99 protein-coding genes, 2 pseudogenes and 1 riboswitch (1 of these 102 running past the window's edge) are annotated in these 115,343 nt (G+C 64.1%); of the genes and pseudogenes, 47 read left to right on the forward strand and 54 right to left on the reverse strand.

Translation table 11 applies throughout. From position 1 onward, the window contains the following. Nucleotides 1-182, forward strand: a pseudogene (locus VGM61_RS05960) (hypothetical protein); the annotation flags it as partial. Between the two features lie 7 nt (nt 183-189). Here the strand turns inward: VGM61_RS05960 and VGM61_RS05965 are convergent. Genes VGM61_RS05965 through zwf form a run of 5 tightly spaced genes read right to left on the reverse strand, consistent with a single transcriptional unit; the run spans nt 190 to nt 5,693 of the window. After that, entirely contained in the window at nt 190-1,026 is an 837-nt protein-coding gene (locus VGM61_RS05965) for an EamA/RhaT family transporter (protein ID WP_331521823.1), read from the reverse strand. Then, a complete protein-coding gene (eda, locus tag VGM61_RS05970; protein WP_331521824.1) occupies nt 1,023-1,664 on the reverse strand; it encodes a bifunctional 4-hydroxy-2-oxoglutarate aldolase/2-dehydro-3-deoxy-phosphogluconate aldolase in 642 nt (213 codons plus the stop codon). Before eda ends, VGM61_RS05965 begins: the two co-directional genes overlap by 4 nt. A gap of 18 nt (nt 1,665-1,682) precedes the next feature. Next, on the reverse strand, nt 1,683-3,497 hold the full coding sequence (edd, locus tag VGM61_RS05975; protein ID WP_331521825.1) for a phosphogluconate dehydratase: 1,815 nt from the start codon (nt 3,495-3,497) through the stop codon (nt 1,683-1,685). Nucleotides 3,498-3,501: 4 nt separating this feature from the next. Beyond that, nucleotides 3,502-4,200 carry a 6-phosphogluconolactonase gene (gene pgl, locus VGM61_RS05980; RefSeq protein ID WP_331521827.1) on the reverse strand — a complete coding sequence of 233 codons (699 nt, stop codon included), beginning with the start codon at nt 4,198-4,200 and terminating at the stop codon, nt 3,502-3,504. Nucleotides 4,201-4,220: 20 nt separating this feature from the next. Further along, nucleotides 4,221-5,693: a glucose-6-phosphate dehydrogenase gene (gene zwf / locus VGM61_RS05985; protein ID WP_331521829.1), complete on the reverse strand. Its 1,473-nt coding sequence runs from the start codon at nt 5,691-5,693 to the stop codon at nt 4,221-4,223. 224 nt (nt 5,694-5,917) lie between these two features. On the opposite strand from zwf, the gene VGM61_RS05990 reads away from it, so the two are divergent. The 5 genes from VGM61_RS05990 (at nt 5,918) to VGM61_RS06010 (ending at nt 14,500) form a co-directional block, all read left to right on the forward strand. Continuing rightward, nucleotides 5,918-6,670 carry a GntR family transcriptional regulator gene (locus VGM61_RS05990; protein ID WP_331521930.1) on the forward strand — a complete coding sequence of 251 codons (753 nt, stop codon included), beginning with the start codon at nt 5,918-5,920 and terminating at the stop codon, nt 6,668-6,670. Nucleotides 6,671-6,675: 5 nt separating this feature from the next. Next, on the forward strand, nt 6,676-7,722 hold the full coding sequence (locus tag VGM61_RS05995; RefSeq protein WP_331521830.1) for an SIS domain-containing protein: 1,047 nt from the start codon (nt 6,676-6,678) through the stop codon (nt 7,720-7,722). A gap of 34 nt (nt 7,723-7,756) precedes the next feature. Continuing rightward, entirely contained in the window at nt 7,757-8,905 is a 1,149-nt protein-coding gene (gene nagA, locus VGM61_RS06000) for an N-acetylglucosamine-6-phosphate deacetylase (RefSeq protein ID WP_331521831.1), read from the forward strand. Nucleotides 8,906-8,929: 24 nt separating this feature from the next. Continuing rightward, nucleotides 8,930-9,141, forward strand: a riboswitch (cobalamin riboswitch). Between the two features lie 124 nt (nt 9,142-9,265). After that, entirely contained in the window at nt 9,266-11,113 is a 1,848-nt protein-coding gene (locus tag VGM61_RS06005; RefSeq protein WP_331521832.1) for a TonB-dependent receptor domain-containing protein, read from the forward strand. A 228-nt stretch (nt 11,114-11,341) separates the two neighbouring features. Beyond that, entirely contained in the window at nt 11,342-14,500 is a 3,159-nt protein-coding gene (locus tag VGM61_RS06010; RefSeq protein ID WP_331521833.1) for an efflux RND transporter permease subunit, read from the forward strand. Between the two features lie 5 nt (nt 14,501-14,505). Here the strand turns inward: VGM61_RS06010 and VGM61_RS06015 are convergent, their stop codons facing one another. Both VGM61_RS06015 and VGM61_RS06020 read right to left on the reverse strand, forming a co-directional pair. Then, a complete protein-coding gene (locus tag VGM61_RS06015; protein ID WP_331521834.1) occupies nt 14,506-15,933 on the reverse strand; it encodes an MATE family efflux transporter in 1,428 nt (475 codons plus the stop codon). A gap of 21 nt (nt 15,934-15,954) precedes the next feature. Beyond that, a complete protein-coding gene (locus VGM61_RS06020) occupies nt 15,955-16,551 on the reverse strand; it encodes a DUF2239 family protein (RefSeq protein ID WP_331521835.1) in 597 nt (198 codons plus the stop codon). Between the two features lie 183 nt (nt 16,552-16,734). On the opposite strand from VGM61_RS06020, the gene VGM61_RS06025 reads away from it, so the two are divergent. Continuing rightward, nucleotides 16,735-17,271 carry an acyloxyacyl hydrolase gene (locus tag VGM61_RS06025; RefSeq protein ID WP_331521836.1) on the forward strand — a complete coding sequence of 179 codons (537 nt, stop codon included), beginning with the start codon at nt 16,735-16,737 and terminating at the stop codon, nt 17,269-17,271. A 22-nt stretch (nt 17,272-17,293) separates the two neighbouring features. Here the strand turns inward: VGM61_RS06025 and VGM61_RS06030 are convergent, their stop codons facing one another. The 7 genes from VGM61_RS06030 to VGM61_RS06060 all read right to left on the reverse strand — a co-directional run bounded on the left by VGM61_RS06030 (nt 17,294) and on the right by VGM61_RS06060 (nt 24,182). Continuing rightward, nucleotides 17,294-18,835 (reverse strand): DHA2 family efflux MFS transporter permease subunit, encoded by a 1,542-nt coding sequence (locus VGM61_RS06030; RefSeq protein ID WP_331521837.1) that lies wholly within the window; start codon nt 18,833-18,835, stop codon nt 17,294-17,296. A 50-nt stretch (nt 18,836-18,885) separates the two neighbouring features. Further along, nucleotides 18,886-20,094 carry an efflux RND transporter periplasmic adaptor subunit gene (locus tag VGM61_RS06035; protein ID WP_331521838.1) on the reverse strand — a complete coding sequence of 403 codons (1,209 nt, stop codon included), beginning with the start codon at nt 20,092-20,094 and terminating at the stop codon, nt 18,886-18,888. A gap of 12 nt (nt 20,095-20,106) precedes the next feature. Then, entirely contained in the window at nt 20,107-21,555 is a 1,449-nt protein-coding gene (locus VGM61_RS06040) for an efflux transporter outer membrane subunit (protein WP_331521839.1), read from the reverse strand. A 22-nt stretch (nt 21,556-21,577) separates the two neighbouring features. After that, complete coding sequence (locus VGM61_RS06045; protein ID WP_331521840.1) at nt 21,578-22,036, reverse strand: MarR family winged helix-turn-helix transcriptional regulator; 459 nt, start codon at nt 22,034-22,036, stop codon at nt 21,578-21,580. A gap of 76 nt (nt 22,037-22,112) precedes the next feature. Beyond that, nucleotides 22,113-22,364 carry a hypothetical protein gene (locus VGM61_RS06050; protein ID WP_331521841.1) on the reverse strand — a complete coding sequence of 84 codons (252 nt, stop codon included), beginning with the start codon at nt 22,362-22,364 and terminating at the stop codon, nt 22,113-22,115. Between the two features lie 129 nt (nt 22,365-22,493). Further along, a complete protein-coding gene (locus VGM61_RS06055; protein ID WP_331521842.1) occupies nt 22,494-23,288 on the reverse strand; it encodes a DUF899 domain-containing protein in 795 nt (264 codons plus the stop codon). A 102-nt stretch (nt 23,289-23,390) separates the two neighbouring features. After that, nucleotides 23,391-24,182 carry an SDR family oxidoreductase gene (locus tag VGM61_RS06060; protein ID WP_331521843.1) on the reverse strand — a complete coding sequence of 264 codons (792 nt, stop codon included), beginning with the start codon at nt 24,180-24,182 and terminating at the stop codon, nt 23,391-23,393. A gap of 162 nt (nt 24,183-24,344) precedes the next feature. On the opposite strand from VGM61_RS06060, the gene VGM61_RS06065 reads away from it, so the two are divergent. Continuing rightward, entirely contained in the window at nt 24,345-25,373 is a 1,029-nt protein-coding gene (locus tag VGM61_RS06065) for a sigma-70 family RNA polymerase sigma factor (protein ID WP_331521844.1), read from the forward strand. A gap of 47 nt (nt 25,374-25,420) precedes the next feature. Here the strand turns inward: VGM61_RS06065 and VGM61_RS06070 are convergent, their stop codons facing one another. Then, nucleotides 25,421-26,593 carry a M23 family metallopeptidase gene (locus VGM61_RS06070; protein WP_331521845.1) on the reverse strand — a complete coding sequence of 391 codons (1,173 nt, stop codon included), beginning with the start codon at nt 26,591-26,593 and terminating at the stop codon, nt 25,421-25,423. Between the two features lie 177 nt (nt 26,594-26,770). Between VGM61_RS06070 and VGM61_RS06075 the strand changes: the two genes are divergently transcribed. Together VGM61_RS06075 and VGM61_RS06080 are read left to right on the forward strand one after the other, a co-directional pair. Further along, complete coding sequence (locus VGM61_RS06075) at nt 26,771-27,958, forward strand: ATP-binding protein (RefSeq protein WP_331521846.1); 1,188 nt, start codon at nt 26,771-26,773, stop codon at nt 27,956-27,958. 51 nt (nt 27,959-28,009) lie between these two features. After that, a complete protein-coding gene (locus VGM61_RS06080) occupies nt 28,010-28,786 on the forward strand; it encodes a helix-turn-helix transcriptional regulator (protein WP_331521847.1) in 777 nt (258 codons plus the stop codon). 472 nt (nt 28,787-29,258) lie between these two features. Here VGM61_RS06080 and VGM61_RS06085 read toward each other — a convergent pair whose 3' ends face one another. Then, nucleotides 29,259-29,858 carry a LysE/ArgO family amino acid transporter gene (locus tag VGM61_RS06085; RefSeq protein ID WP_331521848.1) on the reverse strand — a complete coding sequence of 200 codons (600 nt, stop codon included), beginning with the start codon at nt 29,856-29,858 and terminating at the stop codon, nt 29,259-29,261. A gap of 1 nt (nt 29,859) precedes the next feature. Continuing rightward, nucleotides 29,860-32,247: a S9 family peptidase gene (locus VGM61_RS06090; protein WP_331521849.1), complete on the reverse strand. Its 2,388-nt coding sequence runs from the start codon at nt 32,245-32,247 to the stop codon at nt 29,860-29,862. Nucleotides 32,248-32,380: 133 nt separating this feature from the next. Here VGM61_RS06090 and VGM61_RS06095 point away from each other — a divergent pair, with 133 nt between their 5' ends. From VGM61_RS06095 to VGM61_RS06115, 5 genes are all read left to right on the forward strand, one after another. After that, complete coding sequence (locus VGM61_RS06095; protein WP_331521850.1) at nt 32,381-34,510, forward strand: prolyl oligopeptidase family serine peptidase; 2,130 nt, start codon at nt 32,381-32,383, stop codon at nt 34,508-34,510. A 69-nt stretch (nt 34,511-34,579) separates the two neighbouring features. Beyond that, nucleotides 34,580-36,793 (forward strand): S9 family peptidase, encoded by a 2,214-nt coding sequence (locus tag VGM61_RS06100; RefSeq protein WP_331521851.1) that lies wholly within the window; start codon nt 34,580-34,582, stop codon nt 36,791-36,793. A 73-nt stretch (nt 36,794-36,866) separates the two neighbouring features. Further along, the gene (locus VGM61_RS06105) at nt 36,867-38,066 is read left to right on the forward strand and encodes an O-antigen ligase family protein (protein WP_331521852.1); all 1,200 of its coding nucleotides are present in this window, start codon (nt 36,867-36,869) and stop codon (nt 38,064-38,066) included. A gap of 121 nt (nt 38,067-38,187) precedes the next feature. Next, complete coding sequence (locus VGM61_RS06110; protein WP_331521853.1) at nt 38,188-39,264, forward strand: glycosyl transferase family 1; 1,077 nt, start codon at nt 38,188-38,190, stop codon at nt 39,262-39,264. A 350-nt stretch (nt 39,265-39,614) separates the two neighbouring features. Continuing rightward, nucleotides 39,615-42,641 carry a TonB-dependent receptor gene (locus tag VGM61_RS06115; protein ID WP_331521854.1) on the forward strand — a complete coding sequence of 1,009 codons (3,027 nt, stop codon included), beginning with the start codon at nt 39,615-39,617 and terminating at the stop codon, nt 42,639-42,641. A 155-nt stretch (nt 42,642-42,796) separates the two neighbouring features. On the opposite strand, the gene VGM61_RS06120 is transcribed toward VGM61_RS06115, so the two are convergent. The 7 genes from VGM61_RS06120 to lptM form a co-directional block, all read right to left on the reverse strand. Then, entirely contained in the window at nt 42,797-43,414 is a 618-nt protein-coding gene (locus VGM61_RS06120; RefSeq protein ID WP_331521855.1) for a hypothetical protein, read from the reverse strand. Nucleotides 43,415-43,452: 38 nt separating this feature from the next. Further along, on the reverse strand, nt 43,453-44,787 hold the full coding sequence (gene hslU, locus VGM61_RS06125; protein WP_331521856.1) for an ATP-dependent protease ATPase subunit HslU: 1,335 nt from the start codon (nt 44,785-44,787) through the stop codon (nt 43,453-43,455). Then, nucleotides 44,787-45,323 carry an ATP-dependent protease subunit HslV gene (gene hslV / locus VGM61_RS06130; RefSeq protein WP_331521857.1) on the reverse strand — a complete coding sequence of 179 codons (537 nt, stop codon included), beginning with the start codon at nt 45,321-45,323 and terminating at the stop codon, nt 44,787-44,789. The genes hslU and hslV overlap by 1 nt, the downstream gene beginning before the upstream one ends. 246 nt (nt 45,324-45,569) lie before the next feature. After that, on the reverse strand, nt 45,570-46,460 hold the full coding sequence (locus tag VGM61_RS06135; RefSeq protein ID WP_331521858.1) for a tyrosine recombinase XerC: 891 nt from the start codon (nt 46,458-46,460) through the stop codon (nt 45,570-45,572). An 8-nt stretch (nt 46,461-46,468) separates the two neighbouring features. Continuing rightward, nucleotides 46,469-47,155: a DUF484 family protein gene (locus VGM61_RS06140; protein WP_331521859.1), complete on the reverse strand. Its 687-nt coding sequence runs from the start codon at nt 47,153-47,155 to the stop codon at nt 46,469-46,471. Between the two features lie 44 nt (nt 47,156-47,199). Beyond that, complete coding sequence (gene dapF, locus VGM61_RS06145; protein WP_331521860.1) at nt 47,200-48,030, reverse strand: diaminopimelate epimerase; 831 nt, start codon at nt 48,028-48,030, stop codon at nt 47,200-47,202. Continuing rightward, nucleotides 48,030-48,281: an LPS translocon maturation chaperone LptM gene (gene lptM, locus VGM61_RS06150; RefSeq protein ID WP_331521861.1), complete on the reverse strand. Its 252-nt coding sequence runs from the start codon at nt 48,279-48,281 to the stop codon at nt 48,030-48,032. Before lptM ends, dapF begins: the two co-directional genes overlap by 1 nt. Before the next feature lie 57 nt (nt 48,282-48,338). Between lptM and VGM61_RS06155 the strand changes: the two genes are divergently transcribed. Continuing rightward, the gene (locus VGM61_RS06155; protein WP_331521862.1) at nt 48,339-49,025 is read left to right on the forward strand and encodes a hypothetical protein; all 687 of its coding nucleotides are present in this window, start codon (nt 48,339-48,341) and stop codon (nt 49,023-49,025) included. Between the two features lie 7 nt (nt 49,026-49,032). On the opposite strand, the gene VGM61_RS06160 is transcribed toward VGM61_RS06155, so the two are convergent. Further along, nucleotides 49,033-49,524, reverse strand: coding sequence for a GNAT family N-acetyltransferase (locus VGM61_RS06160; protein ID WP_331521931.1), 492 nt, complete (start codon nt 49,522-49,524; stop codon nt 49,033-49,035). 227 nt (nt 49,525-49,751) lie between these two features. On the opposite strand from VGM61_RS06160, the gene VGM61_RS06165 reads away from it, so the two are divergent. Further along, entirely contained in the window at nt 49,752-51,236 is a 1,485-nt protein-coding gene (locus tag VGM61_RS06165) for a RimK family protein (protein WP_331521863.1), read from the forward strand. On the opposite strand, the gene VGM61_RS06170 is transcribed toward VGM61_RS06165, so the two are convergent. After that, complete coding sequence (locus VGM61_RS06170) at nt 51,233-51,460, reverse strand: hypothetical protein (RefSeq protein WP_331521864.1); 228 nt, start codon at nt 51,458-51,460, stop codon at nt 51,233-51,235. The two genes, VGM61_RS06165 and VGM61_RS06170, sit on opposite strands and share 4 nt — an antisense overlap. 121 nt (nt 51,461-51,581) lie before the next feature. On the opposite strand from VGM61_RS06170, the gene aroE reads away from it, so the two are divergent. Then, nucleotides 51,582-52,412, forward strand: coding sequence for a shikimate dehydrogenase (gene aroE, locus VGM61_RS06175; protein WP_331521865.1), 831 nt, complete (start codon nt 51,582-51,584; stop codon nt 52,410-52,412). 8 nt (nt 52,413-52,420) lie between these two features. On the opposite strand, the gene VGM61_RS06180 is transcribed toward aroE, so the two are convergent. Then, nucleotides 52,421-53,014, reverse strand: a complete 594-nt coding sequence (locus VGM61_RS06180; protein ID WP_331521866.1) for an alpha-ketoglutarate-dependent dioxygenase AlkB — start codon at nt 53,012-53,014, stop codon at nt 52,421-52,423. Between the two features lie 125 nt (nt 53,015-53,139). Between VGM61_RS06180 and VGM61_RS06185 the strand changes: the two genes are divergently transcribed. Next, the gene (locus VGM61_RS06185; RefSeq protein WP_331521867.1) at nt 53,140-53,298 is read left to right on the forward strand and encodes a hypothetical protein; all 159 of its coding nucleotides are present in this window, start codon (nt 53,140-53,142) and stop codon (nt 53,296-53,298) included. 12 nt (nt 53,299-53,310) lie between these two features. Here the strand turns inward: VGM61_RS06185 and VGM61_RS06190 are convergent, their stop codons facing one another. Further along, entirely contained in the window at nt 53,311-53,844 is a 534-nt protein-coding gene (locus VGM61_RS06190) for a gamma carbonic anhydrase family protein (RefSeq protein ID WP_331521868.1), read from the reverse strand. Nucleotides 53,845-53,946: 102 nt separating this feature from the next. Between VGM61_RS06190 and VGM61_RS06195 the strand changes: the two genes are divergently transcribed. The 8 genes from VGM61_RS06195 to VGM61_RS06230 all read left to right on the forward strand — a co-directional run bounded on the left by VGM61_RS06195 (nt 53,947) and on the right by VGM61_RS06230 (nt 62,478). Beyond that, on the forward strand, nt 53,947-55,986 hold the full coding sequence (locus tag VGM61_RS06195; protein ID WP_331521869.1) for a M3 family metallopeptidase: 2,040 nt from the start codon (nt 53,947-53,949) through the stop codon (nt 55,984-55,986). Between the two features lie 171 nt (nt 55,987-56,157). Further along, a complete protein-coding gene (locus VGM61_RS06200) occupies nt 56,158-56,439 on the forward strand; it encodes a hypothetical protein (protein WP_331521870.1) in 282 nt (93 codons plus the stop codon). Nucleotides 56,440-56,479: 40 nt separating this feature from the next. Then, nucleotides 56,480-57,247, forward strand: a complete 768-nt coding sequence (gene xth, locus VGM61_RS06205; RefSeq protein ID WP_331521871.1) for an exodeoxyribonuclease III — start codon at nt 56,480-56,482, stop codon at nt 57,245-57,247. Further along, the gene (locus VGM61_RS06210; protein ID WP_331521872.1) at nt 57,248-57,913 is read left to right on the forward strand and encodes a YecA family protein; all 666 of its coding nucleotides are present in this window, start codon (nt 57,248-57,250) and stop codon (nt 57,911-57,913) included. A 143-nt stretch (nt 57,914-58,056) separates the two neighbouring features. Continuing rightward, nucleotides 58,057-58,752: an AraC family transcriptional regulator gene (locus tag VGM61_RS06215; protein WP_331521873.1), complete on the forward strand. Its 696-nt coding sequence runs from the start codon at nt 58,057-58,059 to the stop codon at nt 58,750-58,752. An 88-nt stretch (nt 58,753-58,840) separates the two neighbouring features. Continuing rightward, complete coding sequence (locus VGM61_RS06220; RefSeq protein WP_331521874.1) at nt 58,841-60,685, forward strand: aspartyl protease family protein; 1,845 nt, start codon at nt 58,841-58,843, stop codon at nt 60,683-60,685. A 109-nt stretch (nt 60,686-60,794) separates the two neighbouring features. Beyond that, a complete protein-coding gene (locus tag VGM61_RS06225) occupies nt 60,795-61,628 on the forward strand; it encodes a pirin family protein (protein WP_331521875.1) in 834 nt (277 codons plus the stop codon). Between the two features lie 166 nt (nt 61,629-61,794). Then, nucleotides 61,795-62,478 (forward strand): HAD family hydrolase, encoded by a 684-nt coding sequence (locus VGM61_RS06230; protein WP_331521876.1) that lies wholly within the window; start codon nt 61,795-61,797, stop codon nt 62,476-62,478. Between the two features lie 110 nt (nt 62,479-62,588). Here the strand turns inward: VGM61_RS06230 and VGM61_RS06235 are convergent, their stop codons facing one another. From VGM61_RS06235 to VGM61_RS06285, 11 genes are all read right to left on the reverse strand, one after another. Continuing rightward, on the reverse strand, nt 62,589-65,735 hold the full coding sequence (locus VGM61_RS06235; protein WP_331521877.1) for a discoidin domain-containing protein: 3,147 nt from the start codon (nt 65,733-65,735) through the stop codon (nt 62,589-62,591). A 3-nt stretch (nt 65,736-65,738) separates the two neighbouring features. Next, on the reverse strand, nt 65,739-66,560 hold the full coding sequence (locus VGM61_RS06240; protein WP_331521878.1) for a carbohydrate ABC transporter permease: 822 nt from the start codon (nt 66,558-66,560) through the stop codon (nt 65,739-65,741). Continuing rightward, nucleotides 66,557-67,435 (reverse strand): sugar ABC transporter permease, encoded by an 879-nt coding sequence (locus VGM61_RS06245; protein WP_331521879.1) that lies wholly within the window; start codon nt 67,433-67,435, stop codon nt 66,557-66,559. The genes VGM61_RS06240 and VGM61_RS06245 overlap by 4 nt, the downstream gene beginning before the upstream one ends. Continuing rightward, the gene (locus tag VGM61_RS06250; RefSeq protein WP_331521880.1) at nt 67,432-68,715 is read right to left on the reverse strand and encodes a sugar ABC transporter substrate-binding protein; all 1,284 of its coding nucleotides are present in this window, start codon (nt 68,713-68,715) and stop codon (nt 67,432-67,434) included. Before VGM61_RS06250 ends, VGM61_RS06245 begins: the two co-directional genes overlap by 4 nt. Then, nucleotides 68,712-70,190, reverse strand: coding sequence for a glucoamylase family protein (locus tag VGM61_RS06255; protein ID WP_331521881.1), 1,479 nt, complete (start codon nt 70,188-70,190; stop codon nt 68,712-68,714). The genes VGM61_RS06250 and VGM61_RS06255 overlap by 4 nt, the downstream gene beginning before the upstream one ends. A 126-nt stretch (nt 70,191-70,316) precedes the next feature. Continuing rightward, nucleotides 70,317-71,837: a tryptophan halogenase family protein gene (locus VGM61_RS06260; protein ID WP_331521882.1), complete on the reverse strand. Its 1,521-nt coding sequence runs from the start codon at nt 71,835-71,837 to the stop codon at nt 70,317-70,319. A gap of 95 nt (nt 71,838-71,932) precedes the next feature. Beyond that, on the reverse strand, nt 71,933-74,962 hold the full coding sequence (locus VGM61_RS06265; RefSeq protein ID WP_331521883.1) for a TonB-dependent receptor: 3,030 nt from the start codon (nt 74,960-74,962) through the stop codon (nt 71,933-71,935). A 256-nt stretch (nt 74,963-75,218) separates the two neighbouring features. Next, the gene (locus VGM61_RS06270; protein WP_331521884.1) at nt 75,219-76,259 is read right to left on the reverse strand and encodes a LacI family DNA-binding transcriptional regulator; all 1,041 of its coding nucleotides are present in this window, start codon (nt 76,257-76,259) and stop codon (nt 75,219-75,221) included. A 215-nt stretch (nt 76,260-76,474) separates the two neighbouring features. Then, complete coding sequence (locus tag VGM61_RS06275) at nt 76,475-78,016, reverse strand: PepSY-associated TM helix domain-containing protein (protein ID WP_331521885.1); 1,542 nt, start codon at nt 78,014-78,016, stop codon at nt 76,475-76,477. After that, nucleotides 78,013-78,282 (reverse strand): hypothetical protein, encoded by a 270-nt coding sequence (locus VGM61_RS06280; protein WP_331521886.1) that lies wholly within the window; start codon nt 78,280-78,282, stop codon nt 78,013-78,015. The genes VGM61_RS06275 and VGM61_RS06280 overlap by 4 nt, the downstream gene beginning before the upstream one ends. Beyond that, entirely contained in the window at nt 78,279-78,545 is a 267-nt protein-coding gene (locus VGM61_RS06285) for a hypothetical protein (protein ID WP_331521887.1), read from the reverse strand. Before VGM61_RS06285 ends, VGM61_RS06280 begins: the two co-directional genes overlap by 4 nt. A 166-nt stretch (nt 78,546-78,711) precedes the next feature. On the opposite strand from VGM61_RS06285, the gene VGM61_RS06290 reads away from it, so the two are divergent. The 4 genes from VGM61_RS06290 to VGM61_RS06305 all read left to right on the forward strand — a co-directional run bounded on the left by VGM61_RS06290 (nt 78,712) and on the right by VGM61_RS06305 (nt 86,176). Then, nucleotides 78,712-79,410, forward strand: a complete 699-nt coding sequence (locus VGM61_RS06290; protein WP_331521889.1) for a glutathione S-transferase family protein — start codon at nt 78,712-78,714, stop codon at nt 79,408-79,410. A gap of 757 nt (nt 79,411-80,167) precedes the next feature. Then, nucleotides 80,168-82,843, forward strand: coding sequence for a TonB-dependent receptor (locus tag VGM61_RS06295; protein ID WP_331521890.1), 2,676 nt, complete (start codon nt 80,168-80,170; stop codon nt 82,841-82,843). A gap of 41 nt (nt 82,844-82,884) precedes the next feature. Further along, nucleotides 82,885-85,479 (forward strand): beta-mannosidase, encoded by a 2,595-nt coding sequence (locus VGM61_RS06300; protein WP_331521891.1) that lies wholly within the window; start codon nt 82,885-82,887, stop codon nt 85,477-85,479. Nucleotides 85,480-85,576: 97 nt separating this feature from the next. Continuing rightward, a complete protein-coding gene (locus tag VGM61_RS06305; protein ID WP_331521892.1) occupies nt 85,577-86,176 on the forward strand; it encodes a short chain dehydrogenase in 600 nt (199 codons plus the stop codon). Here VGM61_RS06305 and VGM61_RS06310 read toward each other — a convergent pair. Beyond that, entirely contained in the window at nt 86,173-87,405 is a 1,233-nt protein-coding gene (locus VGM61_RS06310; RefSeq protein ID WP_331521894.1) for an ATP-grasp domain-containing protein, read from the reverse strand. The genes VGM61_RS06305 and VGM61_RS06310 overlap by 4 nt on opposite strands. Before the next feature lie 278 nt (nt 87,406-87,683). Between VGM61_RS06310 and VGM61_RS06315 the strand changes: the two genes are divergently transcribed. The 3 genes from VGM61_RS06315 to VGM61_RS06325 all read left to right on the forward strand — a co-directional run bounded on the left by VGM61_RS06315 (nt 87,684) and on the right by VGM61_RS06325 (nt 89,925). Then, entirely contained in the window at nt 87,684-88,793 is a 1,110-nt protein-coding gene (locus VGM61_RS06315) for a sensor histidine kinase (RefSeq protein WP_331521895.1), read from the forward strand. Next, nucleotides 88,790-89,530, forward strand: a complete 741-nt coding sequence (locus VGM61_RS06320; protein WP_331521896.1) for a LytR/AlgR family response regulator transcription factor — start codon at nt 88,790-88,792, stop codon at nt 89,528-89,530. Before VGM61_RS06315 ends, VGM61_RS06320 begins: the two co-directional genes overlap by 4 nt. Before the next feature lie 158 nt (nt 89,531-89,688). After that, complete coding sequence (locus tag VGM61_RS06325) at nt 89,689-89,925, forward strand: hypothetical protein (RefSeq protein ID WP_331521897.1); 237 nt, start codon at nt 89,689-89,691, stop codon at nt 89,923-89,925. An 11-nt stretch (nt 89,926-89,936) separates the two neighbouring features. On the opposite strand, the gene VGM61_RS06330 is transcribed toward VGM61_RS06325, so the two are convergent. Further along, nucleotides 89,937-91,043 (reverse strand): hypothetical protein, encoded by a 1,107-nt coding sequence (locus tag VGM61_RS06330; RefSeq protein ID WP_331521898.1) that lies wholly within the window; start codon nt 91,041-91,043, stop codon nt 89,937-89,939. Nucleotides 91,044-91,626: 583 nt separating this feature from the next. Here VGM61_RS06330 and VGM61_RS06335 point away from each other — a divergent pair. The 7 genes from VGM61_RS06335 to VGM61_RS06365 all read left to right on the forward strand — a co-directional run bounded on the left by VGM61_RS06335 (nt 91,627) and on the right by VGM61_RS06365 (nt 96,584). Beyond that, a complete protein-coding gene (locus VGM61_RS06335; protein WP_331521899.1) occupies nt 91,627-92,082 on the forward strand; it encodes an SPFH domain-containing protein in 456 nt (151 codons plus the stop codon). 62 nt (nt 92,083-92,144) lie between these two features. Continuing rightward, entirely contained in the window at nt 92,145-92,777 is a 633-nt protein-coding gene (gene rsmG, locus VGM61_RS06340) for a 16S rRNA (guanine(527)-N(7))-methyltransferase RsmG (RefSeq protein ID WP_331521900.1), read from the forward strand. Nucleotides 92,778-92,831: 54 nt separating this feature from the next. Beyond that, nucleotides 92,832-93,659 carry a ParA family protein gene (locus tag VGM61_RS06345; RefSeq protein ID WP_331521901.1) on the forward strand — a complete coding sequence of 276 codons (828 nt, stop codon included), beginning with the start codon at nt 92,832-92,834 and terminating at the stop codon, nt 93,657-93,659. A gap of 9 nt (nt 93,660-93,668) precedes the next feature. Beyond that, on the forward strand, nt 93,669-94,535 hold the full coding sequence (locus VGM61_RS06350) for a ParB/RepB/Spo0J family partition protein (RefSeq protein WP_331521902.1): 867 nt from the start codon (nt 93,669-93,671) through the stop codon (nt 94,533-94,535). A 20-nt stretch (nt 94,536-94,555) separates the two neighbouring features. Beyond that, entirely contained in the window at nt 94,556-95,086 is a 531-nt protein-coding gene (locus VGM61_RS06355) for a sigma-70 family RNA polymerase sigma factor (protein ID WP_331521903.1), read from the forward strand. Beyond that, nucleotides 95,083-95,817 carry a DUF3379 family protein gene (locus VGM61_RS06360; RefSeq protein WP_331521904.1) on the forward strand — a complete coding sequence of 245 codons (735 nt, stop codon included), beginning with the start codon at nt 95,083-95,085 and terminating at the stop codon, nt 95,815-95,817. The genes VGM61_RS06355 and VGM61_RS06360 overlap by 4 nt, the downstream gene beginning before the upstream one ends. A gap of 50 nt (nt 95,818-95,867) precedes the next feature. Next, complete coding sequence (locus VGM61_RS06365; RefSeq protein ID WP_331521905.1) at nt 95,868-96,584, forward strand: glycosyltransferase; 717 nt, start codon at nt 95,868-95,870, stop codon at nt 96,582-96,584. Here the strand turns inward: VGM61_RS06365 and VGM61_RS06370 are convergent. Together VGM61_RS06370 and VGM61_RS06375 are read right to left on the reverse strand one after the other, a co-directional pair. Continuing rightward, entirely contained in the window at nt 96,581-97,579 is a 999-nt protein-coding gene (locus VGM61_RS06370) for a patatin-like phospholipase family protein (RefSeq protein WP_331521906.1), read from the reverse strand. The genes VGM61_RS06365 and VGM61_RS06370 overlap by 4 nt on opposite strands. A 7-nt stretch (nt 97,580-97,586) precedes the next feature. Further along, nucleotides 97,587-98,570: a helix-turn-helix transcriptional regulator gene (locus tag VGM61_RS06375; RefSeq protein ID WP_331521907.1), complete on the reverse strand. Its 984-nt coding sequence runs from the start codon at nt 98,568-98,570 to the stop codon at nt 97,587-97,589. A gap of 177 nt (nt 98,571-98,747) precedes the next feature. Here VGM61_RS06375 and VGM61_RS06380 point away from each other — a divergent pair, with 177 nt between their 5' ends. Together VGM61_RS06380 and VGM61_RS06385 are read left to right on the forward strand one after the other, a co-directional pair. Further along, nucleotides 98,748-99,626, forward strand: a complete 879-nt coding sequence (locus VGM61_RS06380; RefSeq protein WP_331521908.1) for a hypothetical protein — start codon at nt 98,748-98,750, stop codon at nt 99,624-99,626. 76 nt (nt 99,627-99,702) lie between these two features. Next, on the forward strand, nt 99,703-100,548 hold the full coding sequence (locus tag VGM61_RS06385) for a DUF481 domain-containing protein (protein WP_331521909.1): 846 nt from the start codon (nt 99,703-99,705) through the stop codon (nt 100,546-100,548). Nucleotides 100,549-100,550: 2 nt separating this feature from the next. On the opposite strand, the gene hemC is transcribed toward VGM61_RS06385, so the two are convergent. The 4 genes from hemC to VGM61_RS06405 form a co-directional block, all read right to left on the reverse strand. After that, nucleotides 100,551-101,486: a hydroxymethylbilane synthase gene (gene hemC / locus VGM61_RS06390; RefSeq protein ID WP_331521910.1), complete on the reverse strand. Its 936-nt coding sequence runs from the start codon at nt 101,484-101,486 to the stop codon at nt 100,551-100,553. A 90-nt stretch (nt 101,487-101,576) separates the two neighbouring features. Then, a complete protein-coding gene (locus VGM61_RS06395) occupies nt 101,577-102,284 on the reverse strand; it encodes a LytTR family DNA-binding domain-containing protein (RefSeq protein ID WP_331521911.1) in 708 nt (235 codons plus the stop codon). Next, on the reverse strand, nt 102,265-103,335 hold the full coding sequence (locus VGM61_RS06400; protein WP_331521912.1) for a sensor histidine kinase: 1,071 nt from the start codon (nt 103,333-103,335) through the stop codon (nt 102,265-102,267). The genes VGM61_RS06395 and VGM61_RS06400 overlap by 20 nt, the downstream gene beginning before the upstream one ends. Before the next feature lie 34 nt (nt 103,336-103,369). Next, a complete protein-coding gene (locus VGM61_RS06405) occupies nt 103,370-104,035 on the reverse strand; it encodes an alpha/beta hydrolase (protein WP_331521932.1) in 666 nt (221 codons plus the stop codon). Between the two features lie 87 nt (nt 104,036-104,122). Between VGM61_RS06405 and rbsK the strand changes: the two genes are divergently transcribed. Together rbsK and VGM61_RS06415 are read left to right on the forward strand one after the other, a co-directional pair. Further along, complete coding sequence (gene rbsK / locus VGM61_RS06410; protein WP_331521913.1) at nt 104,123-105,016, forward strand: ribokinase; 894 nt, start codon at nt 104,123-104,125, stop codon at nt 105,014-105,016. Between the two features lie 26 nt (nt 105,017-105,042). After that, nucleotides 105,043-106,926, forward strand: coding sequence for an LTA synthase family protein (locus VGM61_RS06415; protein WP_331521914.1), 1,884 nt, complete (start codon nt 105,043-105,045; stop codon nt 106,924-106,926). A gap of 16 nt (nt 106,927-106,942) precedes the next feature. Here the strand turns inward: VGM61_RS06415 and VGM61_RS06420 are convergent, their stop codons facing one another. The 7 genes and pseudogenes from VGM61_RS06420 to rpmH form a co-directional block, all read right to left on the reverse strand. Beyond that, on the reverse strand, nt 106,943-107,191 hold the full coding sequence (locus tag VGM61_RS06420; RefSeq protein ID WP_331521915.1) for a hypothetical protein: 249 nt from the start codon (nt 107,189-107,191) through the stop codon (nt 106,943-106,945). 67 nt (nt 107,192-107,258) lie between these two features. Further along, a complete protein-coding gene (locus tag VGM61_RS06425; RefSeq protein ID WP_331521916.1) occupies nt 107,259-108,191 on the reverse strand; it encodes a ketopantoate reductase family protein in 933 nt (310 codons plus the stop codon). Between the two features lie 123 nt (nt 108,192-108,314). Then, a pseudogene (gene dinD / locus VGM61_RS06430) lies at nt 108,315-108,899 on the reverse strand (DNA damage-inducible protein D); the annotation flags it as partial. 89 nt (nt 108,900-108,988) lie between these two features. Next, nucleotides 108,989-110,314, reverse strand: a complete 1,326-nt coding sequence (mnmE, locus tag VGM61_RS06435) for a tRNA uridine-5-carboxymethylaminomethyl(34) synthesis GTPase MnmE (protein WP_331521917.1) — start codon at nt 110,312-110,314, stop codon at nt 108,989-108,991. A gap of 43 nt (nt 110,315-110,357) precedes the next feature. Then, nucleotides 110,358-112,070 (reverse strand): membrane protein insertase YidC, encoded by a 1,713-nt coding sequence (gene yidC, locus VGM61_RS06440; protein WP_331521918.1) that lies wholly within the window; start codon nt 112,068-112,070, stop codon nt 110,358-110,360. A gap of 61 nt (nt 112,071-112,131) precedes the next feature. Continuing rightward, nucleotides 112,132-112,512, reverse strand: a complete 381-nt coding sequence (rnpA, locus tag VGM61_RS06445; protein WP_331521919.1) for a ribonuclease P protein component — start codon at nt 112,510-112,512, stop codon at nt 112,132-112,134. A gap of 11 nt (nt 112,513-112,523) precedes the next feature. Further along, nucleotides 112,524-112,658 (reverse strand): 50S ribosomal protein L34, encoded by a 135-nt coding sequence (gene rpmH / locus VGM61_RS06450; protein WP_331521920.1) that lies wholly within the window; start codon nt 112,656-112,658, stop codon nt 112,524-112,526. Between the two features lie 176 nt (nt 112,659-112,834). On the opposite strand from rpmH, the gene dnaA reads away from it, so the two are divergent. Further along, nucleotides 112,835-114,181: a chromosomal replication initiator protein DnaA gene (gene dnaA, locus VGM61_RS06455; protein ID WP_331521921.1), complete on the forward strand. Its 1,347-nt coding sequence runs from the start codon at nt 112,835-112,837 to the stop codon at nt 114,179-114,181. Nucleotides 114,182-114,385: 204 nt separating this feature from the next. Further along, on the forward strand, nt 114,386-115,343 hold the 5' portion of the coding sequence (dnaN, locus tag VGM61_RS06460; RefSeq protein ID WP_331521922.1) for a DNA polymerase III subunit beta. 143 nt of this gene lie beyond the right edge of the window; only the first 958 of its 1,101 coding nucleotides appear in the window; the start codon lies at nt 114,386-114,388; its stop codon lies beyond the right edge, outside the window.

The raw sequence follows: 115,343 nt of genomic DNA on the forward strand, positions 1-115,343 counted from the left end.
TGAACAGCCCGGATATGGCTGCTGTGCGCTTTTGCCATAAGCAAGGGTGGCTAGAACGCCTCGTTTCGTTGGGCGCCATGACAAATCATCTCAAGACGCACTTGAGGGAAGATCTGAAGATCAACTACACCGAGAATTGGCTGTCAGGAAAGCGCACAGCTCTTTTGCTTGGTATCGGATAAACCACGATCAAGCCAGGCTGATCGCCACGATGGCAACCACGGCAAGCCCCAGCCCCGTCAAACGCATCGGCCCCGGCCGCTCGCCAAACGCCACGATACCCACCAGCGCCCCAAGCACCACCACGCCAATATTGACCGTCGAAAACACCAGCGACGGATGCCCCGCCAACGCCTGGTGCCCGCGGATATAACAATAGATATTGGCGAAGTTGGCCACGCCAAGCACCAGGCCTGCGCCGAAGCTACGCAAGGTGAACACAGCGTGGGTCACCAGCAAGGCTATAAGCGACAACATCAACGCCAGCACGAATACCGACAACAACACCGCCGGAAACGACGTACCGCTCTGTGCCACGAACTTCAGCAACACGTCGATCACGCCGAAGCCCGCGAACACCATCCACGGCCACAGCGATGCACCCGTCGGGCTGCCATCACGGCGCCCGGCAATCGCCAGCACCACGGCGATCAAACCCAAGGCCATGCCGCCGGCCTTGGCCGCGGTGGGCACGTCGCCAAACACCAGCGCTGCGGCGGTAAGCGATACCACCAGCGACAGGCGCTGCGCGATTTCAGTGCGCACGATGCCCGCGGTGACCACCGAGCGCGCCAGCGTCACGAACACCGCGGGCAATAGCACACCAAGGCCGACGAAGGCGACGTACACCGATACGGGCTGTTGCAACGAAGGCATCGCGGGCTTAAGCAACAGCCACGTGAGCAAACCTGCTGCCAGGTAATTGAAGGCGATCGCCTGCGCCGCTTCCACGCGCCAGCCGCGGAACAACCGCAGCAGCACCGACACCAGCACGCTGCAGCAGACGCTAAAGATGATCCAGATCAACGCAGCGACGCCGCCTCGCGGGCCAACGCCTCGATGGCGGCGAAGTCGCGCGCCTGCAGCAGGTTGGCCGGCGTGAGCCACGAACCGCCGACGCAGGCAACGTTAGCAAGCACCAGGAAGTCCTTCGCATTCGACAGGCTGATGCCGCCCGTGGGGCAGAAGGTGATCTGCGGCAAGGGGCTGGCCCAGGCGCCGATCAGCTTGGGGCCACCAGCCGGTACCGCCGGGAAGAATTTCTGGAAGCGGTAACCGCGCTCCAGCAACGCCATTGCCTCGCTGGACGTCGCCGCACCCGGTAGCAGTGCCAGTTCCGAATCATCGGCGGCATCAAGCAAACGCGGCGCACTACCCGGCGACACGGCGAACTTCGCGCCGGCCTTGAAGGAGTTTTCCAGATCCTTCGCGGTAAGCACGGTGCCAACGCCAACCACGGCACCTTCCACTTCGGCGGCGATCGCACGCACGGCGTCCAGCGCAGCGGCCGTGCGCAAGGTAACCTCGATGGCGGGAATTCCGCCGGCCACCAGCGCGCGCGCCATGCCCACGGCAGCGGCGGCATCATCGATGATCACCACCGGGACCACGGGCGCCAGGCGCAGGGTGCGCTCGACGAGTTGCTGCTTGGCATCGGTACTCATGGGAAACCTGTATATGGTTTAGAAAACGCCAGCGCCGGCATCGGCGGTATTGGCGGCGTTGCGGAAGATGGCGAAGAGCTCGCGGCCCATGCCGAACTGGTTGCCGGCGAGGTCCGCCGTGGCGCACACGCGTTGCGACCATTCATCATCGGCCACCTTCACCTCGACAGTGCCCGCATGCGCATCCAGGCGCACAATATCGCCGTCACGGATCTTGCCGATCGGGCCACCGGACTCCGCTTCGGGTGTGACATGGATCGCCGCCGGCACGCGGCCGGAGGCACCGGACATGCGTCCGTCGGTAAGCAGGGCCACGCGATGGCCGCGGTCCTGCAGCACGCTTAATGTGGGCGTAAGTTTGTGCAGCTCCGGCATGCCATTGGCACGCGGGCCCTGGAAGCGCACCACGGCCACGAAATCGCGGTTCAACTCGCCACGCTCGAAGGCGGCCTTGATGTCGTTCTGGTGATCGAACACCACGGCCGGGGCTTCGATCACCATGCGGTCTTCGGGCACCGACGAAACCTTGATTACCGCCTTGCCGATATTGCCCGAGAGCATGCGCAGGCCGCCATCGGCACGGAAGGGTTCGGATGCCGCGCGCAGCACACCGCGGTTGCCGCTTTCCTTCGACACGGGTTTGTATTCAAGGTTGCCATTCGCATCAAGGCCCGGCAACTGACGGTACGCATCCATGCCCTGCCCCGCCACCGTGCGGACATCGCCGTGCAGAAGGCCGGCGTCGAGCAGCTGGTCGATCAGGAAAGTCATGCCACCGGCATCGTGGAAGTGGTTCACGTCGGCGTAGCCATTCGGATACACGCGCGCCAGCAACGGCACCACACCGGAAAGCGCGTCAAAATCGTCCCAGCGCAGGTCGATACCGGCGGCGCGTGCGATGGCCACCAGATGCAGCAGGTGGTTGGTGGAACCACCAGTGGCATGCAGGCCAATCACACCGTTGACGATCGAGCGTTCGTCGATCATGCGGCCGACCGGTGTGTATTCCTTGCCCAGAACAGTGATCTCAAGCATGCGCTTGACCGCTTCAGCAGTAAGCGCGTCGCGCAACGGCGTTTCGGGCAATACAAAGCTCGAACCGGGCAAGTGCAGGCCCATGATCTCCATCAGCATCTGGTTGGAGTTGGCGGTGCCGTAGAAAGTGCAGGTGCCCGCCGAGTGGTACGAGCGCGCTTCGGCTTCGAGCAGTTCCGCACGCGTTGCCTTGCCCTCGGCGTAGGACTGGCGCACCTTGGATTTTTCTTCGTTGGAGATGCCGCTGGGCATCGGGCCCGACGGAATGAAGATCGCCGGCAGCTGGCCGAAGCTCAATGCACCGATCAAGAGACCCGGCACGATCTTGTCGCATATCCCTAAGTACATGGCGCCGTCGAACATGTCGTGCGACAACGAAATCGCGGTGGCCATGGCGATAAGGTCGCGCGAGAACAGCGACATCTCCATGCCCGGCTGGCCCTGGGTGACACCGTCGCACATCGCCGGCACGCCGCCGGCCACCTGCGCCGTGGCGCCGTTTTCTCGCGCCAGACGGCGGATCAGTTCGGGATAGCGCTCGTACGGCTGGTGCGCCGAGAGCATGTCGTTGTACGAGTTGACGATGGCGATGTTCGCCGCCGGGCCGTCGCGCAAGGCGGCCTTGTCGTCCGGGCCGCAGGCGGCGAAGCCGTGGGCGAGGTTGCCGCAGGAAAGATGGCGGCGCTGCGTGCCGTCGCCTTTGGCTGCATCCACGCGCGAAAGATAGGCATCGCGGCCCGGCCGGCTGCGTTCGACCAGCCGTGCGGTGACAGCCGCGACCGTCGGGTGAAGGCTCATATCGTCACGGGCTCCAGTAAACGTCGACCGGCGTCTTCGATTGCGACAGCACGGCGGCAATGGGATAGTCGCCACCAGCGCGCGCTTCGTCGAACACCTTGCGCTTGTCCTCGCCCTCGAAATGCAGGAACAGTGCCTCGGTGTCGAGGATGCGCGGAAGGGTAAGGGTGATACGCGGCTCGCCGGCGTCGTTGGCTTCCATCGCGACGACGGTGTCCTTGCCCTTCAGGTCAAGCGCCTGGGCCAGGTGATCGCCCCCGGGGAAGAACGATGCGGTGTGGCCATCCGTGCCCATGCCCAGCACGACAACGTCGAATGGCGTGGGGAGAGCGGCGATGGCCTTGGTTAGCTCCGCCGAGCCTGCGACGGGATCTTTCGCACCGTTGTACAGCGGCAGGAAAGTGGCTTTTTCCGCATTCTGTTTAAGCAACAGGTTGCGCACCATGGCGGCATTGGATCGTTCACTGGTTTCCGGTACCCAGCGTTCGTCGACCAGGGTGACGGTGATCTTCGACCAATCAACCCGCGTGCGCGCCAGCAGGGCGAACAGCGCCTTCGGCGTGCTGCCGCCCGAGACGGCGAGCACCGCGTGGCCACGCGCGGCGATGCCTTTCTTCAATTGGGCTTCGATCTTCTGGGACAGCTTGTCGGCCAGGGTCAGGCGATCGGCGAAATCATGCACGTGGACGGTTGGCTTGCTCATGCGGCTCTCCGGTTCTTCTGTTACGGCGCGTCTTCGGTCCAGTTGCGGCCGTCGCGCTCGATCAGTGCCACGGCGGCACTTGGGCCCCAGGTGCCGGCGGTGTACGCCTTGGGCGTATCGCCGCTCGATTCCCAGGCCTCCAGGATGGGGCCGGCCCACTTCCATGCCGCTTCCACTTCGTCGCGGCGCATGAACAAGGTGGGATTGCCGCGGACCACATCGAGCAGAAGGCGCTCGTAGGCATCGGGCTGCTGTACGCCGAAGGCGCTGGCGAAGGTCATGTCCAGCGGCACGTGGCGCAGGCGCAGGCCACCGGGGCCGGGATGTTTGATGGTGAGCCACAGCTTCACGCCTTCGTCCGGCTGCAGGCGCACGGTTAGGCGATTGGGCAGCAGCGGACCGGATGATGGATCGAAGATCGAATGCGGCAGCGCCCGGAAAGTCACCACGATTTCAGAAACCCGCGACGGCAGGCGCTTGCCGGTTCGCAGGTAGAACGGTACGCCGGCCCAGCGCCAGTTACCGATCTCCGCCTTGAGGGCGACGAAGGTTTCGGTACGCGACTCTTTTTCGCCGAGTTCTTCCAGGTAACCCGGTACGCCCTGCCCATCGGCGGCGCCGGCGCGGTACTGGCCGCGCACGGTGAGCTGGGCGGCATTGGCATCGTTGATGGGACGCAGCGAACGCAGCACTTTGAGCTTTTCGTCGCGCACGGCATCGGGAGCGAGCGAAGCCGGCGGCTCCATCGCCACCATGCAAAGCAGCTGCAGGATGTGGTTCTGCACCATGTCACGCAACGCGCCGGCGCGGTCGTAATAAGACCCGCGGCGGCCCACGCCAAGGGTTTCGGCCACGGTGATCTGCACGTGGTCGATGTGGGCTGAATTCCACAGTGGCTCGAACAGGGCGTTGCCGAAGCGCAACGCCAACAGGTTCTGCACCGTCTCCTTGCCCAGGTAATGATCGATGCGATAGATCTGCGACTCGGTAAAGAAGCGGCCCACGGCATCGTTGATCACGTTGGCGCTGGCAAGGTCCCGGCCGATGGGCTTTTCAAGCACCACGCGGGCCTTCTCGCCGTTCAGGCCATAGCCGCCCAGGCGTTCGCAGATATCGACGAAGAGTTCCGGCGAGGTAGAGAGATAGAACACCCGCACGTGGTCGGGCCTCATGCCGAGCATGGCGGCGAAGTCGTCCCACCCATCGGCCTTCCGGGCGTCGAGCGGGCGATAGCCGACCATGGCCAGGAAGGCGTCGAGCGTGGCGGGCACCACATGGGAAACGGCGCCTTCAACCGCCGCACGCACCTGGGCACGGTAGCCGTCGTCGTCCAGCGCCTCGCGGGCCACGCCGACGATGCGGCTTTCCGGGCGGATCTGGCCGTCGATATAGCGGTGGTAGAGCGCAGGCAGCAACTTGCGGATCGCAAGGTCACCGGTACCCCCGAAGATCACCAGGTCGAAGGGTTCGACGGGCAAGGAAGCAACGGACACGGCACACCTCGAAGCAAAGGGGGAAGGGGCTCGGGGATCATACCAGTGCCATACCACGGGTTTCCAGTGGTCCGGTGCCGAATGCCCCGAATCGCGGAAAGGTTTCATTTGGAACGATCTATAATCGTTTTCATCGCTGAAACGAGTGTTTGTTTTACCCCAGGGAAGGAATGTCCTCGAGTTCAGGCTTGCCGCACTGGTCCGGCATTGGTATCTTCCCGCTTATGGAAAGCGCCCTGGTCAGTGAGTACCACCGCCTGTACAGCGCTGCCGAGAGTCGGCAGCCGCTGGCTTACCTGCGCCTGCGCCACGCCATTCGCAATGTGATCGACCAGGGCGTGATGGAGGCGGGCCACGCCCTGCCCAGCGAACGGGACCTGGCCAAAGCCCTGGCGCTTTCGCGTGTGACCGTACGCAAGGCGATCGGCGGACTGGTGGAAGACGGCCTGCTTACCCAGCGCCATGGCGCCGGCACCTTCATCGCCGAGCGCATCGTCAAGCCGCTGTCGCGGATGACCAGCTTCACCGAAGACCTCCGCGCCCGCGGGCTGAACCCGCGTTCGGAATTCTTCGAACGCAGTATTGGCGAGGTCACTCCCGAGGAAGCCATGGCGATGAATCTTTCGCCGGGCGCCCAGGTGGTTCGCCTGCACCGGCTTCGTTACGCCGGCGACGAACCGCTGGCCATCGAACGCAGTGCGGTGCCACTGGCCCTGCTGCCCGATCCGTCGGTGGTGGTCGATTCCCTGTACGAAGCGCTCGACACCTTCGGCCACCGTCCGCGCCGCGCCCTGCAGCGCCTGCGCGCGGTGGTCTTCGGTGCAGCACAAGCACGCCTGCTGCGGCTTCCCACCGGCAGCGCGGGCCTGAACATCGAACGGCGCAGCTTCCTCGACGACGGCCGCGTCGTCGAATTCACCTGTTCCTGGTACCGCGGCGATATCTACGACTTCGTCGCCGAATTGCAGAGCGAATGAACGACATGACTAACCAGATCGGTACCGATCCAAGCAGCACCCTGATGTACCGCGAAGCGCACGAGGCTGCCGACGTGGTGGAGCGCCAGCTCGCGCAGAACGAGGTGGTGGTGTCCGCACTTGCCGCCCGCCTGCGCCAGCACTCGCCGAACATGGCCATCACCTGCGCACGTGGCAGCTCCGACCATGCCGCGATGTACGCGAAATATGTACTGGAAACCCAGCTGGGCATCGTCACCGCTTCTGCTTCGCCTTCGGTGACGTCGATCTACAACGCACCCCAACGGCTGGAAGGTGCGCTGTACCTGGCGATCTCGCAGTCGGGCCGTAGCCCGGATCTTGTCCGCAATGCGGAAGCTGCGCGTGCCGCCGGCGCCATCGTGGTGGCGCTGGTGAACGTGGAGGACTCCCCACTCGCCGCCGCCGCCGAGGTAGTGATCCCGTTGCGCGCGGGCCCTGAGAAAAGCGTCGCCGCCACCAAGAGCTACATCGCGGCGCTGGTGGCTACCTTGCACCTGGTGGCCCGCTGGAGCGAAGACACAGAACTCGACGAAGCGCTTCGCGCCCTGCCCGCGCAACTGCGCCAGGGCTGGGATGCCGATTGGTCGGGCCTGGTCGACGCGCTGGTGGATGCGCGCAACTTCTTCGTGGTGGGCCGTGGCTACGGCTTTGCCATCGCACTGGAAGCGGCACTGAAGTTCAAGGAAACCTGCGCCCTGCATGCGGAAGCGTTCAGCGCAGCGGAGGTCAAACACGGGCCGATGGCGCTGGTGGGCCCGGAATTCCCGGTGCTGTTCTTCGCCCAGGACGACGAAACCCTCGCCAGCACGCTGGCGGTGGCCAGCGAGTTCCGTGGCCGCGGCGCCCGCGTCTGGGTGGCCGCGCCGGGCGCCAGCGGCGAGGGCGCGTTGCCCCTGGCTCGCTCCAATGCGCTTACCGCGCCCGTCCTTACCATCCAGAGCTTTTATCGCGCGGCCAACGCGCTGTCGCTGCGCCGCGGGCTGAACCCCGACGTGCCGCCGCACCTCAACAAAGTGACCGAGACCGTTTGACGGTCCGGCCCTATCGCATCGGAGAGAGACCCTCATGACCACCGCACTCGTCAACGGACGCGTCCTGACCGACCATGGCCTGCAGGGCGGCTTCGCCGTACTGCTGGAAGGCGATGTCATCGCCGGCCTGGCCCTGCCTTCCGATCCACGCGTGCGCGCCGCCGAGCGCCACGACCTCGAAGGCCGCTTGCTGTTGCCCGGTTTCATCGATTGCCAGGTCAATGGCGGCGGCGGCGTGCTGTTCAACGATGCGCCCACGGTGGAAACCATCCGCACCATCGGCGCCGCGCACCGCCGCTACGGCACCACCGGCTTCCTGCCTACCCTGATCAGCGACGATGTCGATGTGATGCGCCGGGCCATCGAAGCGGTGAACGCGGCCATCGAAGAGGGCGTGCCCGGTGTGCTTGGCATCCACCTGGAAGGCCCGTTCCTGGCACCTGAGCGCAAGGGCGTGCACAACCCGGCGAAGTTCCGCACGGTGGATATGGACGACATCGCGATGCTGGCCGGCAAGCACAACGGCGTGACCCTGCTGACCCTGGCCCCGGAACGCGCCAGCATCGATACCCTGCGCCAGCTCACCGAGGCTGGCGTCATCGTGGCCGCCGGCCATACGGCATCCGATTACGAAACCATGCGCGATGCCCTGCATAACGGCGTGCGCGGCTTTACCCATCTCTTCAATGCCATGACGCCGTTCACCAGCCGCGAACCCGGCGTGGTCGGCGCCGCGCTTGAAGATCCGCACAGCTGGTGCGGCCTGATCGTCGACGGCCACCATGTGCACCCGGCGGCCCTGCGCGTGGCGATTGCGGCCAAGCCGCGGCAGAAGATGTTCCTGGTGACCGACGCCATGCCGCCGGTAGGGGCGGCCGATCCGTCCTTTATCCTCAATGGCGAGAAGATCACCGCCCGCGATGGCGTGTGCCAGACGGCCAGCGGCGTTCTGGCCGGATCCGCCCTGGACATGGCCACGGCGGTGCGCAACACCGTGGAAATGGTGGGCGTGCCGCTGGCCGAGGCCGCGCGCATGGCTTCCACCTTCCCTGCCGCCTTCCTGGGCCTGGAAAAGAACCTCGGCAAGGTCACCGCAGGCTACCGCGCGGATCTCGTTGCCCTGAACGAGGACTACACCGTGTATGAGACCTGGATCGGCGGCGCCTGCCAGCGCTGCGACTAATCGGGCCTTGTTTGGGGAACCTGCTACCATCCGCCCCGTCCAGGTGTCCTTAGGGTGTTCACCCAAGGGATGAAACGGGAAGCCGGTGAGAATCCGGCGCTGCCCCCGCAACGGTAAGCGACGCAAGGAACGGCAAGACGCCACTGCACGATGAGTGCGGGAAGGTGCCGTTCCCCTCGGGATCGATGGTCCCGACGTTCGCCAGCCCGGAGACCGGCCCGGATATCCGCGCAAGCGGATTGAAGCTGCTGGTGGCTCGCGGAGGGCGAAGCCGGACCTGGCCCGCGCCCGTGCGCGACCTCGTTCCATTCCTTCCTTCGTGCCGCCGGTCCGTTCGAACCCCGGGACCCGCATAACCTCATGAAGAAGACCTTGCTTGCCGCGGCGTTGTTTGCCGCCACCACCGCTGCCCACGCCGCAGACGACCCGCAAACGCAAAACCTGCAAACGGTGGTGGTGACCGCCACCCGCACCGCCACCCCGATCGACGACACCCTGGCACCGGTAACGGTGATCACCCGCCAGGACATCGACCGCCTGCAGCCGCAATCGGTGCAGGATCTGCTCACCGGCCTGCCCGGCGTGAACTTCGCCAATGCCGGCGGACTGGGCCAACAGACCTCGATGTTCGTGCGCGGCACCAACTCCTCCCACACCCTGGTGCTGATCGACGGCGTCCGCGTGGGCACCGTGGCAGCAGGGCTGCCGGCCTTCGAGCAGATCCCGGTGGAGCAGATCGACCACATCGAGTTCGTCCGCGGCCCGCGTTCGAGCCTGTACGGCGCCGACGCCATCGGCGGCGTGCTGCAGATCTTCACCCGCCATGGCCAGGCCGGTGAAGCGCCCACGCCCTCGCTGGCGCTTACCGCCGGCAGCCATAACCTGGTCGACGGCCAGGCGGGCATCTCCGGGGGCACTGATCACGGCTGGTACAACGCCAGCCTCGGTGGCCAGTACACGCGCGGCATCAACGCCTGCAAAGTCGGCGCAGCCGATGCCGGCGCCGGCTGCTTCGCCGACCAGCCCGACAAGGACGGCTACCGCACCTATAACGCGGCGCTTTCCGGTGGATACCGCTGGGACAACGATGTGGTGCTGTCCGGCAGCTTCCTGCGCAGCAAGGGCGACATCGAGTACGACGGCGACTACGGCAACTTCACCCGCCGGTCGCAGCAGGTGGTGGGCGGCAACCTCGGTTTTCCGGTGACCGACATCTGGCACATGAGCGTAGCCGTCGGCCAGAACCAGGACCGTGCCGACAATTACGCTTTCGGTCCGCGTATCGGCTTCGGCTATTCGAAGCGGAACCAGGCAAGCTGGCAGAACGACTTCACCCTTGCCCCGGGCCAGTCGGTGTCCGCGGGCGTCGACTACAGCCAGGAACGCCTGGACAGCGACACCGGCTACCTCGCCGACCGTCGCAACAATACCGGCGTGTTCGCCCTGTACCAGGGCCGTTTCGATGCCAATGAGATCCAGCTCTCCGGACGCCACGACCACAACGAACAGTTCGGCAACCACAACACCGGCGGCATTGCCTATGGTTACCACTTCGACAACCAGATGGTGCTGTCGGCCTCGTGGGCGTCATCGTTCCACGCGCCCACCTTCAACGACCTGTACTACCCGTTCGGTAGCGGCAACCCGAACCTGAAACCTGAATCAGGCCGCAGCTACGAGATCGGCCTGTCGGCCCGCCCCGGCGCGTGGAACTGGGCGGTGAACGCCTACCAGACCAAGCTCACCAATCTCATCGGCTATGACGAGAACTTCGTACCGATCAATGTGGCGCGCGCCCGCCTGCGCGGCATCGAAGGCCAGCTGGGCACGGACATCGACGGCTGGCACCTGCGCGCCTCGGCCACGGTGCAGCAGCCGATCAGCCAGGCCGACGACGGCACCGACGGCAACCTGCTGGCGCGGCGTCCACGTCGCATGGGCCGTCTGGACCTTGACCGCGACCTTGGCGACTTCAGCGTGGGTGGTTCGGTTTACAGCGCCGGCTACAGCTATGACGACGCGGCCAATTCAGCTCGTTTGGGCGGATACACCACCGCCGATGTCCGCGCCAGCTGGACGTTCCGTCCCGCCTGGAGCATCCAGGCCCGGGTCGCCAACCTGGCCGACAAAACCTATGAAACCTCACGCTACTTCAACCAGCTCGGCCGTACGTACTACCTGACATTGCGTTATTCGCCGGCACGTTGAGCGATTTGCATCGTTTGAAACGATGAAAGGGGCGGTGGAGGCCGACACATGCCGCCGCCCCTGTCTTTCGGCACGGACATACTTCCTGCACACGCGTTCGTTATCGTCGCCACCTAACGTGGCGTCACGATACCCCGCACGCCGGTTAAACTAAGGCGCGCGGAAACGGTCAAGGAAACGACGCGTGCAACGCGGATCGCCAGGAGAGGCGACCCGCCTGGGAGGTTTGTGAACATATTCGCGCCATTCATCCGACGGCCCGTGGGTACGTCGCTACTTGCGCTGGGGCTTACCCTGGGCGGCATAGTCGCGTACATCCTGCTGGGCGTGGCTGCCCTGCCCTCGCTGGAATTTCCCGGCGTGGTGGTCTTTGGCCAGATGCCGGGCGCCAGCGCGCAGGTGATGGCCACCACCGTGGCCGCGCCGCTCGAGCGCCACCTGGGCCAGATCCCGGGTATCGAGGAAATGGTCTCGCAATGCACCGAAGGCTCGTGCTTCGTGCAGGTGCGCTTCACCATGGACCGCAACGCCGACAAAGCCGCACGCGACGTGCAATCGGCGATCAATGCCGCGGCGGTGGATCTTCCCACCGGCATGCCGGCGTTGCCGAACTATTTCAAGTTCGACACTTCGCAGATCCCCGTACTGCTGGTGTCACTGACATCCACATCGCTACCGCCCGACAAGCTCTACGACATCACCGATACGTTGCTATCGCCCGCGATCGCCCAGCTTCCCGGCGTGGCGCGCGTGCAGATCTTCGGTGGCACCGCGCATGCGGTGCGGGTGGAACTGGACACCGAGGCCCTTGCTGCGCAGGGCCTGTCGGCCAACGATGTTTCCCAGGCGCTGCGCGCGGCGAACGTCAATTCGCCCCAGGGAACGCTCACCGACGGTCGTTCGCAGATGACGGTGTTCGCCAACGACGGCCTGCAGACACCGGAAGATTTTTCCAAACTGATCATCGCCGTCAAGAACCAGACCCCGATCCACCTGTCGGACGTGGCGAAGATCTCCGGCGGCCAGCAGGATGAATACCAGGCCGCATGGTTCCAGGGCCGCCGTGCCGTCACCATGCAGATCAGCAAGCGCGCCAACGCGAACTCGATCGAAACAGCGCAGTCCATCCGCGCGGAAATCCCCAAGTTCAAACAGTGGCTGCCGGCGGACGTGCAGGTCACCCCCATTTTCGACCTCACCCAGACCACGCAGAGCGCCCTGCACGAGGTGAAGATCGCCCTGTTGATCTCCATCATCATGGTGATCCTGGTGATGCTGGTGTTCCTGCGCCGGCTTGGCCCGACCATGATCGCGTCGTTGAGCGTGCCGCTGAGCCTGTCCGGCGCCTTCATCGTGATGTGGGCGCTGGGCTACACCTTGAACACGTTGTCGCTGATGGCCCTGGTGCTGTGCATCGGCTTCGTGGTGGACGATGCCATCGTGGTGATCGAGAACATCGTCCGCCACATGGAAAACGGGTCCGACGCGATGACGGCCTCGATGGAAGGCACGCGCGAGATCGGCTTCACGGTGATATCGATCACCCTGTCGCTGGTGGCCGTGTTCGCGCCGCTGCTGTTCGGCAACAACATGCTGGTGATTTTGCTACGCGAGTTTTCGGTGACATTGGCGGCGGCCATCCTTATCTCCGCCGTCATCTCGCTAACGCTGACACCCGCACTGTGCGCGCGCTATCTCAAGCTCGATCACGATCGCAAGCCCGGGCGTATAGAGCTTGCCCTGGAGCGCTTCGATGCCGGCTTCCAGCGCAAATACGCCAACGCGCTGGACTGGGCCATGCGCCATCGCCGCATCATGCGCTGGCAGCCCTTCCTGCTGCTGCTGGCCACCGTGGGCCTGGGCTTTGCCGTGGTGAAAACCGCCGGTGGCGGCTTCATGCCCGAGGAAGACACCGGCATGATCCAGGGAAACATCACCATCGATGCCAACGTGTCGCCGCTGGTGCTTGCCGAGCGGGTGAAAAGACTTTCCCAGATCATGCAGGACGACCCGGCCGTCCTGGACGTCACCAGTGTCCTGGGCAGCAACAACCAGAACGGTGCGGTGGGCAACTCAGGCTCGCTGTTCGTCGACCTGAAACCCCCGGGCAGTGGGCCGGGTGAGCGCAAGGACAAGATCCAGGCCGTGATGGACCGGGTGGGCAAGCAGTACGAGGGCATTCCTGGCGTGCAAGTGCAGATGCGCCGCGTGCAGCTGCTCGGCGGTGGCGGTGGCAGCGGTACCGGTGGCCAGTACTCGTTCCAGCTGATTTCCAACGACGGCACCCCGCTGCAGCCCTGGGTGCTGCGCGTGGTGCAGAAGATGCGCAGCACCAAGCCCTTCAAGGACGTCGGCAGCGACCAGGACCAGACGGGCAAGCAGCAGCTGGTGAAGGTCGACCGCGAGGCCGCCGGACGCCTGAAGATCACCATGGGCGAAATCGATACGTCGCTGTACAACGCCTTCGGCCAGCGCCAGGTGTCGATCATCTATTCGGACATCAACCAGTACTGGGTGGTGCTGACGGCCGCGGCCGCACAAACGCTCAGCCCTTCGGCACTGCTCAATACCTATGTGCATACGCTGGACGGCAAGCTGCTGCCGCTGGCCACGGTGGCGAAGATCGAAGCCACCACCACGCCCAACGCAGTGTCCCACCAGGACCAGCTGGAAGCCGCGGAGATCAACTACAACCTGGAAACGGGCACCAGCCAGCAGACCGGCAAGTCGCTGGCCGAATCCATCGTGCAATCGTCAGGCCTGCCGCCGGGCATCCACATGGAATTCAACGGCGAGAACAAGCGCCTGAAGGATCTGCAATCCAATTCCGGCACCTTGATGCTGGCGTCGATCCTGGCCATGTACATCGTGCTGGGCATCCTTTACGAGAGCCTGGGCCACCCGCTCACCATCATCTCCACCCTGCCCGCCGCCGGTGCCGGTGCATTCCTGGCCATGCTGGTCACGCAGACCCAGCTCACCCTGATGGCGATCATCGCCGTGCTGCTGTTGATCGGCATCGTGAAGAAGAACGCCATCCTGATGGTGGACTTCGCGCTCACCGCGCAGCGCGAACGGGGGCTGTCGCCGGTCGATGCCATCCGCGAGGCGGCGCTGGTGCGTTTCAGGCCCATCACCATGACCACGCTGGTGGCGATGGGCGCGGCGCTGCCGCTGGCCATCGGCATGGGCGTGGGTTCGGAAATGCGTCAGCCGCTGGGCATCGCCATCGTCGGCGGCCTGCTGGTATCACAGCTGCTCACCCTGCTGTCGACGCCTGCGATCTACCTGTTCAACCATGATCGCAAGCTGCTGAAAGCAGCGCGGCGCGAACGCCGGGATGCGCGCCGCGCGCGGCGTCGCCTGCAGGCGGTCACGCAGAGCTAGCCGCCCTATTCCGCCGGTGTGGCCATGGTCGTGGTCGGCGGCTGGGGCACCGGCGGCGCGGCGCCGAGCATGCGGGCCTGGCGCCATCCGCCGTAGCGGTAATAAGCGATGGCCGCCAGCACCGACACCAGCGACCCCACCGGAAAGCTCCACCAGATCGCATCGGCGCCCAATGTCGGGCTCAAGGCACGCGCGAACGGATAGCGCACCAGCCACAGCCCGATGGTAAGGATCACCAGCGGTGCGTACACCGCGCCCGTGGCACGGACCACACCGAACAACACGAAGGTGACGCCGAAGAACAGGAACGACCACACCACGATGGCGTTGATGTGTTGGCCGATGGCCACCGCGGCGCTATCGTCATGCAGGAACAGTCGCAGCGCCGCCTGGTTGAACAGATACACCAAAGACACCAGGGTGCCGGTAAGCACGAGGTTGAAGCCGCTGCCGACCACGGCGATTCGGTCGACGCGGTCCCAGCGCTGCGCACCGACATTCTGGGCGGCCATCGACGAGACGGCTGCGCCGACGGCGAACGCCGGCATCTGGATGTAGGTCCACAGCTGCGCGCCGGCCCCATAGGCCGCCGTGACCTGCGAGCCATGGGCGTTCACCAGCGCGATCATCACGATCGCCGAGGAAGAGATCACCACCATCTGCAGGCCCATCGGCAAGCCCTTGGTAACGAGCGCGCGCAAGATGGCCGGATCGGGTCGCAGGTAGTGCAGCTCGTGGCGTCCCAGGGCCAGGAAGTGCCTGGTGCGATAGAGCCACGTGATCAACCCCGCCAGGGCGACAGTCTGGGCGATCAATGTCGCCATCGCCGAACCTGCGATGCCCATGGCCGGCACCGGCCCCAGGCCGAAGATCAACAGCGGGTTCAGGGCGATGTCCAGCACCACCGATACCAGCATGAAATAGAACGGCGTTTTTGAGTCCCCGGCGCCGCGCAGGGTCATCATCAGGAAGGTGTAGAAAAACATCGCCGGCAGTGCGATGAAGATGATGCGCAGGTAGGCAATGGCGAAGGGCTGGGCGTCGGCAGGGGTCCCCATGGCACTGAGCAGCGCCGGTGTGGCGACATAGCCCAGCACCGAGGCCAATACAGAGATCCCCACGAAGAACGCCGCTCCGGTGCCCACCACGCGGCGGGCCTGTTCGATGTCCCGCGAGCCCACGCTTTGCCCGACCAGAATGGTGGTGGCCATGCTGATGCCGAACACCACGCCCAGCAGGAAGAACATGATCAGGTTGGCGTTGGTGGTGGCGGTCAGCGCCGCCTCACCCAGGTACCGGCCTACCCAGATGGAGTTGATCGAACCATTCAGGGACTGCAACACATTCGCCCCCAGCGTCGGTAACGCGAAGGCGATCAGGGTGCGGCCGATGGGGCCCTCGGTAAGGAGGTGGGAACGGGACGAGGGCGGCATCGGTACCTGGCTTGTGGTGGATTAGCGGATGCTGGCCTGGCGAGCGCGCTCCACCAGGGCCTGCGCGTGCTCTCGGATATCGCGCGGCCAGCCCTGGATATGCTGGGCAAAGCCGGTGTCATCCTTGCGATAGAAGGCACGCAGGGCTTCTTCGTAGTGTGGCAGGTCGCCGGCCATGGCCTGCATGAAACGATAAGCCGCTTCCTCGGCCTGGCGTGCTTCGGCTTCACTCGGGTGCGCCCGCATGGCCTGCTCGACCAGTTTTCGAAGGGTCACCGACGCACCGCCGGTTTGCCCGGCCAGCCATTCCCAGTGCCTGGGCAATAGCGTGACTTCGCGAGCCACCACACCCAGGCGGGGACGTCCCGGTCCGCGGCGGACGGGCGGGGCATCGGTGGGCCCGTCGTTGGAGGCGGTCTGCGGCATCACGCTGGAGAGCGTCTGCGCGACGGTGCCACGCCAGTCCGGATCCACCTGGCGGCCGGTGGCGTCATCGAACAACACGATAGAGGCCTTGGGTTCTTTCGACAGCACGGCCTTGCAGGCAGAGATCACTTCAGTGGCATTGCCGTGGGCAATGCGGCGGGAGTCCTGGAATGCAGTGAGGCTGGCAATCATGGCGGCTTACCCTTGCATGGCTTTCGTACGGGTAATTTTCCACCGGGTAAAATCAAATTTCAATAAATTCCGGGTGAATTGCCGATAACGTGCATAGCGCGTTTTCCTACATTCAGGTTCACGGTGCATCCACAGCAATTGCAGAACCATACGGTACATTTAACCAGGAACGAGAATATAACCATGGACTTGAAGCGCGCGACGCGGTGCCTGGTGGCTGCCGCGGTGTTCGGTTTCGCAAGTATTTCTGCCAGCGCGCAACGCATTGAGGTCCAGGGCGGCCGTAGCTACATGGACTCCCATCCCACCAATGCTTTTTTCATCGAATCGATCTTTTCCGAGGCTCCCATCGGCCAGAGCCGCTGGACCTGGGCACCGGACGTATCGCTGGGGTATATCGAGGGCCGCGAAGGCCAGGGCGTCCGCCGGTATCAGGATGCCCACCCTGGCACCCGCGACAACGTGTTGCTGCTCGCGGCAGGTGCGCGGCTGCACTACGGCCAGATCGGCGATTGGTACCACCCGTTCTTCTTCAGCTTCCAGGTGGCAGGCCAGACCGGACGCACGCAGGCGCTATCGAGCGGCTATGAATTCGTCAGCACGTTGGGCTGGCAGTGGAAATTCCTGAGCCTGCAGGTCCGCCACATCTCCAATGGCAGCTTCAAGGAGCCCAACCGCGGTGAAACGATGGCGCTGGTGGGGCTGGGCTTCGACTTCTAGTCGAAGCCTGCCTTGAAGAAACCTAGTGGCCGGACGCCGCGGCGCCGGCCTTCGCGGTGAAGGGTGGCTTGGCCAGGAACACCACGAACACCAGGATCGCGAACACCCACCCCAGGGCGTGGAAGACCTCGTTGAAGGAGATCTGGAAACCCTGCTGGGTGATGATGCCATTGACCACTGCCGCCGCCGTCTGCGGATCGCCACCGCCATACTGCGCCAGCGCTTGCTGGGAAACCTGGCTGAAGGGAGTGATGTTCTCCGCCAGCTGCTCGTGATGGACGATCGCCCGGTGCTCCCACATGAAGGTGGTGATGGACGCGGCGAAACTGCCACCAAGGGTGCGCAGGAAGGTGGCAAGGCCTGAGCCTGCGGCAATCTCGTTGGGCTGCAGGTCTGACAGCAGGATGGTCAGTACCGGCATGAAGAACAGTGCCACCCCCAAGCCCTGGATCAGCTGCACCATGGCCACGTGGTAGAAGTCGATTTCCAGGTAGAACTCCGACCTTAAGAAACACGTACCGCCCATGATGACGAAGGCCGCCGCAGCCAGGATGCGCAGATCCATCTTGTGCGCGTAGCGCCCTACGAACGGCGTCAATATCACCGGCAGGATACCCAACGGCGCGCTGGCGAAACCCGCCCATGTCGATGTGTAGCCGACGTTTCGTTGCAGCCACTGGGGCACCAGCAGACCGATGGCGAAGAACGCCGCATAGGCCAGCACCAGCGCCAGCGTGCCGGCGGCAAAGTTGCGATGGCGGAACAGCTTCAGGTTGACGATCGGATCCTTGTCGGTGAGCTCCCAGATAAGGAACACCGCGATGCCGATGGCGGCAATGATGGCGGTGACCACGATGAAGGTGGAATTGAACCAGTCCTCGTCGTTACCCTTGTCCAGCACCACCTGCAGAGCACCCACGCCGATGATCAGGGTGATCAGGCCGATGTAGTCGACCTTCGGCTTTTCAGTGCGCTCCGGACGTCCCTTCATCTGCCCGGCCACCACGAAGCTTGCGAAGATGCCGATCGGCACGTTGATGAAGAAGATCCACGGCCAGGAATAATTGTCGGTGATGTAACCGCCCAGGATCGGCCCCGCGATAGGCGCCACCACCGTCACCATGGCAAGCAACGCCAGCGCCATGCCACGTTTGGCCGGCGGATAGATCGATATCAACAGGCTCTGCGTGATCGGGTACATCGGGCCTGCCACCGCGCCCTGGATGGCGCGGAACAGGATCAGCATGCTCATGCTCTGTGCGATGCCGCACAGGAACGAAGCTGCCGAGAACAACAACGTGGCCCAGACGAACAGCTTCGTCTCACCGAAACGGCGGGTAAGGAAGCCGGTGAGGGGCAGGGCGATGGCGTTGCTGACCGCGAACGAGGTGATCACCCACGTGCTCTGGTTCGCGCTCACGCCAAGGTTGCCCGCGATCGTCGGCAACGACACGTTGGCAATCGTGGTGTCGAGCACCTGCATGAACGTCGCCAGCGAAAGACCGATGGTCGAGAGCACGAGGTTCGGCGGGGCGAACGGTTTTGCGGCGGGCTGGGCTGACATGAGGCTTCTTCAGGGCGTAAGTGGGGGACGTTAGCGAACCGCCAGCGGGCTCACTTCACCTTCATCGTCTGGTCGTCGCTTGTGGCGACGTTCTGATGGATGATCTTCTCGATCTCGTCATTCGCCTTGACCATCTGCTTCTCGTAGATGTCGGTGCTGAAGGCGGGCTGGGTCGGCGCCTGCTGCGCCAGCAACGGACCGCTCTGGTCGTGCAGGATCACCGTCACCACGGTCGACAGGCCCAGGCGCAGCGGATGCTTGTCGAGCTCTTCAGGCTTGGTGAACACCACGCGCACCGGGATGCGCTGGACGATCTTGATCCAGTTGCCGGTGGCGTTCTGAGCCGGCAGCAGCGAGAACGCACTTCCGCTGCCCACGCCCAGGCTCTTCACGATGCCCGTGTACTTGACCGAGCCACCGTAGGTATCGGCCTTGATTTCAACCGGCTGGCCGATGCGCATCTTGCCCAGCTGGGTTTCCTTGAAGTTGGCGTCGATCCACACCTGGTGCAGCGGCACCACGGCCATCAGCGCCGCGCCAGGCTGCACGCGCTGGCCAACCTGCACGCTGCGCTTGGCGATGTAGCCATCCACCGGAGCCCGCAGGGTGGTGCGCACGTCCGCCAGATACGCTGAGCGGAAGCGGGCGGAAGCAGCCTGCACGTCGGGATGCGAGGACACGACGGTGTCGTCCACCAGCACGCGGCTGGTGTTGTAGGCCTGGTTGGCCGAGTTCAGGGCGCTCTCGGCGGAGGTCAGCGTGTCCTGTGCGTGGGAGAGTTCTTCCGCGCTGATCGCACCGGACTTGGCCAGGTCGCGGCGACGGTTGTAGTCGGCGCGGGCGCGGTCCACCGCGGTCTGGCGCACGGCCATGTCCGACTTGGCGCTGTTGACGTTGTTGTACAGGCCGCGCACCTTGCGCACCGTGTTGGCGAGGTCGGCGCGGGCGCCGGCCAGCTGTACATCGGCATCGGACGGATCAAGCTTCACCAGCACGTCGCCCTGGTGCACCAGGTCGCCGTCGTCGGCACCGATGGAGGTGACGGTGCCGGCGATCTGCGGGGTGATCTGCACCACGTTGCCGTTCACGTAAGCATCGTCGGTTTCTTCGTACCAGCGGCCGTCGAAGTAATACCAAAGTCCGAAGGCGATCGCGGCCAGCACCAGCACGACCACAAGCAGGCGGAGGAAAAAGCCGCGGCGGCTCTTCGCGGGCGGGGCGCCGACGGCGCCGGGTGTGGCGGAGGTTTCAGTGGTCATCGTCGTGCAGCCTTAGGATTGAACGTGGTTGGGCATATCGGTGGGCGCAACATTGAAGCCGCCACCGAGGGCCTGGATGAGTTGGACGGAAAGATCCACGCGCTGGGCCACGAGGGCCGCCATGCGCTGCTGGGCCACCAGCAACTGCTGGCGCACGGTCAGTGCTTCCAGGTAGTTGCCGACACCGGCCTTGTAGCGTTGCTGGGCAAGGTCATAGGCCTGGCTGGCGGCGTCCATCGAACGCTGCTCGGCGGCGATCTGGGTATCGAGCGAGCCCAAGCCGGTGAGGTCGTCGGCGATGCCGTTGAAAGCTTCCACCAGCACCTTGTTGTACTGGGCCACGGCGATGTCGTATTCGGCATCGACGTCCGCCAGGTTCGCGCGGCGACGGCCACCGTCGAAGATCGGCAGGCTGATCGCCGGTGCCACTTCGTAGAACAGCGACTGCGCACTGAATAGGTTCTTGCCGCCGCCACTGGCCAGGCCCGCCATCGCGCCAAGCGTGACGTTGGGCAGGAATTCCGCCTTCGCCGCGGTGATGCCGTGGCTGGCCGCTTCCACGCGCCAGCGCGCGGCGACGAGGTCGGCGCGCCGGCCGACGAGATCGGCGGGGAGGTTGTCCGGTACTTCGATGGCCAATGCATTGAGCGGATGCGGACGCTCGATCAACAGGCCGCGGTCCGGGCCCTGGCCCAGCAGCATCGCAAGCTGGGTCCGCGCTGTTTCTACCGCGTGGTCGGCCACCGCCAGCTGCTGCTGCGCACTGGCTACCAGTGCATCGTCCTGCTTGAGCTGAAGCTGGCTATCCACGCCTGCGGCGACACGCTGGCCGGTGAGCTTGCGCGACTGGTTGGAGCGGTCAAGCTCCGCCTTGGCCACGTCCTGTTGGGCGAAGGCGTAACCCAGCTGCACGTAGGCGCGGGCAATATTCGTGCTGACGAGAATTCGTGCCGCCCTGGCGTCTACTTCGGCGGCGCGCGCCTTGCCCAGTGCCGCTTCCCACGAGGCGCGCTTGCCGCCCCAGAGGTCGAGGTCCCAGTTGAAGCTGGCGTAGCCGTACGGGGTCCAGGTGAACACCCCGCCGATGGGCGACGGAATCAGGTTGCTCGGCAATCGTGCACCGGCGACCGAAGCGCCTGCATTGAGCGTCGGCGCGCGCGCGGCGTCTGCGGCACCAGCCTGCGCGGCGGCCTGACGAGCGCGCGCATCGGCGGTGGCGAGGTCCGGATTGCCCTTCAGGCCCTCGTTGATCAGGGCGCTGAGCTGATCGTCGCCCAAGCTGGTCCACCAGTCGGTCACGGGCCATGCGGCCGGTGACACCTTGATGTCGGCAAGGGCCTTCTCGCCATGCAGCGACGATGGTTCGGTGAGCTGGCCTTCCGGGTGCAAACCCCCCATGGAGGCGCAGCCAGCAAGGGCCAGGAGCAGCGCAGTGGACGCCGCGAGTAGGTACGGACGCATAAGTGTTTGCCTAAGCAGAAGTTCAGTCTTTATCGCGAAGCACGCCAAGCATGCGCTGCAGGTAATCACGAAGCCGTGCGCGTTCTTCATCTGAAAGCTCGCGCTGCGCGTCTTCAAGCATGGCCTTGTGGGCGGAGCTCATATGGGTCCAGATCGCTTCGCCGGCCTCGGTAAGCTCGATGCGCAAGGCGCGGCGGTCCTGTTCATGCGGACGCCGGCGCAAGTAGCCCTTGGTCTCCAGCTGATCGAGCAGCCGCGTCATGGCGCCCCCGTCCAGTTCCGAAGCCCGCGCCAATTCCGTGGCCGACATCGGGCCACAGGCAGCCAGGCGCTTTATCACCAGGAACTGGGTGTAGCGCAGGTCCAGGCCCAGGTCGGCCAGGGCCCGCTCCAGGCCTCGCACCAACTCGCCCCGGACCATGCTGATAAGCAGGCCGACGCTGTCCAGCTGGGGTGGATAGGGGCAGGTGGGAGAGATCATGTCGCGTATTCTATTGCCGAAAATATAGTTGTCAAGGCAAATATATGTTCGTCACATAGTTATTGCATCGCAGCATTCAGCTGGCGTTGGTGTCCGCCTCCAGTTCGTCGGCAATCAGCTGGCCGAGCGCCGGATCGCGCACATCGAACAGTTCGAACACGCCAAGCGCCTTCACGGTTGGCAGTTGTTCCAGCAGTCGGGCCTCGACCGCGCGGCGGGTAGCCTCGGGTGTGGAGGGATCAAGCATGGCGTGGGCGCAGGCGACGAAAGTCGCCAGCGCCTCGACGTCAGGAGCCGGCTCACGAGCCGGCAGGTGCAGGACATTCATCAAGACCATCCTTCGGTGGGGACGAGGAGCGCTTGCCGACGGGTGAGCGTCGCAAAGGCTACGCTCGTCTGGGGATGTTCTGATATCGGTATGCGGCCAAGTTATGTCGTTAATCGGCCAAGTTCGGGTTTATGGGTTGGCCGTACCGTCTTTATTTCGGAACGCAGCCTCGCCAACGTCGGATACCTCCACCCACTTCTTGTCAGGCGTGGCACCTTCGACGTAATTGTCGTGCCAGTTCCACCACTTGTAAGTCGGCGTCTGCGGATAGCCTTCGGGCGAGTCCTCCCAAACTTCCTGTCGGCCCAGCGGCGTGATGTCCAGGTAGTTCCAGGTGCCACCCATCTGCTCGTCGCCGCGGTTGTTGACGAAGTAAGTGCGAAACGCCTTGTCGCCGTCGCGATAGAACACGTTGTGCCCGTGCCACTCATCTACGCCGAAGTCGACGTCGAAGCTATCGGTGATGGTGAACCAGGGAATGTCCCAACCCATCCGCGCCTTGAGCCGCGCGATGTCCGCCTGTGGTGCGCGCGAGGCAAATACCAGCGTCGTATCGCGGGCGTTGAGGTGGGCGAGGTGGGCAACCTGGTCGGCGCCCAGTGAGCAGCCACGGCACGCGTGGTCGGGCCAGCCGTGCACGCCAGGTTCGAAGAAGGCGCGGTAAACAATCAGTTGTCGACGACCGTCGAACAAGTCGAGCAGACTTACCTTGCCGGAAGGTCCCTCGAATGCGTAACCCTTATCCACGGCCATCCACGGCATGCGCCGGCGCTCCGCGGCCAGGGCATCACGGGCGTGGGCGTGGGCTTTTTCCTTCGCCAGAAGCTGCCGCCAGGCTATCTCCCACGCCTGCGGGCCCACCACCGGCGGCGTTTCCATGGCGGGCTGCGTGTCGTTGTGTTCGTTGTTGTTCGACGTGCTCATGGCTTTTAAACCTCCGAATCCGGGTGAATTCCCGTGGTCGTGAGATAGTTTTGGCGCTGGACATCGAGCAGCGAGAGTAACAACCACGGCGTGATTCCCCCGCTAGTCATCCAGGCTGCCCATGGTCAGGTTGACGGTAGTGCCGGTCATGCCGCTCGCCTTGTCGGACGCCATGAAGGCGGCCATGTTGGCCACTTCGGCAAGCCTCATGACCCGCCGTGGATGAGTCGTGCTTGCAAGATATCCCTGGAATTGCTCCCAGGTCATGCCCGATCCCTTTGCCTTGAGTTCAAAGACCTCCTTCATTGATTCCGTCTCAGGAATGCCGTGGGGTCGCAGGCCAACGACGCGTATGCCATGGGGTGCAAGTTCGGCCGACAGGGAACGCGTGAGAGCCTCCTTGGCCGCGTGGGCCGGGCCGTAACCTCCCACCGACGTGCTGCCCGCGCGCGCAGGCAGTGAGGTAACGGTCATGATCACGCCCGATTTATTCACGACCATCCGCCGGGCGGCCAGCCGCGCGGTAAGGAAGTACGAGGTGGTATAGGCCGTTATCGGCAGGGAGAATTTCCCGGCATCCAGGTCGATCAGCGGGACGCCCACGATGCCTGAGTCCGGCACCCCTACCGCGTTGAACGAAATATCCACGCGGCCTGCCTCATCGATCACGGACTGCAGGTGCCGGTCCACGGCCTGCTCGTCCAGCGCGTCCACCTCAGCCACGGTGGCGGACCCGCCGGCGGCAACAATGTCCCGTGCAACCGCTTCAACCGGTGCGCGGGCCCGCCCGGTGAGGAACACTGTGGCGCCCTCGCTGGCGAAGGCACGCGCGACTGCACCGCCGATGGCACCGCCGGCTCCATAAACCACCGCAATCTTGTCTTTGAGCATCATTTTTGAGATCCCTTCGTCATGCCGGTATCCCGGGTATCGGGTCCGTCCGTGATGCAGACACCGCGACAAAGGGAAACTGGGCGGCCTCCCACCGCCCAGTTCGGGCCTTCGTCGGTGTCCATAAGGAATTGATGCGACGATGCGCAGACCAGGGTGAAGCAAATGGCAGGCGTGATGACAGCCGATGTGTTCTCAAGAGCGCGGACCGGGGACGGCGGCGCATTCCGGGAATTGACCCAACCTCATGTACGAGAGCTACAGGCGCACTGTTACCGCATGCTCGGATGCTTCCAGGAGGCCGAAGATGCCCTGCAAGACACGCTGCTGACCGCATGGCAGGGCCTGCGGGGCTTCGAGCAACGTGCCTCGCTTCGTACCTGGCTCTATCGCATTGCCACTAACCGGTGCCTCAATGTCATTCGTACGGCCAACCGACGACCGGCCAAGGCGTGGAACATTCCTGGTATCGAGCCGCCGGAGCCGACCGGGCTGGGAGAGGTGCCCTGGCTTGAGCCTTTTCCCGATTCGCAGCACGTGCATGGGTTTGCCGCACCTTACGGCTCGGAGGTGCGTTACGAGCAGACTCAATCGATCTCGCTGGCCTTCGTCACGGCGCTGCAGTTGCTTCCGCCCCGTCAACTTGCCGTGCTCATCTTGCGCGATGTGCTGGGCTTCGAGGCAAAAGAGGTGGCCGGCATGCTCGACTCAACGGTCGAATCAGCCAACAGCGCGCTCAAACGGGCGCGGGCAAGCCTGAAGCTGCGTTCGCCTTCGAGCGTTGGCGGCGAACCACCGCCCGTTGCCGGCTCGCCGCAGGAGGATGCGATCGTGGCGAAGTTCGTCAGCGCCTATGAGGCGTCCGATCTGGACGCGCTGGTTGCCCTGCTGACCGACGACGTCTTCATGTCGATGCCACCGATGCCACTGGAATATGAAGGCCGTGATGTCGTGGCGCGCTTTCTCGCCATCGTGTTCGGTTCGGGCCGGAAGTTTACCCTGGTGCAAACGCGCGCCAACGGGCAACCGGCATTCGGCATTTACGTTCCTGGTCCGGATGGCATCGTGCGCGGAACAGGCCTGGTCGCGCTTGCCATTCGTGGCGACCGAATCTGCGCCATGATCCGCTTCGAGAATCATGTGCTGCCGTTCTTCGGATTGCCGCCGTCCCTTGCGCCAGTGGCTGGTCAGTAAACGGAAGCCCGATGTGGCGCATGGTTGGGCGCTGCATCCTGCGGAAACTATCGGCCAGGGAAGGTCACTACCTCCATGGGGCCTGGCATCCCCGGCGCCCGGTTCGCTGCCTTGCCGCGCGTCCATGCCTGGCCGCTGCCGAACGCTTCGATCGACGGAAATTTCCCGTCTACGCGAAAACCTTGCATGGCGTAGGGAAGCCCTTCCGCGGCCAATGGCGTATTGGCATCGGCGACATGCATGTGCAGGTGCGGCCCGGTGGACTGCCCGGTGAAACCGAGCCTGCCGATCACATCGCCGCGGTGCACGTGCTGCCCCGGATGCACGCGCACGCTGCCAGGCTGAAGGTGTTCGAAGAAAACGAAGCGGCCGTCGCCCAGGTTCAGCGACACATAGTTGCCGGTGGCATCGCCCATGGGCACACGCGATGGCCCCGGCGCCACTACGCCGGGCTCGGCGACGTCATCGCGGGTCGCGGCCACGGTCGCGTCAGCGACTGCAAGCACGTCGGCCCCGTAGCCGAACCAGTTGGCAGGCTTGCTGGCATCGCCGCTGGCGTGGGCGCCGTTCGCATCCACCTTGATCCAGTCGATGGCGAAACGGCCGGGCAGGTGCACGCTGCCGTCCACGGCATAGAGCACGCGGCGATGGCCGCGCTCCCACGAGGCATCGTAGATCGCCACCCACGGGCCACCGCGCAAGGGCGGACCCAGTGCCACCGGATTTGCCGGGCGCGGAGTGAATCTGCCGCCACCCACGGTGAAGTGTTGGGTAGTTCCGGCGACTGAGTACTCGATCCTGTGCCTGATGGCCTCGCCCTGGGGTGGAGCCGGCAGCGAGAGGTAGATCGTGGCGTGCCCGCCGGGCGCGACCGATCGTTTCGCCGGCGTGCGCTGGACCTGGCCGACGGCATCATCCAGCGTCTTTCCATCGAGATGGCCCAGGGCAGTGCCTGTCGCCTCATCCAACGCGTCAACGCTTTCCAGCTCGAGGATATCTTCGGAAAAATTGGTCAGTTGCAGCTCGTAAACAAGCTCGGTCTTGGTCCCGAGCACGGCAGGCTGGGGTACCCAGGGCACCTGGATGTCGAATGACTGGCGCACGGGAAGTGTCGAAGCATGCAGCCCGGCGGTGGTGATGAACGCAAGGATCGCGAACGCAGGGGCCGCCCGTCGTGGAGCGAACCGGAGTTCCGCGCTTGCTCGCCTATCGAACGCCATGGCCACGCCTTTGTTGATCCGGTTCAGCAGCGTCCACGACGGTCGTTCCCCTCGCCAGTGCCTGAAGTCGGCGGCGCTTGAACGGGGTTTGGCTCGGTTACGGGCAAATGGTGGGAGTTTATCAATGTATATGAAGATTCCTATATACTTTGATAAACCTTACTAAACTTCTTATCTATGGACCCCATCCGAAACCCCTTTTCACCCGGGGCCGGCGCGCCGCCGCCGGAACTCGCCGGCCGTGAGGCCCTGCTGGCAAGGGCGGCGGTAACCCTTGGCAGGATCAAGGCCGGTAGACCAGAGAAAAGCTTTCTGTTGGTAGGCCTCCGCGGCGTGGGCAAGACGGTGCTACTTAACCGCATCGCCCAGATCGCCGAGGACGATGGTTTCCGTGTGGTATTCGTCGAGGCCCATGAGGGCAAATCGTTGCCCGCCCTGCTGGTGCCCGAGCTTCGGCGGCTGGTCTACAAGCTCGATGCCATGGCCGGCCTTAGCCAGAAGGTCAAGCGCAGCCTCCGCGTCCTGCGCAGCTTCGTCGGCAGCGTGAAGGTGAAGATCAGCGATATCGAGCTAGGGATCGATGTCGACCCCGAGGCGGGCACCGCTGACAGCGGTGACATCGAGTCTGATCTTTCCGATCTCTTTCTGGCCATTGGCGAGGCGGCCAGGGAAAGGAACACGGCCGTGGCCCTGGTGCTGGACGAACTTCAGTACCTGAAGGAAGTCGAGTTGAGCGCCTTGATCATGGCCATGCATCGCATCGCGCAAAAACAACTTCCTCTCGTACTGATCGGTGCGGGACTTCCGCAGCTCGTTGGCCACGCAGGCAAATCCAAATCGTACGCCGAGCGGTTATTCGACTTTCCGGAGCTCGGTCCATTGGACGATGCGCAGCTGGCCGACGCGCTGCAGGCGCCGGCGAGACAGGAGAACGTCGCCTTTACCGATGAGGCGATCGGCGAAATCGCGCGTGTGACCAAAGGCTATCCATACTTCCTGCAGGAATGGGCATACCAGACGTGGAATCTCGCGACGGAATCGCCGATCGGGGTTGATGTGGTCAAGGTTGCCACGCAACAATCGCTTGCGCGGCTGGATGCCAGCTTCTTCCGTGTCCGACTGGACCGAACGACCCCGCGCGAGAAGGAATATATGATTGCACTTGCCCGGCTTGGGCCCGGCAGGCAACGCTCCGGGGAAGTCGCTGACCTCATGGGTGCGGATGTCCAGACAGTGGCGCCCTTGAGGAATGGACTGATCAAGAAAGGAATGATCTTCAGTCCGGCCCACGGCGACACCGAGTTTACCGTGCCGCTGTTTGATGAATTCATGATGCGAACCGTCAACCGTTCAGCCCATTCTTAGCTGCACAATGCCGCCGCGTTACCCTCACGCGACCGCCGGAAATGCCACGACATGCTCCACCACGACCTCATGGATGCACTCGAACGCGCCGACGGGCCACCTCTGATTGCCTACCAGGCTGAAGGCGATCTTCCACGGGTGGAGAAGGGCTGGCATAGCCACGTACGTGGACAGTTGTTCTACGTCGAGCGCGGGTTGTTTGTATCTGAGACACGGCAAGGATCCTGGATGCTTCCGCCCGGTCGCGCCGGCTGGTTGCCTCCCGGTGCCGAGCACACGATCCGGATCACCGGCCCCAGCCGTGGGTGGGGGCTGTTCGTCGCGCCTCACATGGCGCATTGCCTGCCCATCCATGCCTGCGTCGTGGGCGTCAACGACCTGCTTCGTTCACTGGTGCTTCGCGCCAGCACCTGGACCGACCAGGCAGAGCTCAACGACGAGCAGCAACGCGTGATGGCCGTGCTGGTGGACGAAATCCGCCGCGCGCCGGTGGAACCGATGCACCTGCCCATGCCGACCGACCGCCGGCTTCAGAAGATGGTCACCACCATCATTGAACATCCCGACGACGCGCGCGGTGTCGACGAATGGGCGCAGGCCAGCGGCGTGTCCACGCGCACGCTCACCCGCCTGTTTCGCGACGAAACCGGCTGCAGCTTCGCGCAATGGCGTCAACAGGCGAAGCTATCGCGCGCACTGGAGCACCTTGCCCGCGGCATGCGCGTAAGCGACGTCGCCGACGCACTTGGCTACGCCACTGTCAGTGCGTTCGTGGCGATGTTTCGCAAGGCCTACGGCACGCCGCCAGGACGCTACTTCGCGGCTTGAAGGTTGTGCTGTCAGGTACGTTTTCGTACAATTGGCATCAATCATAGACCCCACGCCTCGGACGGGATTCATCCCGTACTGCGCACCAGGGGTCTTATTTTGTCTAGGGATGGACAATCATTAAACACATTACGAAACATTTGCGCGCATCACGCCAGACTTTGGAACAGCAACCTCGCCGTGAATGCACCAATGAAAGCAAGGCAGTTGGAACACGCGTGGCCAACCATTCCAAATGCTCAGCGGACATTTGCGGCGCGAGCCGTTGTCATCGTTGCGTTACTCGCGCGCATAGAACTCACTACCGATTGGCACGTTCGGCTTCGCGCCCTGATCACTGCCCATCCGAACATCGATCCAGCAACAATGGGATTTTCACCGGACTGGGATTCACAACCTCACTGGAACTAGGCAGAGCAAAGCAACAGTCTCAGCATTAGAAGCCGAGCGGACAGCATCACTGACTGTGCTGTCACCCCAGCAACAGCTTCGCTGCGATCACCCACATCACCACGCCGATGATCACTTCCAGCACCTGCCAGGCGCGGGGTTTGGCGAACACCGGGCGCAGCAGGCCCGAGCCGTAGCCGAGGGCGAAGAAGAACACTAGCGACGCCAGCATGGCGCCCAGGGCGAACTGAAGATGCCGCCCCGGGAACTGCGTGGAGATTGAGCCGATCAGGAACAGCGTATCCAGGTATACGTGTGGGTTCAGCCATGTCAGCGCCAGGCAGACGGCCAGGGTGGCGCCCAGTTTGCGCGGCGGCGCATCGGCGGGCGAAAGCGCGCCGTGCGCGTGCCAGGCGGTGAAGAAACTGCGCGCGCCGTAGATGAAAAGGAACGCCGCGCCCACCCAGCGCATCGCCTGCACGATCCACGGCACGCGATCGATCACGCTGGAGAAGCCAAGTACGCCGGCACCGATCAACGCCGCATCGGACAACGCACACACCAGGCATACCCAGAACACGTGCTCGCGGCGCAGGCCCTGGCGCAAGACGAATGCATTCTGTGCGCCAATGGCCAGGATCAGCGAGAAACTGAGCGCGAACCCGGCGATGGCTGCATCCATGCTACTGACCTAGTTTGTCGTGGAACAACTCATCGATGCGGCGGTACTCATCGTGCCAGGAGTCGGCATGCACGAACCCATGGCGCTCCATAGGATATAGCGAGATCCAGAAATCCTTCTTATGCAATTCGATCAACCGCTGGTACAGGCGGATGGAATCGCTGGCCATGACGTTGTCGTCGATCAGGCCATGCATGATCAACAGCGGATCGCGCTGCTGGTCGGCATAGTAGATGGGCGAACTGGTGGTGTACGCCTCGGGATCGATCTGCGGATCGTTGAGGATGTTGGAGGTGTATTCCTGGTTGTAGCTCGACCAGTCCGACACCGGGCGCAGCGCAGCGCCCGCGGCAAATTCACCCGGGGCACGGAACAGCGCCATCAGGGTCATGAAGCCGCCGTAGCTGCCGCCATAAATGCCCACACGACGCGCATCGACATGTTGTTCCTTGACCAGCCATGCCTTGCCGTCGAGCAGGTCTTCCAGTTCCGGATGGCCCATGTTGCGGTAGATCGCCGTGCGCCAGTCGCGGCCGTAGCCTTCCGACGCGCGGTAGTCCATGTCCAGCACCACGTAGCCGCGCTGCACCAGCAGGTTGTGGAACATCTGTTCACGGAAATACACCGGATACGACTGATGCACGTTTTGCAGGTAACCGGCACCGTGCACGAAGATCACGGCAGGCCGCGAGGCGGCATCCTTACCAGGCGCCGCGTAGTACTTCGCGTAGATCGTGCCCGCGCCATGGCTTGAGGGCACCTGCACGATCTGAGGCTCGATCCACTGCATCGCCTTGTAGCCGGGCTTGCGCGTGTCGGTGAGTTCCCGCGGCGTGCCACCGCTGGCGTCCACCACGGCCAGCTGGCTGGGAACATAGGCCGATGAATGCAGCACGGCCAGGCGCTTGCCATCGCCGGACAGCACGAAGTCATCCATGCCCTTGAAGTGGGTCACCTGTTCCATCGAACCACCGCCGGATGGCACGCGGTAGATGTCGTAGCTCACGGGTGCCTCGCGGTTGGCGCGCACGAAGAAGCTGCGACCATCCGGGCTCAAGGCGGGATGGCTGACCTCGAACTTGCCGGTGGTCAGCGCCGTGGCCTTGCCACCCACGGGCTTCGTGTACAGCTGGGAATAACCGGTTTCCTCGCTCAGGTACCACAACGTGCGGCCATCCTTCAGCCAGCCGAAGTCGTTGAAGTTCCAGTTCACCCAGGCCTTGTCGGTGAGGCGATGCTGGCTGACCAGAGCGTGCGAGGAAAAATCAACGCTCGCGATCCAGCGGTCCTTGTTGTCGTAGGCGCGCAGCTGGATGCCGACATTCTGGCCGTCGTCGCTCCACACCACCCCGGGGCCGAATTCGCTGTTCACATAGACCGGACGCACCGCCGGTGCCTTCAGCGCATCGGCTTCATCGTCCTTGCCGGCTTTGCGCAGTCGCGCGATGGCCTTGGCGCGAAGTTCCGCCAGCGGATCGTCCTTGATGCCGGGCAGGGCGTCGGTCTTGAGATTGAAGCTGGCATGGTGGGTCAGGTCCAGCAACACCAGGGACTGCGGCGCGCCGTCGTTGCGGCCGACATAGGTACGCGCGTCCTCCGGCTCCGGGTAACCGGATTCGGTCACGTAATGGGTGATCTTCGGCGCCGTGCCGTCGTCGTGGCCCTTGGGCTTAGTTACCACCAGCATCCAGCGGCCATCGGGCGACAAGGTGGTATCGACGATGGCGACCGACTTGCCCAGGTAGAACGGCCGGCCGGCGCGCGTGGGATCGGCAGCGTCCAGGGCGCGGTCCTGTGCGTGCTGCGCATCCTTGTCGGCGCGGATGCCGCGCAGGGTGGAGAACAGCTTCAGCTGATCGTCGGTGAGGCTGCCGTCCTTGCGCTGGTCAGGATCATCACCGGGTTTAAGGGTGGCCGCTTTTGCCGTAACACCCGTGCGCGGATCGTAGATGTACCAATCATCGCCGCCGCGGTACTGCAGCCGACCATCAACCATGAAGCGGGGTGAAATCTCGCCTTCATCACTGCGCGTGACCTGCACCGTGCGCCCGGCGCCCAAATCGCGCCAGAAGATGTCGCCATGGCGCACGAAAGCCGCATGCGCGTGCGTTTTGTCAAACACCGGATCGCCATCGGCCTGGGCCTGGCCGGCGGGGTCGAGCATGGCCGGCGTACCGCCCTGCACGGGCACGCGCCAGAGGTCGCGTATCTTGTTGCCGTCGTGCTTGAGCAGGTAGTAGATGCTGTTGCCATCCACCGAGAAGTAAGGCTTCTCCACCGGCGGCCCGATCCAGTCCGGATCGGCCATGATCGTTTCCATGTCCAGCGGCGCGGCATAGGCGCGGCCCACGGCGAAGGCGGCGAGGAGGGCGATGAGCATCGGACGCATGGCGTTAAGAACCTTCGGGCCAAACCCTGAAGCATAGCCAAGCGCCCGGGCACCGCAAGCGCCGGTGGTCAGGGTGCCCGGGCACGTGCCTGCGGCGTAGTCTTCGTGCCTCCTTCCGACCACGAATTCCGCCATGCGCCCAGCCGTCCTTGCCTGCGCCCTCGCTTTCGCCCTCACCGGCCATGCCCTCGCCGCCGAACACCGTGCTGCCAACGCGCCGCCACCGACGGTGCGGCACCCGGTGCACGAAACCCTGGCCGGGCAATCGGTGGACGATCCCTGGCGCTGGCTGGAAGACGGCAGCAGCCAGCAAGTGAAATCCTGGATCGAGGCGCAGAACGCCTATACCGAAAAGACCATTGCCGCGATCCCGGCCGGCAAGGCGCTGACCGAGCGGGTCAGGCAACTGTCGATCACCTCGACCACGCGCTCAGGTCCCATGCTTGCCGGCGGTACCTTGTTCTTCATGCAGCACACGCCGCCGCAATCCCAGCCGGTGCTGATGGCGCAGGCATGGCCGAAGGGCGAGCCGCGGGTGCTGGTGGATCTCAATGCCAACGGCGGCGGCACCGCCATGACCGGTTACTGGCCCTCGCCCAGCGGTCGCTACCTTGCTTACGGCACAGCCGAAGGTGGCAGCGAACTCACCACCTTGCACGTGCTCGATACCACCAACGGCAAGACCCTGCCCGACAGCCTGCCCTGGGCCGGCGGCGGCACCACGCCGCAGGGCGTGGTCTGGGACAAGGACGAGAAGGGCCTGACCTACGTGCGCTTCGCGCCGCCGCCGCCCGGCCAGCAGGTGCGCCAGTTCGACGCCGTGCTGTCGCATCACGCCATGGGCAGTGATCCGGCCAGGGATCCCGTCGTGTTCGGCCAGGGTTATTCCAAGGTGGCCGAATACATCCTGATGCAGTCGCCGGAAGGCAAGGTGGCCGTGCTCGCCAACGAGGGCGACGGCGGCGCCGCCGAGGTGTTCCTTAAACAGGGCGATGCCTTCAACCGCGTGCTGGGCCACCAGGCCAACGTGCGCGGTGCGCATTGGGTGGGCGAGAAGCTGTACGTGGAAAGCTTCGAGGGCGCGCCGCGCGGCAAGTTGCTGGCGATCGACGGCGAGGGCGCGGTGCAACCAGTACTGGCTCAGGGTAAGGGTGCGCTGCAGCACGTATCGCCGTTCGCCGATGGCTTCATCGTGACCCGCAGCTGGGGCCCGGACTGGTGGGCCGAGCAATACGATGCGCAGGCGAAACTGGTGCGACGCCTGCCCTTGCCCGAAACCGGCATCACCGTGGGCGGCGTGGCGGCCGAGGCCGGCCAGGCCCGGGCGCTCATCAGCTATGGCGGCTGGACGACACCGCAGCGCTGGGTGGAGTACGACGGTGAGGCAGGCACCGTGGCCAATGTCTTCGAGGTCAAACCCGCTGCCGACTACAGCAACGTCCAGGTACAGCGGGTGCAGGGCCTTTCGAAGGACGGCACGGCGATCCCGGTGACAGTGATCTCGATGAAGGGCATCGATGCCAACGGCAGGCGTCCGACCATCCTGTATAGCTATGGCGGCTTTGATATTCCCATCACCCCGGGTTTCATCGGTTCGAACCTGGCCTGGCTCGAGCGCGGCGGTGTACTGGCCTACGCCAACATCCGCGGTGGCAACGAGTTCGGCCAGGACTGGCACGCCGAGGGGCAGAAGCTCAAGAAGCAGAATGTCTTCGACGACTTCCATGCCGCGGCGCAGGCACTGGTGAGTACCGGCTGGACCGATGCCGCTCACCTGGGCATCCGCGGTGGCAGCAATGGCGGCCTGTTGATGGGCGCGGCGCTCACCCAGCACCCGGAGGACTACCGCGCGGTGGTGGCCCAGGTGGGCATCTATGACGTGCCCCGCCACGAGACCGCCTTCGCCAACGGCCCCTACAACATCAGCGAGTACGGCACGGTGGCCGATCCGGCCCAGGCGAAGGCCACGCTGGCCTATTCCCCCCTGCAGCAGGTGAAGAAGGGCACGAAATACCCGGCGGTGCTGATGACCACCGGTGCCAACGACCCCCGCGTGGCGCCGTGGCAGTCGCGCAAGTTCACCGCGGCCCTTCAGAACGCCACGACGTCCGGGCAGCCGATCCTGCTGCTGACCCGGATGAATGCCGGCCATGGCATCGGGGCCCCCTTCAGCCAGCGGGTGGGCGATGCCGCGCTGGCACTCACCTTCTTCGCCGGGGAATTGGGCCTGCCCGAGCCCGCTCCGGCGCCCCCAAAGCCATGACTGTTGGCGGTTGGCGTCCGGGGCCCTGACGGGCTCTAATGGAGGCTTGCCTCACCTTCCGGAGTACCCATGCGTGCCCTCGTCCTTGCTGCCCTGATGGTGGTTGCCCTGCCCGTGTCCGCTGAAAAGCTCACCATCGAACGCATCTTCGATGGCGGCAGCCTGAGTGGCCCCACGCCGCGTGGCCTGAAGATCTCCCCGGATGGCACGCGGGTGACTTTCCTGCGCGCCAAGGCGGATGACCAGTTCCAGCTCGACCTGTGGGAATACAACCTCAAGGATCACTCCACGCGGCTGCTGGTGGATTCGAAGAAGATCGAGCCGCAGGCCAAGGAGCTCTCCGATGAAGAGAAAGCCCGCCGCGAGCGTTCCCGCACCGCGGGCCTGAAGGGCATCATCAGCTACCAGTGGTCGCCGGACGGCAAGGCCCTGCTGTTTCCCATCGGCGGCAAGCTGTACCTGTACGACCTGGCATCGGCCAAGCCCCATGAACTGACGACCGGCGGCGACCCGATCGATCCGAAGATTTCCCCGAAGGGAAAATTCGTATCGTATGTGCGCGACCAGAACCTCTTCGTTATCGATATCGCCACCGGCAAGGCCACCCAGCTTACCCACGACGGCAAGGGCACCGTGCACAACGCCGAGGCCGAATTCGTCGCCCAGGAAGAAATGCACCGCTCCACCGGCTACTGGTGGGCGCCGGACGATTCGGCCATCGCTTTCGAGCGTTTCGACGAGAAGAACGTACCGATCACCAAGCGCACCGAGCTCTACGCCGACCGCACCGAGGTGATCGAGCAGCGCTATCCCGCCGCGGGCGATCCCAACGTGGAAGTACAGCTGGGCCTGGTCTCGCCCACCGGCGGCGACGCCCGCTGGATTGACCTGGGCAAGGACAAGGACATTTACCTCGTCCGCGTCGAATGGGTACCCGACAGCGCACACGTGACCTACCAGGTGATGCCGCGCAGCCAGCACCAGCTGGACCTGAAGATCGTCGATGCGAAGTCGCTGGCCCAGCGCACGCTGGTCACCGAGCACAGCAACACGTGGGTCAACGTGCTGGACGACCTGAAATTCATCGACGGCAACCGGTCGTTCGTGTGGGGATCCGAGCGCAGCGGTTACCACCATCTGTATCTCTACGGCATCGATGGCACGCTCAAGCATGCCATCAGCAAGGGCAACTGGAACATCGACGACCTCCTTGCCGTGGATGAAAAAGCCGGCCTGGCCTATGTCAGCTCGAACTTCGACTACGTGCCCGACCGCCAGGTGTATTCGCTCAAGCTCGACGGCAGCACCGCGGAAAAACCCACGCGCGTCAGCCAGGGCGACGGTTCGCACATGGCGGAGTTCTCCAAGGACGCCAGCTTCTACATCGATAACTTCTCCAATCCCTCCACGCCGCCGCAGGTATCCATCCGCAAGAACGACGGCAGCTTCGTTACCTGGATCGAAGAGAACAAGGTCGACGAGCACCACCCGCTGTTCAAGTACAAGGACTCCCTGGTGCAGCCGGAGTTCGGCACCATCAAGGCCAGCGACGGCCAGGACCTTTGGTACAAGGTGTACAAGCCGAAGGACTTCGACCCGACCAAGAAGTACCCGGTGTTCGACACCTACTATGGCGGCCCGACGGCGCAGATGGTCGCGCGCGGCTGGGGTGACTACTTCGCGCAATACATGGCCCAGCAGGGCTTCGTGGTGTTCACCCTGGATAACCGCGGCATGGAACGGCGCGGCCGGAAATTCTCCGACGTGATCTACCGCACCCTGGGCGTGGCCGAGGTCGAGGACCAGCTCGCCGGCGTAAAGTGGCTGAAGTCCCAGTCGTGGGTGGATGGCAAGCGCATCGGCGTGTTCGGCTGGAGTTATGGCGGCTACATGACCACCATGATGCTGGCGAAGGGTTCGAAGGAACTGGCCGGCGGCGTGGCCGTGGCACCGGTGACCGACTGGAAGCTGTACGACACGTTCTACACCGAGCGCTACCTCGATCGTCCCCAGGACAATGCCGCCGGTTACAAGAAGAGCGCACCGTTCGACTGGCTCGATGGCCTCACCGCGCCCCTGTACCTGGTGCACGGCATGGCTGACGACAACGTGCTGTTTCTCAATTCCACCGAGCTCATGGCTGCGCTGCAGAAACGCGGTACGCAGTTCCAGCTGATGACCTATCCCGGCGGCAAGCATGGCCTGGCCCTGCCCGGCCAGAAGGTGCACGTGTACCACCTGATCGCGAATTTCTTCGAGACCACGGTAAAGAACGCCCACTAAACGCCCAAACCCTCCGCGCATGGATGACGGGCTATAGTGCCCGTCCGTTTCCTTCACATGCGCGGGGCTTGGGATGTCGGTACCTGCTTACCCGGCCTCGCGGCACGGTTGGCCCACGGCCGTGATCGGCCTGGGCCTTTTCTGGCTGATGGTCGGCGTGGCGCTGACACCCAGCCCGACCAATGCCAGCTCCTGGTACCACAATGTAGTCACCGTGCTGTTGTTCCTGCCGGCCCTCTGGCTGGCCGCGCGTCGGTGGGCGTGGGTGGCTGGTCGCGTTCGCGACACCCCTGAGTTAATCCTGGTGATGGCGTTGCTGGCCTGGTCGTGCCTGTCGTTGACCTGGGCCGGCGGCAATCACATAGCCGAACGGGTAAAGATCCCGCTGCAGGTTGCCGGCTTCCTGCTGGGCTGGTTGTTCTGGGTAGCCGCCCGGGGCGGGGAGGGCGCTCGCAATCTGTTACGTCTGGCCGGTTATGCCATGGCGGCCGGCGCCCTGGCGGCGATACTGGCTTTTCCCTATCGCCATACTGATTTCCCCGACCGGATCACCGGTTTTGCCATGCTCGATGGCCCCAATCTGTCCGGATACGTGATGGGAGCGGTGGCCGTGTGGCTATTCCAGCTTCCTCCGGCGCGCCGTTGGGAGCAGATCCTGTGGGTGGTAAGCCTGGGCTGCCTGGTCGTGTTTGCCGGGCTTACCTTAAGCCGGGGTACATGGCTTGCCATCTTCGTGGTGATGCTGGTGATGCCGCTGTTCGATCGCAGCCGGAAAGGGCTGGCCAGCAGCGCGCTGGCGGTGGCCGGTGGCGCGGCAGCGCTGATACTGGGTCGCAAAATCCTCGAAGCCCGCGGCGTGTCGTATCGGCCGCAGATCCTGGAACAGGCCCAGGCGATGATTCATGAACGGCCATTCAGGGGTTTGGGTCTGGATACGCCGTACACGATAACCATCGGCACGCAATCGTGGACTCACAGTCACAACCTATTCACCAACCTCGCCATAGAACTAGGGGTGCCCGCACTGCTGTGCTGGCTCGGCGCCTGGTTGCTCTTGTTGCGTCGAGGCTGGACCTACAGGCACGACCCGCTGGGACGCATCGTGCTGGGGCTATGGGTGTTTTCCACCGTGGCCCTGCAACTGGATGGACCCGCCCTGTTGATGAGTCCCCGGCCGGAATGGCTACTCACCTGGTTGCCGCTTGCCATCGGCGCGGCGCTCGCATTGCCATCCCCGACGGAACCGCAGGAACCTGCAAGTGCTTCAAGTTAAAACACTTCGAAGGCGAAAGTGAAAATTAATTTAATGACACGGAGTTGAAATTTCGTCATCATGCCGACAGGGCATGCTGACAACACGCATGGATGCGAGAACAGGACCTCAGGACCTTTCAATGTCGGCAGTCGCACCCATCGGCCAATCCAGCGCTCGCGCCATCGATCTCGACAGGATCCCGGCGCCCTTGTTCGGTGCCCATGTGAACCTCCTGGGCTGGGACAATGGCGTGGGCCTGAGCCGCGATCTGCGGCTATTGAACGAAGTGCTTTCCCAGGCCGGCTGCCGGGTCACCATGACGCTCTTCAAGCGCAGCCGCGCACGCCCGTTTGGGCGATCGCACGTGATGCGCGTGCGCCGGGTGTTGCACTGGATGCAGAACAAGGTGCCGTCGCCACAGTTCGACCTCAACATCATGGTCGAGCACCTGCGGCCAGACTACATGGGCCTGGCACGGCGCAATGTGTTCATCCCCAATCCCGAATGGTTCCCCCGCCGCCGCCTGCCCCAGTTGCAGGGAGTGGACACCGTGCTGTGCAAGACACAGCACGCGCAGTCGATCTTCAATGACCTGGGTTGTGACACGGCGCTGATCGGTTTCACCAACGCCGAACGCCTGCGCCGCCATATCACCCGCCAGCGTGCGTTTTTCCACCTTGGCGGCCGCAGCCGGATGAAAGGCACCGAGCGCTTGCTTGCGCTGTGGGAGCGCCACCCGGAATGGCCGCGGCTTACCGTGGTACAGCATCCGGACATCGCCGCCCGCGTGAGCACGGCCACCAATATCAACCACGTTGTTGACTACGTCGACGAAGAAGACCTCGTCCAGATGCAGAACGAGCACATCTTCCACCTGTGCCCGTCGGAAACCGAAGGCTTCGGCCATTACCTGTGCGAGGCGCTTTGCGTGGGCGCCGTCACCATGACGCTCAATGCCGCGCCGATGAACGAGTTCGTCAATGACGAACGCGGCATCCTGATCGACCACGATGGTACCGGCCGCCAGGGCCTTGCCACCACGTACTACTTTGACGAAGCAGCCATGGAACGCGCCGTGGAGCGTGCCATCGCCATGAGCGATGCCGAGGTGCAGGCGATCGGCAGCAATGCCCGGGCCTGGTACCGCGCCAACGACCACCGTTTCCGTGTGACCTTGCCTGCGATCATCGGCGACGCCTGCAACCTGCGGGCCTGAAGGGCTTACACCCGGGACCACCCCCTTTGTTCTTCCTTAGGCCTGGCGCATTAACTTGCGCTTTTGGGGGTGATATTTCCCTTTCTGCGCAATAACTTGCGATAAGGTCATGACTAGGAAACATTCCTAGCCGGAAAGTTACGATTTCGTTGGAAGTCGTATGTAAATTCGGCTATATCTCTCCATACGGCGAGAGTCGGCCTGAGGGGATGCAGGCCAGCCACGCAGTCGCGCCGTTCAAGGGAGCTTCAATACGTAGTTTACCGAAACCGGGCCTTTGGCCTGGGCAGGAAACTGTTGCCAAAACAAATGGTTATACGCCTCGAAAGAGGCCATAGGGGAGCCGCTCCATGCATTCGAATACCACACGGCGCAGCCAGCAGTTGCGTCGCACCGCTCTTGTTGCTGCCTTGGCCATGAGCCTGGGTGGCGTCGTCCATGCACAGTCCACCACCGGCACGATTTTCGGCCAGGCGCCCGCCGCCGCCAATGAAACCGTGACTGTTTCCGGCAGCACCGGCGTTACCCGCCAGGTGCAGGTCGACGCTTCGGGGCGCTACCGTGTCGCCAACCTGCCGCTGGGCGCCTATAACGTGTCGCTGGAAAAAGACGGCGCAGTGGTAGACACGCGCAAGAACGTCAATATCGTTGTCGGCCAGGGTACCGAGGTCTCCTTCAACGGCCCCAGCGCCGAGAGCGCCACGGCACTTGGCAGCGTGACTGTCACGGCCGCATCGGTGCCCGCCATCGACGTCACCTCGGTGGACTCGCGTACGGTGATCACCTCCCAACAGCTGGCCAAGCTGCCGCTGGTGCGCAGCGCCGAGGCCATCGCCTTGCTGGCACCGGGTGCGGTCGAGGGCAGCGGTCAATTCGGTAACGGCAACACCGTGTCGTTCGGTGGCTCAGGTGTCACCGAGAACGCGTACTACCTCAATGGCTACAACAGCTCCGACCCTCTGAAGAACCTCGGCGGCATCGGCCTGCCCTACGGCGCGATCGACCAGCAGGAAACCTACACGGGCGGCTACAGCGCCAAGTACGGCCGTTCCGACGGCGGCGTGATCAGCCAGGTGGGCAAGCGCGGCACGAACGAATGGCACTTCGGCGGCCAGGTGAACTGGGAACCGAAGTTCCTGGCCTCGGACCCGAAGAACGTCCGTTACCCCAGCCTGGGCCTGCCCGATGGCTATGGCTATTCCACACCCGAGCTTGCCGGCACGGCGTACCGTGACCGCAAGAACAACAAGAGCTGGACCACCACTTACGATGCTTACGTCGGCGGCCCGCTGATCAAGGACAAGCTCTTCATCTTCGTCGCCGCGGAAGCTGAGAAGGAGCAGGGACTGTCTACCCAGGCCAGCGACCAGGCGATCGTGGCCAACAACCACACCCAGGAAACGACACCCAAGTGGTATGGCAAGCTGGACTGGAACATCAACGACAGCAACATCCTGGAACTGACCGCGGTGGGCAACCGCGACAGCAAGGAGGGTTCGTACTACGACTACAACTACGACACGAAGAAGGAAGGCGCCTTCGTTGCCTATCCTGATTCCACCAAGCTGTCGTCGACGTTCTATATCGGCAAATTCACCAGCTACATCACCGACGACCTCACGCTGACAGCCACCGTCGGCAAGAGCAAAGTTGACGACTACCTGCACAATCCTGCCGCCAGCCCGCTGCCGTATATCAGCGGCTCGACCACGCAGGACCCGCTGATCACCGGCGGCGATCCGATCACCAACAACCAGGCCAGCACAACCGGCATGGCGCCTGATGCGGGAAGCCGCACCCACGGCACGCGCATCGACCTGGAATACCAGCTCGGCAACCATCACCTGGCGGTGGGCATGGACAACATGTCCTACCACGCGCACAACGAAGGGCAGGTCACCAGCGGTCCGGACTACCTGTGGATCTACGGCCACGCGGCCGACCCCACCGCGCCGCTCAATACCGGTCTGGGCGTGCCGGCTGCCGGCGGTCGCGGCTACTACGTGCAGCGTTACATCTTCGAAGATGCCACCAGCATGTCGGTGGACCAGAAGGCCGAATACATCGAGGACACCTGGCAGACCACCGATACGGTGATGATCAAGGTCGGCCTGCGCAACGACAAGTTCAACAACTACAACAACACCGGCGAAGCGTACGTCAAAAGCGGCAACCAGTACGCGCCGCGCCTGGGCTTCACATGGGACGTTTTTGGCGATTCCACCATGAAGGTTTACGGCAACCTCGGCCGTTACTACCTGGCGCTGCCTAACAGCGTAGCCATCCGCGGCGCTTCGTCGTCAACCTATACCCGCGAGTATTTTACCTACACGGGCATCGACGCCACCGGTGCGCCGACCGGTCTCACACCGCTCACCGATGGCCCGGTATCGGCCGACAACGAGTTCGGTCAGCCGACGCACGCCAGGGCCGTCGCCGCCAGCAACCTGAAGTCGCAGTACCAGGACGAAGCGATCCTCGGTATCGACAAGGCATGGGGCCCTGAATGGGTGACGGGCGCCAAGGTGACGGTGCGCAAGCTGCAGGCGGCGATCGATGACGTTTGCGATACCGGCAAGCTGCAGGACAAGTACGCCGCCGACGGTGGCGATCCTGATTCCCTGCTGCCACCGGGCTGCATCATCTTCAATCCCGGCAAAACCAATACCTTCGACGTTCCGAACGTGGATGGCGGCTACACCCGCGTGAAGATGTCGAGCGCCGACTGGGGCTTCACCGAAGGCGCCAAGCGCAAATACGCCGCGCTCGATCTCTACGCCGAGCACCCGTACGACGGGACCTGGTGGGCCCGCCTTGATTACACCTTCGCTCGCAGCTACGGCAACACCGAAGGCCAGGTGAAGTCGGACATCGGCCAGACCGATGTGTCCAAGACGCAGGACTGGGATGCCGCCACGCTGATGGAATATAGCTCGGGCCTGCTGGCGAACAATCGCCGCCACCAGATCAAGTTCAACGGCGCCTATTCCTTCAACACCGAATGGACCGTGGGCGCGACGGTGCAGATCCTTTCAGGTACGCCCAAGAGCTGCCTGGGTTACTACTACAACGGCGACGATCCGATCGGCTATGGCTCGTCGTACCACATCTGCAACTCCACACCGTCGCCCCCGGGCGCCGCCGGCAACGAGCCGTGGACCAAGCGTCTAGACGTGGCCCTGTCCTGGCGCCCTGCATTCGCCGACCACAAGGTGAACTTCTCGGTGAACGTGTTCAACGTGTTCAACGAGCGCAAGGAACGCCAATCGGACTACACCTACGAAACCGACCCGTACTCGGTGTCCAACACCTACGGCATGGGCAATTACTTCGAAACACCGCGATTCGTCCGCCTGTCGGCTTCGTACGACTTCTGACGAGGGGTTGCGGCAGCAAAAAGGCGCGGCGGATTCTTTCCGCCGCGCCCACTTCGATCCCGCTACGCGATACAACAAAAGATCGACGGACGTCGACGAAATGCATCTCCCAGACATCGCCACCGGCTTTCCCTCCGGTGGCTTTTTTTGTGCGTCTAGTGAGCGCGGCCGACGCCGCCGGAGTCACCCTGTTCCAGCGGCGGTGGATCGCCCGCCACCGCAAGCAGCGAGACGGCATAGGCGTCTTCGATGCTGATGGTGGAGATCTCATCCCAGGCGAAGAACGACGCTTCGCCGAGCCATTCGGCGTCGGGGGTGATCTCCTGCATGTTGAAGCCGTCTTCCTCGTAACTCACCACCCGGCCGATGTAGCAAACCTCGGTGTCTTCCTCGCTGTCCACGTGCACGCCGATCACCTTGGCGTTGGCACTGGCCGCACGGACCACCTGGCCGATGTCGTCGAGCGGGAAAACCGCCGGCGGCGTGGGGCTGATGCCCTTGAGCGCCAGGGCTTTCTCGAGGAAGGAGTGGTGCTTGTCGGGGACTTCCAGTTCGGTAACATCCCTATGGCGCATGACGTACATGCCGTCATAGCTGATGCCGTCGCCGACGACCCACAGCAGGAAGAATTCGCGGCCGACACCGCCCACATAGCCGCAGAAGCTGCCGTGTTCGAGTTCGCCGCGCCACAACCGAACGAGTTGGCGGTTGTCCTGCGCCTCGCGCAGGCCGGCCCGCTGACCGTTGGTCTTTAACTGAATGATCTTTCCCATACGCCTATATTTTAACCCACTGAAGCCTTCACGATTGTTTACAGGATGTAACGGCTCAAATCCTCGTCTTTCACGAGACTTGAGAGCGTGTTATCGACATATTCGGCGTCGATCGCATACTTTTCGCCGCTTTTGTCCGCTGCCTCGAACGAGATGCGTTCCAGCAGGCGCTCCATCACCGTATGCAGGCGGCGGGCGCCGATGTTCTCGGTGCGCTCATTCACCTGGAAAGCCACCTCGGCCAGCCTGTCGATACCCGATTCGGCGAATTCCAGGGTTACGCCCTCCGTACCGAGAAGCGCAACATATTGTTTTGTAAGAGCATTGTGCGGCTCACGGAGGATCCGCTTGAAGTCGTCGACGCTCAGCGCCGACAGTTCCACGCGGATCGGCAGGCGGCCCTGTAGTTCGGGGATCAGGTCGGACGGCTTGGCCAGCGAGAACGCGCCGGAGGCGATGAACAGCACATGGTCGGTCTTGATGGTGCCGAACTTGGTGGAGACGGTGGATCCTTCCACCAGCGGCAGCAGGTCGCGCTGGACGCCTTCGCGGCTCACTCCTGCGCCACCCCATTCGGAGCGCTGGGCGACCTTGTCGATCTCGTCGATGAAGACGATGCCGTTCTGTTCGGCCAGGTCCACGGCATGGGCGCGCAATTCCTCGTCGTTGACCAGCTTGCCCGCCTCTTCTTCCACCAATAGCGGGCGGGCGGCACGGATGGCGAGCTTGCGTGTCTGCGAGCGCGCACCGCCAAGGTTCTGGAACATCTTGCCCAGCTGCTGGCTCATTTCCTCCATGCCGGGCGGGGTGACGATCTCCACGCCTACGTTGGTGGTGAAGTCCAGTTCGATCTCGCGATCGTCGAGCGTGCCTTCGCGCAGCTGCTTGCGCAGCTTCTGGCGGGTGTCGTTGTCCACGGCCGGTGCGGCCGGGGTATTCCAGTCACTGGGCGCCTGACGGCGCGGCAGCAGTGCATCCAGGATGCGATCCTCGGCAGCGTCCTCAGCCTTGCTGCGCACACGACCCTTGGCCTGGTCGCGTACCAGCTTGTAGGACACATCCACAAGATCGCGGATGATTGATTCGACATCCTTGCCGACATAACCGACCTCGGTGAACTTGGTCGCTTCCACCTTCACGAAAGGGGCATTGGCAAGCGTCGCCAGGCGCCGTGCGATTTCCGTCTTGCCCACACCGGTGGGGCCGATCATCAGGATGTTCTTCGGCGTCACTTCATCGCGCAGCGAGGGATCAAGCTGCATGCGGCGCCAGCGGTTGCGCAAGGCGATGGCCACGGCGCGCTTGGCGTCGTGCTGGCCGATGATGTAACGGTCCAGCTCGTTGACGATTTCGCGGGGAGTGAGTTCAGACATCAGAGTTCTTCGATCGTCGTGTTGTGGTTGGTATAAATGCAGATATCGCCGGCGATCTTCAACGCATGTTCGACGATCGTGCGTGCATCCAGTTCGGTATGCGCCAGCAGCGCCAAAGCCGCGGATTGGGCGTACGGGCCACCCGAACCGATCGCGATCAGGCCGCTTTCAGGCTCCAGTACATCGCCGTTGCCCGAGATCAGCAGGGACGCTTCCTTGTCGGCCACGGCCAGCATGGCCTCCAGGCGCCCCAGGCGGCGGTCGGTGCGCCATTCCTTGGCCATTTCAACTGCCGCGCGGGTGAGGTTGCCGCCGTGCTTGGACAGCTTTTCCTCGAACAGCTCGAACAGCGTGAAGGCGTCGGCCGTGGCTCCGGCGAAGCCGGCAATGACATCGCCCTTGCTGCCCAGACGGCGGATCTTGCGGGCGTTGGCCTTCATCACCGTGTTGCCGAGGGTGACCTGGCCATCACCGCCGATCACGACCTGGCCGTTACGGCGCACCGAAACGATGGTGGTGGCGTGGAAGGATTCCATGCGGGAAGTCTCCTTGGGGTGTGAAGGCATGACTGCCCGATGTGGGGAGGATCGACGCCCAGCGCAAGGGATCGCCTGGCTCTTGACAAGCCCGGCGGGTTGGAATCTACTCGGGTTATGGGTGTTTAGATCGATCCAAACCGAATAACACGCTGCACCGGCAAACCCCCAATGTGGTACTCCCCTGTAACCGCCGTGCCTCTCCGGGCCGGCGGTATTTTTTTTGGGGTTAGCCGCGCGGGCTGGCTAGGGCGAGCGCTTCTTAGCGCGCGGGTGGGCGCTGTCATACACCTTGGACAAATACTGGTAGTCCAGATGCGTATAGATCTGCGTAGTGGCGATGTCGGCGTGGCCGAGCAACTCCTGCACCGCACGCAGATCGCCCGATGATTCGAGCATGTGACTGGCAAATGTATGCCGCAGCAGGTGGGGATGGATGCGCTTCATCGTTCCCTGGCGCAGCGCGATCTGCTTGAAGCGCAGCTGCACCGCGCGCGAGCTGATCGGCGCGCCGCCACGGCCGGGGAAAACCGGCTGCTCAGGTCCAGCGTTGCCACCGCTGGCCAGTGCCTGCAACGCCTGGACGGCAAAACGCCCGACCGGCACGATGCGCAGCTTCCGGCCCTTGCCGAGCACGCGCACTTCGCCACCGGCAAGGTCCAAGTCGCCCCAGCGAAGTCCGGTGAGTTCGGATAACCGCAAGCCACTGGAATAGAAGAGCTCCAGCATGGCGCGGTCACGCACGCTCAGTGCATCGTCGCCTTCCACGGTAACCAGGCCCGCGGCTTCGTCGGTGTCGAGTACCTGGGGAAGCTTGCGGCGCAGTTTCGGGCCGCGCACGCCGGCCACGGGATCGTGGGCCAGCTGGCCCTCGGCCGCGAGGTAACGGAACAGGCCGCGCCATGAAGAGAGCAATCGTTGAAGGCTCGATGGCGCCAGCCCCTGGCGATGGGAGGTAGCCACCATGCCGCGGACTCGATCGGGCGAGAGTGCATCGAACGTGTCCACACCATGCGCCTGCATCATCGCCAGCAACTTGCCCAGGTCACGCCGGTAAGCCTCCAGCGTGTGCGGCGAGGGTGCCCGTTCGGCAGCCAGGTGTCGCAGGTAGGCTTCGACCTGGGCGCTGGGCGCCATGGGGCGGGTCAGGCGGCCTCGCGTGCCCGGAACAGGCCCGCGCTGGCGGTAGCGGCGATCATCTTCAGGAACAAGGTGCCCATGCCCGGGGCGAAACGATCAGGGTCCGTGCTGCCGATGGCGAGGATCGCCTCGTCGCCCAGTTTCATCATCGCGGCGGAGCGGACGTCTTCAGCATCGGCGCCGAACAGGCGGCGCAAGCGGTTCGGTGCCAGGCGGCCGGCGACCGGCTGTTGCTGGCCGAGGAAGTCACCGAACTCGGGCAGGCCGGCGGCGCCGCGCGGCTCGCGAACCAGCCAGGGTTCATCCGGCAGGTGCTGCTGGCCACCGTAGACCAGTACGCGCACGCGTTCGCTGCGGAAATCTTCCTGCAGGCGGGAAACGATGCCGCGCAGGGTGCTTTCCACCGTGGTCGAACGCAACACCGCCAGGGTAAGCGCATGCACGCGCTGCATCAGGGTTTCGTTTTCACCTGCGATACCGATGAGTTCGGCCAGGCGCACCTCGAGCTCGCGGTTCTTCTCGCGGAGGTTTTGCAGCTGGTACACCGAGAGCGACGCCGCGGCGCCCTGCTCGCGGGGAATTTCCAGTGACGTGGCGAGGTCGGGGTAGTCGGCCAGGAAACCCGGATGCGCACGCAGGTACCCGGCGACGTCGTCGGCATTGATTCCAAGGTCGGGCGACGGCTTGCTCATGTTCTTTGGCTCCACGCGTAGCTTGCAGGGGGAGTGTACCGGCATCAGGACGCGAACTCGCCCTCGAAGACGAAAGCCGCCGGACCCGTCATCCACAAGTGGTGGCCGGGACCCGGCCAATCCACCTGCAAGCGCCCGCCGGGAAGGTCGACCGACACCGTTTCATCCAGGCGTCCGGCGCGCATCAGCACCGCGGCGGCCGCGCACGCACCGGTGCCGCAGGCAAGCGTCCATCCACTGCCTCGCTCGTGCACCCGCAACTGCACGTGCCCGGCGTCGACGCGGCGCACGAAGCCGATATTGCAGCCCTCGGGAAAAGCCGCGTGGGTGCTCAGCAGCGGACCCACGGCGTTCCAGCGCGGATCGAGCAGGTCGTCCACCTCGACCACCGCGTGCGGGTTGCCCATCGACACCACGCGCAGCACCACTGATTCGTGACCCGCGGTGAGGTCGTAACTTTCGGCAGTCTGCGCCGCGAACGGCAGGCTGGCCGGGGAGAACTGCGGCTCGCCCACGTCCACCGCCACCCGGCCATCGGCCAGCATGCGCACGGTGACCGGGCCGGAAGGGCTGAGCAACCGGGTGTCGCGATCGAGGGGGAAGGCGCCCGCGCGATGCAGCCACGCCGCCACGCAGCGCACACCGTTGCCGCACTGGCCTGCAGGGCTGCCATCGGCATTCCATATGCCGTAATAAAACGCGCACGATGGATCGGGCGAGGTTTCGATGCTCAGCAACTGGTCGAAACCCACGCCGGTATGGCGGTCGGCGATCGCTGCCATCTGTGCGGGCTTGAGATCGAATCCACCGTGCCTGGCATCGACCACGACGAAGTCGTTGCCGATACCGTGCATCTTGGTAAAGCGCAGGGGCATCAGCCGTTGCCGATACCGAGGCCCGCCGGATTGTGATCCAGCCCCGCCGTGGATGGCGGGGCAGGAACATCTTTGGCCGGGGCGGGCGTTGCGTTGCCGGGCGCCACGGGTTTGGGGGGCGGCAGCACGAGGTCGGTTTTGTTGCCGCACGCGGAGAGCAGCGATGCCACCATGAAGGTGGCCAGGGCGAGATAGGCGCGCATGTCGTCGGCGATCCGCAGGATGTCGGGGATGGCCAGTATAACGTTCACGGTGCGCCCCCATCGATCCTGCGTAGATTGGCCCTTGCACGACGACGGAGAGAACCGATGAGCCTGGCCACCCTGTTGAAGCTGCCCGCCTTCGTGATGCTGGCCATGGCGGCGGTCTGCCTGGTGCTGGCCATCGCCATCGCCGCCGGCGGCCGGCGTTATCGCGGCATCGATGGCAGGCGCTACCGCGGGCGTGTATCGACCGCGCTGCGCGGCCTGGTGGCCTTGTTGCTGCTGGCCCTGGCGCTGGTAGCGGCGGCCGGTGGCTGGATGCTCCGCGGCTACCGGATGCTGGACAACGACATCACGGTGCTGGGCCTGGTGGCCCACGCCCAGGGCCCACAGCATTGGTCGGTCGATCTTTCATTTCCCGACGGCAAGAGCCGTACGGTGGAATTGAACGGCGACGCCTTCCGGGTGGAAGCGGTGGTGGTGAAGTGGAAGACCCCGGCCATGCTTGCCGGTGCGCCGCCTTTGTTCCGGCTCGATCGCCTGAGCGGCCGCTACGACCAGGCCAGCCAGGAGGCCTCGACCACGCCGACGGTGGTGCCCCTGGTGGAACGCGACGGCTGGGATTTCCTGGATCTGTCCCATCGCTATCCGCAATGGCTTCCGGAAGTGGACACCACGTTCGGCAGCGGTGCCTACCTGCCACTGGCCGATGGCGGACACTACACGGTAAGCCTGATGCGCACGGGCGCCCTGGTGGCGCGAACCGACGATATGTCGCCGCCGGTGAAATAGTCGCTCTTCAGTCGAAGGATTTCTCGTAACGATAGCCGTCCGCGCCGTCCGCGTAGTACGACGGCAACTGGGCAATACGCCGGTAGCCCAGCCGCTCATAAAGGCCGATCGCCACCGCGTTGTCGGTGCGAACCTCCAGGCGCAACGATTTGCACTGCCGCACGCGGGCCGCGCGCTCGGCGGCTTCAATCAGCGCCGAGCCCACGCCCTTGCCCTGGCTCTCAGGCTTGGTCGCGATCGAATACAGCCGGGCGATACGGCTTTGCTTACGGAAGAACACCACGGCCGTTCCAAGGAAGCGCCGATGGTTGGCGCTGGCGACCAGCACCTGGGCGGTTTCCGAATCCAGGTGGCGTCGGTATTGAGCGCGGCTCAGGCGGTCATGCGCGAAGCTTGAATCCTCCAGCGCGACCAGGTCATCCAGATCGGAAATTTCTGCGCGCCTGACACGTACCGCGGCCGTGACCGGGGGTGGCCGCGAGGGGCGGGCCGGTTCCATGGCACGCAGGATGGCAGGGCGGGTGGGGGGCACGGGCGTGTCGTTGGAGGCCGGGCAGGACGTAATGAGCGCGCACTGTAGTGAAGCGACCCTCCAGCAGCAATGAAAATTTCGCCGAAAGGTTTATGCGGGCTTCAGTCCCTCGCTTGTGGCCGCGCCCACATGTCTCCACACTGCCCACCCATGGGTGCGGCATGGCCTGTCGCCCGACAACACCAAGAGGACACATGAGCCGGCTCGTCATCGTCGTGGAAAAAGCCTCCGACTGGGGCTCTTATTACCCTTCCGCCGACGTCATGACCGCCATGGACTACCTGCGCGGGCCGGTCGGTGGCGACGATGAGCGCACCCACGTGGTGAACCTGTGCCGCAGCTATAAATACCTTGGCACGGGCTATTACGTGTCCCTGCTGGCCGAGGCGCGAAGCCACCGCGTGATCCCGTCGGTGCGTACCGTCAATGACCTTCGCCGGCGTTCGCTGTACGGCCTGTCGATCGGCGACCTCAACGAGAAGCTGGCCAAATTCCTTCCTGCCGGAGGCCGCGACACCACCGACTTCGGCGTGCTGGTGTACTTCGGCGAGACAGCCTACGAAGACCTGCAGGATCTTACGAGGCAGATCTTCGAGATGTTCCCCTGCCCGCTGATGCGCATCGAGTTCGAGCGCGACCGCGTCTGGCAGATCGCCGCGATCAAGCCGGTGGGCCTGCACACCCTGGACGACGCCCAGGAAGACGCCTTCGCCCAGGCGCTGGACAACTTCTCCAGGAAGATCTGGCGCAAGCCCCGCGTGCGCAAGCTCTACCGCTACGACATCGCCATGCTGGTGGACCCCAACGAGGCCATGCCGCCGTCCAACCGCAAGGCCCTGAAGGGATTCATCGCCGCCGGCAAATCGCTGGGCGTGGAAGTGGACCCGATCAGCAAGAACGATTACTCCCGTCTTGCCGAATACGACGGCCTGTTCATCCGCGAGACCACCGCCAGCGACAACCACACCTATCGCTTCGCCCACCGTGCCGAGCGCGAGGGCATGGTGGTGATGGACGACCCGACTTCGATCCTGCGCTGCACGAACAAGATCTTCCTGAACGACCTCATGGCCTCGCGAAAGCTCGCGGTACCGAAGACGGAAATCATCTACCGCGATGACTTGCGCAAGCTCGGTGCACTGGTGGAGAAGCTCGGCCTGCCCATCGTGCTGAAGATTCCCGATGGATCGTTCTCACGCGGCGTGGTGAAGGTGGAGAGCGCCCAGGCGCTGGAGAAAGCCGCCGGCGAGTTGTTCCAGCACAGCGCACTGTTGCTGGCGCAGGAATACCTCTACACCGAGTTCGACTGGCGCGTGGGCGTGCTCAACCACGAGGCCTTGTATGCCTGCCAGTATTTCATGTCGCGCGGCCACTGGCAGATCTACAACCACGGCGCCAAGGGCACGGAGAAATCCGGTGGCTTCCGCACCCTACCGGTGCGCGAAGCACCGTCGGAAGTGATCAAGCTGGCCCTGAAGGCCACCCAGCCCATCGGCGACGGGCTGTACGGCGTGGACATCAAAGTGGTGGGTGACCGCCCGGTGGTGATCGAGGTCAACGACAACCCGTCGATCGATGCGGGTGTGGAAGATGCCTACCTTGGCGACGACCTCTACGACCGCGTGATGCAGGAATTCCTGCGCCGGATGGAACTCAAGCGCCTGGGGATCCGCGGCTAGCGACGCAGGGCCGCCGCCAGCAGACGAAGGGGCAGGGTGGGCCGCAGTGCAAGCAGCACGCTCATCGGCGCGAAGACCAGCCAGAACGCCGGTGTCCAGCCCAGGGCCACACTACGCGAGGACAATGGCGTGAAGGCGAGCAGCAGGCAGCCGCCGACCAGCCAGGCCAGGGCGATGGCGGCGCGGCGGCCGGCCGGTGTGAGCTGGGAAAGGTCGGTGTTCATGGCAAGCCCCTTCGGGTGGTGATGTGGCGTGGAACGATCCTGGCCTGCCGTCGTCTCACGGACCGCGACGGGCGCGAGCCGCTACACTTCCCGGTCGATTCTTGCCTCCTGGAACCCTTCGATGCCCCCGCGCCAGCGCTTTGCCGTCTTCGGCCATCCCATTGCCCACAGCCTGTCGCCGCGCATCCAAGCCGATTTCGCCAGTCAGTTCGGCATCGACCTCTCCTACGAAGCGATCGACGCCTCGCCAGAGGTCTTCGATGAGGCCGTGCGCGCGTTCTTCGTCGATGGCCGCGGCGCCAACGTCACCCTTCCGCACAAGGCCACGGCGTTTGCCATGGCCGATACCGCCACCGCCACGGCGACGCGCGCCGGTACTGCCAATGTGCTGACGCAGCTGCCCGATGGCAGGCTCGAGGCGCACAACACCGATGGCGATGGCATGGTCCGTGACATCACCGAACGGCACGCCCAGGATCTGCGCGGTCACAACACGCTGCTGCTGGGCGCCGGCGGCGCAGCACGCGGCGTGGCGTGGCAGCTGCTGGACGCCGGCGTACGCACGCTCACCATCGTCAACCGCAGCCCGGTGGCCGCCGACGCCCTGGCCGACTCCATCGGCGATCCGGCGCGCGCGCATACACGGTATTGGGAAGACCTTCACGACATCGGCAGCTTCGACCTGATCGTCAATGCAACCTCCGCTGGCACACTCGGCGGTGGTTTGGACCTCCCGGTGTCGATCATCGGTTCCCGCGCCCTCTGCTACGACCTGTCCTATGGAAAGTCCGCCGCGGGTTTCGTCGGCTGGGCGCGTGGCGCCGGGGCGCGATACGCCTTCGACGGCCTGGGTATGTTGATTGAGACCGCCGCCGACGCGTTCGAACGCTGGCACGGCAAGCGCCCGGATACCGATCCGGTCTATCAAGAGCTCCGCGCCATCTACGGTTGATTGGTGGACTACGATCGGTACGCCGTCTCACCGCGTACCCGAAACGCCACGCTGATGCGCGGCCCGGCCGGGGCGGCCTGCTTGGGAATGCCGTGGTTGTAGTGCAACTGCGTGGCGTAGCTCATCACCAGCACCGAGCCGGGCACCATGTCCACCTTCAGTACACGGCGGGGCGGCTGCTTGGCCCGGATCACCATGCGGCGTGTGTCGCCCAGTGACAGCAGGGCGATGGGCTCGCCTTCGCGGATGAACTGCAGCTTGTCGTTGTGCGGGGCCACGCTGTCTTTTTCGTCCCGGTAATAATTAAGCCCGGCGCTGTCGTATGGCGCATCCACCACCGTGCGCGCCGCGGCAACCGCCTGGAGCAAAAGATCCGGCGCGTCGGGTGAGTCCACACGGTATTCCGCGCGCAACCGCGGGACATCAACCTCACGGTCGTACATCAGGCGCCGGTCGGACTGCCAGGGCACGTCGTCGCGTAGCCGGGCAAACCATTCCGCCGCGGTTGTCGCGGGAATGACATCCAGTGCGTGCACGATGTAGCCGGAGGCGTCGTCAAGCAGCACCTCGGTACCGCCGGCGAAAAGTGAAGGTTGGTTCATTGCTCCAGCCTACGCGCCCGGTCAAGGGGTCAACGCCCCGCCCATGTGAAGACATCCTCACGCCGTATTCGCGGCACATGTCACGCCCTCGACGAAAAATTCCTCCCGAGATCCAGGCCCGCACGATGAAAAGCAAACGCGACTACGGAAGCTACGACCCCGCCAGCGCCAAGGCTGCCGCCAGCCGCGGTGCGCCTTCGCAACGCCCCGCACCTGCTGCCGCTCGGGTGCCGGCGCCACGCAAAACCCGGGTTCCCGCCAACCCTCGACCGCGCCAGCCCTGATCCGACGGGGCATCAACCAGCCAGGTAGTCGTCTTTGAGCCTGACGTAGTTGGCGGCCGAGTACACCAGCATCTCCACCTGCTTCTCGGTGAGTAGCCGAACGAAGCGCGCCGGGTTGCCCACCCATAGTTCGCCCTTGCCCACCGACTTGCCAGGCGAAAGCACCGCACCGGCGGCGAGGAACCCGTAGTCGCCGACCGAGGCCCCGTCGAGCACCGTGGCGTGCATGCCGACCAGGGCGAAATCGCCGATGGTGCAGGCATGGATCACCGCGGCGTGGCCGATGGTGACGTCGTGTCCGATGATGGTGGGGAAGCCGCCCGGGGTGTAGGGACCGTCGTGGGTGACATGGACGATGGCGCCATCCTGGATATTGCTGCGGGCCCCCACCCGGATGTGATGGACATCGCCGCGGAGCACGGCGCCGGGCCAGACCGAAGCGTCGTCGCCCAGTTCGACGTCGCCGATCACGGTAGCGGCGATATCGACGTACACGCGTTCGCCCAGGCGCGGGCGGATGCCCCGGTAGCTGCGGAGATGGTTCATCGCGGCATTCTACCGCCGCCGTGGCGCTTGATTTCGCGGCCTGCGGTCGCCACGCTGGCTATCCGGGCGCGCGGTGCGCCCCACGGACCGGAAACCCAAGGCATGACCACGGAAAACCCCCTGCTCAGCGATGAGGCACTGCCGCCCTTCCCGGCCATCCGGCCCGAGCACGTGGAGCCCGCCATCGATACCCTGCTGGCCGAATACCGCCAGGCCATCGATGCCCTGGTGCTGGCCGGTGGCGGCAGCTTCCAGACCGTCATGCTTCCGCAGGAGCGCCTGGAGCAACGCCTTGGCCGGGCGTGGTCGCCGGTGAGCCACCTGCATGCCGTGGCCGACACCGAAGCCCTGCGCGAGGCCCACGGCCAGGCGGAAGAAAAGCTCACCGACCACGCCATTGAGCTGGGCCAGAATCGCGAGCTTTTCGCCGCGGTGCAGGCGGTGGCCGCACGGGACGATTTCAACGGCCTGCCGCGCCCGCAGCGTGCCGCGGTGGAACATGCGCTGCGCGACTTCCATCTATCGGGCGTGGCCCTGGAAGAACCTGATCGTTCGCGTTATCGCGAGATCGGCGTGGAACTGTCCAGGATCACCACCGAGTTCTCCAATGCCGTACTCGATGCTTCCGAGGCATGGCAGAAGCACGTGAACGACGAGCGTGACCTCGCCGGCATCCCGCCCTCCGGCGTGGCGGTGCTTCGCCAGTACGCCCAGGAGGCCAAGCTCGACGGCTACCTGGTTACCCTGAAACAGCCCAGCGTGCAGGCGGTGATGACCTACGCCGACAAGCGCGAACTCCGCGAACAGGTGTACTGGGCCTACCAGACCCGCGCATCGGACCAGGGCCCGAACGCGGGCAAGTTCGACAACACGCAGCGCATCGAACGGATCATGCAACTGCGCCACGAAGCGGCGCAGTTGCTCGGCTTCGCCAACGCCGCGGAAGAATCGCTGGCCACCAAGATGGCCGCCTCACCGCACGTGGTACTCGATTTCCTGCGCGATCTTGCCGCCCGCGCCAAACCCGTGGCCCAGAAGGAACTGGTGCAGCTGCGTGAATTCGCCACGCAAAGCCTGCGCCTGGATGGCCTGGAACCCTGGGACGTGGCCTATGCGGCGGAGAAACTTCGCCAGCAGCGCTACGCACTGGACGAAGAACAGTTGAAACCCTACTTCGCCTTGCCCGCGGTGATCGACGGCCTGTTCCGCCTGGCCGGCCAGCTCTACGGCATCGCCCTGGCCCCGAACGACGCCGCGCCCAAATGGCACGAGGACGTACGCTACTTCGACGTACTCGACGCTGATGGCTCCGTGTTCGCCGGCGTTTATGTCGACCTCTACGCTCGCTCGGGCAAGCGCGGCGGTGCGTGGATGGATGTCTGCCGCGCACGCTTCCGGGACGGTGATGAGCTGCATCTGCCGGTGGCCTATCTCACCTGCAATTTTCCGCCGCCCACCGGTGATGTGCCGGCGCTGCTCACCCACGACGACGTACTCACCCTGTTCCACGAATTCGGCCACGGCCTGCACCATCTACTGACCGAAATCGACATTCCCTCGATCGGCGGTATCGATGGAGTGGAATGGGATGCGGTGGAGCTGCCCAGCCAGTTCATGGAGAACTTCGGCTGGAACCGCGAGGCGCTGAACCTGTTCGCCCGCCACTACCAGACCAACGAACCGCTGCCGGATGAACTCTACGAACGCATGCTGGCCGCGCGGCACTTCCACGCCGGCCTGTTCCTGGTGCGCCAGCTGGAGTTCGCCCTGTTCGATTTCCTGCTGCACCTCAACTACGACCCGGGCCACGGCGCGCAGCCGATGAACGTGCTGGAGAAAGTGCGCCACGAGGTGGCCGTGCTGCATCCGCCGGCCTGGCAGCGATTCCCGCACGCGTTCACGCATGTTTTCGCCGGCGGCTACGCAGCCGGGTACTACAGCTACCTCTGGGCCGAAGTGCTCTCGGCCGACGCGTTCAGCAAATTCGAAGAAGCCGGCGTGATCGACCGCGCCAGCGGTGATGCCTTCCGGCGCGAGGTGCTGGCCGTGGGTGCGTCGCGCCCGGCGCTCGAGTCGTTCGTAGCGTTCCGCGGGCGTGAGCCCAAACCTGACGCCTTGCTGGCCAGTTACGGCCTGGCCTGAATACGCCTCTGGCGCGGACATGCAGGGGTCGCCCGTTAACCGGCGGCCCCGCTTATGTGACCTTCGTCAGTGAAGGCGCCTCCCTGCCGATTTTGCACCGCTCTTTCATCTGGCACGGCGTAGTTTTGGCGCCGACACCGCCGCAGGGCGACGGGTCAAGGGAGGGGTGTCATGGCAAGAAACCTGTCACGCGCGGCCACGCTGGCCATCCTGGCGCTCGTCGTGCCCATGGCGCAGGCGGCAACCCCTACGCAAGGCTCCATCATCCGCGGCTTTGCCGTGGGCCTGCTCGCTTTCATCCTGCTTGCTCCCACGGCGTTGGGGGCGGCCATCGGCCTGCTGGGCAATCCGCGTGAACGCTGGCTGCGCGGCGCCTTCCGGGGCGGCGCCACGGGGCTGGGTTCGATGGTGGTGCTGTTGCTGGTACTGGGGCTGATGATTCGGGTCACCTGACGCATCCGGGTTGCCATGCACGGCCGCTACAATGCGGCCCATGAAGATCGCCTCCTGGAACGTCAACTCGCTCAAGGTCCGCCTGCCGCATCTGCAGCAATGGCTGGGTGAAAGCCAACCGGACATCATCGCGCTGCAGGAAACCAAGCTCGAAGACGGCAAGTTCCCGGTGGACGAAATCGCCGCCCTGGGTTACCGCAGTGTGTGCTCGGGCCAGAAAACCTATAACGGCGTGGCGATCCTGGCCCGTGGCGAGATCACCGACGTGGTCACCGACATGGCCGGCCACGACGATCCCCAGCGACGCATCCTGGCCGGCACCATCGATGGCATCCGGGTGGTCAACCTGTATGTGGTGAACGGCAAGGCCGTCGGCGACGAGAAATACACCTATAAGCTGGACTGGCTGGCCCGGATGTGCGATTTCCTGTCCGCCGAACTGGCGCGTCATCCGAAGCTGGTGGTGCTGGGCGACTTCAACATCGCGCCCGACGCCCGCGACCTCTACGACCCGGTCGCCTGGGGTGAGGACATCCTCGCCTCGCCGCCCGAGCGTGCGGCACTGAAGGCCATCACAGACCTCGGATTAACCGACAGTTTCCGGCTTTTCGAAGAAGATGCCGGACATTTCAGCTGGTGGGACTACCGCCAGGCGGCATTCCGGCGCAACATGGGCTTGCGCATAGACTTGATCTTGATCAGCGATGCTCTCAAATCACTGGCATCGGCCGCTGCCATCGAACGTACCCCGCGCACGTGGGAGCGACCGTCCGACCACACCCCGGTGGTCCTGGAGTTGAACATCTAGATGAATACCCCAACCGACTGGCCCAGCTCGCTGGACGATGGTGAACTTGAGGAGCTCGATCGCTACCTGCGCGCCCACTGCGGCGACGGCGATCTGCTGCTCGATGGCCTCCACGGCATGCTGTCGGCCATCGCCGTCGGTCCTGTACCGGTCACTCCCACCGAGTGGCTACCCGAGGTGCTGCACGATGCCTTCGACGACGAAGACGAAGGCAATCGCGTGCTGGCGCTGCTGGCCAAGCTCAACGATTCGATCCTGGCCGAACTCGAGGTAGACGCCTACGAGCCGATCCTGGGCGAGATCGACCTGGACGCCGGCCCCGTGCTATCCGCCGCAGGCTGGTGCGAAGGCTTCAGCCGCGGCATCGATATGCGTGCCAGCCTCTGGGAGACCCGTCTGGCCGGTGATCCACAGCTGATGGAACTGCTCGGCCCGGTGATGGCCCTGGCGGTGGACGAGGGCATCCTTACCGCCGATGCTGAGTTCGAGAAACTCACCGACGACGAGTACGACGAATGCCTGTCGCAGGTGCCGATGGTGTTGGCCGCGGTCAACCAGTACTGGCGCCAGAAAACGCCCACCGACGAAGAACTGGCCGCCGCGCCCCATCCGGATGATGACGATCCGTCACCCCCGCGCCAGCGCAGCGGCGAGTGGGTGCACTAGCCGCGACGGCTGCGGTTTTACAGCGCGCCGCGACCGTCTATCCCAGTAGTCCCATGGACGTCCAAGGTGAACACTCCGATCATCGGCGCAACGGCCAATGAATGGAACCCCGAACCCTTCGCCACCGGCGGACGGTTAACCTGATGCACACCTGCTTCCATCCCTACGCCCAGGCCCCGGCTGGCCGCCAGCACCACGCGCCCAGCCATCGTCTGGAGCGCCACTGCCACGACACCGCCTTTGCCACGGTGATTCTGAGCGGTTCCTACCTGGAAGCCGGCGATGAAGGCCGGCATACCGTGCAGGCCGGCGATGCGCTGGTGCACCGCCCGTTCGAATCGCATCTGGACTGTTTTTCCACCCGTGGTGCGGACGTGCTCATCATCCCCATGCCGGCCGGCACGCGGTTGCCGGTCCACGGCCGCGTGCGCGACGCCGATGCCCTGGTGCGCCTGGTTGAACGTTCGCCTGCCGAAGCCTGGCCAGCATTCGACGAAGCGTTCCAGGCCGATGCCTCGGGTCACCACGACTGGCCGGACTTGCTGGCGCGGAAGCTTCGCGAGCAACCGGATATCTGCCTGGCCCGGTGGGCCGATGACATGGGTTTACGTGCGGAGTCGGTCAGCCGCGGCTTCCGCAAGGCTTACGGCAGTTCACCGAAAGCCTACCGCGCCCAGGTACGCGCGCGGGCGGCGTGGGAGGCCATCCGCGGATCGTCCGTTGCCCTGGGAAGGCTGGCAACGGAACTGGGGTTTTCCGACCAGGCGCACATGAGCCGCGCCGTAAGGGGCCTGACCGGAAGCATGCCGCAAGCCTGGCGCATGGCTGCCGCGGCCTGAACGGCTGGCGGACCAGGTCAACTGGATTCAAGACGAGGCGGCCGACGGACATTTACTGTCGCACCAACATCTCCCACCCGGATCGATCATGCGCAAGACCTTCCTCACCCTCGCCATTGCATGCTGCCTGGCTCCGTTCTCCGTGCTTGCCGCCGACCACGTGTCGCAGGTACTGGAGACAAACCAGACGGCCACGGCGGGAAACCAGTGGCAGGCAAAGGATGATCTGGAGCTCCGTTATGCCTACGCAGGGCAGGGACTTACTGGACAGGTCACCTCGATACAGGACGTCAAGCGCGGCCGCTTCGTCGATCGTTCGGATATCGGTCCCACCCGTTCCGCCAACGGCTTCGACGGCAAGATGGCGTGGGAGCTGGAACCATCGGGGACGGCAACGCCGCAGGAGGGCGGCGACGTTCGCCAGCTCGCCATCAACGAGGCCTACCGCCTGCAGAACCTGTGGTGGCACAGCGACCGGGGCGGCGCCACGATCACCGATGCCGGGCGCAAGCGCGACGGCAGCAAGGACTACGACGTGCTAACGGTCGTCCCCAGGGAAGGCAAGCCGTTCGATGCCTGGTTCGATCCGGTCACGCACCTGCTTTCGCGCACGGTGGAAATAAACACCACGCTCACCATCAGCACCTACTACACGGACTACATCACCACCGACGGCGTGCAACTGGCACACACGGTAGTGATCGATGATGGCAGCGGCGAGGCCAACCGGCAGACGATGAAGCTGTCGTCAGCGACCTTCTCCACCGGTGGCGACGATGCGCGCTTTGCGCGACCCAGGACCGACCTGCACGATTTCGAGCTCGATCCCGGCACCACGCAAGCCACCGTGCCGTTCCTGCTTGCCAACAACCACGTTTACGTCAAGGCGTCGTTCAACGGCAGCAAGCCGCTGAATGTCATCGTCGACACCGGCGGCCACGACATCCTGGTGCCTGATTCAGCCGCCGCGCTGGGCATCAAGGTGCAAGGTGCACAACCGTCCACGGGCTCCGGAAGCGGCGTGGCCCTGAGCGGGCTGGCGCGCGTGGAGTCGATCCGCGTGGGTAAGGCTACCTTGAAGGATCAGCCTATCAGCGTGCTCAAATTCTCCAACGCCGCCGAAGGCCTCGATGAGGAGGGCATGATCGGTTACGAGTTCCTGTGCCGTTTCATCACCCGCTTCGACTACGCCCGCCACGAGCTCACTTTCATCGACAAGAAACACTTTGATCCCAGCGACGCGGGGACGCCGGTGCCGTTCCGCTTCTACCACCAGTTTCCCGAAGTGCTGGGTAGTTACGCTGGTATTCCCGGCCGGTTCGGCATCGATACCGGCGCGCGCAACGTGTTGTCGCTCACCAGGCCCTTTGCCGAACGCAACCATATTCGCGAGCTGGAGAAGAACGGCGCCGAGGCGATCACCGGCTGGGGCGTGGGCGGCGCCAGCCGGGGCTATGTGTTCCGGGGCAAGGACCTGAAGCTTGGCGATGTCACGGTGAAGTCGCCGCTGACCGAATTCAGCCTGGATAAGGGCGGTGTCGGCAGCATCGAGGCCTTCCCGAACAATGTCGGAGGCGGCCTGCTCAAGCGCTTCGTGGTTACCCTCGATTACGACCACCAGCTGATGTACCTCAAGCCCATCCCCGGAAAAGTGGACGACCTGGACACCTTCGATCGTTCCGGCATGTGGCTGAACGTGAGCGGCAAGGGATTTGGCGTTGTCAACGTCAATGACGGCGCACCGGCGGCGAAGGCGGGGATTGCCGCAGGCGACATCATCGTGGCCGTGGATGGCAAGGCTGCGTCGTCCATGCACCTGTACGACCTGCGGCGGCGCTTGCGCAACGATGCACCGGGTACGGAAGTGCCGCTGACCGTGGAGCGCGATGGCAAGCGGCGCAAGGTAACCCTGGTGTTACGCGACCTGATCTAACATCGTCCTGGCGTCGCTGGCCGGGAAACAATGCGTTCGTGCCGGCGGCCTTCCCTCTCGCCGCCGGCAACGGCATCTTGCCCGGCATGAACCTCAACAGGCCCTTGCCATGACCGATCGTGAAATCACCCGCCGCGTCCGCGGCATGGACACTGCCGACGGTGCCGGCGTGAAGTTGAAGCGCGTCATCGGCCAGCCCGCGCTGGACATGCTCGATCCCTTCCTGCTGCTGGACGAATTCCGTTCGGACCAGCCCGGCGACTACATTTCCGGCTTCCCCGAGCACCCGCACCGCGGCTTCGAAACGGTCACCTATATGCTCGCCGGCCGCATGCAGCATGGCGACAACCACGGCAACCGCGGCGACCTTGAAGCCGGCAGCGTGCAGTGGATGACCGCCGGCCGCGGCATCCTGCACTCGGAAATGCCGCAGCAGGAAGATGGCCTGATGTGGGGTTTCCAGCTGTGGGTGAACCTGCCTGCCAGTGACAAGATGACCGACCCGCGCTACCAGGACATCCCGCCGGGTGACATTCCTGTCGCAACACCGGCGCCCGGTGTCACGGTCAAGGTGATCGCAGGCAGCATCGATGGCGTGACCGGGCCTGTCGCGGGCATCGCGACGGCGCCGGTATACCTGGATCTGGCACTGGAGCCGGGTGCGCACGTGGCCGTGCCCTTGCCAACCGGCCACCATGCCTTCGCCTACGTCTTCGACGGCAAGGAAGCCAAAGTGGGCTCGCAACTGCTGGCCCGCAGCGAACTGGGCGTGCTGACCGAAGGCGACCGCGTGCTGATCGGCGCCACCGACGCCGCCACCCGCGTCCTGCTGGTGGCCGGCAAGCCACTGTCCGAGCCCGTGGCCCGCTACGGCCCCTTCGTGATGAACACACAGCAGCAGATCCACGAAGCCATCGCCGACTTCCGCGCCGGCAAGTTCTAAAACCCATAAGGGGTCAGAGTCATAGTGGCCGCCGCCGTCCTAATGGTGCGCCAATGACTCTGACCCCTAATAGCAGGCTCGGTAGTGCCGCGTGTGTCGCTGCTCGTTGGCGCGAGGCAAGCCACGTCGCGCTAGGATGGTCGCTCCTCTGCTCTGGACTTCCCCCATGCCACGCAGCAAGACCGCCTTTCTCTTCGATCTCGACGGCACGCTTGTCGATAGCGTCTACCAGCACGTGCTGGCCTGGAAGGAGTCGCTCGACGCCGAGGGCATCGATCTTTCCGTATGGCGCATCCACCGCAAGATCGGCATGAGCGGCGGCCTGTTCACCCATATCCTGCTGCGCGAAACGGGCATGGAGATTACCCACGACCGCATCGAGCGCCTGCGCATAGGCCATGCCGCGGCCTACGGCCGGCTGGCCACCGCCGGCAGCGTCAAGCCACTACCGGGTGCCAAGGCCCTGCTGGCGTGGCTGACCGATGCCGGTATCCCCTGGGGCATCGCCACCAGCGGCCGAATGGAAACAGCGGCGCACAACCTTGAAGCTTTGGGCGTGGATTCTTCGAAAGTGCCCGTGGTGACGCGCGACCAGGTGCGCCACGCCAAGCCCGATCCGGATCTCTTCGTCACCTGCGCCGAACGCCTGGGGATGGATATCCGCGAAGCGGTGGTGCTGGGCGACAGCATCTGGGACATGCTTGCCGCGCAACGCGCCCGCTCGCTGGGCATCGGCCTGCTATCCGGCGGCTACGGCGAAAACGAACTCGAGCGCGCCGGTGCCTACCGGGTATTCGCCGATCCGGCTGACCTCCTGCTGCACATCGACGAAGTCGCCGCCCGCAGCTAACCGCGATGAGAGCGATAAGGGGTCAAGCGATAAGGGGTCAGAGTCATTTTTGCGGCCGATGGCGCAGGGTAGATGGGTAGCCGAAATAAATGACTCTGACCCCTTATCGCTTATCGGGGCGTTGCAGCGACGGTGACCTGGGCGGGCAGGCTGTGGATGGTGAGTTCGCCGTTCTTCCAGGTGGCGGGTTTGCCGTCAATGGTGGTGGCGCCGGGGGTGTCCTTGCCGGGCCATGGGAACACCAGGCCGCCGGGGGGCAGGTCGATGCCTTCGTCCACTTGCAGGTGCACGCCGTCGCGATCGCGGCGGAGCGTGTAGCCGAGCTGGCCGCGCGTGGTACGCAAGCCCTGGATGCCGATGCCCTCGCCGTCGAGCCAGGCCATGGGGATGCCGGCGGCGAGCACGATCGACTGGTCCGCTTCGCGCTCGTAGGCAAACATGTCCAGCACCGAGCGCACATAGTCCGAAGCAATCCACGCATGCGGCATGTCACCGACAAAACGCGGCTTGCGAGGATCGCGGCCAACCACTTCAGCCCACTGGTTCCATGCTGCCGGGCGCCGGGAGGTAAAGAAGAAATCAAGCAGACCCTGCACGCGGCCGCGCCACCCCAGGCGCACGAAGGTGGCGACGTTCCGCAACTCGTAAGGCGTGTAGTCGTCCCACGCGGTCTTGCCGTCACGGCGCGCCACGAAACCCTGCCAATACTTCTCGAAGGTGCCATCCACCAGCGCCGTGGGCAGCCTCGCCTGTTCCCCGCCCGGGGAAATGGCGATCGTGGTGGACGTGGCATCGAAATCGCCCAGTTCCGCCGCGCCGGGGATGAAGCCGATGCCATGCTGTTTCACGGCAAGGTCGATCGAGGCGTGCAGGTCGTGGCGAAACGCGTCGCGTGACTGGGCAAAGCGCTGTTCGTCGTCCGTTTTGCCCAGCACGTGGGCCATGTCCACCGCGTCGTCGTAACCCTTCATCGCCCAGAAATCGTCCCAGTACGAATGCATCGGCTTGGCCGAATAGCCTTCGTGGCTGATCGACGCCGGCATCAATCCGTAGAGTGCGCGCCGCTCTGGCGTGGTGTTGGCCGCGGTACTTTCGCTGACGCGCAACTGATCCATATAGGCCACCGCGCGTTGGATGTTCGGCCATAGCGACGCCAGCATGGCGTTGTCGCGCGTATAGCGATAGAGCTCGGCGATGCTGAAGATCAGCTCGCCCTGGCTGTCGTTCTCGGGCACCGGATCCGAGCCGCGTGCGTCGACGCAGCAGGGCACCTTGCCGCTCGAAAACTGATGCGGCGCATACCACTGCACGAAGTCGCGCGCGGTGTCCTCGTGGCCCATGCGCAGCAGGCCCTCGGTCATCATCGCGCCGTCCCGCACCCAGGTGCGCGCATACGAACGCGTGCCTGGCTGCAGGGCAGGCCCGTCGCGTGACAGCAGGATATGCGCCAGCGCGGTTCGCGCGGTATCCACCACGGCCTGCGCATGCGCCGGCACCGTGATCGATACACGGTTGAGCTTCTCGCGCCACTCGTCGGCCACGTTGCCCTGGGTTTCATCCAGCCAGCCATCAGCGGCGGAAGCAGGCGCGTGCGCGGGGTCGACGATCAGGCCAATGTCCCGGCTTGCGCCGGGTGCAAGCGTGAGCTTGTACAGCAACGCGCCCTGGGCAAAGCCGAAATCATCGTGCAGGGCGTTGACCTTCGGTTCCTCGCCGGCGGCCAGCCGCTCGGCCAGGTTGCCGGCATCAAAGCTTCCGGCCACGAATGCGTCGGTATCCTGCAGCGGTTGCAGGTAGCGATTGCCGTTGACGGTAAGCGTGTGCCCATCCCAGGCGAAGTCGTGGATCGGGCTGGTGCCGCCTGGGGAATTGAGAAACTGCGTGGGTGGATTCACCTGGAACGGCCGCGCGAGCAAGGCGAGGGTGACCTCGCGCGCCTGCATCGAATTGTTGTGCACGGTGTACTTGATGGCCGTGACTGAATCGCCATCGTCCCTGGCACCGAAGGCCGTCGTATCGAGCGAAAGGTCACCGGCGCGCCAACTCACCGTGGGAATGGGCAAGTAGCCATCGGCAAGGCTTTGCCGCGTGGAGACGTCGGCCCACGTCAAGGCGCCCTGCCCCGTCAACAGCATCGGTTCGATCGAGAACCCCCCGCGCATGACCTCCACTGCGCCATCCTCGGACAGCAGGGCGGAGCTGGTGCTGTCGCCGTCCACGCCTAGCAGGGTCCAGTAGGACTGCTCACCGGAGAAACCCCGCGGGTACAGGCCGCGCCGCACGTCCTTCGCCTGTGCCTGGAAGAACGCATTGGGTGTGGCGCCCCAGGCAAGGTCCTTCAGGGTGAGGCGCGCCAGGCCATACTGCTTTGGTCCGTCGCCGTGGATTGCCACGCGCAGATAGCGCGCGGTGGTGTCAGGCATGAAGATCGCGTCCTGCCCGCCGTTTCCGTCGACAACCGTGCGCTTTGTGCGCCAGGTGCGTCCGTCGTCGGAGACGTCCACGCTGTAGCGCGATGCCGCATGGCCCGGCTCCCAATCCAGCACGACACCGCCGAGATCACGCGGCACGTTGAGATCGATGGTGTAGCTCGGATCGTTGCCGCGTGACGGATCGTTCCGCCACGATGTGCCAAGGGCATTATCCAGCGGTGCACCGGCGGGGAATCCCGACAGCGAAGAACTGGCCGTGGCCACCGGCGTGGGAAACGTGGTGGCCTCCGGCGGCAACGGCGTGAGCGTGAGGTTGTCGAAACACACGTTGCCGCGGCCGCCGTGCGCGTTGTACACCATCAGTTCCACCGCGGCCGCATGGCGCAAGGTGCGGTCTTTGGTGGGGCCCCAGGCGAACTCCACCTGCCGGCGGCGCGCCTGGATGTATTCCCAGGCGTTGGCGGGGACGAAATCCTGCCGCTGGTACCACCACACGTTGTCGCCGCTGTCGTCGATCAGCTTCAGCTGCAGGGTGTTGGCGGGCATCTGCCCGTGCACCTGCACGGACAGGGCGAAGTTCGGCGGGAAGTCGATAGGCAGCATGCGCTTGATCGAAGCGGACCCCGACACGCCGTGGAAATCGAAATCAAGGCACAGGCCCTTGCCGTCCACGCCCTGGTCTTCACGCAGCGATGCCGAAACATCGTCGGTATGCAGTGCCTGCCAACCGGCCTTGCTTTCGAAGCCATCGAGCAGGCGCTGCGGCGCGGCTTGTGCGCTGCCGGCAACGATAAGCGCGAGCAGCACCGCTTGGCGAAACTTCATTCGTTATCCCTTGACGCTGCCCAGCAGGAGGCCTTCCAGGTAATAGCGCTGCAACGCCAGGAAGAGGGCAAGCACGGGTACTACGGTAACCACGGAGCCTGCCATCATCAACTCCGAATCCTGCACGTGTTCACGTGAAAGAGACGCCAGTGCGATGGGCAGGGTGTAGTGCTCCTGGCCGGTCAGGGCGATCAGTGGCCACATGAAGTCGTTCCAGGCGGCCAGGAAGGTGAAGATGGCCAGGGTCACCATGATCGGTTTCAACAGCGGCATCACGATCTGGATGAAAATCCGCGCTTCGCCTGCGCCATCGATGCGCGCGGCCTCGAGCAGATCGTCCGGAATGCCGCTGGTGTACTGGCGCACCAGGAAAATGCCGAAGATGGTGGCCAATGCCGGCACGATCACCGCGCCATAGGTGTTGATCAGCCCCATGTATTTCAGCAGCAGGAACAGCGGCAACATCGCCACCTGCGCGGGAATCACAAGGCCCCCGACCAGCGCCTGGAACAGGCGCTTCCGGCCGGTGAAGCGGAGCTTCGCGAAGGCATAGCCTGCCATCACGTTGATCAGTACCGAGAACACCGTGATCGCCGAGGACACCAGCAGGCTGTTGGCGAAGTACCGCCCCATGCCCGCGTGCACGAATAATTCCCGGTAGTTATCGAATGTGAAATGGCGCGGCAACAATGGCGGCGGTAGAGAGCTTGCCTCGCCCGCCTGCATGAACGACACCGACACCATCCACACCAGCGGGAACAGCGCCACCACCGCACCGCCCAGCAGCAGGCCGTTCACCAGGGCCTTGGCCGTGCGCGGGCTCATGAGGCCACCTTGCGACGGGACAACCGCAGCATGCCGGCGGTGACCACGAACATGATCACAAACAGCAGGAAGGCCACGGCCGAGGCGGAACCCAGGTTCCACCACTTGAAGCCTTCCTCGTACATCAGGTACAGGACGCTTGTGGTGCTCTGCAGTGGGCCGCCCTCGGTCATCACGTACGGCTCGGCGAACAGCTGGAAGTAACCGGAAACAGTAAGGATGCTCACCATCAGCAGGGTCGGCGCCAGCATCGGCAAGGTGATGTGGCGGAACTGGCTGGGCGCCGAGGCACCGTCGATGCGTGCGGCTTCGTAAAGATCAGCCGGGATCGCCTGCAACCCGGCCAGGAAGATGATCATGTTGTAGCCGAAATTCTTCCACACGGCGAAAAGGATGATGGTGGGCATGGCCCAGTGCGGATCGCCCAGCCAGTCGACCGGATCGATGCCAAGCCCGCTGAGCCCATAGTTGGCCCAGCCGTACTTGGTGTTGAACAGGTACCGCCAGATCACCGCCACCGCCACCACGGTGGTCACCACCGGGGCGAACAGCGCGGTGCGGAAGAATGGCTTGAACCGCGCCAGCGGCGAATTAAGCAGCAGCGCAGCGCCGAGGGACGTGGCAATCGACAACGGCACACCCACGATCACGAAGTAGAACGTGTGGCCAAGCGCCGACCAGAACAGCGGCCGGTGCAGCAGCTCCCAATAATTGGCCAGCGCGACGAAACGCAGGTTGCGCAGGTCCGCCAGGGCGTAGAGGTCGTAGTCGGTCAGGCTAAGCAGTAACGCGGCTATCACCGGCAGCAGGAAAAACAGCCCAAGCACGATCAGCGCCGGGGCCAGGAACCACCAGGCGGCATTTTGGCGACTCACGGGGCATGCTCCCTGGCGTGGTCCAGCACCCAGCGGCGCTTTTCCAGGATGCGATCGGTGCGACGGTCGATCTCGGCGGCGGCATCGTCGATGGATATCTGCCCAGCCACCGCCTGCGCGGCTACCAGCTGCATCTCGGTGGCGATGCGCTCCCACTCGGGCACCGCGGGTGACGGCACCACACGCTCGAGCTGGTCACGGAAGGCGCGGGCCTTCGGATCGTTGGCGAGTGTTCCACCTTCCCACGACGAGCGCCGGGGCGGCATGTCGCCCAGAAGGTCGTAGAACTGCCGCTGGATATCTGGCCTGGAGAGAAATTCCACCAGCTGCCAGGCTTCCTGCTTGTGTTTTGAGCTCCGGAAGATCACCAGGCTCGAGCCGCCGGCGTTGGAGGCACCCGGGCCGTTGATGCCGGGCAGCGCGGCGGTGGACCAGTCGTCCTGGTCCTTCGCATCGATGCGCTTGCGGAACTCGCCGATGTTCCAGGGCCCGGAGAGGTAAAACGCGTACACGCCACGACCAAACTCCGTCCAGGGATTGCCCGCCTCGACATTGGTGATGTTCGGCGCCTGCTTCGCCTTGAAGGTATCGACGTAGAAGGTGAGCGCGCGCTTGAATCCCTCGCTACGGAAATTTCCGTAGCGGCCACCATCGCGCAGCAGGGGCTCATCTGATTGCAGCGCCAGTGACATCAACGGCTCGTATTCGTTGGTAGGCAGCAACACGGCAAAGCCCTTGCCGTTGCCACGCGAACGCACGGCGGCCAGCTGGCGGCGCCATTCGTCCCAGGTGCGCGGTGGGCCGTCGAAACCCACTTCCTTCAGGATATCCACCCGGTAGAACAACAACCGCGTATCCACGTACCAAGGCACGCCCCAGAGCTTGCCGTCGATGGTGTTGGTGGCCCAGATGCTGGGGAAGTAGTCGGCCTTGTCCACGACTTTGGACGTGGCTACGTATGCATCGAGCGGCTCGATGGCGTTCAGCGCCTGCATTTCCGGCAGCCAGGTATTGCCCAGCTGGGTGATATCCGGCATGGAGTTGCCGGCGAAGGCGGTGAAGAGCTTCTGATGGGCGGCAGTGAGCGGCATCTGCTGCACGTGCACGCGAATGCCAGGGTGTTCCCTCTCAAAAGCGGGAACGAGCTTCGCCATCGCCTCGCCTTCGCGGCCGATGGTCCAGAAATCCACATCCACCACACCGGCGGGTTTATCCGCGCACGAAGCAAGCAGCACCGCCGCCAGGACGACCCATGCACGATGGCCGGGCGCGAACCTCACTTTGTTCCGGTGGCCGCGCCGTCAAGCCAGCCGCCAGTGAAACCGGCGCGCTCCAGGCCCTTGCGGATGTAGGGATTCTTCTTCATCACATTCCAGACGAAGTTGCTGCGGTAGTTCTCGATCATCAGCAGGATCGGGCCCTGGTCGATGCCGATGTGCACGGTATCCACCCAACCCACGCCCGGCACCAGTTTACCCGTGCGCAGTTCCGTGGGCGTCTGGAAGGTAGGGTTGAAGGCGTCGACGAACCCGTACTTCGTATAGATGTACTTGCCCCAGCGTTTCTTCATTTCCTCGAGCGCGGGAATAACGATCTCCGGAGCGAAGGCGATGGAACCGCCCGCCGCCGTGGGCACGATGGTGCCATCGTCGGAAATGTAGTCGCGGCCCGCGCCACGCGCGGTATAGCCGTGAAATTCCCGGTGCTGCTTGTCGCCGCCTTCCACGATGATGCCGCCCGGGCCGTTGCTGGCGGTGAGGCCCCAGACATTCTTGCCATAGCCTTCGTAGTGGCCCGGATTGGCGATCGCGTAGGCCTGCTGCGAATACGTGGCGCGACGGCTGTTCTCGAAATAATCCAAGTTTTTCTCGCGGCTCCAGTCGTCACGGATGCCGCGCATGTCCACCCACACCTGGCTGTACTGGTGGCCGAACATCGGCGCGAAATTCAGGAAGGTCTGTCCGTAGAACTCGCCCCAGGTGGCCGGGTAGGTGTGGACCCAGGCATTCCATGCGCCATCGTCCAGCGGATGGCTGGGCGACCCCAGGCCCAGGATGTACACCAGCGACCCTTCGTTGTAACCGCGCCAGTCGGCCTGGATGAACTTGCCACCCGGTGTCCATCCCATGCTTACCAGCGGGTAGTGGTGCTGCATCCACGGCCAGTCCACGTTGCGGTACAGCTTGTCGGCGAGTTCGCGGATCTGCGTTTCCTGTGGCGTGTCGCGGTCGTAATACGACTGCGCGAACAACACCCCGCCCATCATCAAGGTGGTGTCCACGCTGGACAGCTCCACCCAGCGCGAGAAGCGCTTGCCGGTCTTCATGTCCAGGAAGTGATAGAAAAAGCCGTGGAAGCCGGTAGCGCCGTCCTCGCTGTCGTCCTGCGTGGACTCATCGAAGAATTTCAAAGTGGCGAGGGTTCGTTCGGCGGCCTGCTCGCGTGTGATGTACCCCCGCTCGGCCCCCACGCCATAAGCCGTCAGGCCGAAACCCACCGAGGCGATGGAGGCAAAGGATTCACCGGGGAAGTGGTCGGGTATCAGGCCTGTTTTCGGATCGGCCGCATCCCAAAACCAGGCGAAGGTGCGGCGTTCCAGGTCGTCGATATTGGCGGGCACCTTGTTTACCTGCGCGAGCTTCGAATCCGCCTTGTGGGCTTTCGATTGATGATGGGCCGGGGCAGCCATGACGCCCCCACACGCCACCATGGCGGCAAGGGCGAGGACTAGCGGGTAGGACTTCAGGATCGACATGGGGGAACCTTCTTCGGGGCGCTGCGTCGGGGAACGTGAGGCCCGTGAAAACGTTTTCATCAGCAGCGTGAATATAGCCCGTCAGGCCTTCCACGGAAACTGCAAGTTATGCCGCAGGCCAACAGCTCAAGCCACCTTTTCGGCAGGGCAATGCTGGGCGATGAACTGCGAATGCATGGGCATGGCGTCGGCGCACTGCCCTACCACGCTCTCGATGCTGGCCATGAAGCCGGCGAGATCGCTATCGGGCATCTGGTCCACCAGCGGATGATGCGTACGCGGCACGATGCCCTGCCCCACCATCACCTGCACCCAGCTCACATCGCCGAACATTTCCTCCGCATTACGGAAGAACCGGCCACTGTCGGCGAACAGGTCGATGTTGTCCTGCAGGCTTTGGGGGATTTCCATTGTGCGGCACTGGTTCCAGAAGTCGGTGTCGGTGCGCTCGGTGGCCTTGTAGTGCAGGATCAGGAAATCACGGATGCGCTCGGATTCGAATGTCACCTGCTCGTTGTAGCGGTCGATCAATACCTGCGAGAAGTCCTTCTCCGGGAAGAGTTTCAACAGCCGCGTGATGCCCGACTGGATCATGAAGATGCTGGTGGATTCCAAAGGCTCCATGAAGCCGCTGGCCAGGCCCAGCGCCACCACGTTCTTGTTCCAGGGCTTCTTGCGCAAGCCGGTGACGAAGCGCAGCGGACGTGGATCGGCCAGGGCCTCGCCGTCCAGGCGCGAGAGAAGCTTCGCCGCGGCCTCGTCGTCGGAAAGATGCTTGCTGGAATACACATAGCCATTGCCAGTGCGGTGCTGCAGCGGAATGCGCCACTGCCAGCCGGCCTCGCGTGCCGTGGAGCGCGTATAGGGCGTGGGCTCGCCGACATTTGCGCACGGAACGGCCATGGCGCGATCGCAGGGTAGCCACTGCGTGTATTCGTCGTAACCGGTTTTCAATGCCTGTTCGATCAACAGGCCGCGGAAGCCCGAGCAATCGATGAAGAGCTCACCTTCCACGCGCTCGCCGCTTTGAAGGTTCACCGCGTCGACGAAGCCAGAGATAGGGTTCAGTTCGACATCGAGGATCTTGCCCTCCGTGCGCACCACGCCCAGAAGTTCGGCGTAGCTGCGCAGGAATTTTGCGTACAGCCCGGCATCGAAGTGATAAGCGTAGGCCACGCTTCCCAGGGGTGAATTGGCCGGTACATCAAGCCCCGGGGCCATGAACCGGTTCTTCAACGCCGCCATGGTGTTGACCGAGTACGGCCCAAGACTCGGCTTGGCCATGCCCCTGTGCATGGCCTTGATCCAGTACTGGTGGAACGGCATCAGGCCCACCTCGTGGCCCATGCTGCCGAAGCCATGCACGTAGCTTTCGCCCTGCCGCAGCCAATCGACAAACTGGATGCCCAGTTTGAAACTGCCGAACGTCTTGCGGACGAAATCCGATTCGTTGATCCCCAACAGGTTGTTGAAGAGCTTCAGGTGCGGCACCGTGGCCTCGCCCACCCCGATGATACCGATCTCGTCCGATTCAATCAGGCGGATGGATACGCTCTTGCCCAAGGTGCGGGAAAACGCGGACGCCGCCATCCAGCCGGCCGTACCGCCGCCGACGATGACAATGCTCCTGATGGCCGGGTCGGTCATGGCATGCAGTCCCGCTGGAATAGGGTTGGACGTTGCCACTTAAGACGAGGCCCGCGCGATGGCGGGCCCCGTCCTTGAGCGGCTGACGATGGCGTTTAGAACTTCACACCTACGGTGAACTTAGCCGTGCGTGGTACGAAGGTGATGTTGCCATGCTTGTCGTATGCGACCGGGTTGGTGGGTAGCGTGCCGGAGCTGCCGAAGCTGGTAAGCACCGCGGCATCGTCGAAGTTCTTCCAGTTGAAGACATTCAGGATGTCGAAGCGCATATAGGCCGAGACATCGCCCCAGATCTTGAAGTCCTTGGTGGCCTGGAAGTCGATGTCGCGGTAACCCCAGATATTGCCACCCACCAGGAACTTGCTGCCCCCACGTGGGATGAAGGTCGTTGGGATGCCGGCTTCGCCGTTCGGTCCGATCGCGCCATAGTTGGCGATGGCGTTATATGGCGTGGGCGTGGCCAGCGTGAGCTTGGCCGAGAAACTGAAACCCCACGGACCGTCGATCGACCCGGTAGTGACGAAGCGGTGCTTCGGCGCCGCGTTGGACAGGATGAACGGGTAGTTACCGATGGTCTCTTCATCGAACGAGTAGTGTTCGTTGATGTCTCGATTCTGGTACGCACGGGTATATGTGTACGCGAACGTACTGCTCCAGCCCGACTCCTTCGTATACGGCTTGCTGGCCGACAGCAGCACTTGCGTGGTGCGGGTGCGGATGCCGTTATTGCCAATGATCAGGCTGCCGAAGCCAGGAACACCGTTACCCCAGGGCTGGCCACCGCCCTGGAAGAACGAGCCGTCGGGATAACGGTTGCCGAGGGTGAAGGCAAATCCGTCGTAACTGAGCACGCGAGTGACGGTGGCATCGGTCTGCCAATCGCCCAGCTGGTTGCTCATGCCCAACGAGTACTGGTCGGAATACGGCGCCTTCAGTTTGTTATTGAGGACGTCAATTTCCTGGCCGGCATTGGTGGACGCGAATTGCGACTGCAGGTTCTGCAGGCCGTTGAGGTAAATCGGATTCCAGTTCAGGCAGTTCGCGGCCGTCGTGCTGCAAGGGCGCTCTGGCACGTTGAAGAACACTTCCTGGATGGGAATGGCCGACTTGGTCTGTTCCAGCTGCAGGTAGTCGTACAGGTTGCGATCGTAGGAACGGCCGGCACCGGCATGGATCACATGGGCTTCGTCACCGAACAGGTCGTAGGACATGCCCAGGCGCGGCTGCCATTCCTTGTTGTAGGCGTGGCGGTTATGGCCGTTACTGATGTAGTCGTTGATGTTCACGCCGCCCTTGGCGAGCGTCTGTGCGTAGGTCTGGCCCGGGAACTGCCCCTGTGCGGCCGGATCGGGCATGTTGAAGGCAGCGATCACGTTGTCAGGTGTGACGTGGTCCAGGTACGACGGTGTTTTCTCGTAATCCCAGCGCACGCCGAGGTTCAGCGTCAACTTGTCGGTTATCGCCCAGTCGTCCTGGGCGTAGCCGCCGTATTGCTTGCTCTTGGTTTCCGAGATCGGGTCAAGGCCGGCTACGGGGTTGGAGAACTGCACCTTGTACGGCAGCGCATGAGTGCCGGCGTCGTCCACGTCGTAGTAGAACAGCGGGTTCACGTCGCCGGCGTCCTGCGCGTGCAGGGTCACCTCCTTGTATTTCCAGCCGATTTTGATGGTGTGGTCGCCATGCCAGGACAAATCGTTGAAAGTAAAATCGTCGGACAGCGACGGACCTTCCTGGCCTTTGACCTGGGTGGCCAGCGGGCCGGCGGCACCGACACCAAGGATGGTGGAGTCATTCGCCGGCTGGTAGGTGTACACGGCGCCGTTACCGAAATTCAGTGGCGTCGGATTGTTCGAGGAATTCTCGTACGTGGCATTCAATTCATTGAAGTACCAGTCGCCGCTGTGCTGCCAGCGGAACAGGCCGCGCGTGTCGTGGTTCTCGGTAACGATACTGGCCGAGCGTGCCTGAGCGGAGCCGATGTTGTCGGCCTGGTCTTCGCGGCGCACCTGGGTGGAGATCTCGATGCGGTCGCGATCGGTCAGTTCCCAATCGATCTTGCCGAAGTACAACTTTTCGGTGAAGGGCAGGTCTGCCGGACCGAACTGCGAAGCCACCGAGGAGGGCAGCAGCGAGTTGATGGTGTCGGGCGAACCGCTGCCCGGGGTCACGGTGATCGGCGTATCGAATTTCTTCTCTTCATAGGCGATGAAGAAATGCATCTGGTCCTTGATGATCGGACCGCCCAGTGCGAAGCCGTATTCCTTCTCGAAGGACTTGGCTTTGTCTGCACCCGGGGCTTCTTCGCCCGCGGTGCGGCTGCGGTACTTGTCGCTGGTATAGGTGTCGAACACCTCGCCGTGGAATTCATTGGTACCGGACTTTGTCTCGGCCGTCACCGCGGCGGACGATACCTGGTCGTACTCGGCTTTGTAGTTGGTGGTGATTACCTTGTATTGGCCGATGGCCAGCTGTGGGAAAGGGTTGCCCTGGCTGTTGACCTGGCCGGATACGCCGCCTTCCTTCACGTAGCTCTTCTGGCCCACGCCGTCGATGAACACGTTCACCGAGCTATTGTTCATCGCACCACCGCGCAAGCTTGTGTGGCCAGCGGAGTCGACGTTGAACGCCATGCCGGGCACGGTGTCGGCGAACTCCAGGAAGTTGCGCGATACCTGCGGGATGGTCTGGATCTGGTGCAGGGAAATGGTCTGGCCTACTTCCGGCGTCTTGACCTCGTTGAGCGTGCTGGCCGAAACGGTCACGCCCTGAAGGCTCGTGGCGTTTGCCGCGGCGGGGGCGGCAGCTTCCGCGGTGAGGTTCAACGTGGCAGTAGAGGCCACCGTCAAGGTCACCTGCTTCTCGGTGCCAGGGCCTGCGTCCACGGTATAGGTGGCCGGCGGCAAGCCGATGATGCTGTATGAGCCGTCGGCGTTTACTGTTGCCCTGCGCGTCAGGCCCGTGTTCGGGTTCTTCACGGTCACCGTCGATCCAGGCGCGGCCTTGCCGCGCAAGTTGGCGGTGGCCGTCTGCGCGAAACCAACGGTCGGCGCAATCGCAATCGCGGTCACGGACGCGGCGATCACGCTGGCAAGAATCTTCCTGCGGAACTTAACTGCGGTGCTCATGGCTCCCCTCCCAAAAATGGTGATGCTTGATGGTCTTGTTGTCTGGCCCGGGTCGGGCGGGTAACGGGCATCGGCGCCAGTCCCGTCGTCACCGACGGCGAACGCCTGTTTCTTGTTTTGTCGTGCTGCCTCATGCCTCGGTGCCCTCCCCATGCCGCGGGTCAGTGGTACGTCGGTCCTGTCGGTGCTGCTGGTCCCTTGTTTCTTGTCTTGCGGAATTCAGCTGGCTTGAGCCCTTGCAGGGCGCGTCGCCGGGTCAGGCGTCGCTGTTGGGTGCGTGCCGTCGTCGTGACGGTGCGGTACCACCGCAGGAAGCGCGGACCACAAGTTCGGTGCTCGCCATGTGGCGCGGTGGCACCACCATGTCTTCGCCCGATTCGATCATCTGTGCCAGGCGCTCCATGGCCGTCTCGCCAAGTTCGGCGATGCGCACGCGCACCGTGGAGAGCGGCGGCGACACATAGCGCGCCATCGGGATGTCGTCAAAGCCGCCCACGGCGATATCGCCCGGGACGTTCACGCCGGCTTCGGCCAGCGCGGAAAGGCAGCCGATGGCCATCATGTCGTTGGCCGCGAAGATGGCGTCCGGACGCGGATTCATGCCAAGCACGGCCTGGGCTGCACGGAAGCCGGACTCTTCGCTGAAGTCGCCGTTGATGATCAGCTGGTTGGCGCCCAGGCCATTGGCCTCGAGCGCTTCGCGGTAACCATTCTCGCGCTCACGCACGTCGTTGTTGGCCTCGGGGCCGGCGATGAAGACAATGCGGCGGCGGCCGTGGTCCACCAGGTGCTGCACCATCGCTCGGGCGCCGCCACGGTCATCGATGTCCACCACCGCATGCCGGTGCCCGGGCACGTGGATGTTGATCAAGACCGCCGGCGTCGGCGTGGGCATGTTCTCTTCGATGAAGCTTTCATCGGCGTGCGGGGACATCACCAGCAGGCCGTCCACCCTTCCCTGCATCGCGCGCAGCGCCGTGGCGGCTTCCTCGGCGTCGCCGTGGGAGCTGGAGACCAACAGGTGCAAGCCCCGGGCGCGCGCGGCCAGGTCGATGCCGCGGATCAGTTCGGAGAAGAAGGCGCCATGCAAATCCGGCAACAGCGCACCAATGGTGTGGGTGCGGCGGGTGATCAAACTGCGGGCGGCGCTATGTGGCACATAACGCAGACGGGCGGCCACTTCGCGGATGCGCTGCTGGGTTTCGGCCGTGACCCCGCCGTGGCCGTTCAACGCGCGCGACACCGAGGCCACGGACACGTTGGCCATGCGGGCGACATCTTTGATCGTCACACTCACGCGTTCGTAACCCCGATGCGACCCGAACCGGGTGCTGTGGCGCGAAACGTAAACGTTTTCATAGGGGTTTGTAAAGCGACCAAAAACTGGCTGTTGGTGCGTTGCCACGTAAACGCTTACATGAGTCTGCAGCAACCCACTGGTTTGTCGTTAACTCTATGATTTACATCATGTAGATGGCGCGTGAAAGTGGTGGTGCGCTGCAGCGCGAAATGTTAGCCGGCAACGGCCCAAACGCTGTTCGAATCACCGCTTCGCGCACGACGCGCGGTGGCCCGGGCCAGGCTTCCAAAACCCACCGCCATGCCGACGCAGGTGATGTTCACCGCCAGGGCCGCCCCGCCGTCTTCCACACGCAAGCCGTGCAAGGCGACATCGGCGATGGCCACGCCCAGGCTTAAAGCTGCCGTCAGCAACAGCAGATCCACCGCCGCCCGGGCGGGCCGTCGCCATAGCGTCCAGCCGAACGCGGCGAGCAAGGTGATGAAGAACACTGGTTTGACGATCAACGCAGCGTCGAATCCTGCGGCCGCAGCCGCCAGGTTGGCGCAGAACGTCATCGTGATGGCGGCGCACGAACCCAGGCACAGCCCCACCGTGGCCGTGGCCATGGCGCGTACTTTCAGTGGCTGGTCGGCTGACCGGCGCTTGCGCCGTGATTCGATATACAGAAGGTTGCCCGAGTAGAACAGGAACGCCCCGGCCAAACCCAGCAGGAAGTACAGCCACTTCACCGCGGTGCCGCCGAAGGTGCCGAAATGCAGGCCGAAGATCGCCGCGTACGTCGCATGGTTGGCATCCCTGGCACCGGTCACCTGCACGCCCAGCACGCGTCCATCCACCGCACTCAGGGCCACGCTTCCATATTCGCCCAGCGTTTTCCCCGAGCGGCCCCGCACTTCCACCGCGGCGTTTCGATCGCCGTACTGCAGGTAACGCATGTAATCGGGATCGAAGCCTTCCGCACCTGAGGCCAGGGCCACGGCGCGCGCCTTTTCCACCGCCACGTGCGGCGGCAGCATGGGCGCCGGTACGTTGCTGGCGATAACCGTGGGGCTTGCGCCGGTGAGCGAATCTTCCAGCGGCACGAGCCTGCCGTCGAAGGCCATCACGTTGAAGGCCACCATGGCGACGGTCATCAGGCAGATCAACGCACCGGTGATCGCGAAGATCACATGAAAGGGCAGGCTGAGGATGCCGATCACGTTGTGGGCGTCCTGCCACAGGCGTTTGAGGTTCCGCCCCGGGCGCAGCGCGAAAAGATCCTGCACCAGATGGGGCAGGTGGATCAGCACGCCGCTGAGCAGGGCCACGCCGTAGACAATGGACACCAGGCCCATCAGGTAGATGCCCAGTTCCGGGATGCCCAGGGTGTAGTGCAACGAATAGACGAAATCGGCCAGCCCCTCGTGCTCGTCGTCCTCGCCGCGGGGCTTGGCATCATCCAGGCCCTGCACGTGCCAGTCCTTGTCGAACCAGTACACCGCCACTTCGTGCGAGGGGTGGTCGCCGGGCAAGGTCATGCCGATCTGCGCCCGCGAGGCCGGATGTTCTTCCATGACCTTGGCCATCAACGCATCGGCTCGCTGGATCAGGTCCGTGGACACCGCGGGCGGATGCGGTACTGCCCAGGTATCGATCTCGTCGTGGAACACGCTCAATGCGCCGGCATAGAACGCGATGAACAGCGCGAAGCCCGCGATCAGGCCCGTCCAGGTATGAAGCTCCGTCAGTCGACGGCGCGTTTCTGCCCTCACGAAGGCAAGCCCGGCAAGGTGTGCTGGGCGATCCACAACGCCGCGAAGGCCGCCAGGTTGGCCGAGGCCATCCAGCCCCAGGCGCGCGACGCAGAGCGATACAGGAAGGCGGACAGGATCAGCACCATATAGAGGGGAAAGAAGACCACCACCGCCGGTACCAGCACGTGGACGCTGTCGCCGGGCCAGCACAGCACGGCAAGGCCGGTGAGTGCGATGGCAAGCGTGAGGCCGAGCAGGGCGCCGGCGAGGCTGCGGCCGATCATGGGCGCGGCTCCGCGGCGGGTTTGAGCCACCACACCACATAGGGAAGGGTGATTGCGCCCAGCATCAACGCCGACAGCGCGCCGAAAATGCCGGGAAGGGTGTCGATGGAAGCGATCGCCAGTGCCAGGGCCGCCACGGTAAGCACCCAGCCGGCTACGCGAGCAGCGCGGCCCGCACGCCGGGCCAGAAGGCGCTGCTGGGTGCTGGCGAGGTACCAGAAAGCCGCAGCCGCGGCGGCCAGAAGGATGGCGAAAGTAAGCATAACGAGAATTATTCTCGTTTAGAGCTCCCTTTTCAAGCTGTGGCGTCTTTTTCCCCCGTGGGCTGTCGATCCAGCCGGTCACCGTTCGACGCAAGGATAGGAACCAGATCCGAGGCCGTGGGGCATGCGGAGGTGGTTTCCGCCCATTCAAGCGGGAGAGGGGTTTATGTCGCACGTTGAGTCATTGAATCGCGCCACATCGACGAAAGATGGCGAAAAGATCACCGTCTTCGGCGAAGGTCGGGGGTTCCGGGTGGTCTGGCTGCTGGAGGAGATGGGGCTCCCATATCAGCTCAGGCCCGTGGACCTGTTGGCCGGCATCGAAGAAGACGCTGAGTTCCTGGCGATCAATCCCGCCGGCTTCATTCCCGCGATCCGGGACGGCGACGTCACGATGGTCGAATCCATTGCGATCATGGAGTACCTGATGGCTCGGTACGGACCGACCCCACTCGCACCCGGCCCGCACGATCAGGCCTTTCCCGCCTACCAGCAGTTCTTGCACCTGGGTGAAGCCGGCCTCGCCGCCTCGATCTACTTCGTCGTTGGCGCCCGCCTTTTTGCGCCAGAGTCCGAGCGGCAAAACTGGAGCGCTGGTCAGGCGCTGGATACTTTCCAGAGCCGGTTGACGCTGGTAACGCGGCAGCTCGCACGCTCGCCCTATCTTGCCGGCGAGACATTCACGGCCGCCGACATTTCGGTGACCTACGCCCTGATGTTGGCCCGAAGAAATGGAGGCGTCACCCTGGGCGAGGCAGAGCAATCCTATGTGGCCCGCACCAGCGCACGCGAAGGCTACAAGCGGGCCATGAAAACATGTAAGGCCACGAGCGCATTGCTTGTACAAGCGCCCGTTCTACTTTGAGCATCATTTGATCGGCTTTGCCATCCAACTTTGAGACCATTCGGATAGAACTGCGCCGGGTGTTTCTGGGATCATTCGTGGGTTGTCTTTACATCGACAACCGGGTGTAGAAACCCATCACCAAGCCGGGCTCCGCAACTTCGGTTGCGGGGTTCGTGTTCTTCCGCCATCTGGCGGGCGACCAGGCGGGCGCAAGCCCGGCCGACTTGGTGCGGTTTTCTACCCTGGCTCGCCCGCCGCCCTCACCCTTAAGCAGGCAAAAGCGTAGCGAGCCATTGAGGGCGAATGGACGCGCCTGGCATGCTCACGCGTGCCCTGCACCGCCAGTTACGTTCGGCACCAGAGCCGTGGGGAGCGACGCTGGGTGCGTTCATTCGCCTGATTCGTCAGGACCGCTGTGATTCCTTCCGAACTGCGACGCAACAACCAGGCAACGCGGCAATGGGGTTGTAGATCGATCTAATCGACCTATCATCTATGCGGCATTGCAACATGTGAAGGCCATGTATATGTGCTGAAAATCAATAGCCTGACTGCATCACATTTAGTTTAACTCGTGGCAAAAAATCGTTGACATCGTTGTCATCGGCCCGGAAGAATCAACCCCATAGGGTGGCCAATAGGGGCTCCCAGGGCTTGTTCCGTCGGCGTCCCCACGACTAGGCGGCAGGCCAGGCAACACATCACGCAAGACCGATCGACCACGGGCAACTTCAGCCGGTGCGCTGTCGTTCGGCCTGAAGAAACGGAGATCCATATGCGCCTTCGCTACAACGCCCTTTCCTTCGCCGTTGCCGGCCTCCTCGCCTCGAGCGCCTCGTTTGCCCAGGACACCACCAGCCAGCCAGTCCCGGCGCCGGCGTCTTCCAGTACCGCCCCCGTACCTCCCGCGCCGGTGCCGGCGAGCCAGGATCCAAGCGCCGCCAAGGGCGCCAACCCCGGCCAGGCGCAGACACTCTCGACCGTCACGGTTACTGGTATCCGCGCCAGCCTGCAGAAGTCGCTGGACTTGAAACGCAACGCCGATTCGATCGTCGATGCCATCTCCGCCGAGGACGTCGGCAAATTCCCCGACACCAACGTGGCCGAATCGCTGTCGCACCTGCCAGGTATCAGCGTGGACAGGAATTTCGGCGAAGGCGACAAGGTAAGCATCCTGGGCACGGACCCCGCTTTGAACCGGCTGCTGCTGAACGGCCAGACGCTCGCTTCCACCAACTGGACGAGTGATCCGAACAATCCGGACAGCCGCAGCTTCGACTACAGCCTGCTTACCTCCGAGATCATTGGCAACGCGCAGGTGTACAAGACGCCGCAGGCGAAGATCGACGAAGGCAGCATCGGCGGCACGGTGATCGTGAACACGCGCAAACCGCTGGATCTGAAGCCCAACACGCTTACCGGCACGGTGAGCTACGGCTACAACGACCGTGCCGACACCGGCAAGCCGAATGCATCGGCACTCTATAGCTGGCATAACGACGAAAAGACCTTCGGCATCCTGGGCTCGGTGATGCATTCGGATCGAATCATCGATCGCCAGGGCACGGAAGTATTTGGCTACCAGAAGGTCAACGATCCCACCGATACCAATCCCGACCATCAGTTCGCACCCGGCGTTGTCGCACCCGGCGCCACCGGTGTGTATCCGACGGCGATCAATAGTGCGTGGTTCCAGCAGGAGCGCAAGCGCGACGGCGTGTCCACGGGTATCCAGTGGAAGCCCAACGATGGTTTCGAGCTGAATTTCACCGGCTTGTATGTCACCGAGAAGTTCAACAATTACAACCAGAGCCGCTATGGCGACTGGTCGGGCAGCGCGCCGGCTGCCACAGCGCTGGGCATCACCAATGGCGTGGCCACCAGCGGCACGTACGGCGCCACCGCGCCCACTTACCTTGATGGCTACGAGCGAGAGTCGAAGGTGAACACCGGTACCGCTCAATTGCGCGCGGACTGGTACGGCGATGGCTGGACGGCGTCGAGCCAGGTGGGCTACACCGGGTCCACGGGCGGTTCGCAGGGCATCTACAACGTGCAGTTCCAGGGCATGGGCGGTTACAACTGGAACCTCGACGGCCAACACCCGCAGATCAACTACAACACGCCGCCCACCGATGCCAATGCGATGCTCGCGCACGGCGCAGGCTTCAGCTACGCACCCAGTTACGATCGCGAACGTTACTTCCAGGCCGACTTCGCGCACGACGTGTCGTTCGGTCCGATGAACCAGATCGAGGTGGGCGTGAAAGCGTCCAACCACTACAACGGCCAGACCGGCTATGCAGCCACGATCCCCACGCAGGATGGCAGCGGCGTGACCCTCGGCGATCTTGCCGGCAGCGGCACGCCCGACGGTTATCTCGATGGCCTTGACGGTACGCCGACCATGAAGGACTGGACCACCATCAGCAAGCAGGGCCTGAAGAACTACGTCAACGGCCTCGTCACCGACGCGCCGATGGATCCCAAGGCCACCTACAGCATCCAGGAGCAGAACCGCGCGTTCTACCTGCAGGGCGACTTCGCCGGCGACAACTACCGCGGCAACCTCGGCGTGCGCTATTACCACACGCGGGACACCGTGGACGGCTACAACAGCATCGGCGGCAATGCGTACACGCCGGTGGACCTGCACAACGCTTACAATGGCTGGCTGCCGTCGTTCAACATCGCCTACGACCCGATCGACGACCTCACCCTGCGCTTTGCCGCCTCCAAGGCCATCGCCCGTCCGCGCTACCAGGAAATGACGCCGTACATCGCGCTGGACGATCGCACGCTCACCGGCTCCGGCGGCAATACGGATCTGAAGCCCTATAAGTCGACCAACTACGACGCCTCGGCCGAATGGTATTTCTCCGAGAACAGCCTGCTATCGGCTGAATTCTTCTTCCGGAGGATTTCCGGCTACATCCTCAACACCAACGTGCCGCAGGAACACTTCAACAACACCGAGAACCAGAACGAGATCTACCAGATGGAGGTACCGGTGAACGCCGGCGTGGCCAAGGTGAAGGGTGTATCGCTTACCTACCAGGGGAATTTTGGGGGCGGTTTCGGCATGCTGGCCAACTACACCTACTCCGATGCCAGCACCAGCAACGACTTCCCGCTTCCGTACAACTCGAAGAACTCGTTCAACCTCAGCCCTTATTTCGAGCAGGGGCCGTGGAGCGCACGGGTGACTTACAGCTGGCGCTCGGCGTACTTCACCCAGATCGCCCAGTTGCAGTCGCAGCAGATCACGGGCATCTTCCGTGAACTGGATGCTTCCATCGGCTACCAGGTGAACGACCACATGCGCGTGTCGCTGGACGGCACGAACCTGCTGGACGAAACCTATTTCGTGTACAACAACACGCCGGCCGAGCCGCTTAATGCCTACAAGAATGGACGGACCTATATGCTGAGTCTTGGCTTCAAGCTGTGAGACCTCGCCGGGGAGCCCTGCTGCTGGCGTGCACGTTCCTGATGACCGGGGGCGCCTTCGCCGAAGGCGCAACGCGCCAGAAGCTCGATGATGGCTGGCAGTTCCGGCTGGCCGCGGGGTCGAAGCTGGCCCAAGCCCACGCCGACACGACAAGCTGGATGCCGGCGCAGGTTCCCGGCAGCGCGCAAACAGACCTGCTTGCCCTGGGCAAGGTGCCTGATCCGTACTACCGCGACAACGAAGCCGCCCTGCAATGGGTGGGCCTGGCCGACTGGGATTACAGGCTCACCTTCGACGCGGGCGCCAAGCCCGTGGCAGGCGAGCATGTAGCACTGGTGTTCGATGGGCTCGATACCTTTGCCGACGTCGAGCTCAACGGCAAGCCGCTGTTGAAGGCCGACAACATGTTCCGCCAATGGCGGGCACCGGTGGAAAAGGCACTGCGCCCCGGGCAGAACACGCTGGTGGTGCACCTTCATTCGCCGATCGCGCGCCTGCTGCCATGGCTGCTGAAGCAGCCTTATGCCCTTCCCGGGGAATTTGACTCCGCCTTTGGCGACGAGCCAAAGGGCAAGCAGACCTCCAACTACGTTCGCAAGGCCAACTACCAGTACGGCTGGGACTGGGGCCCGCGCTATGTCACGTTGGGCATCTGGCAGCCGGTATGGCTGGAGCGCTGGCAGGGCTGGAAGCTCGAAGACTTCCACGTGGCCCAATCCAAAGTGGACGCGGATGTCGCCGATCTTCAAGCCCAGCTTGCTGTCCGCGCCGACAAGGCCGGGCCGGCCGATGTCCACGTAGCGTGGGCGGCGCCGGATGGCACCAAGGGCGATGAAAGCCTGCATGTGACGCTCACCGCCGGCGAGAACCACCTGTCCGTGCCTGTCCACATCGACCATCCGCAGCGCTGGTGGCCGGTGGGCTACGGCGCGCCGAACCTCTACCACTTCGATGCCACGGTCTCGGCCAACGGCAAGGACGTCGCTTCCGTCTCGCGGGATACGGGCCTGCGCACGATCGAACTGCGGCGCGACCACGACAAGTGGGGACGCGGCTTCGCCTTCGTGGTGAACGGCGTGCCCATCTTCGCCAAGGGCGCCAACCTGATCCCGTTCGACAGCTTCCCCAGCCGTGTTACCGATGCGCGCATGCAGTCGATATTGCAGTCGGCCGTCGATGCCAACATGAACATGTTGCGCATGTGGGGTGGCGGCACGTACCAAAGCGACGCCTTCTATGCGATGGCCGACCGCATGGGGCTGATGATCTGGCAGGACTTCATGTTCGGCGGGGCCATTACGCCGTACGACAAGGCCTTCCGCGACAACGTTCGCATCGAGGCGACCGAACAGGTGCGACGGCTGCGTGACCATCCGTCCATCGTGCTGTGGGCCGGCAACAACGAAGTGCAGACCGGCTGGGAGTCATGGCCCGATCGCGAGGCATTGCGCAAAGCCATTCCCAAAGAAGAAACCGCACGCATCGAGAACGGCATGCGCGAGCTCTTCGGCCACACGCTGCGCAGCGTGGTGAACGGGCTAAGCCCGGATGTACCGTACTGGGCGAGCTCGCCAAGCACCGACTACGAAGGCAAGGCCAACGTCGAGACCGACGGCGATTTCCACTCGTGGGACGTGTGGTCAGGCTCCAAGCCCATCGCCCATTACCTGGACGTCACGCCGCGTTTCCAGTCCGAGTACGGCCTGCAGTCGTTCCCGGTAATGGCCACGCTTGAGAGTTTCGCCAAGCCTGATGACATGGCCGCCGAATCCACGGTGATGCGCGCGCACCAGAAGTTCGACAAGGGCAACGGCAACCAGCGCCTTCTTCTTTACATTCGCCAGGAATATGGCGAGCCGAAGGACTTTCCTTCGTTCGTGCATTTGAGCCAGCTGATGCAGGCCGAGGGCATCGAGCTTGCCGCCGAGCACCTGCGCAGTGCGCGGCCGCAAAGCATGGGCTCGCTGTTCTGGCAGCTCAATGACGTATGGCCCGGGGCATCCTGGGCAAGCGTGGATTACTTCGGTCGCTGGAAGGCGTTGCAGTATCGCGCACGTCATTTCTATGCACCGGTAGACGTGGTACCCATCCGTCGTGATGGCAGCACCCAGCTGTCGGTGGTATCGGATCGTACCGAGCTCTTCGATGCGCAGCTGCGCACGCGCGTGATGGACTTCGACGGCCACGTGTTTCACGACGATACCCGGCCGGTAAAAGTTGCAGCGCTGGCCGGTACGCCCGTGGCTAGCACCACCGATGCCGGATTCCTTGGCAAGGCCGATCCAACCCATACCGTGGTGTCGTTCGACCTGATCGAGCATGGCGCCGTGGTTGCTCACCACCTGCTTTACTTCGGCGCCGCAAGCACGCTCGCGCTGCCCAAGCCCGGCATCGAGGCCACGCTCCACAAGGATGGCGGCTCGATCGTCGTTACCGTGCGCGCCAAGCATCTCGCGCGCGGTGTGTGGATCGACTTCGGCAAACTCGACGCAAAGCTGTCGGACAATGCGTTCGATCTATTGCCGGGTGAAAGCGTAAGCATTCGCGTTTCCGGGAATGACGACATCGACGCACTGCGGCAGGCGATGGCGGTAGAGTCGGTGGTGGACTGGACCAAGGACACGGCGTCCCACTGAGCGGCGCCGATGCGCAGGACATAGCCGCGTAGCGGCGCGGCATACTTGATGTCAGGATGGAAGCCTTGGTTTTTCCCCATGGGATGAAGGAGCACTCATGAAGATCCTGCTGGTAGGCGCAAGTGGCACGCTGGGCATGGCGGTACGCAAGGAGTTGGGCAACCGGCACGACATCATCTCCGCCGGACGCTCATCGGGTGACTTTCGGGTGGACCTCGCCGACGAGGCGAGCATCAAGGCCATGCTGGACAGCGTCGGCACCGTCGATGCCATCGCCAGTACGGCGGGCAACGTCACTTTTGCCCCCCTGGCGGAGCTCGACGCTGCTGCGTTTGCCGTAGGACTCAACGACAAGCTGATGGGGCAGGTGAACCTGGTTCGGCACGGTGCCGGGCATCTTGTCGATAGCGGTTCGTTCACGCTGATCGGCGGCATCCTGTCCGAGCAGCCGATCATTGCCAGTGTGTCGGCAAGCATGGTGAATGCGGCCCTGGAAGGTTTCGTGCGCGCGGCAGCGATCGAACTTCCGCGCGGCATTCGCATCAACGTGGTGAGCCCCACGGTGCTGGTGGAATCGATGGACAAGTACGGACCGTTCTTCCGCGGCTTCGAGCCTGCCCCGGCTTCCCGCGTTGGGCTGGCTTACAGCCGCAGTATCGAGGGTGCGGCGACCGGTCAGGTGTTGAAGGTCAACTAGGCTCCGCCCTCAGGCGCGCGAGCCTGCTGCCGGGGAACCACCTCGTGCATGCGTCCGAAGGTGCGCGTGGCAAGTTCGCCGACAAAATGAAGGGCAGGGCCCGGATCGTCGAAGCGGAACGAGTGGTAATGCGCGCCGGCCCACTGCGTCAGCACCGTATGCCAGGGCCATCGGCCCTGGCTACGTTGCGCCCACACGGTACCCAGGTCGCGGTAAAGGTCCACGCAGCCCTGGCCCAGGGGATAGGTTGAACCGGCGACGGGAACAGGCAGGCCCAATGCATCGGCATACGCCATCGCGCATACGTTCACCCCGCAGCGCGCGGCGAATTCCACGTAAGTCCAGGCCCGCGTATTCACTTCCAGGATCCGGTGCGCCCCGTCGCGCCGATCATGCTTGAACTCCGCGCTGAAGATGCCGCGGTAGTCCACGTGCGCCAGCAGCCGCTTTACGTCCTCTACGGCGTCGGGAATTTCCTCCAGGGCAATGCTGTGGCAATACGAGCTGTTGCCGAAGTCCGGCGGGGAAATCCTTATCCGACGACGGGCGAACAGGGCCGTGATGTTGCCCTGCGCATCGCGGAAGCCATCGACGAACACGTGGGCATCAGGCGGACCGGGAACGTATTCCTGCACCATCACGCGAAAGCCCATGCCATCGAATCGACGCCAGGTATCACGCATTTCCGCGCGCGAAGCCACCCAGAACCCCTTCGCGCCGGTCATGTCGCTGAAGGCCTGCGAATTGACCGGTTTGACGAAGACACGATCGAGCTGGTCGAACGGTACCTGGTCGAGGTCTGCTTCGACATCGATGCGATACGTGCGGGGGTGGGGCAGGCCCAGTTCGCCAGCCAACGCTGCGAAGCATGACTTGTCCTGCAGCGTCGCCTGGGTGGCGGCCGAACTGTTGCTGGTGGGAAAGCGGGCGGCAAGGTCGTCGGGAAGCGTGGTCAGCCACAGTGCCGCGTCATCGGCACCGGGGATAATCACGGCCTCGTCCACGGGCATCCGGCGCAATGCATTCCATCCTTCGTCGCCCAGCTGTCCCTGCCAGGGCTTAGGTCCCGGCGTCGGCCGGAACCAGCGCGAATGAGTCACGTGGTCGCCAGTTGGCGCCGCGACGGTACAGGGTATGCCTGCCATCGTGATGCACCTGAGCATGCCCAGTGCCGTGGGCCCGCGGCCCAGCACGATCGCCGGCACGCGCTGCGATTTATTCCCTGCCATGTCATGCCCCTGCCAGTGGGCCTTGCGGTCAGCCCGTACGTTTTCGCATCCCGCCTCGCCTTGTGGCATCACGAGTTGCAATGCCAGCTTAGCCACTACCCGCCGCCACGCCCTTACACCAGAAGCCCTAGTAAATTTTGCGTGCCGCTACGCCGAACGGCCTGCCCCGGTGAAACCCCGCCGAAAGGCAAGCGCGCGGCGACCGGTGACCACCGGGCCATGCACGGGGGGCATCTTCCGGTGCATGCTGCGCACCTATCGTTCCCTGAGCGCACGGCGTGGCCGACGGTTCCGACATCATCAGCCTGGTTTCTCCCCGACCCGCCCCACGCTGGCGGCTGTGGCTGCTGTTGTTCGGATTCTGGACGGTGGTGGCTCTGTTCAGCGCCTTGAGCATGTACCTCAACGCCCTGGGCGAAGGCGAAACACGCAGCCTGCGGCAATCACTGGCTTACAGCCTTCCGGAATTCTGGCTGTGGTTCGCGTTCACGCCGCTGGTGGTGTTCCTGGGCAATCGCACCGCACGCGCGGGCTGGGGCCGGTTCGCCCTGGTCCATGTGCCCGCCAGCCTGGTGCTTGGCGTGGTGCATGGCGTCACCACGCTCACCCTGCTTTACCTTACCGCCGGCCGGCCGCCTTCGCCCACATGGACGATTCCCCATCTGATGAAGGTGGAGCTGATCTACCAGGCACACCTGTCGGTGCTGATCTACTGGGCGGTGCTGGGTGTATCGCGTGGTGCGGATTCGCATCGCCGCCTGCGCGATGAACGCCTTCGCTCGACGCAGCTCGAACAACAACTGGCGCAGACCCAGCTACAGGCCTTGCGGGCGCAACTGCAGCCGCACTTCCTCTTCAATACGCTCAATGCGATCTCCGCGCTGGCACTGAGCGACCCGCCGCTGGCCCGGGTGATGATTTCCCGCCTTGGGGATTTCCTGCGCCTGACGCTCGAGGACGACCAGCGCCAGCACGTGCCGCTGCGGCGGGAACTTGAGTTCCTCGATTGCTACCTGGGCATTCAGCGCGTGCGTTTCGGCGACCGGCTGGTGACGGATTTCGCCATCGATGCGGATACGCTCGACGCCTGCGTGCCGCACCTTATCCTGCAGCCACTGGTTGAAAACGCCCTGCAGCATGGGTTGCTGCGGCTTGCCGAAGGCGGCACCCTGCGCGTGGCCGCGCGGCGCGATGCGGGGCACCTGCACCTTACCGTCGAGGACAACGGCCAGGGACTTCCGCCCGGGGCGATCCGCGAAGGCGTGGGCCTGGGCAACACGCGTGCGCGCCTGGAGGCGTTGGGCGGCAGTGCACTGGGGATGCGCAAACGCGCCGATGGCGGCACCTGTGTCGAGATGAGCCTGCCCTATCGGGCGGCCAGCGCATGACGCCGCTGCGTTGCCTTCTGGTCGACGATGAGATGCTTGCGCGCCTGGCCCTGCGCCAGGCGTTGGAAAACCACACGGATATCGTCGTCGTGGGCGAGTGCGGCAATGCCGAGGAAGCCATCCTCGCTGTCGACCGCCTGCATCCGGACCTGGTGTTCCTGGACATCCACATGCCCGGCATGGACGGCCTGGAGCTGGCGGCGCGGCTACCCGCTGGTGCGCTGCCCTGGATCGTCTTTGCTACCGCGTACGACGTCCATGCCTTGCGCGCGTTCGATGCCGGTGCCATCGACTACGTGCTCAAGCCCATCGACCAGGACCGCTTCGACCATTGCATCGCGCGCCTGCTGCAGCGATGGCGGCAGATGGAAGCGCCGCCCACGCGCTTCCACGCCCTGGCCACCGCCGCGCGCCGGATGAGCGTGCGAGTGGGCGAACACCACCGGGTGATCCGCGTCGCCGACATCGACTACGCCTGTGCTGAAGGCAACTACGTCGCCCTGCACGTGGGCGGGGAGTCGATCCTGCATCGCGAATCGATGAAGAACCTGGAACTCGAGCTTGGGCCTGAGCAGTTCCTGCGCATCCACCGCCGGACTTTGGTGAATGTCGACCGCGTCCGTGAGGTGCACCCACTTTTCCATGGCGATGCCGAGATCGTGCTGCGCGACGGCACCCGGCTCACCCTGAGCCGCCGCTTCCGGGATGCCGCCAAGCCGGTGCTCGGCTTGCGCTAGGGCCCATCCAAAGCCCTATTCGAGCCAGGTTCCCGGGACCGTTCGTTCCTGCTTCAGCGCCGTTCGTCGCGCCTTCGGCGCCATCCATCCCAAACGGGGTGTGGCCCGCTCCTGGGCGGGACTATCGTCCTGGCTGACCGAAAAGGAGTGACCCTGTCATGCGCATTCGTCTTACCCCCATCGCCTGCCAATCCATCGTACTTGCCGTCTGCCTCGGCATGCCGATGCCCCTGATCGCCTCGCTGGCCAACCGAGCCAACGCGGCATCCCTGGCCGAAACGACTGGCTCCAACCCCGCCACCTCCACCGACGGGGACACCACGCCCATCACCGCCCTAAGGGCCGTCGGCTTCGATACCCGCATCATGACCACCGGCTCCATCGTCGGCTGGTAAAGAGTGGCGCCTCAGTGGATCGTGTGCAGCGGACGGCATTGGCCGCCCTCGCAATCGATGAGTACGCTGTAGCTGTCACAGGCGGCCCGGAACGTGGTTCCGCCGTTGGGCTGCACGGCGCCGCACCTCATCTTCGTGGCCAGATCCTGGGCTTTGGACATCAAGCCTGCGTCCACGGGCGCGACCGGCGGCGCCGCCGCCATCGGCTGGGCGGATGCCGAATCAATGACAGGGGTCTCCGCAGAATCGACTGGCCTTTTCTGCGCCATGGCTACCGTGGTGGATTCGCTCACCGGTGAGGGTGACGGTATCGGCGGTGTCGCCGATACGGCTGCGGATGTGTCCTCCTGCGCTGGCGCCTGAGGCGGCTCGACCGTCGGTGAGGACATTGCTGGTGCCGCGTGCCCGGATTCGCGTGCCGCACTGCCGTTGGCAGCCAGCTGCATGAGGGTCGCCGCCGCCGCGGGATCGGTGATGTGGTCCTCCATCACGATCTTCCCGACGTCCTTGTTGATCATCGCAGCGACGATCAGCCCGCCGATGAGGCCACCGACCAAACCGACCCCGGCGGCCTGCCCGTAGCTCATGCGTACACCCGACGGATGGATGCTGCGGCCAATCATGCCGCCGGTGGCCGCGCCCACGGCAATCGGCGCCGCGAACGACAACACGTTGATCTTCTTTCCCGAAACGTCCCTTTCGAAGCCGACATTGGAACAGTCGAGGTTTTCCGGCGGCGCGTGCGCGGGTGTCGGCACGGCGGAAAAGTACCGGTAGATCTGCGGCGCGCCATTCTTATCGCGCGGTATGAAAACGCCACCGTCGTTGTACCAGCGCCGACCCTTGTGATCGGTCGTCTCGTTGTAGATGGCGCCCGGCATCGCTCGATAGAAGATCCCCGCGCCACTCTCCTTTTCCGCCACGTAAGGACCTTTCGCGAGAGTGATGCGCCACGTCACTTTGACCAGGCCCTTTGGCTCGGACTGGAACGAAATCGGCTGGGTGACGTCCAGGCATGTGACGGTGGTCGGTGCCGACAACGTGTCGGGCTTGATCATGTGAGTGCACCCCGACAGCAACGCGAGAGGCAACGCCAGCAAGCCCGGCACACGCGCCATTTTGATCGCATCCTTCACAACGCACTCCTCGTCAACTTGTGGCTACCTCGTTCGGCAAGGAAGCTGGCGCTCGGTGCGTTCGGCGTGCACGGCTGGGCATTGACGTGACCCGCACGCCGTCGCCAGCAGGACGCCCGCGACGGCGCGCCACGCTCGGTTTCGTCACCTACCGCAAAGCCCCTTCCCCCAATGGCCGCGCATTGCGTCACGGCCGTGCGCGGAGAATTGGCTAAACCCGGCGTCCTGTCAAATAACGCAACCGTAAGTTTTTACGAGCATTTCTTTGCACTGACGCGCACCGCGGGGCCATTGGCACGGGTCTTGATCCTTGTCCTGTGAAAGGGAAAAAAGCTGCGGATTTAGCGGATCTCCCGCGGGACTCCTGCCCCACCCGGTCGTTAGGTGACCGTTAGGGGCATCCCACTCAAGTCCTCGGCCGATCAGCCGATAGACCTAAGCGTTTGTAATACTTGCGTTAAATAACCCTGTTAAATTAGGATTAATCCTGCACTCATCATGGCGATGTAAGATCTTCTGGACGCATCGTTAACGATAGTCTGCCAAATAGCTGAAATATATAACTATGTTCACTTCCGCCTTCTTCCTGCTTTCGATCACCTTCGCTGCCTTTGCCGCGCTTTCGATCCGTCGCATTCCGGAAGGCCAGGTGCATAGCCTCTATCGTTTGGGCAAGCCCGCCCGCCTGTTGGGCGCCGGCACCCACTTCGTGCTGCCGCTGGCCGATCGCGTCGTGCACAAGATCCAGCTCGGCGGCCAGACCCTGAACTTCAGCGACCATGTCGACGTGCGCGACGTCCAGGGCACGGTGTACTGGCAGGTGCTGGAACCGGAGCGCGCCGATCTGGTCATCGACCAGGCCGACGAGCTCATCCGTGAACGCCTTCGCGATGCCCTGCGCACCGATGCGGCCAACGACGCCGACTTCCGCGCCATGAACGCCCGCCTGAAGCTGGCCGCCAACGCTTTCCTGCGCGAGCGCGGCATGCTGGTGACCCGGGTGGACCTCTCCATCGCCTGATCGCTGGCGCCGCGGCCCAAGGCCCCGGATACTTGGTGGTCGTCCCGTCCAGGTAGCGCTCCATGGAAAACCGCGACGCGCTACGGCGCCTGCTCGAAGAAGGCGCGGCCGCGCTCGGCCAGTCGCTGGAACCGGCCACGACCGAGGCCCTGCTCGACTACCAGGCCCTGCTGCAACGCTGGAACGCCGCTTACAACCTCACGGCCGTCCGTGACGCCGAAGGCATGGTCACCCGGCACCTGGTCGATTCGCTGGCGATCGCGCCGTACGTCACCGGCCAGACGCTGGCAGACCTTGGCACCGGCCCGGGCCTGCCGGGTATCCCCCTTGCACTACTGGCCCCGGAACGCACCTGCCTGCTGGTGGATTCCAACGGCAAAAAGGTACGTTTCCTGCGTGAAGCGATCCGCAGCCTGGGGCTGTCAGGAAGGGTAACGGCCACCCAACAGCGGGTGGAGGACGTCCAGGGCACGTTCGACTGCATCACCGCGCGGGCCTTCGCCTCCCTGGCCGACATGCTCACCTGGGGCGGGCATCTGTTGGCCCCGGGCGGCACGTGGCTGGCCATGAAGGGAAAATACCCGGCGGAAGAACTGCCGGGGGTTCCGGCGGGTTTCAAGGTGCAGGCCATCGAAAGGCTCAACGTGCCCGGCGTGGACGGCGAACGCCACCTGGTGGTGCTCGGCCGCGCCTGAAAACCTTGCGGCGATGGTAACCTAGCCCACTTTCCGCGCACGGTTCCCTCGAGCATGGCCCGCATCATCGCTGTCGCCAACCAGAAAGGCGGTGTCGGCAAGACAACCACATCCGTGAACCTTGCTGCCGCGCTCGCCGCGGCCAAGCGCAAGGTATTGCTGGTGGATCTCGACCCGCAGGGAAATGCCACCATGGCTTCCGGCGTGGACAAGCGCGCTGCCAAGCCCAATGGCTGCGAAGTGCTGCTTGATGAAGTGGCGATCGAAGACGTGATCGTTCGCACCGAAGCCGGCTACGACCTCATGCCCGGCAATGGCGACCTCACCGCCGCCGAACTGAAACTGATGGACGCGATCGCCCGCGAGACGCGTCTTAAAGACCAGCTGGCCAAGATCACCGACCGCTACGACACCATCCTGGTCGACTGTCCGCCCTCGCTGCACCTGCTCACGCTGAACGCGCTGGCGGCGGCCGATGGCCTGCTTATTCCGGTGCAGTGCGAATACTTCGCGCTGGAAGGGCTGTCGAGCCTGCTCGACACGGTGAAAGCCGTGCGCCAGCGGCTCAACCCCAAGCTCGAGATCGAAGGCCTGCTGCGCACCATGTACGACGTGCGCAACAACCTCGGCAACGAGGTATCCGCGCAGCTCACCCAACACTTCGGCGACAAAGTGCTGCGTTCGATCATCCCGCGCAATGTACGCCTGGCCGAGGCGCCCAGCCATGGCCAGCCGATCCATCTGTACGACCGCGGCTCGCGTGGCGCGATTGCCTACATTGGCCTTGCTGGCGAGATGATCCGCCGCGAGCGCAACGGTGGCAGCGAGCCGTCCGGCGCGACGCTGGTCGTCGACGCCGGCCCCGACGCGGCGGCAAGTTAAGGAGATTCCATGGCGGCGAAGAAACGAGGACTCGGGCGGGGTCTTGACGCCCTGCTCGGCAACGACGACACCGGTCATTCGGTGATCGAGCAGGAAGGCCAGCTGAAGATGATCCCCATCGGGAATATCCAGGCCGGCAAGTACCAGCCCCGCCGTCACTGGAACGACGAAGCCCTCGACGAACTGGCCGCCTCGATCAAGGCCCAGGGCCTGATCCAGCCGGTCGTGGTCCGCGCCATCGGCAAGGACAAATACGAACTGATCGCCGGCGAGCGCCGTTGGCGCGCCGCGCAGCGTGCGCAGCTGGGCGAGCTGCCGGCCATCGTCAAGGATGTCCCGGAGCAGTCGGTGCTGGCCATGGCGCTGATCGAGAACATCCAGCGCCAGGAGCTCACCCCACTGGAAGAAGCCCAGGCCCTGGGCCGGCTGATCGACGAATTCGACCTCACCCACCAGCAAGCCGCCGATGCCGTGGGCCGCTCGCGCGCCTCGGTGTCAAACCTGCTGCGCCTGATGGAACTGCCTGCATCCATCAAGCAGATGCTCGACGAAGGCAAGCTGGAAATGGGCCACGCGCGTTGCCTGCTTACCCTGCAGGCCTCCATTGCCGAGCCACTGGCGCTGGAAGCGGCCCGCAACGGCTGGACGGTGCGCGAACTCGAAGACGCAGCCCGCCGTGCGCAGACGGCGCCGGTGGGCAAGGCGAAAACCGCGGCAAACACGCGCGACCCCAACGTCGCCAACCTCGAGCGTGAGCTGGCCGAACGCCTGGCCGCGAAGGTGGAAGTAGCCCAGGGTCGCGGCGGCAAGGGGAAGCTGGTGATCCACTTCCACAGCAACGACGAACTGGAAGGCATCCTAGGCAAGATTCGCTAGACCGATGTAAGGTTTTATCCATGCCCCCGGTCTCCAGGAAGGTGAATCCGAAACAGCGCCAGTACGAAGCCATGGTTCGCGCCTGTAGCGGCGATCTGTACCGCTTCGCCTTCTGGCTCTGCCGGAACGATGCCCTGGCCCAGGATCTGGTCCAGGAAACCCTGCTGCGCGCGTGGAAGAACATCGATGCCTTGCGCGAAGCCGATGCAGCCAAGCCGTGGCTGTTCACCATCCTGCGGCGCGAACATGCGCGGATCTACGAGCGCAAACAGTTCGACACCGTGGAAGTGGACGACACCTTGCCCGACGACGCCGCATGGGCCAGCCCCGAACGCAGCAACGACGCCCTGGCCGTGCGCGAGGCCATGATGAAACTTCCCGGGAAATACCGTGAACCACTGGCCATGCAGGTGCTTGGCGGGATGAACTGCAACGAGATCGCCGCGGAGACTGGCCAGGCGGCCGGTGCGGTGATGACGCAACTTTTCCGTGCCCGGCAGAAGCTCAAGAACCTGCTGCAGGGCGGCGCCGCGGCGCAGGGGGTGCCATGAATCACCTGGACTTCCGCCGCCGCATGGCCTCCGAACCGATGTCGCACGACGCCGACCTCCTGGCCCATCGCGACAGCTGCCCTGAATGCATGGCCGTATGGCAGCGTGCGCAGCGCCTCGAGCACGTGCTGGGCGAGGCCATGGCCGTTCCCGTGCCCCAGGGCCTGGCCGAGCGTGTGCTGCTGGCCCAGGCCACGGCCGAGCGCCGCCGCCACGGCTTCCGGCGCCGTACCTGGATGGCGATGGCCGCCACCATGGTGTTCGCGGTGGCCGTTGGCGGCTTCGGCTGGAACTACGTCGATGCCCACAGCCTGCCCGCCATGGCCGTGGCGCACATGCCCTATGAGATGAATTCCCTGGCCGTAACCGCCCCGGTATCCGATCAGGACATCGAGGCGGGCTTCGCCGGCCGTGGCGTGCGCCTTCGTGGGCCGATGCCAACGGATGTCACCTATGTCCACGATTGCATGGTGGGAGGTGAGGCCGCGGTGCACCTGGTGACCCGCGCCGGCGCCAACCAGCCCGTGGTGGCCCTGTACATCCCCGGCCGCAAGGGCGATGCGCGCAGCGACTTCAGCCGAGGCGGCTGGAAGGGACGTGACGTTCCCATGGCCGGCGGCACCCTGGTGCTGCTTTCGCGCGATGCGGGCATGGATGCCATGGATCGGGCCGAGGGTGCATGGCTTCGCGCCATCGACGGTGCGGGCGGAAACCGCGTGGCGTCGCTCTAAGGGGCGCAGTTGCGCGATAATGCGCGACCCGCCTCTCTTGGGATCGTCCGATGCCCCAGCTCGCCGTCGTCGTGCCCGTGTTCAACGAGCGCGACAACATCCCGCCGCTGCTGGCCGAGATCGCCACGGCGCTTCGAGGCACAATCGACTACGAAGTGATCTACGTCGACGACGACTCCAGCGACGACAGCCTCGCCGTGCTCCAGGCGGAAAAATCCCGACACCCGGAATTGCGCATCATCCACCACATCACGCGCAGCGGGCAGAGCACAGCCGTGTGGAACGGCGTGCGCGCGGCGAGTGCACCGTGGATCGCCACGCTTGACGGCGACGGCCAGAACGATCCGGCCGATATTCCCAAGCTGCTGGCCGCGCGCGCCACGGCGCAACCACAAGTGCGCCTCTTCGCCGGCTGGCGCACCACGCGCCGCGACAGCTTCAACAAGCGTATCTCCTCGAAGATCGCCAACGGCGTGCGCTCGCGCATGCTCAGGGACGACACGCCGGACACCGGCTGTGGCCTGAAGCTGTTCGAACGCGAGGTGTTCCTGCGACTGCCTTACTTCGACCATATGCACCGTTACTTGCCGGCACTGGTCAAGCGCGCGGGGTTTGCGAGCGTGAGCGTGCCCGTGGGCCACCGTCCGCGCACGATGGGCACCTCGAAGTACGGCATGCTTGATCGCCTTTGGGTGGGCCTGGCCGACCTTCGCGGCGTGTCCTGGCTGATGCGCCGGGGCAAGGTTACCCAGACGCAGGAACTCTAAAGCAGTGACGTGCCCGAGCCTGTCGGCTCGCGATCGCGGGTGAGGGCGAGGTCCGCCTGGGCCAGCTCGATCGCCGGTGGCCAGCGATCGAGTTGTTGCCGTGCACGCATGCGGCCCAGCTCGATCAATTCCCTGGCCCGGTAGAACTCATAGGCCAAAGATACGTTGCGCGGAATCTCGACCAGGAGGTCGGGCGGGTAGGCCGCCAGGCGCAGCCGGGCAAGATTCGCCTGCATCAGGTCCATCGCCTGGTTCAACAGTTCCATCGCCCCGGGTGTACGTGCCTTGACCTGGCTGTGCGGAATCACCTTGTTCAACAGGTCGCCGATGCGCTTGCGGTAGCCAGACTCTTCGTCCTGGCGAATTTCCTTGTCGCGCTCGGGAGTGGGCGGCTCGGCCACGCCATCCACGCTCACCGCGATCACGTAGTCGCATGGCTCGCGAAGCAGCGGCATCACCGGCAGCGGGTTCATCAATGCACCGTCCACCAGGCGGCGCCCATCCTGCACGTGCGGCCGGAACACCGTGGGGATGGCGATGGAGGCGCGGATCGCATCGAACAGCGGCCCGCGGGTGAGCCACACCTCGCGTTCGCGGTCCAGGTCCGTCGCCACCGCGGTGTACGCCAGGGGCAGGGACTCGATGTCCATCTCACCGATCAGCTCGCGCAGCGCACCCATCAGCTTGTCGCCCTTGATCAGGCCGCCGCCGGAGAATGTCCAGTCGACCATGCGCAGTACGTCCATGCGCGCCAGCCCCGATACCCAGTCGCGATAGACCGGAAGCTTGCCCATGGCATAGATGCCGCCGATCAATGCACCCATCGAGGTGCCGGCGATCGCGGTGATCTCGAAACCGCGCGCCTCGATTTCCTCGATCGCGCCAATGTGCGCCAGGCCCTTGGCGCCACCGGCGCCCAGCGCCAGCGCGACACGGGGACGTCGCGGCAAACCGCTGTCAGCGGGCACCGCTCCAGTTTCTGCGATTTCAGTCATCAGTACGTCAGGCAGGTTGTTGCTGGTAACCGGTGAGCGCGAGTTGAAGCATGATCTTCATCTCTTCGCGAAGCGGCAGCGGACCGACGATTTCAGCGTCGGGCCCGTATTTGAGCACGTCCATCAACAGTTCGCGCGAATTGGAATAGGGCACCTTCAGCTCGTAGCGGCCATCGGTCAACCATTCGCCCCGCTGCTGCGAATGCCAGTGTTCATCCGCCACCCAGCGGGCGGCGTGGGCGGAAAAGCGGATCGTGGCCCAGGCCTTGGGCTTGCCGGCGAAGATGCCGTAGCTGGACGCCAGCATCTCGTTGAGTTCGGCTTCGCCCACATCCTTCGCCACGGTGTCCTGCCCGCGCGGATCGACGATGCGGTCCACGGCAAAGCTGCGCAGCGCCTCGCGGTCGTGATCCCAGGCATCGAGGTACCAGTTGTCGCGGTAGTGGGTAAGCCGTTGCGGCGACACCGTGCGGCGCGAGTCGGCATTGGTGGTGCGGGCCTTGTAGCGGAACGTGATGCGCTTACGCTCGAGCGTGGCGCCGGCAACCATACGGAACACCTGCTGGTCCATCGTGCGGGCGCCCCAGGAAATCACCCTGATGCGGTCCACCGGCAGCGACTTGCCGCTGCCATGGTCGGACAACAGGCGTTCGATGCGCGTCTTGAAGGGCGCCAGCGCATTGGCCAGCACACCCGGGTCCGAGCGCCCGATCAACTCGTTCAGGGCCAGCAACGCCGCCAGTTCGTCCGAGGTGAGCCAGAGGCCCGGAAGCTCGAAGCTGTCACCCTCGCCGACCTCGTAGCGGAAGGCGGCCTGTTCACCCGGCGCGCTCTGCACCGGCGCGCCCAGGCCATCGCGCAGGAAGGCCACGTCGCGGTAAAGCGTGGCCCGGGAGCATTGCAACTCGTCCATCAACCGGGGCAGGGGGACCGGGTAATGGGCCGACTTCAACAGGCGGTGAAGGGTAAGAATTCGCTCGTAGCGGTCCATGTTCGTCGCCGTGAAGTGGGGGCAGGGCGCCCATTGCACAGCTTGCCACGGCTGGCGTGTCTTCGGCATGAGGCCGGACAGTGTTTGCTTCCGGACGCTGCAGGGGTAAAGATAGCCGATCATGCGGCCGCCCCCAGCCGTACCTTCCCCTTCAGCCAGACATGGAATCCCCCATCCATGGCCGACCGAACGTTGACCTCCCAGCGCCCGCTGGACACGGCCAGCATCCCGCTGACCGGCATTGTGCTGTCCGTGCTGGCGGCTGCCGGTCACGGACTATGGCTACTCATGGGCCTGGCCCTGGCGGCCGGCGTCTATGTGGAAGGGCGTGGTGAGGTACTCGCTCCATTGCTAGCCGGGCTGGTGCTGGTGTCCGGTGGCCTGGTCGCCAGTTGCCTGCGCGTGCCCGGTGCACGTCTTTGGCATGGATGGGAACCCACGCAAGGCAGCCTGCCCACCATCGAGGGCCTGGTGGCCATGGGCGCTTACCTGCCGATGCTCGCGGTGGCGGGGCTTGCCCGCGGCAGCAACGATTTCTGGGCCACGCGCGTGGCTGGCCTGGCACTGGCCGCGCTTTGCCTGGCTACCCTGCTGCAATCCGCGCGCAACGCCTGCCGCCGCGATGGCATGCAATCGCCCATGCCAACCCTCCAGCCGCTGGCCAAGCTGGTGGCGGCACTTCTGGCCGGCGGCCTGTGCCTGTGGCTGTGCGTGGTGCTTGAAACATCCGAACATGGTGAAGGAAATGTGTACGCGGCCCGCGTATTCGTGATGGTGGCGGCGTTAGCCTCGGGCCTGCTGGACAGCCTCCGCTGGCGGGCCTTGCTGCATGCGCCCACGGGCCGTCTGGACCCCCCGGCATCCGAACCTGTGGCCTCCCAGGGCCGCCTGGCGGCAGCCGTGCTCGGCGTGGGCGTGCCCTGCGTGCTGGCCGCGGTGGGCTCAGGCCCGCTGGAAGCCGGCGCCGCCGCCATGGCGGCGTTAAGCTGCGTCATAGGACAATGCGTGGGACAACGGCTCTTTTGCGCGGCGCATGCCCGCATCCGCCTCGGCTGATTTCCCCCGGAAGCCCCGTGTGCCGGCCCCTGCCCGGCTCGTTGACCCCCTGTAACCCAACTACTTCGGACCGACGATGAAAAAAATTCCCCTCGCCACGATTTTGCTTGCCGCGTCCTGGGGCGTGCACGCCCAGACCCTCGATTCCACCATGGCCGCGGTGCCGGCCGTGTCCGATTCCACCGGCGCCGCCAATGGCGGCTGGACGGGTTCGGGCGAGTTCGGCTTCGCGTCGGCGCGCGGCAATTCGCGCACCGAGAACGCCAATGCCAAGCTCGGCCTGGCGCAGGAAAACGAATACTGGAAGAACTCCTTCTACCTGAACGGCCTGCGCTCCAAGGGTGATGTATCCATCGTCGATTCCAACGGCGCCACCATCGACAAGTTCGGTACCACCGCCAACCGATACGATTCAGGTGCCTCGGTGGGTTACAAGTTCGATCCGCGCAGCTACGTCGTGGGAGCGGCCCGCTACGAGCACGACGACTTCGGCGCCAACATCTGGCAGGGCATCATCTCGGTGGGTTACGGCTACATTGCGCTGAAGAACGACCGTACCGAGCTCTCGTTCGAAATCGGCCCCGGTTACAAGGAATATCAACCGACCAAGTCGGAGGTTGACACCAACGGCGATGGCATCGCCGACACCACCATCCGGCCCGACCGCAAAAACGAAGTGGTGGCGCGCGGATTGATCAACGCCAAGTACCGCCTCACCGACAACACGTCGATCGAGGACACGTTCCTGACGGAAGCCGGCTCACAGAACAAGTACTACCAGAACGACCTTGGCTTCTCGGTGAGCATGACCAAGAAGCTGGCGCTGAAGCTCGCCTACCAGGTGCGTTACAACAGCGATACCCAGCCGGGCACGCAGTCCACCGACACGCTGTACACCACCAACCTGGTCTACAACTTCTAAAGCTACCGAATCGGGTGGCCGGCGTGCGGGGCGAGCAATTCGTCCGCGCCGGCCTCGCGTAGCATGCGCGCCACTTCCTGCCCCAGGGCGACGGGATCGTCCGTCGCGCTGTCGGCCGTGGCGCGCAGCAGGCGCCCGGTGTGAACCTCGCCGACCATGCCGTGCAGGGTAAGGCCATGCTCGGCCACGACGCACCACGCCGCCACCGGCACGCTGCAATTGCCGCCAAGCTGCTCGTTCATCGCGCGCTCGGCCGTCACCGCGATACGCGTTTCTTCATCGTCCAGGGCGCTGGTGAGTTCGTGCACACGCGTGTCGTCGCTGCGAATCTCGATGGCGATCGCGGCCTGGCCCGGTGCGGGCAGCCAATCAGGTGACGACAGCCGTGAGCGGATGCGATCGGCCAGCCCCAGCCGCTCAAGCCCCGCGCAGGCCAGGATGATCGCGTCGTAGTGTCCTTCGTCGAGCTTGGCCAGGCGCGTATTCACATTGCCACGAAGGTCGAGCAGTTGCAGGTCGGGACGCACGGCCCGCAGTTGCGATTGGCGTCGCAGTGACGAGGTACCCACACGCGCGGCATTGGGAAGATCGGAGAGCTTTTCCGCCACGTTGCTGACGAAGGCGTCGGCCGCGTCCGCGCGCGGCAGGATGGCCGAGAGCACAAAGCCCGGCTCCAGCACGGCGGGCACATCCTTGAGCGAATGCACGGCGAGGTCGGCGCGGTGCTCGAGCATCGCTACTTCCAGTTCCTTCAGGAACAGGCCCTTGCCGCCGATGGTTGCCAGTGGACGATCAAGGACTTCATCGCCGCGCGTGGTCATGGGAACCAGCTCGACGACGAGGCCCGGATGCGCCTGGCGCAGCAAGGCGGCCACGTGTTCGGCCTGCCAGAGGGCCAGCGCGCTCTTGCGCGTGGCGATGCGCAAAGTCTGGCTCATCGGTTGATCCTTCCAGGGCGATGCAGGGACGAGCATTGTCACGCAATCGGGCAGCACGCGCATGGTGGCACGATGTCGCCTTTTTTCGTGTCAGGCCTCGCGCAGTCGTTGCCTCACGGCCACCAGGTTGCGGCGGCTGACCTCGGGCATCGCTTCGGTTCCGGCCAGCCGTGCCAGGACACGGCCATCGGCCAGTGTCTTCAAACCCAGCAGGCCCTGCGCTGGCACCAGGCAATTGCGGTGCAGGCGGATCACCCGATCACCGAAAGCCTGTTCGATCTGCCGCAGCGATTCGTCCATCAGCCACGTGCCCTGGTCCAGGTGCACTTCGACGTATTTCTCGTCGGCCACGAAATAGCGGACGTCAGAAAGGTCGAGCCGTCGGCTTTCACTGCCCCGGCGCACCATCAGCATGTTGCCCTGGGAAGGAACCACTTGCGCCATGCGTGCACGGGCACGCGCCAGTGCCTCGGCCAGGCGTTCACCGCGCACGGGTTTGAGCAGGTAGTCCACGGCGCCGAGCTCGAAGGCGCTGATGGCGTGTCTTTCGTACGCCGTGCAGAAGATCACCTGGGGTGACCCGGGCTGGCCAGCCAGGCGGCGGGCGACACTCTCGCCGGTCAGCGCCGGCATCTCCACGTCGAGCAACAAGACATCCGGACGCAAGGTGGCGCAGGCGGACAGGGCCGATTCGCCGTCGCCCACGCTACCGACCACATCGATATCGCGTATATCCCTGAGCATCAGTTCCAGGCGCGTGCGCGCCAGGGGTTCGTCGTCAACGACCAGAACGCGCATGGCGGGGGGATCCGGGAAGATAGATGCTGACCACGAAGCGGCCATCGACCGGCCCGGCATCGACCCTCGCTGCGGTACCGAAATGGTGTGCGATGCGCTGGCGAACGTTGTCCAGGCCGTGGCCGTGGCCACCGCTGACCGGCGCGTCATGCAGCGGGTTGTCGATGCGCAACTCCACGCCGCCGCGATGGGCGTGCCCGATGATGTTCACCGTGCCACCCTCCACAGCGGGTTGCACGCCGTAGCGCACCGCGTTTTCGACCAATGGCTGCAGTAACAGCCGTGGCATCGGGAAAGCCACCGGCAAGTCGCCGATATCGCGGCGGATGGTAAGCCGGGTACCCAGGCGCAGTTGCTCGATGGCCAGGTAGCGGTCGACGAGTTGCAACTCGTCGTACAAGGTACCCACCGCCGCGCGGTCGGCACCGAGTGCGGCCCGGAAAAGCTCGGCGAGGTTCTCGACAGTGCGTTCGGCGGCGGCGGGGTCCACGCGCACCAGGGCCGCCACGGTATTCATGCTGTTGAACAGGAAGTGGGGGCGGATGCGCGCCTGCAGGGCATCGACCTGGGCCTGCGCCACCGCGGCCATGCGCGCCTGCCACTGCGCCACCACGTAGAAGTAGCGCAGCAAGCCGGCGCCGAGCAAGGCAGTGACCGCCGTGCAACGACGTACGAAGGACGACGTCGATACGGGCGTGAGCCCCATGCCCAGGGAATGATCCAGGGCGGCCACGATCACTGCTGCCATAGCCACCAGCACCACCAGCAGCAGCCAGACGCCGGCATAGGGGAAAAGGCCCGGCAGCCGTTCGAGCTGATCGCGCAGCTTGCACAGCGCCAGGGTGGATAGTGCGGCGATCCAGGCCACGAACAGCATCGCCACCGAGTAGTCTTCCACGCGCGCGGCGTCGCCCGGTGTGAGCCACATCAGGGTGACGGTCACCGCGCCCACCAGCAGCAGGGCGAACAGTACCGGCAGGCTGCAGAAGTCGGGCAGGCCCACGCCCTGTCCGCGCGGCTTTCCTTCAATGGACGGGCTGGGATCGGGCATGGCGCGAGTATGCACGATGACCGTGCAGGTGGTGTCAGCCGGCCAGGCGCTCGCCGAGCCAGGCGCGGAGGTCCGCGATCTCCTGTGCGCACACCTGGTGGGCCATTGGATAGGCGTGCCACTGAACGTGTGCGCCCCCGGCCATCAACAGATCGCGCGAGGCAGCGCCCAGTGCGAGCGCGATGACCGGGTCTGCCGTTCCATGGCCCCAGAAGACCGGCAAGCCGGCGTTGGCGGGGTGGCTTTCCACTGCCAGCGTATCGCGCAGGGGAAGGTAGGTGGACAACGCGACCAGGCCCGCCAGGCGTTCGCGATAGCGCAATCCCGCCGACAGCGCCACGGCGCCTCCTTGCGAGAACCCGGCCAGTACGATGCGGTGCGCCGGCACGCCGCGGTCGTTCTCGCGCGCGATGAGGGCCTCGACCACGGCGATGGAGTGGTGGATCCCCGGTGCGCGCTGGCGGTCGACTTCGTCGAAGCTTTCAATGTCGTACCAGGCGCGCATCGGCATGCCGTTGTTGATCGTCACCGGGCGCACGGCAGCATGGGGAAAGACAAAGCGGATCGCCGGCCAGGAAGGGTCGACCAGCTCCGGGACGATCGGCGCGAAATCGTTGCCATCGGCGCCCAGGCCATGCAGCCAGATGATCGCATGCGTGGGGGCGGGGCCGGTTTCGTGTTCGACGGTCTCGGGGATCATGGGCGAGGGGGCAGGCTTGGGAACGGGCATGCTAACGCATCGACTATCCTAGGCGCCGTGATCCGGACGCAGCAAAGGAACGGTGGCATGGCACGCATCGTGGTGGTGGGCAGCATCAACATGGACCTGGTCACGGTGACCGCACGATTTCCCGGTGCCGGTGAAACCCTGATGGGCGAGCGTTTCCTTACCGTGCCCGGCGGCAAGGGCGCCAACCAGGCGGTAGCGGCGGCACGCCTGGGCGCGCGCGTATCGCTGGTGGGTGCGCTCGGCCGTGATGCCTTTGGTGACCAGCTGCATACAGGCCTTCAACGCGAAGGCATCGACCTTGCACATGTGATGCGCCTTGACGATACCGAAAGCGGCACCGCATCGATCACCGTGGCCGGCGGCGAGAACCAGATCGTGGTGGTCCCGGCAGCGAACGCCCGCGTCACGGCGGCCCAGGTAGAAAAGGCCGCTGCCGCCTTCGATGGTGCCGACGCCGTGCTGCTTCAGCTGGAAATTCCACTCGAAGCGGTTGAGGCGGCTGTCGGCGTTGCCGCCCGGGCCGGCGTGCCGGTCATCCTGAACCCTGCGCCGGCGCAGCGCCTTTCCGCGACGCTGCTCAAGCGCGTGCGCTACCTCACGCCGAACCAGCACGAACTTGCCGGCGTGCTTGGTGAAAGCCCCGAGGACGACTTTCGTACGCTGATGGCGCGCGCACCCTGCCCGGTGGTACTTACGCGCGGCAGCGAAGGCGCGTGGTATCGCGACGGTGGCGAACCCGTCCACCAGCCGGGCTTCCCGGTGGAGGTCGTAGACACCACGGGCGCTGGCGATACGTTCAACGGCGCCATGGCCGTGTTCCTGGATCGCGGCATCAACGAGGCCGTGCGCCTGGCCTGCGCCGCGGCGGCGCTCTCGGTATCGCGGCTGGGCGCGCAGGGCGGCATGCCATCGTTACGTGAAACCGAAGCCTTCGCGTCCGCGGTAAAGTAGCCGATTGCCTACAAGGACTATCTGATTTGCTCTCCCTGTGCTGGCGCTTCTTCCTTGCCGCGGTGCTCCTGACCACCGTCTGCCGCCTGGTGTTTGCCACCTGGCAAGGCACGCGCGTTCGTGCCGCCGGCGGCTTGTGGCCGGTCATGCGGGGCGGCCTGCGCATCGACCTGAGCTTCTTTTCGATGGTGGCAGGCTTTCCCTTCCTGCTGGCGCCGTGGCTTGGCGGCATGCCTTGGGCGGTATGGATCGTCGGCGCGTGGTTCTCGGTGTGGTGGTGCATCGTGGTTCTGCTGGAGGTTTGCACGCCCCAGTTCATCATCGAATACGACACGCGGCCCAATCGCCTGTTCATCGAATACCTGGGCAATCCACGCGAAGTTTCCACGATGCTCTGGCGTGGCTTCAAGGCGATGCTGCTGGGCGGCCTGGTGGTCACGGTGTTGCTGTGCATGGCCGGGCTTGCCTTCATCCATGGCGGCGGCCCGGATCCTGCATTGGCCTTGTGGCAGAAGGTGGTACTTACCCTGGTGTTGTTCGTGGTGTTGTTCGCGCTCGGCCGCGGCAGCCTTGGGCATCGGCCGCTGAACGCTGCGCAGGTGGCGTTCTGCAGCGACGCGATGATCAACCAGTTGCCGCTGAACTCCGCTTTCGTGGTGGCCAACGCGATCATGGTGATGCGCAGCGACAAGCCCGCGTCGGCCGTGTACGGCCGCATGCCCGCGGACGAAGTGCAGGCCGTCGTGGCGAAAGCCTGGGGCAGGGCCGATGGCGACACGCAGCATCGCCAGGTGCCCAGCGTGAAGCGCGGGAATAAGCCCAACCTGGTGATCATCATCGAGGAAAGCCTGGGCGCGCAGTTCGTCGGATGCCTGGGTGGCCGCGGCCTCACTCCCCGGCTTGATGCCCTTGCCGGTGAAGGCTGGTTGCTGGCCCGCACCTATGCCACGGGCACGCGTTCGGTGCGCGGACTGGAAGCGGTGATGACCGGTTTTCCGCCCACCCCCGCCGAAGCGGTGGTGAAGCTTCCACGCAGCCAGCGGGACTTCTTCACCATTGCCGGCTTACTGAAGCATTTCGGCTATGCCTCGCGCTTCATCTACGGCGGTGAAGCCCACTTCGACAATATGAAGGGTTTTTGCCTGGGCAACGGCTTCGACGATGTGGTGGACCTGCCGAAGTTCGCGGTGAAGCCGGGCTTCACCGGTTCATGGGGTGCGTCCGATGAAGACATGTTCAACGAATTGCACCACCGGCTGATGCACGATGGCGACCAACCGACGTTGTCGGTGGCATTTAGCGTGAGCAACCACACACCGTGGGAATATCCCGCCGGCCGCCTGCCCGTCGATGGGGACCCGGCCACGGTGGACAACACCGTGCGCTACGCCGACTGGGCCCTGGGCGAATTCTTCGACCGCGCGAAGCAGTCGCCCTATTGGGCGAACACCGTGTTCCTGGTGGTGGCCGACCACGATGCCCGCGTGCACGGCGCCAGCCTGGTGCCTGTGCGGCATTTCCACATTCCGGCGTTGATCGTGGGAAGCGGTGTGGCGCCACGCCGCGACGAGCGGATGGTGAGCCAGATGGATCTTCCGCCCACGTTGCTTTCGTTGATGGGCATTGATTGCATGCATCCGATGCCTGGCTTCGACCTCAGCCGGCACGATCCGGACCGCGCCGTGATGCAGTACAGCGACAACCAGGGCTACCTGAAGGGCACGGACCTGCTGGTGATGCAGCCGGACAGCGCGCCGGTGCAGTTCGCCTATGACAGGGCTACCGAGACGATGACACCTGCGGAAGTGGATCCGCTGCTTGCCCGCGAGGCGCTTGCGCAGGCGCTGTGGGCCAGTGCCAGTTACATGGGCCAGCGCTACCGGGTGAGTACTGATCAGCCGCAAGGCTGATCGGCTGGTCTGAAAACTAGGGGTAGGTAAGGTGCCAGGTGGGGATGTTCGCGCCTACCAGTGCCAGGGTGGCCGGATCCGGCTCCCTGCCGGGTTCAGTGATCACCGGCCGTATCCCCCGGTAGCAATCCCCCGAGCGTACGACCAGGGTATCGGCGCCATGATGGTATGAACAGGTTGGAGCGAACACGGCGCCGCGAAAGTTGATGCTGCCCGTGTTGGCGACGAGCGTGGACAGGGCGACGGAAAGGAATAACGGGTTCATGGCACACACTCGCGCGCGGAGCCTTGAGTGTGCGTTTATGCGCTTACCGGTGCGTACCGATATTTCCTCAAGCTTGCGTGGTATTGGCGAGCGAATTCTCGTAGGCACGAAGATGCACGGTAGCGGCTTCCAGCGTCGGCGTGTCGATCTTCGCCGACGTTGCGCGCTTCAGCAGGCTGCCCAGGATGTGCTCGCCCTCGGTACGCGACCCACGCTGGATATCCTTGAGCATCGATGCCGTCAATGGTGAGCCTTCGGCAGAGAGAGCGGCGCGTCCACGCTGCCGCGCTTCGGTGCGCGGCTGGAAGCCTTGCGATTCGGCGACGGCGACGCATTCGTCATAAAGCTTGAGGGCGATCGATCCACCGCTGGCCTCGATGACGCCACCGATAGAGGTGCGCATCAGGCAATTGATACCCGCAAGAGACGCAATGAAACACCACTTCTCCCACATCGATAGCTCGATGTCGTCCAGTGCCTGGGCAGTGAAGCGCGTCTTCGCCAGGTCACTTTCGATGGCACCCACGCGAACGCTGTGGGAGCCGTCGAGTTCGCCAAAGGACAGCACGTCAAGATCGTTGAAGTGACGCACATCTCCCTCGGCATCCAGGCTTGCCGAAATCAGGCATTGCCCGCCCAGCACATTGCGGACGTCGAAGCGATGCTGCAGTTGTTCGATGTGGTCCAGGCCGTTCAACAGGGGAATGATCGCCGTGTCGGCGCCCACCGCCGGGGCGATCGCATCCATGGCGCTGGTCAGGTCGTACGCCTTGCTGCCGAGGATGATCGCGTCGTACTCCGCCTTCAGGCTGTCGGCCTTCACCAGAGGCGGCTTGTCGATATGAATGTCACCCTTGGGGCTGGTCACGCGCAGGCCCCGCTTGGTCAGTACCGCGGCACGGCGCTCACGCACCAGGAAGGTAGTGTCCAGGCCGGCCTCGAGCATGCGACCACCAAAATAGCCACCGAGGGCGCCGGCACCGAGGATGAGGTAGCGCATGGTCATTCCGGGAGAGGGGGTGGGATGGCTATCGTAGCCCGCGATGGGCCGCCGCCGGGAAATTTGACGCGGCGTGGCCGAGACTTAGGTGCTTTTTCTGTAGGCTTGTTTGGCTGTGCCTAGCTTCAATCCCTTGCGAGCGTGGATATCCTTGGCACCTAGTCCACCATACAAGCCCTTGTAACCGTGATCCTGGAAGACGGCATAGTCCAACGGGGTTTCGACGCCCGCGCCCTTGGCAGCAGCTGCCAGATGCTTGTTGTGCGTGGCTAGTTCGTTGCGGATTGCAAGGCGTTTGGCGTCTTCCGAAAGCCGCGCGAGTGCCGTCTCATCGGCAAGTTCCTGCCGCCGGGTCTGAAAGGCGAAATAGGTCTGGCCATTGGCAATCACCGGCTTGGACGGGTCGCCGTTCTGCACGATTAGGTAGCAGGCATAACGGGACAGACGCTCGTCTTCGACCTCGCGCTGTGCGCCGGAGCCAATATCGACCATTTTGCGCATCTCCGCAAAATGGTCGGCAACCGGCTGCCCGCTGTTGCGGCAAGCTTCACGCGCCTTAGCCAGAACGGGTAGAAAGTTCCGCCATTGCGGGTAATCGAGCAACGGCGCTAATTGCCGCGCCAGCCAGAACTCGTTGCCCTCGCCGTCTAGGTGGCGGATTCCGTCAAAGGTTGCTTGATGCGGGTTGCTGATGTGCTTTCCGGTCATGGTGCATCTCCTTGTGCATTGCATTTCCCGACGCCGCGACAGGCCGTCGGCACGGCTGTGAATACCGCGACCAGGCGTTGAAATGGATGCTACTTGCCAATACAGAACGAGCCGAAAATGCTGCCAAGCAAGTCGTCGGCTGTGTAGGTACCAGTAATTTCGCCCAAGCTGCCCTGGGCCGCGCGCAGTGATTCGGCTGCCAGTTCGCCAGCGCGAGCAATGAGAGCCACGTTGGCATACACAAGATGGCTAGCCGTCGCTTCTAACGCTAAAACATGACGACGGCGAGCGCTAAAGCTGCCGTCGCCCTGACGCACTCCGGCAAGGTCGCGTAAGCGAGCACGCAGCATATCAACGCCTTCGCCAGTAAGTGCGGACAGCGAGAGTCGGCCGATGGGGTCGCTCGCGGAAGGCTCGACGTCAACCTTGTTCAACACTACCAGCCGGATAACATCCTCTGGGACATCGCCAAGCAGGGGCAGATCCTCTTCTACACAAGAGGCAGTTGTCACTAATAAGGCCACATCCGCCTTGCGCAGGGCATCATTCGCACGCCGCACACCTTCGCGTTCGACGAGGTCCTCGGTATCGCGCAAGCCCGCCGTATCAGCCAGCTCGATCACCATGCCATCAAGGGTCACCAGTTCATGCACGATGTCGCGCGTGGTGCCGGCGATATCGGTGACGATGGCGCGCGCGCGACCGGCCAGTGCGTTGAGCAAACTCGACTTGCCCACATTCGGCCGGCCGACGATGGCAACACTCAAGCCATCGTTAAGACGCACACCGCGACGCGTTTCAACAAGTAGATCGTCCAGCGACGCACGCAGATCGTCGAGCTGCCGCGCGATCGCGGGGTCTGCAAGGAAATCGATTTCCTCTTCAGGGAAATCGATCGCTGCTTCCACATGTACCCGCAGGTTGATCAGTTCGTCCTGCAGGGCATCGACCTTGCGCGAGAACACGCCTTCCATCGAACGCATCGCAGCATGTGCGCCCGCGCGCGATCGCGCGGAGATCAGGTCGGCAACCGCTTCGGCCTGGGCAAGATCGAGCTTTCCATTGAGGAAAGCCCGTTCGGTAAATTCACCGGCGCGGGCCAGGCGGGCGCCGAGCGTGCATACATGGCGAAGGAGTTCATCGAGCAACACCATGCTGCCATGGCCCTGCAGTTCCAGCACATCTTCGCCGGTGTAGCTTGCGGGGCCCGGGAAATACAGCAGCAAGCCGTGGTCGATGGTTTCGCCCTTGGCGTCGCCGAACACGGTCAGGTGTGCGTGGCGCGCGCGCGGCATACGGCCCAGCAGCGAGCGGGCGATGGCTGGTGCCAACGGCCCCGACACGCGAACCACACCTACACCCGCCGCACCTGCGGCAGTGGCGATCGCGGCGATGGTGTCGTTGTCGTGGTCCATAAGTGGAGCGGGGCGCATCCTTCGATGCGCCCCGCGTTTTTCCTCAAGACGTTTTCAGTTTCGTATCCGCGCGGTCGACGCTCCGCGTGATGAAGTACTGCTGCGTAAGGCTGGTGGCGCCGTTGATGATCCAGTACAGCACCAGGCCTGCCGGGAAGAAGGCGAATACCACCGCGAAGATCAGCGGCATCACCTTCATCATCTTGGCCTGGGTCGGGTCCATGCCCACGGCAGGCGTGAGGAACTGCGTGGCCATGGTGATCAGCACGTAGATCGCCGGCAGGATAAACAGCGGATCGGGTGAGGAAAGATCGTGGATCCAGCCGAAGAACGGCGCGTGGCGCAGCTCCACGCTTTCCATCAGCACGCGGTATAGGCCGATGAACACCGGGAAGGTGATCAGGATCGGCAGGCAACCGGACATCGGGTTGACCTTCTCTTTCTTGTACAGCTCGAGCATGGCCTGCTGCATCTTGGCCTTGTCGTCGCCGTAGCGTTCCTTCAGCGCGGCCACGCGCGGCTGCAGCTTGCGCATGCGTGCGCCGGAACGGAACTGCGCATCGGTGAGCTTGAACAGCGCGGCCTTGAGCAACAGCACCAGGATGATGATCGCCACGCCCCAGTTACCGGAGATCGAATGCAGCTTCGACAGTGCCCAGTGCAGCGGCTGGGAGATCGCGGTGAGCCAGCCGTAGTTGGTGGAAAGCTCAAGGCCCGGCGCGATGGCGTTCAACGTACCTTGCAGCTTCGGGCCGATATACAGGCGGGCGGTGCTGTCATTCGCCTGGCCCGGTGCCACCGTGATGGCCGGGCCGAAGGCACGGATCAGATACCGCGGGTGCGCGGTGTCGGGGTCGAGCACCTTGGTGGAGTACGCCACGGCTTCGGTCGCCGGCGGGATCCAGCCGACGAAGAAGTAATGCTGGATCATCGCGCTCCAGCCGCCGGTGATCGGGCGGTCGAGCGGCTTCTTGATGAACTCGGCGAACGGCATCGACTCGTATTTTTCGTCGGGGCTATACCAGGCGGCGCCGAAGAAACTATGCGAGGACGGGTCGGTGTAGGAGGTCCACCAGCCTGCCGGCTTGGGCTGGTCCACGCGCTGCAGCTGCTGGTAGGCATTGCCCGTCCAGGTGCTGCTGCCGCCGTTTTCGATGTGCTGGTCGAAGCCGATGACGTAACTGCCACGGGTGAACTTGTAGCTCTTGGTCACCTTCAGGCCGTTGTCGCCCGTCCAGGTGAGGTCCACGCCCAGCTGGTTCTGCCCATCGGCCAGGGCATAGCTGGTCTGTTCGGCGTGGAACAACGCGCGGTGATCGGGAGCGGCGCCGGTGGTGCTGACCAGGCCATCCTGTGCGGCGAAGTAGTGGTCGGTGGAATCGTTGAGCAGGCGCACCGGTGGCGGCGCCGGATTCTTCTTGGTGACCGGCGAATCCGGATAGGCCAGGAGTTCAGCGCGGACGAGGCTGCCGCCGCGGGTGTCGATGGTCAGGCGCAGCACGTCGGTGGTGACGGTGACAAGCTGTGCCGCTGGCGCTGCCGGCGCATTGGCCTTGTCGACGGACGCCGCGTTGGCGGCGGCCGGCACGGCCCCGGCGCTGCTGCTGGAGACCGCCGGCACGCCACCATCGACGGACGCCGTGGCAGCGGGTGCAGCTACGGGCGGTGGCGGGGCGTAATCCTTCTGCCAGGCTTCCATCAGCAGGTAGGAGACGGCGATGAGCGCCATGAGAATGAACAGCCGCGATTGATTCATTGCTTGGACGTGTCCGGTGGCGCGACGGGCACAGTCGCGGAACGAAAGGAAGAGTGGAGGTTCAGCCCGCGATTGTGCCGGGAGGCTGTGCCGCCTTCAACGGCCGCACCTGGGCAAAAAGCTCATCAAGCTCGGCAAGAAGCTCCGCGCCCGAGCACTCAAGCGCGATGGTGCGGGCGGTCACGACGATATCAACCGGGGGCAAGCCGGGAAGGGCGCGGCGAAACGACTCACGCGCCAGGCGTTTGAGGCGGTTGCGATCAACCGCACGCTTGGAAACACGCTTGGAAATGGCAAGGCCCATGCGGGCAGTGCCAACCTCGTTGTTTCCGTAGCGCAAAATAAAACAGCGGCCGCTGGAGCGGCCGCTGGCCTGGCGAAGCGTGTCGAAGTCGGCGGCGCGCCGTAGCCGCGCCTCGCGCGGCATGCCGGCAGCAGCCATCTGCAGGCTTCTTACGGGATCAGGTGCTTGCGACCCTTGGCGCGGCGAGCGCTGAGGATCTTGCGGCCGTCTTTCGTGGCCATGCGGGCACGAAAACCGTGGGTACGGGCGCGCTTGAGGACGCTGGGCTGAAATGTCCGCTTCATGGCGAAGTCCGTGTGTCTGGAGGGAAAAAGGTTGGAAAGTATGGGAAGTTTTTGGCGCGCTGTCAAACACATGGGTCCGGCCGCTGGCCGGGCGGTGCCCGGAGGGGACGCCCCTTGCTGGTAGACTCCACTGTCCTTCCCGCGTCCCGCGGGAGACAAGCCTAGACCGAACCCTGATGAGTGAACTTTGGCGGCGCTGCCTTGAGCGTCTGGAAGGCGAATTGAGCGCCGAGGATCTGCATACCTGGCTGATGCCCTTGCAGGCCCGCGAAGATATCAATGGATTGCATCTTTTCGCACCCAATCCGTACACCCTGGACGCCGTACGCGAGCAATACCTGCCCACCATCCGTGGCGTGGTGGATCACCTGGCCGGCCGGGAGATCCCCGTGCGCCTTGAGGTGGGTTCGAGCGCGCCACGCCCGGCCCCGCCGCGTCCGGCCTCGTCGCAGCCCAGCGCCGTGCGCTCGCCGGAACCTTCCTTGCCGGCCGAGCCCGAATACACCCACAACCTCGACCCGCACTACACGTTCGAGACCTTCGTGGAAGGCAAGTCGAACCAGCTGGGCAAGGCTGCCGCGATGCAGGTGGCGATGAACCCGGGACGGGCCTATAACCCGCTGCTGCTGTACGGCGGCACGGGCCTGGGCAAGACCCACCTGATGCACGCCGCGGGCAACCTGATCGTGGCCAACAACCCCGGCACGCGGGTGCTGTACCTGCGTTCGGAGCAGTTCGTCAGCGGCATGGTGCGGGCCCTGCAAACGAAAAGCATGGACGAGTTCAAGCGCCGCTTTCGCTCGGTGGATGCGTTGCTGATCGACGATATCCAGTTCTTCGCCGGCAAGGACACCACGCAGGAGGAATTCTTCCACACCTTCAACGCGCTGTTTGAAGCCAAGCAGCAGATCATCCTGACCTGCGACCGCTATCCCAAGGAACTGGACAAGCTCGAGCCGCGGCTGAAGTCGCGCCTGGGCTGGGGTTTGTCGGTGGCGATCGAACCGCCCGACTTCGAAACGCGTGCGGCGATCCTGCTGTCCAAATCGCACGACAAGGGCATGGCTGTATCCGAAGACGTCGCCATGCTGCTGGCGCGCCGGATCCGCTCCAATGTGCGCGACCTGGAAGGCGCGCTCAACACGCTGGCGGCCCGGGCGAACTTCTACGGCAAGCCGATCACCACGGATTTCGCCGAAGAAACCCTGCGGGATCTGCTCAACACGCACGCGCAGGCCGTGACGGTACCGAACATCCAGAAGACGGTGGCCGACTATTACCAGGTGCGCCTGTCCGACCTCCTGTCCAAGCGCCGTGTGCGCTCGCTGGCGAGACCCCGGCAGGTGGCCATGGCGTTGTCCAAGGAACTGACCGAACACAGCCTGCCGGAGATTGGCGAGGCTTTCGGCGGGCGTGACCACACCACGGTGCTGCATGCCTGCCGCACCATCCGCGGCTTCTGCGAGAAGGACGTTCGCATGCGCCAGGACTGGGAACAGCTGATTCGTATATTAACGGGCTGACAAGGTGTGGATAATAGTTGGGTAACCGCAGGTGCCCGACTTATCCACAGATCACACACAGTCGTTGAACCAAACGATACAGCTTGAAACATTCGGTTAAGTTTTTGATTTTGAAGGTTTTACCGGGTTTTTTCGAGTTACGCACAGCACCTACAACCACCACTAAATACATCTTAAAAACAAAAAAGCAGGAGTAGGGGACGCATGCAATTCAGCATCCAACGGGAAGTTCTGCTAAAGCCCCTGCAACAGGTGGTGGGAGTGGTGGAGCGTCGGCAAACCTTGCCGGTGCTCGCTAACCTGCTGGTCCAGGCCTCGGGGGAGCGCGTTTCATTCACCGGCACCGACCTTGAAGTGGAAATGATCGCCAGCACCCCGGCGACCAGCGTCCAGGACGGCGAAGTCACGATTCCGGCACGCAAGCTCTTCGACATCGTCCGGGCACTTCCCGACGGTGCCAAGATCGACGTGAAGCTCAACGGCGAGCGAGTCGCCCTGAATGCCGGGCGTAGCCGGTTCACGCTCGCCACCCTGCCGAGCACCGAATTCCCGGTGATCGACGAGATCGAGCTGGTGGAACGGGTCACCCTTCCCGAGGAAGTCCTCCGCGACCTGATGGACCGTACGTCCTTCGCCATGGCCAACCAGGACGTCCGTTATTACTTGAACGGCATGCTGCTGGACCTCCAGGAACACACCTTGCGTTGCGTGGCCACCGACGGCCATCGCCTGGCGCTGAAGCAGACCCAGCTGGAAAGCTCGGTGGCCGCACGTCGCCAGATCATCATCCCGCGCAAGGGTGTCAATGAACTGGTGGGCCTGTTCGAGACGGGTGAGGGTTCGGTGGAGATCGAATTTGGCCGGAATCACCTGCGTGTGCGCCGTGGCGACGTGGTGTTTACCTCCAAGCTGATCGACGGTCGTTTCCCGGACTACGAAGCGGTGATCCCGCTCGGTGCCGATAAAACAGCCACGATCGACCGGGAAGTGCTGCGAAGCGCCTTGCAGCGCGCCGCCATCCTGTCCAACGAGAAGTACCGCGGCGTGAAGCTGGAACTCAGTCCCGGCAAGTTGCGTATCGTGGCGCACAACCCCGAGCAGGAAGAAGCCGTCGAGGAAGTGGAATGCGAGACGTCGGTGTCTGATCTGGCCGTGGGCTTCA

The organism is Pinirhizobacter sp. (assembly GCF_036499745.1).
Lineage (GTDB): Bacteria > Pseudomonadota > Gammaproteobacteria > Xanthomonadales > Rhodanobacteraceae > Pinirhizobacter.

Excerpts from the sequence above, each read along its gene's own strand:
- eda (WP_331521824.1), bottom strand. The coding sequence starts at position 1,664 with ATGAGTACCGATGCCAAGCAGCAACTCGTCGAGCGCACCCTGCGCCTG.
- edd (WP_331521825.1), bottom strand. The coding sequence starts at position 3,497 with ATGAGCCTTCACCCGACGGTCGCGGCTGTCACCGCACGGCTGGTCGAA.
- pgl (WP_331521827.1), bottom strand. The coding sequence starts at position 4,200 with ATGAGCAAGCCAACCGTCCACGTGCATGATTTCGCCGATCGCCTGACC.
- VGM61_RS05990 (WP_331521930.1), top strand. The coding sequence starts at position 5,918 with ATGGAAAGCGCCCTGGTCAGTGAGTACCACCGCCTGTACAGCGCTGCC.
- VGM61_RS05995 (WP_331521830.1), top strand. The coding sequence starts at position 6,676 with ATGACTAACCAGATCGGTACCGATCCAAGCAGCACCCTGATGTACCGC.
- nagA (WP_331521831.1), top strand. The coding sequence starts at position 7,757 with ATGACCACCGCACTCGTCAACGGACGCGTCCTGACCGACCATGGCCTG.
- VGM61_RS06005 (WP_331521832.1), top strand. The coding sequence starts at position 9,266 with ATGAAGAAGACCTTGCTTGCCGCGGCGTTGTTTGCCGCCACCACCGCT.
- VGM61_RS06015 (WP_331521834.1), bottom strand. The coding sequence starts at position 15,933 with ATGCCGCCCTCGTCCCGTTCCCACCTCCTTACCGAGGGCCCCATCGGC.
- VGM61_RS06020 (WP_331521835.1), bottom strand. The coding sequence starts at position 16,551 with ATGATTGCCAGCCTCACTGCATTCCAGGACTCCCGCCGCATTGCCCAC.
- VGM61_RS06025 (WP_331521836.1), top strand. The coding sequence starts at position 16,735 with ATGGACTTGAAGCGCGCGACGCGGTGCCTGGTGGCTGCCGCGGTGTTC.
- VGM61_RS06030 (WP_331521837.1), bottom strand. The coding sequence starts at position 18,835 with ATGTCAGCCCAGCCCGCCGCAAAACCGTTCGCCCCGCCGAACCTCGTG.
- VGM61_RS06035 (WP_331521838.1), bottom strand. The coding sequence starts at position 20,094 with ATGACCACTGAAACCTCCGCCACACCCGGCGCCGTCGGCGCCCCGCCC.
- VGM61_RS06040 (WP_331521839.1), bottom strand. The coding sequence starts at position 21,555 with ATGCGTCCGTACCTACTCGCGGCGTCCACTGCGCTGCTCCTGGCCCTT.
- VGM61_RS06045 (WP_331521840.1), bottom strand. The coding sequence starts at position 22,036 with ATGATCTCTCCCACCTGCCCCTATCCACCCCAGCTGGACAGCGTCGGC.
- VGM61_RS06050 (WP_331521841.1), bottom strand. The coding sequence starts at position 22,364 with ATGAATGTCCTGCACCTGCCGGCTCGTGAGCCGGCTCCTGACGTCGAG.
- VGM61_RS06055 (WP_331521842.1), bottom strand. The coding sequence starts at position 23,288 with ATGAGCACGTCGAACAACAACGAACACAACGACACGCAGCCCGCCATG.
- VGM61_RS06060 (WP_331521843.1), bottom strand. The coding sequence starts at position 24,182 with ATGATGCTCAAAGACAAGATTGCGGTGGTTTATGGAGCCGGCGGTGCC.
- VGM61_RS06065 (WP_331521844.1), top strand. The coding sequence starts at position 24,345 with ATGGCAGGCGTGATGACAGCCGATGTGTTCTCAAGAGCGCGGACCGGG.
- VGM61_RS06070 (WP_331521845.1), bottom strand. The coding sequence starts at position 26,593 with ATGGCGTTCGATAGGCGAGCAAGCGCGGAACTCCGGTTCGCTCCACGA.
- VGM61_RS06075 (WP_331521846.1), top strand. The coding sequence starts at position 26,771 with ATGGACCCCATCCGAAACCCCTTTTCACCCGGGGCCGGCGCGCCGCCG.
- VGM61_RS06080 (WP_331521847.1), top strand. The coding sequence starts at position 28,010 with ATGCTCCACCACGACCTCATGGATGCACTCGAACGCGCCGACGGGCCA.
- VGM61_RS06085 (WP_331521848.1), bottom strand. The coding sequence starts at position 29,858 with ATGGATGCAGCCATCGCCGGGTTCGCGCTCAGTTTCTCGCTGATCCTG.
- VGM61_RS06090 (WP_331521849.1), bottom strand. The coding sequence starts at position 32,247 with ATGCGTCCGATGCTCATCGCCCTCCTCGCCGCCTTCGCCGTGGGCCGC.
- VGM61_RS06095 (WP_331521850.1), top strand. The coding sequence starts at position 32,381 with ATGCGCCCAGCCGTCCTTGCCTGCGCCCTCGCTTTCGCCCTCACCGGC.
- VGM61_RS06100 (WP_331521851.1), top strand. The coding sequence starts at position 34,580 with ATGCGTGCCCTCGTCCTTGCTGCCCTGATGGTGGTTGCCCTGCCCGTG.
- VGM61_RS06105 (WP_331521852.1), top strand. The coding sequence starts at position 36,867 with ATGTCGGTACCTGCTTACCCGGCCTCGCGGCACGGTTGGCCCACGGCC.
- VGM61_RS06110 (WP_331521853.1), top strand. The coding sequence starts at position 38,188 with ATGTCGGCAGTCGCACCCATCGGCCAATCCAGCGCTCGCGCCATCGAT.
- VGM61_RS06115 (WP_331521854.1), top strand. The coding sequence starts at position 39,615 with ATGCATTCGAATACCACACGGCGCAGCCAGCAGTTGCGTCGCACCGCT.
- VGM61_RS06120 (WP_331521855.1), bottom strand. The coding sequence starts at position 43,414 with ATGGGAAAGATCATTCAGTTAAAGACCAACGGTCAGCGGGCCGGCCTG.
- hslU (WP_331521856.1), bottom strand. The coding sequence starts at position 44,787 with ATGTCTGAACTCACTCCCCGCGAAATCGTCAACGAGCTGGACCGTTAC.
- hslV (WP_331521857.1), bottom strand. The coding sequence starts at position 45,323 with ATGGAATCCTTCCACGCCACCACCATCGTTTCGGTGCGCCGTAACGGC.
- VGM61_RS06135 (WP_331521858.1), bottom strand. The coding sequence starts at position 46,460 with ATGGCGCCCAGCGCCCAGGTCGAAGCCTACCTGCGACACCTGGCTGCC.
- VGM61_RS06140 (WP_331521859.1), bottom strand. The coding sequence starts at position 47,155 with ATGAGCAAGCCGTCGCCCGACCTTGGAATCAATGCCGACGACGTCGCC.
- dapF (WP_331521860.1), bottom strand. The coding sequence starts at position 48,030 with ATGCCCCTGCGCTTTACCAAGATGCACGGTATCGGCAACGACTTCGTC.
- VGM61_RS06155 (WP_331521862.1), top strand. The coding sequence starts at position 48,339 with ATGAGCCTGGCCACCCTGTTGAAGCTGCCCGCCTTCGTGATGCTGGCC.
- VGM61_RS06160 (WP_331521931.1), bottom strand. The coding sequence starts at position 49,524 with ATGGAACCGGCCCGCCCCTCGCGGCCACCCCCGGTCACGGCCGCGGTA.
- VGM61_RS06165 (WP_331521863.1), top strand. The coding sequence starts at position 49,752 with ATGAGCCGGCTCGTCATCGTCGTGGAAAAAGCCTCCGACTGGGGCTCT.
- VGM61_RS06170 (WP_331521864.1), bottom strand. The coding sequence starts at position 51,460 with ATGAACACCGACCTTTCCCAGCTCACACCGGCCGGCCGCCGCGCCGCC.
- aroE (WP_331521865.1), top strand. The coding sequence starts at position 51,582 with ATGCCCCCGCGCCAGCGCTTTGCCGTCTTCGGCCATCCCATTGCCCAC.
- VGM61_RS06180 (WP_331521866.1), bottom strand. The coding sequence starts at position 53,014 with ATGAACCAACCTTCACTTTTCGCCGGCGGTACCGAGGTGCTGCTTGAC.
- VGM61_RS06185 (WP_331521867.1), top strand. The coding sequence starts at position 53,140 with ATGAAAAGCAAACGCGACTACGGAAGCTACGACCCCGCCAGCGCCAAG.
- VGM61_RS06190 (WP_331521868.1), bottom strand. The coding sequence starts at position 53,844 with ATGAACCATCTCCGCAGCTACCGGGGCATCCGCCCGCGCCTGGGCGAA.
- VGM61_RS06195 (WP_331521869.1), top strand. The coding sequence starts at position 53,947 with ATGACCACGGAAAACCCCCTGCTCAGCGATGAGGCACTGCCGCCCTTC.
- VGM61_RS06200 (WP_331521870.1), top strand. The coding sequence starts at position 56,158 with ATGGCAAGAAACCTGTCACGCGCGGCCACGCTGGCCATCCTGGCGCTC.
- xth (WP_331521871.1), top strand. The coding sequence starts at position 56,480 with ATGAAGATCGCCTCCTGGAACGTCAACTCGCTCAAGGTCCGCCTGCCG.
- VGM61_RS06210 (WP_331521872.1), top strand. The coding sequence starts at position 57,248 with ATGAATACCCCAACCGACTGGCCCAGCTCGCTGGACGATGGTGAACTT.
- VGM61_RS06215 (WP_331521873.1), top strand. The coding sequence starts at position 58,057 with ATGCACACCTGCTTCCATCCCTACGCCCAGGCCCCGGCTGGCCGCCAG.
- VGM61_RS06220 (WP_331521874.1), top strand. The coding sequence starts at position 58,841 with ATGCGCAAGACCTTCCTCACCCTCGCCATTGCATGCTGCCTGGCTCCG.
- VGM61_RS06225 (WP_331521875.1), top strand. The coding sequence starts at position 60,795 with ATGACCGATCGTGAAATCACCCGCCGCGTCCGCGGCATGGACACTGCC.
- VGM61_RS06230 (WP_331521876.1), top strand. The coding sequence starts at position 61,795 with ATGCCACGCAGCAAGACCGCCTTTCTCTTCGATCTCGACGGCACGCTT.
- VGM61_RS06235 (WP_331521877.1), bottom strand. The coding sequence starts at position 65,735 with ATGAAGTTTCGCCAAGCGGTGCTGCTCGCGCTTATCGTTGCCGGCAGC.
- VGM61_RS06240 (WP_331521878.1), bottom strand. The coding sequence starts at position 66,560 with ATGAGCCCGCGCACGGCCAAGGCCCTGGTGAACGGCCTGCTGCTGGGC.
- VGM61_RS06255 (WP_331521881.1), bottom strand. The coding sequence starts at position 70,190 with ATGTCGATCCTGAAGTCCTACCCGCTAGTCCTCGCCCTTGCCGCCATG.
- VGM61_RS06260 (WP_331521882.1), bottom strand. The coding sequence starts at position 71,837 with ATGACCGACCCGGCCATCAGGAGCATTGTCATCGTCGGCGGCGGTACG.
- VGM61_RS06265 (WP_331521883.1), bottom strand. The coding sequence starts at position 74,962 with ATGAGCACCGCAGTTAAGTTCCGCAGGAAGATTCTTGCCAGCGTGATC.
- VGM61_RS06280 (WP_331521886.1), bottom strand. The coding sequence starts at position 78,282 with ATGATCGGCCGCAGCCTCGCCGGCGCCCTGCTCGGCCTCACGCTTGCC.
- VGM61_RS06285 (WP_331521887.1), bottom strand. The coding sequence starts at position 78,545 with ATGCTTACTTTCGCCATCCTTCTGGCCGCCGCGGCTGCGGCTTTCTGG.
- VGM61_RS06290 (WP_331521889.1), top strand. The coding sequence starts at position 78,712 with ATGTCGCACGTTGAGTCATTGAATCGCGCCACATCGACGAAAGATGGC.
- VGM61_RS06295 (WP_331521890.1), top strand. The coding sequence starts at position 80,168 with ATGCGCCTTCGCTACAACGCCCTTTCCTTCGCCGTTGCCGGCCTCCTC.
- VGM61_RS06300 (WP_331521891.1), top strand. The coding sequence starts at position 82,885 with ATGACCGGGGGCGCCTTCGCCGAAGGCGCAACGCGCCAGAAGCTCGAT.
- VGM61_RS06305 (WP_331521892.1), top strand. The coding sequence starts at position 85,577 with ATGAAGATCCTGCTGGTAGGCGCAAGTGGCACGCTGGGCATGGCGGTA.
- VGM61_RS06310 (WP_331521894.1), bottom strand. The coding sequence starts at position 87,405 with ATGGCAGGGAATAAATCGCAGCGCGTGCCGGCGATCGTGCTGGGCCGC.
- VGM61_RS06320 (WP_331521896.1), top strand. The coding sequence starts at position 88,790 with ATGACGCCGCTGCGTTGCCTTCTGGTCGACGATGAGATGCTTGCGCGC.
- VGM61_RS06325 (WP_331521897.1), top strand. The coding sequence starts at position 89,689 with ATGCGCATTCGTCTTACCCCCATCGCCTGCCAATCCATCGTACTTGCC.
- VGM61_RS06330 (WP_331521898.1), bottom strand. The coding sequence starts at position 91,043 with ATGGCGCGTGTGCCGGGCTTGCTGGCGTTGCCTCTCGCGTTGCTGTCG.
- VGM61_RS06335 (WP_331521899.1), top strand. The coding sequence starts at position 91,627 with ATGTTCACTTCCGCCTTCTTCCTGCTTTCGATCACCTTCGCTGCCTTT.
- rsmG (WP_331521900.1), top strand. The coding sequence starts at position 92,145 with ATGGAAAACCGCGACGCGCTACGGCGCCTGCTCGAAGAAGGCGCGGCC.
- VGM61_RS06345 (WP_331521901.1), top strand. The coding sequence starts at position 92,832 with ATGGCCCGCATCATCGCTGTCGCCAACCAGAAAGGCGGTGTCGGCAAG.
- VGM61_RS06350 (WP_331521902.1), top strand. The coding sequence starts at position 93,669 with ATGGCGGCGAAGAAACGAGGACTCGGGCGGGGTCTTGACGCCCTGCTC.
- VGM61_RS06355 (WP_331521903.1), top strand. The coding sequence starts at position 94,556 with ATGCCCCCGGTCTCCAGGAAGGTGAATCCGAAACAGCGCCAGTACGAA.
- VGM61_RS06360 (WP_331521904.1), top strand. The coding sequence starts at position 95,083 with ATGAATCACCTGGACTTCCGCCGCCGCATGGCCTCCGAACCGATGTCG.
- VGM61_RS06365 (WP_331521905.1), top strand. The coding sequence starts at position 95,868 with ATGCCCCAGCTCGCCGTCGTCGTGCCCGTGTTCAACGAGCGCGACAAC.
- VGM61_RS06370 (WP_331521906.1), bottom strand. The coding sequence starts at position 97,579 with ATGACTGAAATCGCAGAAACTGGAGCGGTGCCCGCTGACAGCGGTTTG.
- VGM61_RS06375 (WP_331521907.1), bottom strand. The coding sequence starts at position 98,570 with ATGGACCGCTACGAGCGAATTCTTACCCTTCACCGCCTGTTGAAGTCG.
- VGM61_RS06380 (WP_331521908.1), top strand. The coding sequence starts at position 98,748 with ATGGCCGACCGAACGTTGACCTCCCAGCGCCCGCTGGACACGGCCAGC.
- VGM61_RS06385 (WP_331521909.1), top strand. The coding sequence starts at position 99,703 with ATGAAAAAAATTCCCCTCGCCACGATTTTGCTTGCCGCGTCCTGGGGC.
- hemC (WP_331521910.1), bottom strand. The coding sequence starts at position 101,486 with ATGAGCCAGACTTTGCGCATCGCCACGCGCAAGAGCGCGCTGGCCCTC.
- VGM61_RS06395 (WP_331521911.1), bottom strand. The coding sequence starts at position 102,284 with ATGCGCGTTCTGGTCGTTGACGACGAACCCCTGGCGCGCACGCGCCTG.
- VGM61_RS06400 (WP_331521912.1), bottom strand. The coding sequence starts at position 103,335 with ATGCCCGATCCCAGCCCGTCCATTGAAGGAAAGCCGCGCGGACAGGGC.
- VGM61_RS06405 (WP_331521932.1), bottom strand. The coding sequence starts at position 104,035 with ATGATCCCCGAGACCGTCGAACACGAAACCGGCCCCGCCCCCACGCAT.
- rbsK (WP_331521913.1), top strand. The coding sequence starts at position 104,123 with ATGGCACGCATCGTGGTGGTGGGCAGCATCAACATGGACCTGGTCACG.
- VGM61_RS06420 (WP_331521915.1), bottom strand. The coding sequence starts at position 107,191 with ATGAACCCGTTATTCCTTTCCGTCGCCCTGTCCACGCTCGTCGCCAAC.
- VGM61_RS06425 (WP_331521916.1), bottom strand. The coding sequence starts at position 108,191 with ATGCGCTACCTCATCCTCGGTGCCGGCGCCCTCGGTGGCTATTTTGGT.
- mnmE (WP_331521917.1), bottom strand. The coding sequence starts at position 110,314 with ATGGACCACGACAACGACACCATCGCCGCGATCGCCACTGCCGCAGGT.
- yidC (WP_331521918.1), bottom strand. The coding sequence starts at position 112,070 with ATGAATCAATCGCGGCTGTTCATTCTCATGGCGCTCATCGCCGTCTCC.
- rnpA (WP_331521919.1), bottom strand. The coding sequence starts at position 112,512 with ATGGCTGCTGCCGGCATGCCGCGCGAGGCGCGGCTACGGCGCGCCGCC.
- rpmH (WP_331521920.1), bottom strand. The coding sequence starts at position 112,658 with ATGAAGCGGACATTTCAGCCCAGCGTCCTCAAGCGCGCCCGTACCCAC.
- dnaA (WP_331521921.1), top strand. The coding sequence starts at position 112,835 with ATGAGTGAACTTTGGCGGCGCTGCCTTGAGCGTCTGGAAGGCGAATTG.